Source organism: Citrobacter sp. CK191, assembly GCF_030333435.1.
Classification (GTDB): Bacteria; Pseudomonadota; Gammaproteobacteria; order Enterobacterales; family Enterobacteriaceae; genus Citrobacter_B; species Citrobacter_B koseri.
Genome location: NZ_JAOWFX010000023.1, coordinates 1 through 113,354, shown reverse-complemented (window position 1 = coordinate 113,354; position 113,354 = coordinate 1). Strand labels below are relative to the sequence as shown.

The window sequence follows — 113,354 nt, the reverse complement described above, 5'->3', positions numbered from 1 at the left end:
TATCCCCCAATAGCAAAGAGCGGTGAGCATAATCAATCCACTGACGCAGGGGCAAAATGCCACTGGTGCCATAGACCGTCATATCGCCTTTCACCGCCAGCGTCACTGGATCGATGAAAATCGCCCGGTTCTCGGAAGCGGCAAGTCCGGGGTCGGCAAACATCACCCGCGTCGTTGCGCCCTCTTCAAGAGCGGGACGAACGGCATGCAGTCGTAAATGCCCTCCCGTCACCTGTTGGGCAACGGCGATTTGCGCCGCCAGCGGTTGCCGCTCTCCTTGCCCTGTGCCCTGTAGCGCCGGTGCATAGAGCGCCTCTTCCAGTTGCGGCGTCGCAACGTAGAGCGTACCGGTTAAGGCCGCCACAAAGATAAATGGCCCGACAAACAGACCTGTGTAGAAATGAAAACGTCGCAGCAGGGTTATCCATGCCGCGCGCGGAGTGCAGGTTGTCATACTTTTCCTCAGAGAAAGCACACATGTGTCGTGACGCTTATGCGCACAAACGTATTGTTAGATTCAGGAAACAGCAGACCTGCGCGGCGGTGCGCGCGTATCGGGATAAAGCCAGGGGAAGAAATGCCAGTGTTTAACAACCGGGCGTGGCGGCGTCAGCTTTTGTCTGAGCAGCATCCCGGACAATAGGATGACCAGCGCCAGCATCAGGCCAGGAACATGGGTCAGGAGGACGCAATACCCGCACGCTTCACCGTGATCGACAGGCATCGGCATTGATGAAGACTGCCCATGATGTCCAACATGTTCAGCCATCATGCTCATGTCATGATGCATACCAGGCATGGCGCTCATGGGATCTTTTTGCAACGAGACGGAGATAAGCGGCGCCACCACGATCAGCAGGATCGCAAACATCGCGAGCCATGTCGCGTTGCGTTGATACGCAGGCTGACGAAATGTACCGATAACCACTGCCCCTCCCGTAACGAACGGGCATTGTAAATGATTTATGAACTAATGGTTAACGTTGTGAGCTTCACGAAGATAAAAAAAGGGCCAGCCAACTGGCCAGCCCTTTCTTACAGGATGTCGCCTGAGCGATATCTTAGTTAAGACGCTCTTTAATACGAGCAGCCTTACCAGTACGCTCACGCAGGTAGTACAGTTTAGCTTTACGAACGGCACCACGACGTTTAACAGCAATGCTGTCAACTACCGGAGAGTGAGTCTGGAAGACACGCTCAACGCCTTCGCCGTTGGAAATTTTACGAACAGTGAATGCAGAGTGCAGACCGCGGTTACGAATAGCGATAACCACGCCCTCGAATGCCTGCAGACGTTTTTTGGAACCTTCAACAACCCATACTTTCACTTCCACGGTATCACCCGGACGGAAGGAAGGTACGTCCTGCTTCATCTGCTCTTGTTCAAGTTGCTTAATAATGTTGCTCATAATTTAATCTCTTATCCTGGGTAAACTGATATTTGGGGGTCTCAGACCAGCCCATCATGTTTATGTTGCTGTTGTGCGTGTTCCGTTTTGAACTCCGCCAGCAACCTTGCTTGCTCTTCAGTCAGAGCCAGGTTTTCCAGAAGTTCAGGTCTTCTAAGCCAGGTTCGGCCCAGCGACTGTTTCAAACGCCAGCGACGTATCTCAGCATGGTTTCCTGACAGCAATACTGCCGGTACTTCCATCCCTTCCAACACTTCAGGTCGAGTATAGTGTGGACAGTCCAGTAATCCATCGGCAAAGGAATCTTCGATTGCCGAAGCCTCATGACCCAGAACCCCCGGAATGAACCGGGAAACGGAGTCAATCAGCGTCATTGCTGGTAACTCACCACCACTGAGTACGTAATCGCCGATTGACCATTCTTCGTCAATTTCGGTTTGAATCACGCGCTCATCTATTCCTTCGTAGCGACCGCACACCAGAATCAGTTTCTGATTCGTTGCCAGTTCGCTGACGCCCGCTTGATCAAGCTTGCGTCCCTGAGGTGACAGATAGATCACCTTAGCGCCTTCACCCGCCGCGCTTTTTGCTGCATGAATGGCGTCCCGCAAGGGTTGCACCATCATTAACATCCCCGGTCCGCCGCCGTAAGGACGATCGTCCACGGTACGGTGCCGGTCATGCGTGAAATCACGAGGACTCCAGCTCTGGATGCTCAGCAGGCCATTTTTTACTGCCCGGCCAGTTACCCCGTAATCGGTAATTGCGCGGAACATTTCAGGAAACAGGCTAACGATACCTATAAACACAAGCCAATCCCCATAACGCCGACTTTTACCGTTTATCCGGTGGTTTAAAAACCAGGATCCCAATCTACTTCGATAGTACGAGTAGCGAGATCGACTTTCTTGATAACCTGCCCATCGAGGAACGGCACAAGACGTTCCTTGATACCAAACGCATCTTTCAGGTTTGCCTTGATGACGATGACGTCATTCGAACCGGTTTCCATCATATCGACGACTTTACCGAGATCGTAGCCTTCAGTGGTCACTACCTGGCAGCCCATAAGGTCTTTCCAGTAGTAGGAACCATCTTCCAGCGCAGGCAACTGCGAGGAATCCACGACAATTTCGCAATTAGTCAGTAGATTCGCCGAATCACGATCGTCAACGCCTTTCAGCTTGATGATCAGATCCTGATTGTGGTGCTTCCAGCTTTCCAGCTGTACTTGCTGCCACTGACCCGCCTTCTGGATAAACCAGGGCTGATAGTCAAAAATGCTTTCGGCGTCTTCGGTGGAAGAAAACACTCTGAGCCACCCACGAATACCGTAAGACGACCCCATTTTCCCCAAAACGATGGGTTCAACGGGCGCTTGCGCAGTGAGTTGCTTGCTCATCATGACCACCGTGACAGATTAAGCTGCTTTGTTTGCTGCTTTGATCAGCGCTGCAACGCGATCAGAAATAGTCGCGCCCTGGCCAACCCAGTGAGCGATGCGATCCAGATCCAGGCGGGTGCCTTCTTCTTTTTCGCTGGCGATCGGGTTGAAGAAGCCAACGCGCTCAATGAAGCGACCGTTGCGTGCATTACGGCTGTCGGTAACAACAACCTGGTAGAACGGACGCTTTTTAGCGCCGTGACGAGCTAAACGAATAGTAACCATAACATCCTCTTGTGTGAATAAAACACCCAGGCCCCATCGAGGAACGGAGCCCGGGTGTCATATTAAAAGCCCGAAAATTTTACTGATTTCTGGGGAAAATGCAATCAGCAGTTGATAACTCTGCTATAAAAGGCCGTCGGCGGTGCAGGCAGTTCGGTGCCGGTGTGCGCGCAGCCACCGGAGCGTACACGCAGTACGTGAGGATGGCGAGCACACCCCGGTGCCGAAATGGCAAACAAGCCAGGCCGATTAACGACCCGGGAAGCCTGGCGGCATCATACCCTTCATGCCACGCATCATCTTCGCCATCCCGCCTTTCTTCATTTTCTTCATCATGCGCTGCATGTCGTCGAACTGTTTCAGAAGACGGTTAACGTCCTGTACCTGCATGCCACAACCGGCTGCGATACGGCGTTTACGGGAACCTTTGATGATTTCTGGCTTCGCGCGCTCTTTCAGCGTCATCGAGTTGATGATCGCCTCCATCCGCACCAGCACCTTGTCATCCATCTGCGATTTCACGTTGTCAGGAATCTGGCCCATGCCCGGCAGCTTGCCCATCAGACTCGCCATACCGCCCATGTTTTTCATCTGGTTGAGCTGTTCGAGGAAATCGTTCAGATCAAAGCCGTCGCCTTTTTTCAGTTTGCTGGCTAATTTCTCAGCCTGCGCGCGGTCAACTTTGCTTTCAATATCTTCGATCAGCGACAGCACGTCGCCCATGCCGAGAATACGGGACGCGATACGATCCGGGTGGAACGGCTCCAGCGCTTCGGTTTTCTCGCCAACGCCGAGGAATTTAATCGGCTTGCCGGTGATATGACGAATAGAGAGCGCGGCACCGCCACGGGCGTCACCGTCGACTTTCGTCAGCACCACGCCGGTCAACGGCAGCGCTTCGTTAAACGCTTTCGCGGTATTCGCGGCATCCTGACCGGTCATCGCATCGACCACAAACAGGGTCTCTACCGGATTAATAGAAGCGTGGACCTGTTTGATTTCGTCCATCATCGCTTCATCGACGTGCAGGCGACCAGCGGTATCCACCAGCAGCACGTCGTAGAATTTGAGTTTCGCTTCTTTCAGTGCGGCATTGACGATATCAACCGGCTTCTGACCGACGTCAGACGGGAAGAAATCGACGTCAACCTGCTGCGCCAGGGTTTCCAGCTGTTTGATCGCCGCCGGGCGATAAACGTCGGCAGAGACGACCAGCACTTTCTTCTTGTGCTTCTCGCGCAGGAATTTACCCAGCTTACCGACGCTGGTGGTTTTACCGGCGCCCTGCAAGCCCGCCATCAGCACGACGGCTGGCGGCTGCGCGGCCAGATTCAGGGTCTGGTTCTCTTCGCCCATCGCCGCAACCAGTTCGTTGCGCACAATCTTGACGAACTCCTGCCCCGGCGTCAGGCTCTTGTTAACTTCATGACCAACCGCTTTCTCTTTTACGCGATTGATAAACTCTCGCACTACAGGAAGCGCAACGTCAGCCTCCAGCAGCGCCATGCGCACTTCGCGCAGCGTCTCTTTAACGTTGTCTTCAGTAAGGCGTCCACGGCCACTGATATTGCGCAGCGTGCGCGACAAACGATCGGTTAAATTATCAAACATTGTCTCTCGCCTGGGGTGGAAACGGTTGGTCGCTAGCGCGACACATATACAGAATTTTGTCGCAGTATAACATGAAGCCGCCTTTGTTGTTATGCAACGGTTGGAGCAGCGGTCACGTAACGCTATACTGCTTCTCTCTCACTGGCCAACTGTCGACACTCCTATGCCCGTTTTTGCTTTACTCGCTCTTGTCGCCTATTCCATCAGCCTCGCGCTGATCGTTCCTGCTTTGCTGCAAAAAAACAGCGGCTGGCGGCGTATGGCTATCCTTTCTGCGGTCATCGCGCTGGTGTGCCATGCTTTTGCGCTGGAAGCCCGAATCCTGCCCGGCGGCGAAAGCGGTCAAAACCTGAGCCTGCTGAACGTCGGTTCGCTGGTCAGCCTGATGATTTGTACCGTCATGACAATTGTCGCTTCACGCAATCGCGGCTGGCTGCTGCTGCCTGTTGTCTACGCCTTTGCGTTGATTAACCTGGCCTTCGCCACGTTCATGCCGAACGAGTACATCACCCACCTCGAAGCCACGCCAGGTATGATGATACACATCGGCCTGTCGCTGTTCGCTTACGCCACATTGATCATTGCCGCGCTGTATGCGTTGCAGCTGGCATGGATCGACTATCAGCTCAAAAACAAAAAGCTGGCGTTCAATAATGAAATGCCCCCGCTGATGAGCATTGAGCGCAAAATGTTTCACATCACGCAGATTGGCGTGGTGCTGCTGACGCTCACGCTGTGTACTGGCCTGTTTTACATGCATAACCTGTTCAGCATGGAAAATATCGACAAAGCCGTTCTCTCTATCGTGGCATGGTTTGTCTATATTGTTCTGTTGTGGGGACATTATCACGAAGGCTGGCGCGGACGTCGGGTCGTATGGTTTAACGTCGCGGGCGCAGGCATTCTGACGCTGGCCTATTTCGGCAGCCGCGTATTGCAGCAGTTTGTAAGCTAAGTCTTAAAGGAGCACCCCCTGGAACATATCTCCACTACCACGCTGATCGTCACACTGATCATCATGGTGGTTATTTCAGCCTATTTTTCCGGTTCCGAAACCGGCATGATGACGCTGAACCGCTATCGTCTTCGCCACCTGGCAAAACAGGGCAACCGTCCGGCAAAGCGCGTGGAAAAACTACTGCGCAAGCCGGATCGACTGATAAGCCTGGTTCTGATCGGTAATAACCTGGTCAATATTCTCGCCTCAGCCATCGGCACCATCGTCGGTATGCGTCTGTACGGCGATGCGGGCGTGGCGATTGCCACCGGCGTACTGACGTTTGTCGTCCTCGTATTTGCGGAAGTGCTGCCGAAAACCATCGCCGCGCTGTACCCGGAAAAAGTGGCCTACCCCAGCAGTTTTCTGCTGGCGCCTTTGCAGGTGCTGATGATGCCGCTGGTCTGGTTGCTTAACACCATTACCCGGCTGCTGATGCGTATGATGGGCATTAAAACGGATATCGTCATCAGCGGCTCTCTGAGTAAAGACGAACTGCGCACGCTCGTGAATGAATCCCGCTCGCAAATCTCCCGCCGCAACCAGGACATGCTGCTCTCAGTGCTGGATCTGGAAAAGGTCAGCGTGGATGACATCATGGTGCCGCGCAACGAAATTATCGGCATTGATATCAATGACGACTGGAAGTCGATCGTCCGCCAGCTTTCTCACTCGCCGCACGGGCGCATTGTGCTTTACCGCGACTCGCTGGATGACGCCATCAGCATGCTGCGCGTACGCGAAGCCTGGCGGTTAATGTCCGAGAAAAAAGAGTTCACTAAAGAGACCATGCTGCGCGCCGCCGATGAGATCTACTTCATCCCGGAAGGCACGCCGCTCAGCACGCAGCTGGTAAAATTTCAGCGTAATAAAAAGAAAGTCGGGCTGGTGGTCAACGAATACGGGGATATTCAGGGGCTGGTGACGGTCGAAGATATTCTGGAAGAGATTGTCGGCGACTTCACTACCTCGATGTCGCCAACGCTGGCGGAAGAGGTCACGCCGCAGAATGACGGTTCAGTGATTATCGACGGCAGCGCCAACGTGCGGGAAATCAACAAAGCCTTTAACTGGCACCTGCCGGAAGACGATGCGCGAACGGTAAACGGCGTGATTCTGGAAGCGCTGGAAGAGATCCCCATCGCCGGAACGCGCGTGCGCATTGGCCAGTACGATATCGATATTCTCGACGTCCAGGACAATATGATTAAGCAGGTTAAAGTCTTGCCGGTGAAACCGTTGCGGGAGAGTATCTCAGAATAATGTTGTAGGCCGGGTACGGCGAATGCCGCCACCCGGCGCTACGGATGGCAAATTACGCTTTCGCCTTCGCCACCGTCACCATCGCCGCGCGAATAGTACGACCGTTCAGCGTATAGCCTTTCTGCATAATGCCCAGCACGTTACCCGGGGTAACATCCTCAGACTCCACCATCGCAATCGCCTGATGCACGTTCGGATCCAGCGGTACGTTGGTGTCAGCAATCACCTCTACGCCGAACTTACGCACGACATCCAGCATGGATTTCAGCGTCAGCTCAATGCCTTCGACCATTGACGCCATATCTGGATTCGCTTTATCCGCCACTTCCAGCGCACGATCCAGGCTATCGATAACCGGCAACAGCTCATTGACGAATTTTTCCAGCGCGAACTTATGCGCCTTTTCTACGTCCAGTTCGGTACGACGGCGCAGGTTTTCCATTTCCGCTTTGATACGTAACACGCTGTCACGTTCGCGATTCTGGGCTTCAGCAAGCTGCGCTTCCAGATTCGCAATTTTTTCATCGCGCGGATCCACCTGCTCAGCAGAAGCGTCTGATTCAACCGCCTCAACTTCTTCGTGCTGATCCATGATAATTTCTTCCGGGGCTTGCCCCTCAGGCGTTTTCTGTTCTTTACTACTCATGAATTTCTCCGCGTTTTTTTTCGCATTCATCTCGCTAACTTCGCTTATTATGGGGATCAGATTCAGGGTTTCAAGGGAAGCACTCACATTGTCATCAATCTTCGCTACAAGGACCTCGAGAAAATGAACAATCATTTCAAGTGTATTGGCATTGTGGGACATCCACGTCACCCCACTGCACTGACGACACATGAAATGCTCTACCGCTGGCTATGCACAAAAGGTTACGAGGTCATCGTGGAGCAACAGATCGCCCACGAATTACAGCTGAAAAATGTAAAAACCGGCACGCTGGCGGAAATTGGTCAACTGGCGGATCTCGCCGTCGTTGTCGGCGGGGATGGCAATATGCTCGGCGCGGCGCGCACGCTGGCGCGCTATGACATCAAAGTGATCGGCATTAACCGTGGCAATCTCGGCTTCCTGACCGACCTTGACCCGGACAACGCCCTGCAACAACTCGCGGACGTACTGGAAGGCCATTATATCGCCGAGAAACGCTTTTTACTGGAAGCTCAGGTCTGCCAGCAAAACTGCCAGAAACGCATCAGTACCGCCATCAATGAAGTCGTGCTGCACCCGGGAAAAGTGGCGCACATGATTGAATTTGAAGTGTATATCGACGAAACCTTCGCCTTTTCTCAGCGTTCCGATGGCCTGATCATCTCCACGCCGACCGGTTCCACCGCCTATTCACTCTCGGCGGGCGGCCCCATTCTGACGCCGTCGCTGGACGCCATCACGCTGGTGCCGATGTTCCCGCACACCCTATCCGCACGCCCGTTGGTCATTAACGGCAGCAGCACGATTCGTTTGCGTTTCTCACACCGCCGTAGCGACCTCGAAATCAGTTGCGACAGTCAGATTGCCCTGCCCATACAGGAAGGCGAAGATGTATTGATCCGCCGCTGTGACTACCACCTGAACCTGATACACCCTAAAGATTACAGTTATTTCAACACATTAAGCACAAAACTAGGCTGGTCAAAAAAATTATTCTAATTTAACGTCGCCCTCTTTACTGTATAAAAAACCAGTTTATACTGTATGTAATCACAGTTATGGTTTTTCATACAGGAAAACAGCTATGTTGGCACAACTGACCATCAGCAATTTTGCTATCGTTCGTGAACTTGAGATCGATTTCCAGAGCGGAATGACCGTCATTACCGGTGAAACCGGCGCGGGTAAGTCTATTGCGATTGATGCGCTCGGCTTGTGTCTGGGTGGCCGTGCAGACGCCGACATGGTGCGGGTGGGAGCAACCCGCGCAGACCTGTGCGCCCGCTTCTCACTGAAAGATACGCCAGCAGCGCTGCGCTGGCTGGAAGGAAACCAACTGGAAGAAGGGCGTGAGTGCTTACTTCGCCGCGTCATTAGCAGCGACGGTCGCTCCCGCGGCTTCATCAACGGCACCGCCGTGCCTCTCTCCCAGTTACGGGAACTGGGCCAGTTGCTCATTCAAATTCACGGCCAGCATGCGCATCAGCTACTGACCAAGTCTGAACATCAAAAATCCCTGCTCGACGGCTACGCCAACGAAGCGCTTCTGATTCAGGAAATGTCCTCACGCTATCAACTGTGGCATCAAAGCTGCCGCGATCTGGCGCATCATCAACAGCAAAGCCAGGAACGCGCCGCACGTATGGAGCTGCTGCAATATCAGTTGAAAGAACTGAACGAATTTAACCCGCAGCCCGGTGAGTTTGAGCAAATTGATGAAGAATATAAACGACTGGCAAACAGCGGCCAGTTGCTGACGACCAGCCAGAATGCGCTGACGTTGCTTGCTGATGGCGAAGACGTCAATCTGCAAAGCCAGCTGTACACGGCAAAACAGTTAGTCACCGAACTGACGGGCATGGACAGCAAACTGTCTGGCATTCTGGATATGCTGGAGGAGGCCACAATCCAGATAACTGAGGCCAGCGACGAACTGCGTCACTATTGCGACCGTCTGGATTTAGACCCCAATCGCCTGTTCGAACTTGAGCAGCGCATTTCTAAGCAGATTTCACTGGCGCGTAAACATCACGTCAGCCCGGAAGCGCTGCCGCAGTTTTATCAGTCACTGCTCGAAGAACAGCAGCAGCTTGACGATCAGGCCGACTCACTGGAAACCCTGACGCTGGCGGTGAACAAACATCGCCAGCAGGCGCTGGAAACGGCAAAAGCGCTGCATACTCAGCGTCAGCATGACGCGCAGGAACTGGGGCAGTTGATCACCGAAAGCATGCATGCGCTGTCGATGCCACATGGCCGGTTCACTATTGATGTGAAATTTGATGAGCATCATCTGAGCAGCGACGGTGCCGACCGCGTAGAGTTTAAAGTCACCACAAACCCGGGTCAGCCATTGCAGCCAATCGCAAAGGTCGCTTCCGGGGGCGAACTGTCCCGTATCGCGCTGGCAATCCAGGTCATCACTGCCCGTAAAATGGAAACCCCGGCGCTCATTTTCGATGAAGTCGATGTCGGTATCAGCGGCCCTACTGCGGCCGTTGTCGGCAAACTGCTGCGCCAGTTAGGTGAGTCAACTCAGGTAATGTGCGTCACCCACCTTCCGCAAGTTGCCGGTTGTGGTCATCAGCACTTCTTTGTCAGCAAAGAAACGGACGGCGCCATGACCGAAACGCATATGCAGTCGCTGGATAAACGCTCGCGGTTACAGGAGCTGGCTCGTTTACTTGGCGGCAGCGAAGTGACGCGTAATACCCTCGCAAATGCGAAAGAACTGTTGGCTGCGTAAACTTTTTTGACCCTTTAAGGTCTGAGTACAAAACAAAATCGCCGTAAGACCCGACACCAAAAGGTTTTAAAGTGGTGAAAGGTCTATTATCATCGGCATATTACATATGAGCCGCGTACTGCTCGGGCCCGAAAAGGAATCAAATCACTATGCGCTGTAAAACGCTGACTGCTGCCGCAGCAGTACTACTGATGTTGACCGCAGGCTGTTCCACTCTGGAGCGAGTGGTTTACCGCCCTGACATCAACCAGGGGAACTATCTGACCGCTAACGATGTCGCCAAAGTGCGCGTCGGTATGACGCAACAGCAGGTTGCTTATGCTTTGGGTACACCGATGATGTCCGATCCTTTTGGCACTAACACATGGTTCTATGTGTTCCGTCAGCAACCGGGTCATGAAGGCGTAACGCAACAAACCTTAACGCTGACCTTTAACAGCAACGGCGTGTTGACCAACATCGACAATAAGCCAGCGTTGACCGACAACAAGTAAGATTGTTTTCTGGTGTTAAAAAAGGTGCCATTGGCACCTTTTTTAATTATTGACGAACCTGAACCCGCTTTGCCGAAAGAATGCAGGCCTGATAAGCGTTCAGGCATCCATGATTATTTATTTGCCGATTTCTCCGCTCGCTGTCTGCGCAACTCTTTCGGATCGGCAATCAGCGGTCGATAGATCTCTACCCGATCGCCGTCATGAACCACGTCGGCAAGTTTTGTCGGGCGGCTATATATACCGACTTTGTTTTTAGCGAGATCGATATCGGTGCGCAGTTCCAGCAAACCGGAAGCACGAATCGCCTCTTCAACCGTCGCGCCTTCCTGCAACGTCACACGCTGTAAATACTGTTTCTCGGGCAGCGCATACGCCACTTCGACGACAATTTTAGCCGACACTGTAAACCTCTTTGGCCCGAACGGTGAACGCCTGCACCATATTAGAAGCCAGCTCTTTAAAGACGCGGCCAAACGCCAGTTCAATTAACTTGTTGGTGAACTCAAAATCAAGGTGGAACTCGATGCGGCACGCTTCCTGGCTGAGCGGCGTAAATTTCCACCCGCCAATCAACTTTTTGAAAGGGCCATCGACCAGATGCATCAGGATGCTCTGGTTATTCGTCAACTGGTTACGTGTCGTGAATGTTTTGCTGATCCCTGCCTTAGACACATCCACGGCCGCCGTCATCTGACCCGGCGTCGATTCCAGCACACGGCTGCCGACACATCCCGGCAAAAACTGAGGGTAGGACTGAACATCATTCACTAACTTATACATCTGTTCCGCGCTATAAGGGACTAAAGCGGTCCGGCTAATCTGAGGCATAGCAATTTCCATCAACATAAATCGAACAAATAATACCATTTATCCCCAGGTAAAAAAAACGCTATACCTCAACAGGGCCTACGCAGGTTCATGCTAAGATAACGCCTTATCCCCCGCAGGATGAAATGGGGTGTTTTTCGATTTCAGATTACCTATACTGAGCGGCATTATGACGAAGAAAAAAGCACACAAACCTGGCTCAGCCACTATTGCGTTGAATAAGCGCGCCCGACACGAATACTTTATTGAAGAAGAGTTCGAAGCTGGACTCGCCCTGCAAGGTTGGGAAGTTAAATCCCTGCGCGCGGGCAAAGCGAATATTAGCGATAGCTATGTCCTTCTCAGGGATGGCGAAGCGTACCTGTTCGGCGCAAACTTTACGCCAATGGCCGTCGCCTCAACGCACGTCGTGTGCGACCCCACTCGCACCCGTAAACTGCTACTGAACCAACGCGAACTCGACTCCCTGTACGGACGCGTCAATCGTGAAGGTTATACCGTCGTCGCGCTTTCACTGTACTGGAAGAACGCCTGGTGCAAAGTGAAAATCGGCGTCGCAAAAGGTAAGAAACAGCATGATAAACGCTCAGACCTGAAAGAGCGTGAGTGGCAACTGGATAAAGCCCGCATCATGAAGAATGCAGGCCGCTAAACGTTCCCTGATAACACCGCTTTCGTTGCTGGCTATTTAAGCAAATCGTTCCATCACGCGAAATGAGCGGTAAATCCTTGAAGATAAGGAAAATCGGGGGCTGGTCACGCGTGTCACAACTCTGTTATACTTAACGTAACACATTGGGGCTGATTCTGGATTCGACGGGATTTGCGAAACCCAAGGTGCATGCCGAGGGGCGGTTGGCCTCGTAAAAAGCCGCAAAAAATAGTCGCAAACGACGAAAACTACGCTTTAGCAGCTTAATAACCTGCTCTGAGCCCTCTCTCCCTAGCTTCCGCTCTTAAGACGGGGATCAAAGAGAGGTCAAACCCAAAAGAGATCGCGTGGATGCCCTGCCTGGGGTTGAAGCGTTAAAACTAATCAGGCTAGTTTGGTAGTGGCGTGTCCGTCCGCAGGTGCCAGGCGAATGTAAAGACTGACTAAGCATGTAGTACCGAGGATGTAGGAATTTCGGACGCGGGTTCAACTCCCGCCAGCTCCACCAAATAAAACAAGGGGTTACGTGAAAACGTAGCCCCTTTTTATTTAGTAGTGGCGGCAAAATGGCGACAGACATTTATCCATTAAAGGGACTACCGACGTGAAAAAATCTCTAATTGCCTTATTACTTATTACCAGCGCCAGCTCCTATGCAGACAAGATTCCGGTTTCGATTGATAATGTCATTGCTGGCACAAATGCTCGTGAGCATAGTCTTAAAAATGGTGAACTCACTGTCAGATATGACCGTTCAAAAGTGACGCAGGATATGGCCACCGCCATGTTTGACTGGATATGTAATGACTATTTCATGAATAAATGGAAGCCGGAGACAATAAAAAGGGTCACGCTTCTGAACGTCACACGCGATCAAGGTTACAAAATTGATGCTGGCGGGAATGAGTGTAAGAAAAGTGGCTCTATGACTTTTGAACAAGAGAAAGCCTATAAAGCCAATATCATCGAAAACGCTACTCAGTTCTAACGACACTCCATTTGTAAGCCAAATGGTGATAAAGACTCTTCAAAAATTCATGTGGCCTTGTCCGCCTGCTGCTGGATGAGGAGGAGCGTTATTTACTAGGGCTGGCGTAACGATAAACCGCACTACTGTTTCATGAGTGACAAAGGTGCTACCGCAATTGATATTCTGACACTGGCAGTACCGTTCTTTTGTGCTATCAGTGACCTGAAAGCTACTCCTAGTGTGCGCTGAGTGTCCACACTTTGGACAATTCATCATCTTGAGTTTCTCCGCTGCCATTAAGTCCTCAATAATGATACACAAAGAATCAATATTGAGAACTCATTTATTCTATTTCTATATCATCAATCTTTACTTCTAGCTCCAGACTGGTAGTAAAACCATTATCCGGGCTGACCGTATGGGTCAACGTTGTAATGGTCCATTCGGCATCGTCGATAGGCTGTTTAAAGCCGCTCACCTTTACTGGCATTTCGGTGTAGAGATCTGCCCGGCCCTCTGCGAGCTGCAGCGAGAATGACGCAACCCCACGCTGCAGGCGCTCCCATTGCATTTTTGCCGCACGCTCAGCATTGCTGCGGTTTGCGTAAGTACGATTTAGAACCAGTACGTTTTCATCCGTTCCCACCAGATAATCACCCTGTTTTGCTTCTGGCTCTTTTGGCGCGGTGGTTTTCTTCCGATGGCGCTTAACCTTGATTGTTTCTTTTTTCTTAGGTTCGCGGGTATGCAGCCAGCTGGCAATTACGCCGGTATAGGCACCACGATCAGCTAGGGTAAAACGATGACCGTCACCGACTTTACGCTCAATGGTGATAACCGGCAGCGGCTTACCGCTCGCCGTTTTTCCCTGCCCCTGCCGGATAAACAACAGGTTTCCATCCTTAACGGAAGCAATCGCCCCATACTGGCGCGCCAGCTTCATCAGGAAACTGGCATCGCTTTCATTGGTCTGGTCCATGTGATCCAGCGCCTTGTCCGTCAGGTCTTTACCCAGCGCCATTTTAAGGTTATGCCGCGCTGCGATTTCCTTTACCACATCGCCAACGGTTGTCTGGTGCCATGACTTTTCGCGCCGGGTATTGAGGGTTTCACGGAAATCAGCGCTACGGGCACGGATAGTCAGACGATCAGGAGCACCGCTGTGCTCAATCTCATCGACAGTAAACGCCCCTTTCGGGAAAAGCGGCTGTCCTTTCCACCCCAGCGCCAGCTGAATAACAGCACCACGTCGCGGCAGAACGATCTGCCCGTCGGCGTCGTCCAGCTCCAGATCAAGCTGGTCAGCCTCAAAACCCCGGTTATCGGTCAGCGTCAGACTCATCAGGCGCGCATCCAGCGCGGTTGTCACGTCCTTACCTTCAATAGTGATACTGAAAGCCGGGCTTTTGCTGTTCAGGTCAAAAAGATCAGAGCTAAAATTCACTGCAGCAACCCTCCAACAGTATTTTTAATATTACCTATCGCAGACGTTGCAGAGTCCTGCAGGTTACTGAGCTGATCGCTGAGACTGCCGAACATATCAGACAGCGACTCATCAACCCTTTTCAGGGTCAGCGTAAACTCAATACGGCGAGGCATTCCGCTTTCAAAAAATTCCGTTTTTGTCTGACTCAGGCTCTCGATTACAAACATGCCGTAAATGGTCCCGCTTCCCTCAATCAGGGGCCATGCTTTGCCCAGCTCTGCCATTTGCTCCAGCGCGAGCAATGACAGCCTGCCCCCGGTGACCTCCGGCAGCAGTACGCCAGATAACGTCAGCGAGTCATTATCCGGGCCAATGAACTGCGTTGATGGTCGTCGGTTCACCCGACTGTTGGCGGCGTGTCGCCAGCTTCGCTGATACTGCAGCTCCTGATATGGCACTGTACGCAGCATAAAGACATATAACCCCAGCACCATCATCATGATTCATATCCCCCTTGATCACTGAAATTACTGCGTGCTTTAGCCCTGGTCTTGCGCTCGCGTTCGTCAAGCTGTCGGGCAACTTCACGGGCAATATCTTGCGCACTCTGCCCTGGCTGAGCGTAGATAGTGATCGGCGCGTGAGTTTCAAAGTGCATCACTGGCGGCGCGCTGGCAGATTTCGCAGGCTGGCTTTGTTTATATGCTACAGTAGGCAGACTGTAAGGATGTAGTGGAGCAGCCTCTGCAGGCGCTGCCGCTACGCCCATGACACCTGCAACGACGGAAGCCAGCGCGGCAGTGCGCCGCCTGCTGGTCACATTTGCGGGTCCGTTCACAATTTCAGGGCCGTTCTCCCCAACAATACCGAACTGACCGCGCGGAATAATCCCACCACTGTCATACATCCCGGCAAACGGAACGGCAGCAGCCGCAGCTCCACCAACCACCTGCACCTGTGCTTTGTCTTGTATTTTATTATTTCCGGTCATCCAGTCAGGCAGATAATCGGTGACTGAGGAAAGCTTGCTTTTGAGTGCCTCCCATTTGGCATTAATTCCATCGAGAATGCTGTCAATAATGGCGCTGCCCATGTCCTGAAACTTCGCAGGAAGCGCGGCAACATCAGCCAGGATCGAATTCCATTTATCACTAATAGATTGTCTGATATTGGCCCACGCTTCAGAAACGCCAGATTTTATTGAATCCCAATTTTTAGCTATTAATCCCGGCAAGGTATAATTAAAGAACAGTGACTTAATCCCCTCCCATGCGGCGCTGGCCTTCTCTTTAATCCAATCCCATGCCGTACTTGTGGCATTACATACGGCATCCCACATTGCCTTGAATTTTGGCCCAAGCGTGTCCCAGTTCTGCCAGATATAAATTGCACCAGCGGCGATCAGCCCAATGACGGCCAGTATAGGATTTGCAAACATCAATCGGCCCAGCCATATAACTGACTTGCCAACAGAACTGATTGCTTTCCCAATAAGACCAAATGCAGATGAAAATTTTAGCCCCATCACCCCTGCGCTCATTCGCACTACTGCCATCGGCCCTAACACGGACGCCAGCGCCAGTGAAACAACCCCAGCGGCGGTTGCAACAATGGCAAAGCCTGCTGCCAGCTTAAACAGCGCAGAGGTCAATTGTGGGTGTCGTTTAACAAAACCATCCAGACGCGAAGCCAGTTCACCCAACCAGTCTGCCAGCTTCTTTAATGCTGGGGCAACTGTTTCACCGATACTAGCCATAGCATTGGTAAAGGAACCTGTAGCGGCTTCCCATTTATTACCAAGAGTATTCAAGGAGGCATCAACACGCTCGCGTAGAGAAGCCTGATTTTGTAACTTTGAAGCCGTTTCACGATAGCCTGAGATGCCTTTGGTAATCATAATATTTAGCACCTGCAGCGTTTCCGCATCATCCCCAAAAATACCTTTTAGAGTAGCTAACCTTTTCTCAGTATTAAGCTTTTGGAGTTGAGCTAACTGCGTGTACATTTTCTCCAGCCCGCCAAACTCCCCCTTGCCATCCGTAAAATCGAACTTAACGCCAGTGCCTTTTAGTTCATCATTAGCATCCTTCACTTTTTCCGTATTCATGACGGACTGAAATACTTTTCGGTAGGCATTACCAGCTGACTCTCCAGCCATACCAGCCTGATCAGCCATAACTAATAGAGGAGCAAATGTCTTAGCCGCGTCCAATCCCTTTTTATGAATAATATCCATCGCGCTGCTGATTTTTGAGAACCCCTGCAGCATATTTCCTGAATCTACCCCTGCGTAGAATCCTTTCTGGATCACGTCCATCAGATTCATCATGTCTTTTTCGGAGGTCTGAGTAGCATCTTGTAACTTAGCCGCAAACTCAGCTGCTGCAGTGGGAGCCATCTGTAACTGCACGCCAAGATAAGCTGCTGACTCTCCCAAGCCGCCCATGATGACCTGCGCCGACATACCCTGACGGCGTAGCATAGTCATCATGTTCTGAAAGTCGGCTGTTGTTCCCGGCAGCTTATCGCCCAAAGCAACTGCAAGCCGGTTAATTTTTTCAAATTCAGGCGCTACCTTTCCGCCCGGCCCCATCATTGAACCGGCGAGCTGATTCGCTGCATTTTCTGATTCTGAATAGGCTTTTACTGGAGCCAGCAACGTCATGCCAGTAGTTACCCCAGCCGCCATCGCCCCTGCACCATTACCTGCCAGAGAGTTCCTTAACTCGCGGGTCTTTTCAGCCTTGGCTTTGATGGCGTTGAGCTTTCGCTGACGCTCGCCAACTTCACGCAGCCTGCGCTCCTGCTCAGCCAAGTGTCGGTTATACCGCTCAGTTTCTCGTGCAATCCGTGCCGTCTCACGCGCTCCGCCCCCAGCAGATAACCCCAGCCGATAAAGCTCAGCCCTGGCTGCCGCCATCTGGCGAGTTTCCTGTTGCTGTTTTTGTTCAAGACGTGAAACAGCACGCCACTGAGCTTCAAGCGCCTGCGTTTGTTTTTTTGTCGGTGATTCCAAAGATGACATTTCGCGCGTCATCATTTGAGCGCGTAGCCTCGCCTGATCCAGTTCGGCACCAGTACGGCTAACACTTTGAGTTAGCTGATCGAAAGATTTAAGCTGACCTCCAGCATCACTCAGCTTTTTAATCTGATCGCGGGTTTGTCGAATAGCTGATGCCAGCTCCTTAGAGCCAGCCTGTGCATTTTTAAATGGGCGGGTTAACTTATCCACCGCCCCCAGAACTACCTGCAGTCGCAGGTTATTATCACTCATCGCTGGCCCCGCTTCGCTGAATTGCCTTATGCCGCCACTCCAGCACATCAGTCAGCGGCATAACGTCAGTGATGGACGGCGACCAGTGAAAGATGGTGGCAATGTCTGCCACCAGATCATCAACCGTCAGGTTGTCGGCAAATCGGCAAGCACCGACTTCTTCAACAAAAAAGTCACCACCTCAACCGACAACGCGGTGAGATCGGCAGGGTCCAGCTCTGCCATTTCCTGCGCGGTCAGCGTCGGGGTGGAGATACGCGGGATCACAGTCATCATTGCGCCCACGTCCATATCCATAATGGCCTGCAGACGGGTGCCACGCAGCGCGCCGGACTGCGGCTTGCGCAGCACAATTTCAGTAATTTCAGTTTTACCACGCTTGATCGGGGTATCCAGTTGCACGGTCTTTTCAGTCAGCTTGTCGCTCATGTTCGTTTCCTGTTAATGAAATACTGGCGCGGCTGCCCGCGCCGTTAAGGTTAATCAGAGGCCGAGGGCATTACGGTGTTCTTCCATCAGGTCCACGCCGTCAACGATTTCAATCATGTTGACCAGATCGACCTCATAGAGCACCTCGCCGTTAATGGTCAGCTTCGCGTAGCTGTTGGTGCTGCTGACTTTCGTGGTGCTGCTTTCGCCGGTTTTCCACTCGCCGGAATCCACTTCTTTATGACGCCCGCGCACAACCAGCTCAACGGCCTGCACTTCGCCGGTATCGTCACGCTGAATGGAGCCGGTGAAACGCAACTGGATGCCGTCAACCGTGGCTTTGCCCATCTGCTTGAATAACAGCAGTTCGGTGCCGCCGATTGAAAATTCCGTGTCCAGTGCGCCGTCATCCAGCCCCATGTCCACGTCCACCGCGCCCGGCATACCGCCGCCGCGATACTTTTCAAACTTACGGGTAAATTTCGGCAGGGTCAGAGACTCAACGATCCCCTGCCAGTTGTTCCCGTCGTTGAACAGGTTCAGGTGTTTTAACTTGCGTGGTAAAGCCATGGTGTCCCCTTACGCGCTGACCTGGCTGGAGAAATCCAGCAGGTACTGATCGGTGATGCGCTGGCGCAGCATCAGGTTTTCAAGCGGCGGCACCGGCGTGTAGTCGTAGTCGATAGTGAGCTTCCCGGCTTTCAGGGAGTCTTTATCGTTCACCGACTCATCCAGCCAGCAGTCTGCGCCGATGATGTAGCCCTGCGTTTTCAGGCTGCGCAGCTTGGCGCGAATACCTTCGATAATGTCACGGGCCAGCGACGGGTTGAGCACGCCATCCACCGCCCACATGTGCGCTTCTGCGATGGTGTCAGCCAGCACCTGCGCTGTGCGGGTGTAGTTTTCAAACTGAAACAGCGGATCGTCACTGAGGCAGCGGGAACCCCAGAAGCGGAAGCCGTCTTTGCGGATAAGCGTGGTGACGTCGTTCTGGTTCAGCAGTCCCGCATCAGTTGCCGGGTCCTGCAGATCCCAGAACACATCTGCGGAAATGCCGGTGACGCCGTTCACGCCCACGTTAGACAGGGTTTTGTGCCAGCCGGTCTGCTCGTCAATTTTGGCGCGCAGACCGAGCGCACGGGCAGAGGCGTAAGCCGTCGCATCTGCATTCAGCACAGTGTCAAAGTTGATGAAGTCAGGCCAAATCAGCATCCCCTCTCGCTGGCTGAAATTGTCACGATATGCAATCGCTTCTTCTACCGTTTTGCAGTCATAGGCGGACAGATAGGCAAATCCGCGCAGACTCTGCGCCACGCTCAGCAGCTCAGTGGCAACCGCCTGCGTGTCATGCCCCGGCACGCCGAGAATACGCGGCTTGACGCCCAGCTGCGACTGCGCCGAAAGCAACGCTTTCATGCCCGTTTTTTTACCGTCAGCGGTCACGCCGCCGATAATGTTGGAGGTGGTTTCCGCTTCGGTTTCGCCCTGCGCCACGCGCACAACGACTGTCACGGGTTTAGCCTGGTCTGCAATCGCATCCAGCGAACGGGCCAGCGTGCCGGACTCGCCCGCTTTACCGCTGGCGGTCAGCACATCGGTCAGCAGAACAGGCTTATTGAGGGGAAACATGGACGCATCAGCATCATCGCCGGTGCAGACCATGCCCACGATGGCGGTGCTCACCGTAGTAATGGATCGGGTGCCCTCGTTGACTTCAACAACGCGCACCCCGTGGTGGTAATCCTGAGCCATAAGGCAGTCTCTCCGGTTTACAGGGGGTGTGCCTATGTTCTGGTTGATATGCGCGCGGCGCACGCGCCGGGCTATGTGTGGGGAATGGCACAATGAAAGGAGGAAAAAAACCCCCGCAGGAGCGGGGATGTGATTATGCTTACGGGCGTTCAGGCCAGATAATTTCCTGCGGTTCAGAGGTATTAATCGCCTCCAGCGCATCCAGATAATCAAGCCAGATATTGTACCGTGTCAGCTCATCATCTTTTAATCTCCCAATAGCCGCTTTTCCGGGCCACTGTCGGCTACTGATATAACCGTTAGCTTCGTTAATTAATTGCTGTTGTTTGCTTTCTGCGGCAGCAATTAACTCCTTTATTGTCGGCTCTGGTCGATCCACCCAGCACGGCATTCCATCACTGTCCACACCGCGCTCTTTCCCGTCAGGTGGTGTTGATGTGTACTGGATGAATAAATCATCGCTAATTTCCACGCCATCTTCGGGCCAATTACCCTCCAACTTGTGCTCTGCCATTTTAGATACCAGAAAGAAAGCGTTTTTTGACGGACTGTAAACGTAATTGCTCATTATTAGAATCCTACCGCGAGATAATTTGCAGCTTCACCGGCTGTAAACGCCGATGCCCAGGGTTTTGACGCCAGCGCCGCAAAACCGGTTGTGGTGGCGGATGTGATCTCTCTTGACCACACGCATACAGAACCAATGCCGGATGCTTCCCCGGTTGTTTCTGTCAGGCCTACATAAAAAGGGGGTCGCGTAAATGAAACAGGAAACGTAGCAGTAGCTTTTCCGTCACTACCTGTTGTGCTCGTAGTTCCCCATTGAATGATAAGAACCTTTTTTTCTCCGCCAATAATCAGGGGAAGTGTGGCGTATCCATTTGTGGCGATCAGCCCATTGCCAACACCCGCTTTGGCTAAATCTCCCAAACCAAGGTATTCGAGAAGAGCCGCGACAGATTTTCCTGATAATGCAGTAAGTGTGTTATCCAATGGTTGCTTACCTGCCAGCGCGTTTGTCATGGTCGTAGCAAAGTTAGGATCATTGCCCAGCGCATCCGCCAGCTCATTCAGCGTGTCCAGTGCGGCAGGGGATGATGCGACCAGCGCCGCGATGGCTGATTTAACAAATGCCGTGGTGGCAACCTGCGTATTGTTGACTGTCTGCGCAGCGGTGGGTGCCGTCGGCGTTCCGGTCAGGGCCGGGCTTGCCAGTGGGGCTTTCAGCGCCAGCGCGTTATTAATGGTGGTGCTGAAATTGGGATCATTGTTGATTGCGGCTGCAATTTCTTTCAGCGTGTCCAGTGTGGCTGGGGCACCGTTAATCAGGGCAACCAGTGCAGACTGCACAAAGGCAGTGGTGGCAAGCTGGGTGCTATTGTTACCTGCCGCCGCCGTCGGTGCTTTCGGCGTGCCGGTGAATGTCGGACTGGCCTTTGTGGCATATTGCGCATGAGGATCGGCTGCAGCAATATGCTCCGCCATCAGGTCATCCACATACACCTTTAGCTCCAGCACCTTGTCATCCACGTATTTGCGGGTTGCCAGCACCACTGCCGGGTCAATTTTCAGGGTGATATTATCGGTACTGCTGGTAATCAGCACCATGCGCACGGTCTGCGTGCGCCCGCTCCCCTCCGCCAGCTGCGGCTTGTAGCTCTCCGGGCAGTTGCCCACGGCAATCAGCGCGCCGGTATCATCGAACAGACCGACCTCACGAATCCACCAACCGCCCTCGGTTTCTGGGATCACCTGTTCAGCAATAATCTGGCTGCTGTTCTGCGGATCGATATACAGCATATTCAATGCCGCACGGCGCTTTTCAGCAACCAGCGCTGTCTGCTGTGCGCTTGGAGTCGGCAGTACGCCTCCGCCGTCGCCCACCGCCATCTGGGTAATTTTCAGCGGGACACCGAGCGCGGCGGCGCTTGCCAGTTTCGCCGCGCCGATATCCGTCAGCAGGGTATAAAATTTTGCGCTCATGGATTCACTCTCATTGTGTCAATAACATGGACCGCTCCGCCCTCATAAGCAGTGCCGCCGGAAATAATGGTTTCGTTGATATACGGGTAAATCGTGATTTCTTCGCCGGTGTAGGTGGCAGCGCCCACAAAATAGGGGCCGCTGGTCTGCAGGTTGATGGACATGCCAATCAGATGACGGCTGCACGGCTTGGCGTCACCAATCAGGCGCTCCAGTTCCAGATAGGTTTCTTCCGTGATGCCCTGATCCTGCACGCCAATGTCCAGGCGAAACGTCCCCGGCATCTCACCGGTCTGCCACCATTCAATAATGCGGATCAGGAAGCCGAACGGCTCCACAACCCGCCGCACGGCGCTCGTCGTCCCCTTGTGCTGATGGATATAGAAAGCATCCTGCACCACGCGGCGCTTGACGCTCTCCGTCCAGCTTTCGTCCCAGCGGTCAACGGAAAACGCCCACGCCAGATATGGCAGAAAGCTGACCGGACACGTTGCCGGGTTCCACAAGTCGCGTAGCGGCACCTGCAGATCGGAAATCCCGCTGCAGGTCTGCGCCAGTCGGCGCTCAAGCGGCGATGAACCGGGCGGCAACAGGCTATTCATCCGTGCCCCCGTTGGTCACGCTCCATTCCGTACAGGACGCCGCCTGCGTTTTATCCAGCACAACATCAGCCAGCGGAGACGCCAGCTCCACACGCTGGACGCCCTCAACGTGCAGCGCGGCATAAATGGCGCTTCGGCGAATATCACGGCCCAGCCGCGTCTGACTGGCGATGTATCTCTGCAGGCTGGCTTTTGCTGCTGCCATCACCGGCTCAGCTTCCGGCCCCGGATAAAGAAAGATCGTCGCATCCACGCTGTACGGGATTATTTCGGCACTGCGCACCGTCAGGCGGTCTGCCACCGGACGCACGTTCTCGCTGTTAAGCGCCTGCTCCACCACCGCCAGCAGATCAGCCTCTGCCGTACCGTCACCCTCACGGCTTAGTACGGTAAGCACCACCTCCGCCGGTGCCGGGCTGGTTGCGCTGGCATCTGCCACGCGCCCGTCCGCGCTTCTGGCGTGAAATTCATAGGCTCCCGTCGGGCCAGCAACCGACAGCCCCTCAAACGCAGCAGGGATGCGCTGGCGCAGCGCCTCATCATCTTCCATCACTGCGGCGACCGGCGGTACTGCATCATTATCAGCAGGCACTACCGTCAGGCGTTTCACGTTGCAGTTGGCTGCCAGTTGCTCAAGATCATTTCCCATCGAATAGGCCACCATCACCGCCTGCGCAGCCTCGTTAATACGCTGGCGTAGCAGGATTTCGCGGTAGGTGCTTTCCTGCAGCAGCTTGGTGACGGGTTCAGATTCCAGCGCCAGCGTGCGCCGTACCGCGTCCTGCTCATCCGCCGGATAAAGGGCCACAAAAGCGGCCTTGCGTTCAGCCAGCAGCGTCTCAAAATCCGGCACGTCCACTATCTGCGGCGCGGGGAGCTGGGAAAGGTCAATCACTGCCATTGTCTGCTCCTGTAGATACCGAAAGGGAAACCGGCGCGCTGTTGTTGCGCTGCCCGGTAAGCTCAACCACCATGGAGCCGTCAAAATTGCTGCTGATGGTGATGGAATCCAGCGTAAGCCGTGGCTCCCAGCGACTCAGTGCCACATAGACCGCAGACATGACCTGCAGGCGTAGCGCCGGGTTCTGCGGCTGGTCAATCAGGGCTGAAAGCAGGGAGCCGTACTCCCGGCGGGCAATCCGGCTGCCCTGCGGCGTCAGCAGAATATCCCGCACTGACTGGCGCAGATGGTCCGTATCAGTAATGGCCTTACCGTTGCCCTGGCTCATGCCGATATACAGCGTCATACCGGGCCTCCTGACGTATCGCCGCCGGACTCCACGCCGGTGTGACCGTGTTTATCCACCACGATCCCGTTGGAACTCATCGCGCCGCCGCCCTGGGTGACGCCGCCATTGATCACCACCTCGCTGTTAATGCGCGTGGTATCAGCCTCCACCACAAACTCACCGGTTTTGAGGGTGATATTGTCCGCCGCCTCGATCACCATGGATTTGATACCCCGGACATGCCACCGCCCGGTGGCGGGTTCATACTCAAACCAGCCCCCGTCCGGGTACTCCGTCACGCAACCGTCCACGGAATCCGAGGGCGGCGCAAACTGATTGGAGTAGATGGCGGGCAGCACAAAAGCGGTTTCCAGATTGCCGCCCATGCTCAGCAGCACCACCTGCTCATCCGGCGACGGACACCACCATGTACGGGCACTACCGGCACGCAGCGTCAGCCAGTTAATCCAGTTGGTTTCAAGCTCACCCACTCTCACCCGGCACAGCCAGTTTTCCCGGTCCACTTCGGTCACGGTGCCGGTGCGGATCAGGTTGGTGATAAGGCGCATGATTTCGGTCAGTTGTGCATTCATAACGAAAGGTTGCCATCAGAGGGAAAAGGGAGGCAGCACGGGCGCTTGTGCCAGCGGTGGCACAAAGATCACCCCGCCAGCCAGCGCAGCAGGGTGTCACGGGTGATGGTTTCCACCTCATCATTCACGCCCAGCAGGCGGCGCTCTGCGTATCGGACTTCCGGGCCTTTGCGGCTGACGCGATCCCGCAGGCCGTAATGGTGAACACGGGCAATGCGCTGCACCTTGCCATCAAACTGCACGCTGGCGGAGTCCGCACTGGCGGCGGTTTTCAGGTATTTTGTGGTGCGAAGTTTTGCAAACATCTGGCGTTTGATGCGCCCCTTCTTGCTGCGGGCTGTCACCCGTCGCGGCTCATAGCCGCTACCGTCAGGATTACGCTGCAGCCTGATGTTCTGCTGCTGCGTCCGGCGCAGCTGTTGCGCCAGTTGCCGCATCATACGGCTGCGAGCTGCAGGCTCCAGATTCGCCAGTAGCACCGTCAGCCAGTCGTCCACCCTCTGCAGCTCATCCACGTTTCACCGTCCACATTTCTTCGGGTTCGTCCGGCTCCGGCACCGCTTCAACGCTCGACACGCTGCCGTCAGTGCTGACCAGCACACGCTCAGTCAGTTGCAGGTTCATGCTGATATCGCACACATCGTTGCGCAGAATATCCACTTCAAAGGTGAACAGTTTTTCACGCAGATCCGGGTTATTGATGGCATCCGGCTGGTTGTCACTTAGCCACAGCAGCACAGGAGCCATCAGCAGATTCTGGTCGCCGCTGAAATCCTCGATCACCACGTTCAGGGTGTAGCGGTACTCCCATGACATAGAGCTGGCACCGGTTGCCACCAGTGATCCGTTATCAACGAAAAGGTGCAGCTTGTCCGGGTTATCGCGGACATAGGCAACCGCTTTATTCAGGGCGCTGCGTAAGGACTGCGGTTTGTTCACTGTCTCGCTCCTGACACGCAATAATCGTGTCCACTTTGTCAGCACAGACCGCCCAGGCGGCCTCGGTTTCATCCAGCACCGCATTCAGATCGCCGTTACTGCGCGGCGCTGACCTTTCCAGGCGGCACTGCGTCACTCTGGGACAGCCACTCACGGTAAGCTGCACCTCCGGCGAGGGCCGGGCGGTCCCGCAACCTGATAATGTCAGCAGGCAAAGGAGTGTCAGCCCAGCGGCGTAAATCCTCGTTTTCACGTTTTAGCTCCTCGATCCGGCGCTGGCGACTTCGCAACAGTGCGGTGGTCTGCTCCGCTGCCGCATAAAGCCGCGTCTGCTCCCGGCTGTTGGTTTCGGTCAGAATGGACAGGCCGATCAGCTGGCTGTTTTTCTTCGTCAGCTCCTGCGTTTTGCTTTTCAGCGCCGCACCCTGCGTCTCGATGGTGTGGCTGGCATTGTTAAGCCGCCATGACTGCCAGCCCAGCGCCGCCAGCGCCAGCGCCAGCACTACCGCCAGCGCACGCATCAGGCTGCCATCGGCTCATGAAGCTGCGCGCGGGCAATCTGATACAAAACCAGCGTCAGCAGGTAAAACACCAGGGTGATCACCCATCCCGAAAACGCCAGGCACAGAACAATAAGCAGCCTGATTACCCATGTGCGCACGGGTTTTACGGGGTGCGCCCTGAATTTCAGCAATGCCGCCCTGACCTCATCGCGTGCCCGATCTCCGGCGAACCACCCGACAGCGCACAGCGCAGCAAGCAGCCAGGCGAGGAAGCATGACACCCAGACAGACGCACCAACCAGAACCGGCGCACCGCTGCGCGGATACAGCAGACTGATAACCAACAGCGCAGCCCATGCCATCTGGGAAAAAACGCTCATGACTTTCTTTTTCATTCCGTTATGCTCCTTTTAAGCACCAGGCCATTTCCCGCGCGCGGCGGTTGTCCAGCCCCTGATTAAACACACCTTTGACATATACCCAGCGCGGCAGTTGATGACAGGCATCCGCCCAGCGCCGCTGGTTCAGCAACTTAACCAGCGTGGAGCTGCAGGCGTTGCCGGTGCCCACGTTGAAAGCAAACGACACCACCGCGTCATAGACCTTTTGCGGCATCGGCTGCACCACACATTTATCCAGTGCCCGCTCCACGCGCAGCACGTTGGTGATAAGTCCCTGCGCCGCCTGCCGCTCCGTGATAGTTTTCCCCGGCACCACACCGGACGTATTGCCGATCCCGTCAGTCCATACGCCCGCACTGCACTGATAAGGCTGCAGGCGGCATCCCTCGTAATCGGCAATCAGTTTCAGCCCCTCGACGGAGGTATGAAGCGACTGGAAACCGGGCAGCGTGGCGGCGATAGCCAGCACCGCCCCGACAAGGCAGCGCTTAACGATTGAAGGATTCATATTCCCCCCGCGAAATTTTGCCGCCACGTAACAATTTGAAAGACTGGTGTTTGTAGTACCAGTTGATAGCCAGCATCAGCACACCAATCAGTACGCCGCCAACCGTTGACGCATCCTTGAGCGACAGATCGCCCAGCCATGCCAGCAGCACGGCGATGCAGTAAGTGATAAAGGCGCTGATTCGTTCAAGCGTCATAATTCAGTCCCATAGCTGGACGGTCTGCGCCGTGGTTGACGCCGTAATGTCCGGCAGCTCCACCTGCAGCCCGTGCGGTAAAAATGGGCCGTACTCAGCCAGCCCCGGATTCGCCTGCAGAACCTGCTCAGTGACACCCTGCGTGCGCCCGTAATGACGCCAGCAAAGCGCATCCACCGTGTCATACTGATGCGCACGCACTTTCATCAGATAAGCTCCACCGTACAGTGCGGTGCATCCTGCACCCGGCTGATGGCCCAGCGGGCATCACGCCACAGATCGCCGCTGGCTTCCGCCAGCTCCTCCCCTCGCTTCACGCCTGACGCCGTGGCGTCATAGTCCTGATAACGCTCATTGAGCACGGCGCGCGCCCAGCAAAAAACGGCGTTGTGGTAGTGCCGGATACGCTCGCTTTTGCCGTCCAGCATTTCTGCAGGAACGTCTGCAAGTGTCCGCCAGCCCAGCATCTGCTGACGGTTGCGGAAGTCGTACAGCTCAGCGTTAACCTCAGAAATAGCCGTCAGCACGACCTGCTTTAAACGCGGCTGCGTCACCGTGCCGTCAGTGCGCATCACACTGCGAAATTCCGACAGGTCCACATCAGGCCAGAACGGCGTATTTTTGATGACCTCCGCCTGTTCCGGTGCCTGTTCGGGCGCAACAAACTTCATGCGGCTTTCTCCTGAAATAGTGGGCGGTGGACGGGGTTTTGATGTGGCAGTGCCTTTCGCTACCCCGTGCCGCCCGTGCGCGGGGCACGTTCTTTAGCAGCTGTCCTTGCGCAGTCTGCGCTCCAACTGCTGCTTATCTTTTTTCACACCACAGCGGGGATCGAGCTGCAGCGCATGGGTAAGGTGATTCAGGGCAGATGCCGGGTTGCTTTCGCTCAGTACAGCGCCGATGGCTTTATGCAGACGCGCCCGCGACTGGTCCGGCATATCCAGATCGGTTGTCAGGTCCAGCGTCTGCAAAAGCAGATCTGCATCAAAACCGGCAGCGGCTAACAGAGCGCTTTGCGCCGCGTCTGCCATTTCTTCTGCCAGCACGGTCTGCACGTTACGGTTGCCCAGCGGCATAACCCAGCCATGGCGCAGCGCATAACGCCCGATTTCCAGCGCACCGGCATAATCACCGGCATCGATACGCCACAGCATCACGTACATCAGCACGTCATCCTGCTGCGCACCTCCGGCAGCCAGCACGCCCTCCACCCAGGCGGAATATTTCGGCAGCAGCTCCACCTTGATTTCCGCCTTTTTCACTGTGGACTGGACGCCCTTGAGGCGGCGACGGTCTTCTGCCAGCTGCAGCAACATCAGGTCATAGCCCGACGCATGGCGAACACTGCCGCCCTCACGGGCGGCCTGTTCGGCCTGAATGCGCAGGCGGTGCTGCCGTGCGGGACTCAGGCTCATGCGTTATTCCCCACCTTCCGGTACGGCAGGCGCGCTGAAATCACCGATCTCGATGTTCTCTACCAGCGCTGCGCAGCGGTAGTCCTCGACCACATACGCCTCGTTGACGGACTCAAAGTTTTCAATCCGGTCACGTTTCGGGTTGTCGATAACAGAACGGCGGCGGGTATCTTCCTGCCAGTAGATGGACAGGTTATCCAGACGGGTGATCAGCAGGGCATTTGCCGGGAAGTAAGGCGCACGCACGGCCTGCAGGCCGCCCATGCGTTTCTGGCTGATGATCAGATCGGCGGCAATTTTCTCGCTGTTGTCCTGCTCTTTGTTGACCAGCGGGAAATACTTGTCAGACAGCAGTTCACGTCCGCAGACGACAACCAGATCGTCATCATCCTGATAAACCGCGTCGATCAGCTCGTTGACGGCATCCATCACCACGGCGTCCAGGTTGGCATAGTCGCCGCCCTTGCCCACTTTGACCGCGCCTGCAGTCGTTGCACCGTCTTTTGTGGTGCTGCCCATGACGTGATCCGGCGCGTCTTCGCGGATTTTCTGTAGCCAGCCTTTATTGACGTCCTGCAGCAGCGGGTTTTCAGCACGGTTGGAGGTTTTGGCACGCTTCACGCCGTTAAAGCCGATCATGATGCGGTCCAGCGCCTGACGCTTGACGATGGCGTTGCGGATACGCACCTGGAAGTCCTAGAACTTCGCCCACAGGTCCAGTTTTGCGTAGGTCAGCACCGTGTCAAAGTTGGTCTGTTCGCATTTGTATTCCACGTCTTCCATCAGCGTCGGATCGGTAGGCTCGCGCTCTTTGGTGGTGGTATCGGTGGTTCCGGCAATGGTGCTGCCAACGCCCAGCCCCAGCAACTGCCCGGACTGCTCAGTGACCGGCGTGATGTTAATCAGCGTCAGGAAAGCGGCGGACTGCTGGATCTGGTCTTCCAGCGTCTGCTGCACGGACGGCTCCACGGTGAACTTGCTGGAGAGTTCTTCAATCTCCACACCGTTCAGGCGCGCCAGCTGCTGCAGGTAAGCGTTAAAGGCAAAGCGGGTTTTCTTTTTCATCGGGTTTTATGCTCCATCAGCAATTGGTCAGGGTGCCTGCCGGTGCGTCACCGCCCGGTGCGCGCTGGCGGTAGTCTTTACGGCAGTCTTCGCTGCTCAGCTTTTGCTCAAGTTCGGCAAAGGCGGCCTGCTGCTCCTGCAGGGAGGACTCCAGCTCAGAAAGGCGCTTGTCCTGTTCGGTCAGGGATTTATCCGTGCGCTCGCTCAGGTTCTGCTGCTCAGTGGCGACCAGTTCCACGGCTTTATGCACGTCGGAGAAACGCGCCTCATCGGTCTGCTCTTTTTTGGTGAACAGCGCGGTGACGCGGGCAAAGAGGGACGGCTTTTCGTTCTGGACTTCTTCCAATTCGATCAGCGTTTCAACCGCTTCCGAAAACAGGTTTTCAGGGTTCAGCTTACGGTTCGCCAGCGGGTTATGCGCGGCGCTGGCGCTGAATGCCAGCATTTCGGTGCCAAGGCTCGCCGGATCGTCCGTCGCACCCAGCCCCACAAGGTAGGCTTTGCCGGTGTCGGCAAACTTCGTGCTGACCTCCATGGAGGTGAAAAGCTTCTGGCCTTTCTTTACCAGTTCCACCAGGGCGTCCGTGGGTTCGATATCGGCATAAAGCGCCATCTTGCCCGCCAGCGGCCCGTCCTTGATTTCTTCTGCAACCAGCCCCGTCACCCTGCCGTAGCGGTTAAAGGTGCTGTCCGGCAGATAAGACTTGATGTGCTCAAGGTTAATCAGCGCGGTATAGACCGTCGGGTTGTAGCTGGCAGCCATCTGTACCAGCCATTCACGCTGGATTTCGCGCCCGTCAGTGGTGGCACCTTCCACCCCGATACGGAAACGCTTTGCTTTCACTGTCATGAGCCGTGCTCCGTTAGAAAAAACTTACTGGAGCCTTATGTTTGCGGTGATGGGGGGAGCGAAACAACGCGCGGCACTTGTACGGTAAACCACACAAACCGCAGCCGGGGAAAGCCGCCTGTCAAGGCCGTATGTTTGTGCCATGAACACCACACTGACCCCCGCAGACCTCGATCCCCGTCGGCAGGCCATGCTGCTGTACTTTCAGGGATACCGCGTAGCCCGCATTGCTGAAATGCTGGGTGAGAAAGTTGCAACCGTTCACAGCTGGAAGAAGCGCGACAAATGGGGCGACTATGGGCCGCTGGATCAGATGCAGCTCACCACCGCCGCACGTTACTGCCAGCTCATCATGAAGGAGCAGAAAGAAGGGAAAGACTTCAAGGAAATTGACCTGCTGGCGCGTCAGTCTGAGCGCCACGCCCGGATCGGTAAATTTAACGATGGCGGCAACGAAGCAGACTTAAACCCGAACGTTGCCAACCGTAACAAAGGGCCACGCCGCCAGCCCGAAAAGAATGTTTTCACTGATGAACAGACCGAAAAACTGGAAGAAATTTTCCGCAACGGCATGTTTGAATATCAGCGCCACTGGTGGCAGGCGGGCGTAAAACACCGCATTCGCAACCTGCTTAAATCACGCCAGATCGGGGCAACATACTTTTTTGCCCGCGAAGCGCTGATTGACGCCATCACCACCGGGCGCAACCAGATTTTCCTCTCAGCCAGTAAGGCGCAGGCGCACGTCTTTAAGCAGTACATCATCGACTTTGCAAAAGAGGTGGATGTTGAGCTGAAAGGCGACCCGATGACCCTCAGCAACGGTGCGTGCCTGTACTTCCTCGGCACCAACGCCCGCACGGCGCAGAGCTACCACGGCAACCTGTACCTTGATGAGTATTTCTGGATACCGAAATTCCAGGAGCTGCGCAAGGTTGCCTCCGGCATGGCCATTCACAAGAAATGGCGACAAACCTACTTCTCCACGCCGTCCAGCCTGACCCACAGCGCCTATCCGTTCTGGTCCGGCGCGCTGTTCAACAGGGGCCGTGCCAAAGCGGACAAAGTGGACATTGACCTGACCCACAGCAACCTTGCGCGCGGCGTGCTCTGCCCGGACGGACAGTATCGCCAGATCGTCACCGTGGAGGATGCGGTGCGCGGCGGCTGTAATCTGTTCGACCTCGACCAGCTGCGCATGGAGTACAGCCCGGACGAATACCAGAACCTGCTGATGTGCGAATTTATTGACGATCTGGCGTCAGTATTCCCTCTCAGCGAGCTGCAGGCGTGCATGGTGGACAGCTGGGAAGTGTGGGCAGATTTTCAGGCGCTGGCGCTGCGCCCGTTTGGCTGGCGCGAAGTCTGGATCGGATACGACCCGGCGAAAGGCACGCAGAACGGTGACAGCGCCGGGTGCGTGGTGGTGGCACCGCCAACCGTACCGGGCGGCAAGTTCCGCATTCTTGAGCGGCACCAGTGGCGCGGGATGGACTTCCGCGCCCAGGCTGACGCTATCAAAAAGCTGACGCAGCAGTACAACGTGACCTATATCGGTATCGACTCTACCGGCGTCGGTCACGGTGTCTACGAGAACGTGAAAGCGTTCTTTCCTGCCGTGCGGGAGTTTGTCTACAACCCCAACGTCAAAAACGCCCTTGTGCTCAAGGCATACGACATTATCAGCCACCGCCGTCTGGAGTTTGACGCAGGACACACCGACATTGCGCAGTCCTTTATGGCTATCCGCCGCGCCACTACCGCCAGCGGAAACCGTCCCACTTACGAAGCCAGCCGCAGCGAAGAAGCCAGCCACGCCGATTTGGCCTGGGCAACGATGCACGCACTGTTTAACGAACCGCTGCAGGGCGAAGCCGCCAATACCAGCAACATTGTGGAGATTTTCTGATGCACTCAACCCCAACTAACCTCATGACCACCGCCAGCCTGCCTGTAGATCGCCCTTTCTTTGCTTACCAGCATGAATGGAACAGCGGCGCACGCAGCAGAAACCGTGTGCTTACAAAAATGCGTCAGGCTGGCGCAGATTTCTTTTTCGCCTACGAAGCCCTGAACGATGCACTGCATACCGGACGCAACCAGATTTTTCTGGGCTGCACCCCGGCATCCGCCCTGACCGTCAAAACCTATATGTCAGCCTTTATAGATCAGGCCGTAGCCTGGACACACCCAGGAAAAATAAAATCAGGCAAAACGCATCTGGAACTACCAAACGGTGCGGTCATTTATTTTATCGGGCCGGAAAGCCTCGCCGCCGCGCTCCATGGAAACGTCTACGTGTCAGAGTATGCCTGGGCGGACTCCCCGAAAAATATGATTGCGCTCGCTAAAGGCCTGTCCATGCACGCGCGCTATCACGCTACCTACTACACCACCCCAAGCCCCAGCACGGAAGCATGGCGGGAATACAAGAAGCTGATTTCCCGCAACAGCACAACCAGCATGACCTTTACCGCTGATGACGCTGCAGCATCCGGGGCAACGCTCGCAACCGGAGCCGCGCTCTTTGATGATGAATGGCTGAATGACATGAAAAAAGAATTATCAGCAGAGGACTGGAAAATGCTGTTTATGTGCGAATGGCCCCAGGCTGACAAGGAGCAGGCGGCATGAGCAAACGTAAAAACAAGAATAACCGCTCAGCGGTAGATCACAACGCACAATCAGGCGGCGCTGCGGCGGAGGCGTTCAGCTTTGGCGACCCGGTGCCGGTGTTAGACCGACGCGAATTGCTGGACTACGTGGAATGCGTGCAGATGGACCGCTGGTATGAGCCGCCGGTGAGCTTTGACGGACTGGCGCGGACCTACCGCGCCGCCGTGCATCACAGCTCACCGATTGCCGTTAAGCGTGACATTCTCAGCAGTACCTACATCCCGCACCGCCTGCTCAGCCAGCAGGCTTTTGCCCGTTTCGTCCAGGACTATCTGGTGTTCGGTAACGCCTATCTGGAAAAACGCACCAACCGGCTCGGCGGCGTTCTCTCACTTGAGCCAGCGCTGGCGAAGTACACACGGCGAGGCGTGGACCTCGACACCTACTGGTTTGTGCAGTATGGCCTGACCACGCAGCCCTATGAATTTACGCAGGGCAACATCTTTCATCTGCTGGAGCCGGATATTAACCAGGAGATTTACGGGCTGCCCGGCTATCTTTCTGCCATTCCGTCAACCCTGCTCAACGAGTCCGCAACGCTGTTCCGCCGGAAGTATTATATCAACGGCAGCCACGCGGGTTTCATCATGTACATGACCGACGCAGCACAGAATCAGGAGGACGTGAACAATATACGCCAGGCAATGAAAAGCGCCAAAGGGCCGGGCAACTTCCGCAACCTGTTTATGTATTCGCCCAACGGTAAAAAGGACGGCATCCAGATCATCCCGTTATCAGAGGTTGCGGCGAAAGACGAGTTTCTGAACATCAAGAACGTGAGCCGCGATGATATGATGGCAGCGCACCGCGTACCGCCGCAGATGATGGGCATTATTCCCAACAATACCGGCGGCTTTGGTGATGTGGAAAAGGCCAGCCGCGTCTTTGTCCGCAACGAGCTGATGCCGCTGCAGAAGCGACTGCAGGAGCTTAACGACTGGCTGGGCGAAGAAGTGATCCGCTTTGAGCCGTACACGCTGGGACTGACAGAAGACAAGCGCAACGACTGACCCACCGCACCACGACAACAAGACCGCCCCTCACAGCGCCCCAGCAGCATTCTGCGGGGCGCTTCTTTTTTGCTGCCGCTCCCTCACCCTCACCGATTGAAGCCGCCAGCGTGCCGGAGATTGCGCCGGATTTTCACCATTTCACCCCGTTGCGCGCGCTCGTATCCCCGCCACGCCTGCCCGCTTTACGCAGTGGTTTTCATGCACCTTCACGATATAAGCAAAAGCCCGCCAGTTCTGGCGGGCCTGAGCAAAAACGATCCTCAAACGATCATGCGGATTCATGCAGCATAGATATGCATTGCACAATGCAACATCTACGTTTGACATTTAGTCAAAATCAATGTTTAGTTTCGGGGTATTTTGTTCACATGAGTACGCTCAAGCTCTACCTACAAGCTTCAGCAAGGAAAGGATATGTCCGATTTCGAAATTAAAATAGACCTGAATGTATTGAATCATTTAGGTATGAGTCTTTACTCTAATACGCCAGCTGTTTTAACTGAAATAATCTCAAACGCTTGGGATGCGGATGCTAAAAATGTAGACATCACACTAGATGTTGAAAATGAAAAGGTAATTATTAAAGATGATGGCCATGGAATGTCAAAAGATGACATCATTAATAAATTCCTAAAAGTTGGATATGCCAGAAGAGAAAGTGGAAGGTATAAAAGTGATGGATTACAACGGCAAGTAATGGGTAGAAAAGGCATTGGTAAGTTAGCAATGTTTTCATTAGCTAACAAAATCCAAGTATTTTCTCACAAAAAAGGCCAAACGCCTCAAGGATTTGAGGTTGACGTTGATGAATTGCAGCGCTGTATAAAAAGCAGTAAGCAATATGTTGCTAATGCTATTAATGTTCCAACAGATTTTAGTATAGGAACGACAATAGTTCTTATGGATTTAAAAAAATCCATTGACAGAACTCAGACCTATCTAAGAAAAAGACTTGCCAGACGGTTTAGCATAATTGGTCCTGGTCATGATTTTATAGTTAAAATCAATGACACTGAAATAACTACTGAAGATAGAGACTTCCTTTCAGATCTTGAATTCCTATGGGAGTTTGGTAGTTCAGATCCCGTAAGAGTTAAAACTTGCAAAAACCTTTCTAAAAAAAGCCTTCTAGATAACAAACTATCTTTTGAAGGTGTAGATTATTTCATTACTGGTTATATAGGTAGCGTTGAGAAACCATCTCAACTTAAAAAGGACCCTGAAATATCTAACAACACGATAACTGTAATATCCAATGGTCGTGTATTTGAAGAAGATATATTACTTGAATTTGGAAGCGCAAAAGTTTTTACAAATTATTTAGTAGGAGAACTTGTCGCAGATTTTTTAGATGAAAATGAAAAACCTGACATGGCAACTTCTTCCCGGCAGAAATTACAACAGAATGATCCTCGCTATCCTGTAATTAAGGGTTTCTTAGAACGGACATTACAAAAAATAGATAAAGAATGGGATGAATGGCGAAGATCAAAAGGACTTAGCGAGGTTAAAAAAACTTCACCTGCTGTAAGTGAATGGCTTGACTCCATGTCAAAACATGAAAGAAACAGCGCCGAAAAATTACTCGGTAAAATCAACACATTTAGATTTTCTGGAGATGAGGAAAGCCAGAAGATTGCGAAAAAAACCGTATTAAAAAATACAGTTCTTGCTTTTGAAAGATTAAGAATTAAAGATAATCTTGATGCTTTAGATAAAATTAGCGATTTAAACTCAGAACATTTTAGGGAGGTCTTTGCTTCTGTAAATGATATTGAAGCAAGCCTTTTTTATGAAATAACATCACAGCGTTTGAAAGTTATTGAGAAATTTCAAAAAATCACAGATGACAATGAGTTAGAGAAAGCTGTCCAAAAATATCTTTATGACCACCTGTGGCTGTTAGACCCATCATGGGAAAGGGTTACTGGCTCCACAGTTATGGAGCAAACCCTAACTAAGGAATTGAAAGAAGTTAATCCCGACGCTGAAAGTGGTGCAAGAATTGATATAGCCTTCAAAACCGTTTCAGGTAAACACGTCATAATTGAAATGAAAAGACCAAAAGTATATCCCGATATTTTGGCATTAGTGGGTCAAGGAAGGAAATATGTTGTTGCCACAGAGCAGTGGTTTAGAAACAACCCAAATAGCTGCCCTGGCGGAAAAATACCACCGATAGATGTAGTTTTTCTTGTAGGTAAAGGTTATGACGGAAATGGAGATAATTATATTCGCTCACAGCTACAATCTATAAATGCGAAGGTATTAACATATAGCGACCTTATAATACAATCCAAACAAGCATACTCTGAGTATCAGAGTAAGAAAGATGATGCCGCACGCATCATGAAAATTGTCGATGGTATCTAAAAAAAGGGCGATTCGCCCTTTTTATTTTCTTTTAAGGTGTTCAATAATACTTTGTCCAACAACTTCACCGAGCCTCACCGGCACAGCATTCCCAATAAGTCTGGCAACATTCCTGAGCTCAACTTTGACTTCAGCGGGCCAAAATTCATACGTTAGAGGAAAAGATTGAAGTAAAGCTGCCTCTCTTAGACTAATAGCTCTATTTTGCTCTGGATGACCAAACCGACCATTACCAAAACCTATACACTGTGTTGTAATTGTCGAGCCAAGTTTATCCCAGCTCATTCTTCCATAAACTGCAGTATAAGAAGAGCCTGATTCTTTGGTATGGCAAGACGCCCGTAAGAACTCAGGCCAATCTTTCCATGTTCCCCCTGGCTTAGAATGTTTTATTCGCTCCATATTTAATGGTGATAAAGATGCAGCATAATGAAGTCTGTCTTTTTCATCACTCGATCCAGCATCAATTGGAGGCAATCCTCCAATAACGCTACGTACAGTGTTATAGTTATTTTTATCATGTGTCGGTGGGATTAGCTTTATTTCACCAAACCTGGACGCTAATAACACTAATCTAGATCGACTTTGGGCCATTCCATAATCAGGACAAAATACGGTATCATACCAAACGGAATACCCCTCAGATTTCAAAGTCTTTACAAAATCTTTAAAAACCTTGTGGTTAATAACTCTTGGAACATTCTCCATAGTGACTATATCTGGTGCACTTGATTGGATTTGCTTAGCAAAGCTATATAATAGAGGCCATCGATGGTCTTTTGTTTTTTTTACTGATTTATCAGTATTTGTATAACTAGAAAAGGGCTGGCATGGAGCGCACCCAGCTAAAACTTTAATTGATGCATCCTTAAAATGCTTACTTATCTCCCCTTCATCAAGTTCAGTGACGCTTTTTTGCACAAATAAAGCATTGTTATTTTTTTCATAAGCATACCGACAAGTAGCATCAATATCATAACCTGCAACCACATTCAATCCGGCTCGTTGCAAACCATGAGTTAAGCCGCCTGCTCCGCAAAAAAGATCAACAACTTTAATCAAAATAAGTCCTCCCTCTATACTTGAAGGATTGTAGCATCATTTTAACTCGACTTCGATGATGATTTTACCCTACAAAATTTTCACAAACAAAAGTAAAAAACACATAACAATCAAAATATTAGATAAAATAAAAATCTATAATACCAGTTCTAGCATCCATAAAAGTGCGGCTAATGCCGCACCCTCGGATAAATGACTTATCGCTTGGCTAAATTCTGTTCACCAATCCAGCCAGCTGTCGTCCTCCCAGACCTGCTGCATAATTTCCATCACTCGCTTTTTGTCTTCATCCAGATTTAAGCCGCTCAGCTCAACACCACTGGCGCCCCCCTTGCGAATACGGATAGCTGTTTTGGGATACAGAGGGCGCAAATTTCGGTAAGGCTCGGTTTCAAGGGCGTCCAGCGTGGACTGGCTAATCTTCTGCTCTTTATCGATCATTATATCAATGCGCATACAGATTCCCCTTAGCTGGTTACGTCCATTGACCGGCTGTATTCATGGCTGCGAATTTTCGCCATCAGCTCATCGGTCAGTTCAGACACCCACTGGATAGCCAGCCGCTTTTCTTCATCGCTGCACTCACTGGCAGCTACAAGCTTGATAAAAAAATCAATGCGCTGGAGTTTCAAAGACTCCAAAAGATAGTCCTGCATCTTCCCTCCTCTCACTGCTACGGATACATAATACTGTATATATATCCACTGTTTATAATTACAGTATAGTAGGAAAAGGAAAATGTAAAACTGTTTTTGGTCAGTCAATTAGATGGATCTGATGCTGATCAATAAAGCACAAATTGTTTACCCCGCATCAGCCGTACCATTGCCGCCATTTATCATCTTCCCGCAGGCGATGGTTGCGGTAAAAAATACGCAGCCCGGCACCTGACGGGATACTGCCGCCGCGCAAAAGTAGATCGATCTCAGATTCACTGCCATCGAACCCTCTGGAATTCAGTTCTGCCTCAAGCTGCAGGCGCTGCTGATCCGAAATAGTCTGTTTATAAGCTTTTTTCCGCTTCGGTTTTACCAGTCTTAGCCTGGCTGTCAGCTCCCGCCGTTCCTTCTGGCCCATGTTGTGGAGATATTCCTGCAGCTCCTTCTCATTCATGGTTTTAATATCGGGTAAATCACCCCCTGATTTGTTCAGATTTTCAACAGGGGGACAGTTATTGCCACGAGTCCAAGGGGCGCAAGCGCCCTGGTCGGCTGCCGCCTCCTGAACGTCAACGGCCTTACGAACCTTTTTCCACTTCACCGCGTGCGTGCAAATCTTGCCCTCCGCAATCGGGGACCAGATGCCATAGATGCGGATACCGTGATCGCCGTAGGCGCTCGGCTCGTCGTTAAGCTCATATGCCGTGCGGACAAGGTGATGTTTGCGGGGAACCAGCACACCGCCCTGCTTCATGATGTAGGTGGCAAAGCAGCCCGCATCAGCCGCCGCCAGCACCGCATCCAGACGCGGATTATCCAGTACCGGCTCACCCGCTTTGCGTTCGCCCTGCACTCTCGCCGCCTGACCAGCCAGCAAGCGCAGCTCGCGGTATGCCTGACGCCCCGGAATGCCAAAGAAGCGAAATTGCTGGACACGGTGCAGTGACGCCCAGGCGCTGACATGCTCGGCGCTGTCACGCAGTGATCTGCCTGTTTCTTTGCTAATTTCTTTAGCCAGCCCGCGCCCGTCGATGTTCTTGCTGATGTATTTGGCGATATAGCTGGTCGGCGTACCCTTGCGCGGGTTGATAAGCTCGGACTTGAAGCGCGGCCCGGTGTTGGTGCCCAGCTCCTCGCGGTCTTCACGGATGGCAAACTTACGCAGCAGCGCGGTGATGGAACGGCGGTCTTTTTTGCGCATGAAGCACAGAAGATGCCAGTGCACGGTGCCGTCATGGTGCGGCTCTGCAACGCGGACGCCATACCAGCGCAGCCCGGCCTTGTGCATTGCCTTGCGGAAAGCGGCGAACGTATCAACCAAGTAGTCACTGCTCTGCCGGACAGTGGCACTGGTCCACTTCGGATTAGGTCTGCCGTTGTTGAGGGTTGCGTGGAAGCGTGACGGGCAGGTGATGGTATAAAACACTGCGCAGTCTCCGCGCATTTCCGCGATCAGCTCCAGTCCCTTAACACAGGCCATCATTTCATTACGGCGGTGTGCCGGGTTGCTGTTGCTGGCGTTCACCACGTCTTCCATGTCCAGCGTGTCGCCGTCTTCGTTGACCAGCTCATGCGAGCGGAAGAACTCCAGCGATTTGCGGCGCTGCTCGCGTTTGTGGATCACGGCTTCATAGCTGACATACGGGGACGCTTTTTTGTTGACCAGGCAGACGGCGCGCAGATGTTCCTCCCGCCACTCGCAGCGCATCTGCCACAGTTTGCGATACCACCAGTCCGCGCACAGCATACGCGCCAGCGATGGTGGGATCAGTTCATAAGGCACCGGCTTGCGGCGGCGCTTTTTGCGGCGTAACCGTTCAAACGCTGGCGGGATGACCTCAAGGCGCATGGCTTCTGCAGCAACCCTTTCCCATGCCTGGCGGATTTCTTCTGGTTTAACATCGTCACTGACAAACAGATCACCGCAGGCCGCATCAAGACACATGCTCATATGTGCTGCAACCAGCGTAGAAAGGCGCTTGACCTGATCCTGATTCATTTCAGGCAGTACCAGCAGCCCCTCCAGCCCGTCATGGCTCGCCATGAACCGGAAAGAGGCAGACACCTGACTGTCGCGCACGCGCTCCAGCCGCTCAAGACACGGCCTGATGGTTTCGCGCAGGTAGCGAGAATAAGCCTTTGCCCTGCCCAGGCTATGGAAATATTTAATCCGTTCCAGCAAAGGCTTGCTGATGTGGGGCGGCATGGCGTTAACGTCAGCCAGAATGACCAGATCAGGATTAAAACGCTGCTGCTCGCGCGCCATTTTGGCACGACTAATCAGCCGGTCCTGCTCCATTTCGCGCTGGACAGGATCACGGGATTCATTGAAGAAATAGCGTTCCCAGACCTCATCGCTCAGCGCCTCACGGCGCAGCTGCTCCTGCTCGTTATCCGCAGCGTAAAGAGCGATCAGGTTTGAAAGCGCAGACTCCGGCGCGACTTCCGCCGGGTCCAGATATGGGTTAACCGCTTTTTTGGGGTTATTCCATGAAAAGGCCACGGCGGCCTCATTCGAGCCGCCGGTGGTTGGTGCATTATGTAATGTGAATTTACTCACTGCCACGCCCGCACCTCAGTTTCCACCGAGATATCTGGACCGGACGCCAAATCGACACCAAACCAGCCTGCTGATTTTGTGGCGATAATTTCCGCAGCAGATTTACCGTCACCGGCAGCAACGCCCATGCTGCGCTTTGCGGTGATGCGGTTACGGGTGAAATTACGATATAAGGAACGTGTCAGAGAGGTGTCGCTGTTGGACACGATAACCGGATAACCTTCTGATGCCCGGCGTTCAAGAATAGACGCCAGATGATACTGATCGTCCTCTGTAAAACCGGCAGTGTGATAACCGCTAAATGTGCCATCGTATGGCGGATCACAATAAACAACATCACCAGCCTGCAGCAGCGCCAGTGTTTCCTCAAAGCTGGCACAAATAAACATTGCACGTTTAGCTTTCACGGCAAAAGTGCGTATTTCATTTTCAGGAAAGTACGGTTTTTTATAATGTCCGTATGGATTGTTATATTCACCCTTCTGGTTATAACGGCAAAGACCACGATAGCCATGGCGATTTAAATACAGAAAATATGCCGCCTTTTCTACCTCATTAGAAATGGAGTAATTGAAATGCTGGCGGACACGGTAATACTTAACATCCGAATTAAAATCTTTAAATAACTCCCTCGCTATTTGAATGACAGCCTCATGGTCTTTCTGAATCATCAGATAAAGATTAATCAAATCAGGATTAATATCTGCGACAAGATAATGAGGATAGTCTGTCGCCATCATTACAGCGCATGAACCCGCGAAAGGTTCAACCAGTCGCGGGCCAGCAGGAAGGTGCTTAATCAGTTCCGGCATGATGGCGGTTTTATTTCCCGCCCATTTCAGGATAGTGCTCATACAGCACCCCCGTTGTAGTGTTTGCCTTTCAGCTCTGCAATTTCCTGACAAGTGACGCAGCACTGCACGCCCGGAATGGCGCGGCGGCGAGCTGGCGGGATCGGCGCATCACAATCAATGCAGAGAACACGGGAAACGCCCGGTGCCTTATTGCGGGCGGTGTGGATGTGGCGCTGGCGTTCTTCTTCAACGCGCTGCTGTACGAGGTCCATTGAATCAGCCATCAGTGGATCTCCTGCGCTTCGTTCTGAATCTTCACAGCTTCCTGACGCAGCAGCTCAGCCGCTTCCGTGTGGTTAAGCTGACGTGACACGATACGGGCAGCTAAAGAATCCAGACGCGCAGCCATCACATCTGCGCGTCCCCGGCGTTCTTCTTTGCGTGCCTCAGTCAGCAGCAGGTTGAGTCCAGCATCATCTGGTCCTGTTTTAATGGTACGGGTTTCAATATTTCGCATCGTTGTTTCTCCTGAATTTGGGCAATAAGAAGCCCGGCGGGTTTACGCCATTAATTTCTGTTGTGGGTTAATTCGGCATGGTTAGCCGCTTTGGAAATAAGCTCACCACTGCACGAAAATGATTCATTGCTTTCACCAGTTCCCGCTTTTCGTCAGTAGTCAGATCACTAATATTGACGCCGTGACGTTCTGCCGGAATTTTTGCCATATAAAAAATGGCTGCCAGTGCCCGCTCATTCTGTTTATTATTTACGTCGCGTGGATCGCGCATATCTTTAATAAACCTTTCAAGCTCCGGCTCAATATTCAGACCAAACACTTTAGCCCTCAATTCCGCAATATGGTTCAGTCCTTCCAGGCGTTCACCGGGGCTTAATGGAACAGTCGCCGTAGCGCCTTCAATAGCCATGATTTCCCCTGTTTGGTTGTGGACAGGTCAGCCAGCAGTTCGTCCTGAGAGCGGCACGGGTGCCAGCGTTTGCCATCCTTGCCCATGATCCAGCCGTGACCGTAGTGCATTGCCGGGCTTTGCTTTACGAGAAGTGATGCGAAAGATGGTTCCTTAGTCAGCATAACCACCTCAGATCAGACCAAACGAAGCGCCGAGGCCCGTCACGGTATCCACCGCGCTTGCCATCGCCGGATTAGCCTGCAAACGCGCCTGCATCGAAACGGCAGCCAGTGCCATCAGACGAGTAACAGAGTTAATGCTGCTGATAACATCGCGGCGGCCTGCGGTGGTTTTCACATCACCCGATACGGCACCGGCAGCAACACGTCCGATTTCAGCAGTAGCGCTCATGACGTAATGCGGCAGCTTCTCTTTTGCCACTTCGTTCATCGGTACGCATGGCAGGCAGTGAATCTGAGCCAGAAAACCGTCAACCAGCGTGGAGTCCTCAGTAAGATCGGTAAGCAGCCAGATTTCCGGCGGCGTCAGTTGATGTGGCTGGTCCGGGTTCAGCTTGTTGCGCAGAGTCTGGACATTCATTCCGGCGCGTTCCGCCAGCTTCGCCATGTTGTGACGTAGTGCGAAAGCCCGGCAGGCGTCGTCAAAGTGCGGATGTTTGGAAATCTTATAATCAAACATGTGAGCTTCTTCGAAAGTTCTCATAATTGAACTCACTGACCAACAACAACGCGGAAGTTGGAATGACCAAGGGACTCGCGAACCTGATCGGTTTTGTACATAAGATAACGCAGGCTTACGCGTCCCTTGTTTTTATCCTTTTTAACCATGTATTTAGCCAGCTGACCATGGTGGATTTTTTGATAAACAGAACCGCGTGAAATGCCTTCCCATTCGGCGAATTCCGCAGGCGTAGCCATCTCTTTTGGTACACGAATTGAAATATCAGTGCTCATAGTGCAGTATCTCTCAGTTAAGGTTTGGTTTATGTCGTTTTATCTTGTTTTATGTGATTCAACATTTGAACAATCGAGATACTACGATCCAATATTTGATACGTCAATAGGATTAAAAAATGATACATGTGAAAGCTGGCGAGAATACAGGGGGTAGAGAGGCTATCCATAGGTTGATGGCTGCCTATGATTTCAAGTCCAGACAGCAGCTATGCGATCACCTAGGCGCATCTAAAAGCACCATGGCAAACAGATACTTAAGGGACAGTTTCCCTGCAGAATGGGTGATCCAATGCGCTCTTGAAACAGGCGTTTCGTTACTCTGGCTAACCACAGGACAAGGCGAACTAGGAGCAAAAATTGATGATAAAAAAAGTATCAATATCGTGAACTCCAGCAAGGTAAAACCTCTTTCTGAACTTATATCGCCAGAGATCGACAAGGCTACCCTTATAGGAGGTTCGCTGGTTGAAGCCGGGAAGGCCATCATTGATAGCAGCCTGCTTCCCCCTGACTCAAACGAGCTGCTTCTCGTAAATACCACTGGCGATTCATATTTAGTTGACCGTAACCAGACACCACCAGTGAATGGGATGTGGTTGGTCGATATCGACGGGATAAAAAGCATTGTTAAGCTAACTCGCCTTCCGGGAAATAGATTAGTTGTGCATCAAGATGACTCTTCGTTTGAGTGCAGCTTGGATGATATCGAGGTTGTTGGCCGCGCATTGAAAATTATTAAGAGCCTTTGATATGACCATCAGAAAACAGCCGAACGGAAAATGGTTGTGCGAGTGTTACCCGAACGGGCGTGACGGTAAGCGCGTGCGCAAGCAATTTGCGACAAAGGGCGAGGCGGTAGCATTCGAAAACTTCACCATGGATGAAGTGAACAAAAAGCCGTGGCTGGGTGAAAAGGAAGATCGGCGGCTTTTGTCAGAATTGATTGAGCAGTGGCACTCCCTTTACGGGCAGACGCTCGCAGATCCCAAGCGCCTAATGGCGAAACTGAATATTATATGCAATGGGCTGGGCGATCCCGTCGCCTCTGAGTTAACCGCCGGTGACTTTACAAAATATCGCGAAGCACGATTAAAAGGTGAAGTACGTAACGAAGACGGCGCGCTGCTGTCGCCAGTAAAGCCCCGCACGGTAAACCTGGAACAGCGTAACTTATCATCCGTTTTTGGCACCCTGAAAAAGCTGGGCCACTGGTCAGCGCCTAACCCGCTCGCCGGGCTACCGACATTCAAAATCGCAGAGGGAGAACTGGCGTTCCTGGCCCAAGACGAAATCAAACGCCTGCTTGATGCCTGCGCTGATTCTCAAAGCTCCAGCCTGTTGATGATCGCAAAAGTATGCCTCGCCACCGGCGCGCGGTGGAGTGAAGCCGAAAACCTGCAGGGCCATCAGTTATCTAAATACCGGATCACCTATACCAAAACCAAAGGCAAGAAAAACCGAACCGTACCGATATCTCAAGATCTGTATGACGAACTCCCCAAAAACAGAGGGAAGCTATTCACGCCATGCAGAAAAGCTTTTGAGCGTGCAGTAAAAAGAGCCGGTATCGACTTGCCTGAGGGCCAGTGTACGCATGTGCTGCGCCATACATTCGCCAGTCACTTTATGATGAACGGCGGAAACATACTGGTACTGCGCGATATTCTGGGACATGCCGATATAAAAATGACGATGGTTTACGCACACTTTGCGCCCGATCACCTAGAAGATGCAGTGACCAAAAATCCGCTTCACAATCTCAACTGGAACCGCTAATTTATGGCGGCACTTTGGCGGCAGAGCATTAAAAACGTATAAAACGGACAAACACCAAATAACACTAATGCTCTGTTTTTAAACGCAAATCACTGTTTTCATTATAGTAAAAATGGTATGTAGGAATTTCGGACGCGGGTTCAACTCCCGCCAGCCCACTTTTGATAGGACTGCAACCGGACAGCGGCAATAAAAACAGCCACTTAAGGACACTGACCAGACAGTGCGCAGACCGAGAAAAGACAAAAATATACACGTGAAGTGCACGTGCACTTTAAAAGAACCCCAGATCTCACGGTCTGGGGTTTTTCTATTTGTAACTAAGGGTAACAAAAACACATCCCCCTTTCGCGCTCCGCTCACCTTGACACTATTTATTTTTACAGTAAAAATACTGTATACAATCACAGTAATTTTCCGGGGTGCTTTTATGTTCGTTGAACTGGTTTATGACAAGCGTAATGTCGAGGGGCTACCGGGCGCAAGAAACATCATTCTTAACGAGCTGACAAAGCGCGTACACCGGATCTTCCCCGACGCCGACGTGAGAGTTAAGCCAATGCAGGCTAACGCATTAAACAGCGACAGCACAAAGACCGAAAAAGAACGACTTAACCGTATGCTGGAAGAGATGTTTGAAGAAGCCGATATGTGGCTGGTGAACGAATGATGAGCATGGACAACATGATTATTGCCGGGGTAAGAATATATTTCCCGCCTGGCACCGCCCTCCCTGTTCCAACGCCTGAACTCAGGACATTTGCCATCGTCAGCAAAGACCAGACTGGACATCTGGTGCTTGAGTACAAAAACAGGCAGTGGGTTCCTGTACTGACCCGGCTTTTTGATGATTCAGCACATGCTATTTCAGCTATAACCAGCCTGAGCAAAAAGACGTGGCATTAATACTTAAAACACATTGATCCGTCATGCCGGGCAGATACAATCTGCGGCGGCTGGCAACATTCTATATTCGCACGCCAGCTGTCCGTACCATGCTCTTTCATGCGGCGTGGTTGCTACTCTATTAATTCTACTGATGAGAATCTTGCAGTAGATCGCATACGACCTTGCCGCTCTCACCACTTTCACAGCCTTCCTGTTACGCCATATAAAGCAACTCGATTGGGAATTTCCAGTTACTGACGCAAATACGGAACATACAATCACATACACATCTTTACATTTGGTGGTTTTCATGAATACTACTAAATGATTATGTTAACACGATGAAATTCAACGGATGAAATATGAATATATTTGAACAAACTCCACCAAACCGCAGGCGTTATGGCCTGGCTGCATTTATTGGGTTAATCGCTGGTATCGTATCAGCATTTGTTAAATGGGGCGCTGAAGTACCTTTGCCACCCCGCAGTCCGACTGATATGTTCACTGCTGCATGCGGGCCGGAATCATTAATCAGGGCTGCCGGGCAAATTGACTGTTCCCGCAATTTCCTGAATCCCCCTTATATTTTCCTTCGTGACTGGATGGGGCTTGCTGATCCTAACGCTGCCGTCTACACCTTTGCCGGGCATGTGTTTAACTGGGTTGGTGTAACACACATCATCTTTTCGATTGTCTTCGCAGTGGGTTACTGTGTTGTTGCTGAAGTTTTCCCCAAAATTAAACTCTGGCAGGGTTTGCTGGCTGGTGCGCTGGCACAGCTTTTCGTCCATATGATTTCCTTCCCTCTCATGGGGCTGACTCCACCTTTGGTTGACCTTCCATGGTATGAGAATGTATCCGAAATTTTTGGACATTTAATCTGGTTCTGGTCCATCGAAATTATCCGTCGGGATCTGCGTAACAGGATTACTCATCAACCAGACCCGGAGATCCCTTTGGGAACAAGCCGGTGACAAATTCTTAATGTGGTAAAATGGCGCAAACACAGCGCCATTTTTTAGTATCCATTTACTGAACTCCTGAGTTGCCTGTTTTAATCTCTCGCTAATCCCCTCTTCCCGGCCCTGACATTCCTGTTCTGTGAAAAAGAGAATAAACCACTTTCCATCCGTGCACCCGAATGTTCTTAATATCAAGGAGGAGATTTATGTCTGGTATCTGAGTCTGTTAAATAACATGATAAAAAACCGCGCACTTCCTGCATTGCTTTCCCTGAACATTTAAGCGGATCATCGGCACCTTGCCGATTAATACCTGTAGTAGTTTAGGGATGCCCCCTCCTGGCACAAAGCGGTTTGGACGAAGGGCTATCAGGTCTGCTATGGGCGACAAACCTACAGCTTCCATTGAAAACATCAATCAATACGCAAAACTCCCGCCCCTGACAAACTCAACCACCTCCCCCACCAAGTCACACTGCCACCAGGACAATGTTGTTGCTCCTGCCCGGAAGAGTTGTGTTGCTGCTGCCGTAACACGATGTTAGCATTTGGCAATCAAGACGCTTAGATGTCTAAAAACCCCATTCCTGACCCCGAGAGAGGCTAAAAGGAAGATGACAGATAACCTGCAACTCACACAACTGGTCGAGACCTGCCGCTGGATAGGGGCAAAAGGCTGGGCTCCCGCCACTGGCGGCAATATGTCTGTCCGCCAGGACGACGCATTTTGCTGGCTCAGCGAGTCGGGAAAAGATAAAGGCAACCTGACTACCGACGATTTTTTGCAGGTGGAAATCGCCACCAGTCACGCACCATCCGGTCGCAAACCATCGGCGGAGACCGGGCTGCATACCCTGATTTATCGCCTCTTTCCCCAGGCAAACGCGGTGTTGCACGTCCACACCGTCAACGCCACGGTGCTCTCGCGCATCGTTAAAACGCCGGAGCTATATATCAGCGGTTTTGAAATGCAAAAATCGCTTAGCGGGCAGACTACCCATCTTGATACCGTCTGCGTGCCGGTGTTCGACAACGACCAGGATATCGACGCGCTGGCATCACGTATTGCGCATTACGCGCAAGAGCGTTCTCTGAATTACGGTTTTCTTCTGCGCGGTCATGGCTTAACCTGCTGGGGACGCTCAGTGGAGGAGGCCCGCCGTCATCTGGAGGGGCTGGAATTTTTATTTGAATGCGAAATGCGTTTGCGACAACTGGAGAGATTATGATTCGCGCGATTGTGACGGATATTGAAGGCACCACCAGCGATATCCGTTTTGTTCACAATGTTCTGTTCCCCTATGCGCGCGAGCGGCTGGCGGCGTTTGTCACCGCCCGGCAGTATGCCGAACCGGTAAAATCAATTCTTGATAATCTGCGCAACGAGATTGCCCGGCCGGACGCCAGTACCGCAGAACTTATCGAAACGCTTTTCACCTTTATGGATGAAGATCGCAAATCAACGGCGCTAAAAGCCCTGCAAGGCATTATCTGGCACGACGGTTACGTCAATGGCGACTTTACTGGTCACCTCTACCCGGACGTTCTGCCAGCGCTGGAGAAATGGAAAGCACAAGGCATTGATCTCTATGTTTATTCCTCCGGCTCCGTTGCGGCGCAGAAACTGTTATTTGGCTACAGCGACGAAGGTGATATTACTCATCTGTTCAGCGGCTATTTTGATACCCATATCGGCGCAAAGCGAGAAACGCAGTCATACCGCAATATCGCGTCGTATATCGGCGTCGCGCCGTCGCAAATCCTGTTCCTCTCCGATGTATATCAGGAGCTGGACGCTGCTGAAGAGGCGGGTCTTCGCACCCTGCAACTGATTCGTGGTGAGGGTGATGGCGCCAGCCGCCACCACCAGGTACATCAATTCGACGACATTAACCCGGAGCAGATCCTTTCATGAGCGCATTGACTATTTATTCCGATAAAGACGCCAGCCAGCCCCAGTGGCACAGTACCGACGCCGCAGAGATCGCCCAACAGCTCAACGCGAAAGGCGTCCGCTTCGAACGCTGGGTTGCAGACCGCGACTTAGGCCAGGCCCCCACGCCAGAAACGGTGCTCACCGCCTATCAACATGCGATTGATAAGCTGGTTGCCGAGAAAGGCTATCAGAGCTGGGATGTGATCAGCCTGCGCGCCGACAATCCACAAAAAGAGGCGCTGCGTGCAAAGTTTCTCAATGAACACACCCACGGCGAAGATGAAGTGCGCTTCTTCGTTGAAGGCGCAGGACTGTTTTGCCTGCACATTGGCGACCAGGTTTACCAGGTGCTGTGTGAGAAAAACGATCTGATTTCAGTGCCCGCCGGTACGCCGCACTGGTTTGATATGGGCTCCGAGCCAAACTTTACCGCGATCCGTATTTTCGATAACCCGGAAGGCTGGGTGGCGCAGTTTACCGGCGACGCCATTGCGGATGCCTATCCGCGCCTGCTTTAACGATCTGGCCGGGCGACGCTATCGTACGCCAGGCCTGCTCTGCATCAGGCCGCCTCCGTCCTGAAAACCCCCTTCGCCACGTCTTCTGGCGTCACCACACCGCTATCCAGCACCCAGCCGCTAATCAGCGCTGCTGGCGTCACGTCAAACGCCGGGTTATAGACCTGCGCATTTTCCGGCGCCCACTGTACCGCGCCAAAACTGCCCGCCACGCCGGTAACTTCTCCTGCTGCGCGCTGCTCAATCGGAATTGCGTCGCCATTCGGGCAGTGGGGGTCCAGCGTGGTTTGCGGCGCGGCAACGTAAAACGGAATACCGTGGAATTTCGCCAGCACCGCCAGCGAATAGGTGCCGATTTTATTCGCCACATCGCCATTTGCGGCGATACGATCGGCTCCTACCCACACCGCGTCCACCAGCCCTTTCGCCATCAGGCTGGCAGCCATTGAGTCAGTAATCAGTTGATAGGGAACCCCCAGTTCGCCCAGTTCCCAGGCGGTGAGTCTGCCGCCCTGCAATAACGGGCGCGTTTCATCCACCCAGACGTTTTGCACGTTGCCCTGTGCATACGCGCGGGCAATCACCCCCAGCGCCGTCCCCGTGCCCGCTGTCGCCAGCCCACCGGTGTTGCAGTGGGTCAGCAGACGGCTGCCCGGCTTCACCAGTGCACTTCCCGCACGCGCGATATCGTCACAGAGTTGTTTGTCTTCATCGATCAGACGCAGTGCTTCCGCCGCCAGCGCCGGAACAAAGTCTTCTTGCCTCAGCGCCTGCTTCATGCGATCGAGATTGTTCATCAGATTGACCGCCGTCGGGCGCGCAGCGCGCAGCGTTTCCAGCGCTATCGCCAGTTCATCCCGGCGATGGCCTGACTCCGCCAGCAGCGCCAGTAGCAGACTGGCGGAAAGACCAATCAGCGGCGCACCGCGCACGCGCAGCGCGTGAATATGCCCCACCAGCGCTTCTACCGTTGAGGCATCCAGCCAGCGTTTCTCCTGCGGAAGCGCCTGCTGATCGAGAATAAATAATTGATTATCCGCCACTCGCAGGCTGGTCGTCTGTAATGTCTGCATGTCGTTAATTCTCTGTTGCGTTGTTGTATCACATTGTGTCAGGATGAATTACAGATGTATAGACGTCTACATGTCTTTATTAGTGAAATGAGTGAGGAACAGGCAATGTCGCAATACCGTACCTTTACCGCCCAGGATGCCGTGGAATACGCCCGAACGTTTGGCGGCATTGATGATCCATCCACACTGGTAGAGGCGCAGGAGGTGGGCGACGGCAACCTTAATCTGGTGTTTAAGATTTTCGATACCACAGGCGTAAGCCGCATCGTCGTCAAACAGGCGCTGCCTTACGTGCGCTGCGTCGGCGAATCCTGGCCGCTGACGCTGGATCGCGCTCGTCTTGAAGCGCAAACGCTGGTGGCGCATTACCAGCACTGCCCGCAGCATACGGTGAAAATCCACCATTTCGACCCTGAACTGGCGGTGATGGTGATGGAAGATCTCTCCGACCATAACATCTGGCGCGGCGAACTGATTAAAGGCGCCTGGTATCCGCAGGCGGCACGCCAGCTCGGCGAATATCTGGCGCAAACGCTGTTTCACACCAGCGATTTTTATCTCCACCCGCATGACAAAAAAGCGCAGGTGGCGACATTTATTAACCCGGAGATGTGTGAGATCACCGAAGATCTGTTCTTCAACGATCCCTACCAGATCCACGAGCGCAACAGCTATCCTGCGGAGATCGAAGGCGACGTCGCCGCTCTGCGCAGTGACGCTCAGCTTAAGCTGGCGGTGGCGGCGCTCAAACATCGTTTCTTCTCCCATGCCGAAGCGCTGCTGCACGGCGATATCCACAGCGGCTCGATCTTTGTCGCCGACGGTCGCCTGAAAGCCATCGACGCCGAGTTCGGCTACTTTGGGCCGATAGGCTTTGATGTAGGCACCGCCATCGGCAATCTGCTGCTGAACTTCTGCGGCCTGCCGGGTCATCTGGGCATTCGCGACGCCGCCGCCGCGCGCGAGCAGCGGCTGACGGATATTCAGGAGCTGTGGAACACCTTTGCTGAACGTTTTCAGGTGCTGGCGACGGAGAAAACCCGCGACGCGGCGCTACGCGCGCCGGGCTACGCGTCGGAATTTCTGAAAAAAGTCTGGGCGGACGCCATCGGCTTTTGCGGCACCGAGCTGATTCGCCGCAGCGTCGGGCTGTCGCACGTAGCGGATATCGATACCATTCAGGATGCGGAAATGCGCCATGAATGCCTGCGCCATGCCATTACCCTCGGAAAAGCGCTGATTGTGATTGCCGACCGGATTGAGAGCGTGGAAGCACTGATCGCGCGGGTGCGGCAGTACAGCTAAGTGCGGGCCGTTTGCCCGGTGGCGCTACGCTTACCGGGCCTACGATCCGAATGCAGGCCGGGTAAGGCGAAGCCGCCACCCGGCAAATACTTACCCCAGATACTCAATCACTGATAACCCGCCGTTGTAATCCGTGCTGTAGATAATCCCCCGCGCATCGACAAACACGTCGCAGGACTGGATCACCTGCGGGCGATTTGGCCGCGTATCCATCATCGTCTCAGGCGCCGCAGGCACCAGCGCGCCGGTTTCTACCGGACGATAAGGATTAGTAATATCATAAGCGCGCACCCCTGCATTCTGGTAAGTGGCGAAAATCAGCGTCGAGCTAATAAAGCTGCCAGGGCGGTTTTCGTGCAGGTTATGCGGCCCGAAGTGCGCCCCTTTCGCCACGTAATCAGCCTCATCCGGCTGCGGGAAGGTGGCGATGCTCACCGGATTCGACGGCTCGCGGATATCAAACAGCCAGATCAGCTTTTCGCCGTCTTCCTGATTGTCGAGCACCGCTTCGTCCAGTACCACCAGCAGATCGCGGTCCGGCAGCGGCAGCGCAGTGTGTGTGCCGCCGCCAAACGGCGGGCTCCAGTTGCGATGGCTAATCAGTTTCGGCTGCGTGCGATCTTGCACATCCAGCAGCGTCAGACCACCGTCACGCCAGCTACCGTAGGCGGTATCGCCAGCGATAATCGCGTGATGCAGCGCATAGCGTTTGCCCTCCGACCAGTCTGGCGTCTCTCCCGCCGCCTGATTCATCCCTGGCAACCACCAGCGCCCGCCCACCTCTGGCTTACGCGGATCGGCCAGATCGATGGTCAGGAAGATGTAGTCGGTGAAACCGTCGATCAGCGCCGAGACGTAGGCCCAGCGTCCGCCGACGTACCAGATGCGGTGAATGCCGATCCCATTCAGGGAGAGAAAACCGATTTCACGCGGTTTATCCGGCGTGGAAATATCAAACACGCGCAGCCCTGCGCTCCAGCCCCGGTCCTGCACATCGCTGACCGTCTCACCGACCTGCCGCGTGTAGTAGACCTTTTCATCGGCAAAGCGGGCATCGGCGAACAAATCGCGGGCGTTAATCACCAGCAGCAGATCGTCATGCGCCTGCAAATGCACGTTCCAGGTGCCTGGCGGTGCAGGCACATAGCCCGTCGCCCGTGGGTTTTTCGGGTCACGCACGTCAACAATCGAAAACCCCTGCGACACCATATGGCCAATATAGGCAAAACCGCAATGTACCATCAGCTGTACGCCGTCCGGGCGACCGCCCTGGTCGCTATGGCCAATCAGCCGCATATTGCGGCTATAGTCGGGGCGCGGTAATTCAGTCACCTTAATCTCCTTTTGCCAAACGGCGTAACCGCCTTATCCGGCCTACAGAGAGCATTTTGTAGGCCCGGTAAGCGCAGCGCCACCGGGCATTACGCCGGATGGCGGCGTAACCGCCTTATCCGGCCTACAGGGAGCGCATTGTAGGCCCGGTAAGCGCAGCGCCACCGGGCATTATTTATTCTTCGCTTCAAGCGTCGCAAACCACGGCGCGATGAAGTCTTCCGTCTGGCCCCAGCCCGGAATGATTTTGCCTAATGAGGCGACGTTAACCGCCCCCGGCTGCGCTGCCAGCAGCGCCTGCGGAATGGCTGCGGCTTTAAAATCGTAAGTGGCAGGCGTAGGTTCACCGGCAATCTTATTGGCAATCAGCCGCACGTTGGTGGCGCCAATCAGTTTCGGGTCAACGGCCACGCTCACCCTCCACGGGCTGCCCGCTTCGCGCATCAGTTGTAAATCCTGGTTGGAGATGTCGATGCTGTAGAGCTTAATCTCAGTGCGGCCGTTCTCTTTCAGCGCTTTGTACGCCCCCTGGCTAAAGGCGTCCCAGGTTCCCCAGATAGCGTCGATTTTCCCTTTCGGGTATTTCGCCAGCACCGCGCCCACTTTGTTGGCGGTATCGCCCTGCACGTCGGAAGAGACCGCGCCGATAGACTCCAGCTCTTTAATCCCCGGATTGTCCTTCAGCATTTGCTGATAAGCCGCCTGGCGACGCTCCATCGGCGGGAAACCGGCGACCCACAGCTTGATAATATTGGCTTTACCGTTGAAATCTTTTACCAGTTGCCCGAAGGAGAGATGGGTCAGCGAGGCGTCATCCTGCTGAGTTACCGTCACGCCCGGGATCTCACCGTTGACGGCGGTATCAAACACCGCCACTTTGATCCCGGCATCTACCGCTTTCTTCACCAGCGCGGTGGAGTACGGATCGCGCCCCTGAGAGAGAATAATACCGTCATACTTCTGGCTGATCGCCTGGTTAACGAAATCCTGGAATTTCGCGTCGTCGCCGTTGCTTAAAAAGGTGCTGACCTTAAAGCCGAGCTTTTTCCCCTCCTGAATCGCGCCCGCAACGAACTGGGTCGTGTTGTCATCAGAGCCAAGGTTGCGGATCACCGCAATGCGAACCGGGCCATTATGTCCGGCAATGGCCGCTGGCACCGGCGCAGGCGTTGCCGCATAGCCCGGCAACGAACTCAGTAATCCCAGCGCCAACAAAGAAAGTGCAGTTTTTTTCATTATCGTTTCCCGTTGTGTTGTTAACGTTTTTGTATGTAGGTGATTGCCAGCGCCGCCGCCAGCACCAGCCCTTTTATAATGTCCATTGCGTAATAGGGCACCGAGAGCATCACCAGCCCGTTGGAGAGCACGCCAAGGATCACCGCCCCCACCAGCGTGCCGAGCGCATTCGGTTTGCCGGAACCGGCCAGCGAAAAGCCGATCCACGCCGCCGCGACAGCATCCATCAAATAGCCTCCCCCGGCGTTAACCTGTGAAGAGCCAATACGCGAAGCCAGCAGGATGCCCCCTAACCCCGCCAGCAACGAGGCAATAACGTAGGCCGCCACTTTATAGCGGGTGGTACGAATACCGGAGAGGCGCGCCGCTTCCGGGTTGCCGCCAATGGCGTACATCCGTCGCCCGTGGGTGGTCAGCGACAGCGCGAGCTGCGCCGCCAGCGTCACAACCAGCATCACGACAACAATAGTCGGCACCTGCCCCAGCGCGCCGAATGCCGCCGGAATAAGCCCCTCAGCCATTTCACCGCTCGGCAGCACCATGTTTTCAGTAATAGAGCCGCCGTAGCTGTAGGTCATCGCCACCCCCTGAATCACAAACAGGCTGGCAAGCGTGGCGAGCATGTCGGGAATACGCAGCACCACAATCAGAAAAGCGTTGAACAGCCCCACCAGCGTACAGAGCGCCAGGGTAATGACAATCGCCCCGGTGGTGCCAAAGCCGTGCCAGACGAACAGCGAAATCACCAGTGCGTTCGCCAGCGACGCGGTTGAGCCAACGGAAAGATCAAAGCCGCCGACGGTAAGCGAGATGGAGACGCCAATCGCAATCACCGTGACGATCGCAATAGAGCGCAGGATGTTGATGATATTGAAGGGATCGAGGAAGTTATCCGACGCGACGCCAAAAATAGCGATCAGCGCGACAACCGTCAGCAGCATGCCCCACTTATAGAGAAAATCGAAAATCTGCTGGCGGCCAGACGCCGCTGCATTGACTGAAAGGGCCTTACTCACAACGCCGTTCCTCCGGTTGAATAATAAAGTAGTGTCTCTTCGCGGGCCTGCGCGCCCTCCACTTCCGCCACGATGCGCCCGTCCCACAACACGCAGATGCGGTCGCACAGCCCCACCAGTTCGGCGAACTCACCGGAGGCGTAAATCACCCCTTTGCCTTCCCGCGCCAGGCCGTCGATCAGCGCAAACAGGTCGGTTTTGGCTTTCACGTCCACGCCTTTGGTCGGCTCGTCGAAAATCAGCACGCGGGCGTCGCCGCGCAGCCATTTGCCGATCGCCACTTTCTGCTGGTTGCCGCCGGAAAGCCGACGCAACACTTGCCCCGGCCCGCGAGCGCGCACGCCGACGCGGGCAATCACCGCTTCCGCCCAGCGCCATGCCTGACGATGACCAAACAAGCTCCAGCGCGAGAAACGGTTATCAGCGGCGACCGCCAGGTTCATGGCGACGGACTCATCAATAAAAATGCCCTCTTTGCGCCGTTCCTCCGGCACCAGCGCCAGCCCGCGCGTCACCGAATCAACCGGGTCGCGCGGCGTCCACGGTTGATGATTGAGTTCGCCGCGTTCAACGCGGCTTTTCGACGCGCCGAACAGCGCCTTGCACAGCTCGGTTTTCCCGGCTCCCGCCAGCCCGGCGATACCGAGAATTTCACCTTTATGCAGGTGCAAACTGATATTTTTCAGCAGCCGTTCATCATGCAGCCCTTCCACGCGCAGCAGCGTTTCATCAGCATGCGGCGGGCGTTTTGGCGGATAGATATCGTTTAACTCATGACCCAGCATCTTCTCGACGATGGCGTCAGCGCTCAGTTCCGCCATCGGCCCGGACTCAATCAACTTGCCATCGCGCAGTACGGTTAAGGTGTCGCAAATGGCCTTTAGCTCATGAATGCGATGGGAGATAAACACCACGCCGATCCCCTGTTGTTGCAGGCGTTTCACCACGGCAAACAGCCGTTCGCTTTCATGCTGATCGAGCGGCGCGGTGGGTTCATCGAGGATCAGAAAACGACAGTGGTGCGAGAGCGCGCGGGCCAGCAGGATCTGCTGCTTTTCGGCGAGCGTGCAACCATCGATGACCCGGCGCACATCCAGATGAACATCAAGCTGGGCCAGCGCGTCACGCGCCTGCTGGCGAATAGCGCGCCAGCGGTAGCGGTGTCCCGGCTGCGCCAGCTGATCGAGCATAATATTTTCCGCAATACTCAACCCTGGGATCAGCGCAACATCCACCTCCTGCTGCACCAGATGAATGCCCAGCCGTTTGGCGTCCAGCGGTTCGCGTATCGGCACCGGCTGGTTATTAATTGCAATTTCCCCTTCGTAATGGTCGTGCGTGCCGCAGAGCACCGCCATCAGCGTGGATTTCCCCGCACCGTTCGCCCCCGTCAGCGCGTGCACGGAACCGCCCGTCAGGGTGAAATCAACGCGGGAGAGCGCCTGAAAGCCGGAAAAGGCCAGGCTGATACCGCGCATGTCGAGGCGACTGGAGAGCATCCGCTGTAAATCCTTTCTGATAATCATTTGATTTACGAAATTTTTCACAGCTCTCCCTGACTGACAACGACATAAAAAGCATAAGATAAAGCAAAATATTATTAGCCATCCAGATGTCTATAAATGACATCGGGTTAGCCCATCACAGAGGGATCGCATCATGAGTAAGAATACTGACCGCAACGCGGCAGCGTGCTTCGCGGAGGGGGCTAAAACCCATCAAGGAAAGCGGGCATTTATCAGCCCTGATAAATCAGCTCTTTTTATCTTTTAGATTTAGTTTAAGTCGATATATATCAATTCCAGTTTATCAACCTGCATTTATGTGTTTCATATTTATGACACGCCAGGTTTATTAAAAATAAAAATTCATTTGAAGTGCTTTCATATAAATGATGATTAGTAGAGAATGTAACACCTCAGATAAAACCGCCATTTACTATTATTTACCTGATGCACAATGGGTGAAATTTGCATTTCATATAAATAGCGTCATGGAGTTTTCATGAAAAACAACACAGCTGTCACGCAAAAAGAATATTTGCTTAACAATAAAACAACGTTATTATCAACCACAGATAAAGACAGTCATATTACCTATGCTAACTCTGCATTTATTGACGCCAGCGGATTTAATGAAACGCAGTTAATGGGTAAACCACATAATATTATTCGCCACCCGGACATGCCCTCTGCCGCTTTCGCTGACATGTGGCACACGATACTACAAGGCGATAGCTGGACCGGGCTGGTCAAAAACCGGCGACAAAACGGCGATCATTACTGGGTACGCGCAAATGTTACCCCTGTCTGGCAAAATGAAAAATTAACGGGGTATATTTCAGTACGCACCGTGCCTTCCCGGGATGAGGTTTCGCACAGCGAACAGCTTTATCAGAAAATAAATAATAATGGAATTAAAGGGTTTCGACTTTTTAAAGGCATAATTATCCGTCGCGGAGCGCTGTCCTGGCTTTCGATGTTTAAATGGCTGTCTGTTAGCCAACGCGTCAATTATGCTTTAGCCATCACCAGTCTGGCAGCCCTGTTATTTATTTTCTTACCTGTTCCTCCTGCTATTCAGGGGGGCAGCATCATCGTATTATTTTTGCTCCTGGCTATTTACCTTAAGGTTCAAATTTGTCAGCCGGTTAATACGCTGCTGGTGCAGATGAAAAAAGTGGTTTCGGGCCGTAAACCCGATAATTGCCATTTGCAGCGCGTAGACGAAATAGGGATGCTCATGCGACTGGTGAATCAATCGGGGCTTAATCTACGCTCCCTGGTTGATGATGTCAGCACGCAAATATCCGGTATTCAGGCTATCAGTCAGCGCGTGTCTCAGGAAGGCACGGCATTACAGAGCCGCTCAGAAGAGACATCTGCCGACCTGCAACAAACCGCCGCTGCCATTGAAGAGATCGGTAGCGCTGTGCAACAAACCGCAGATACCGCGGCCCAGACAATGACGATGGCCGACAGTACCAGCGCCAATGCGACTGAAGGCGGCCATATCATGAAGCAAACCATCACCATGATGCAGGCTATCTCGCGCGATAACAGTCAAATCGTGGACATTATCGGCGTCATTGACAGTATTGCTTTTCAGACCAACATCCTGGCGCTGAATGCAGCGGTCGAAGCGGCCCGCGCCGGTGAATCCGGGCGCGGATTTGCGGTCGTTGCTGCAGAGGTGCGTAACCTCGCCCAGCATTCTGCGTCTGCGGCAAAAGAGATCAAACAGCTTATCGAGAAAAACGTCACTAACGTCAATACGGGAGTGCAAATGGTCGAGCAGACGGAAACACACCTTACCGGAATGATCGATGACGTGTTGCAGATGTCTACCATGATCAAAGAGATAAGCCTGGCGACGCGGGAACAAACTTTAGCGCTCGAACAGATCAACAATTCAATTTCACGAATTGGTTCCATGACGGACAACAATGCGGAAATGGTGGAGCAGGTGACGGATGCCGCGGGGGATTTAACGGGACGCGCGTCACGGCTGCAACAGGCCGTACAGGTTTTTGGCGCCTCACGATAGCAGCGAAAAGTAAAAAGCCCTCAGCATACGCCAGGGGCTTTTTTATTTACCGCGTTCTCAACGCGCAGGGTAATCGCGGTTAATCCACGCGTGATCGTCTTCCCAGGTGAAAATCCATTTGCGCACCGGGCCTGCCATCACATTCAGGTAATAACTGTCATACCCGGCCATTGTCGCCACCGGATGATAGCCTTTCGGCACCATCACGACGTCACGGTTGTAGACCGCCATACACTCATCGAGCGAGCGATCGTCGGTGTATACCCGCTGCATACAAAATCCCTGTTCCGGGTTGAGGCGATGGTAATACGTCTCCTCAAGAAGGGTCTCGTAAGGCGGATTGTCAGTGTCGTGCTTGTGGCTCGGGTACGAACTGGTACAGCCTTCGTGAGTCCACACTTCCACCACCAGCAGACTATCGGCAGGTTTATCTTCCGGCAGAATGTTGTGTACATAGCGCTGGTTATGCCCCTTGCCCCTTGCCTCGCCGTCGATATCCTGCGGCGCAATCAGGCGGGTGGGATACGTCCCCTTGCCCGGCGCGGCGCATACCGCCAGCTCCAGCTTTGTTAACGCCTGTACCTGTACCGTTTCTCCGGGCGTAACGTATACCGCCCACGGCTTAATACGCTCGAACGGGCTCATCCGCTCGCCAATCTCTGAAAACTGCGCGGTTGGCGTGGTGACAGACGCCCTCCCCGCCACCAGCACCAGACAGCGCTCTTCAGCAACGGCGGGAAGATGCAACTGCTGCCCTTCTTCAAGCTCAAACGCGTCAAAACCGACGTAGCCCCAGCCTGCCCGCTCCGGGGTGACGGACTGGGTACGTCCCTGCGCGTCAGGCTGTTGCCAGCGTGACAGTAAACGTGACATAGCGCCTCCTCAGATAAGACCGGCATCCCGCGCCAGGCGGCTCAGGTTGTTATATCCCAGCCGCGCGTAAGTCAGCGGATGGGCAATCGCCGGGTCCTGCTCCGCCTCCACCACCAGCCAGCCGTGATAATCGTGCGCTTTCAGCAGTCGCATAATCGGCGGGTAATCCACGCAGCCGTCGCCCGGTACGGTAAAGACGCCGCTGAGCACCGCATCCAGAAAGCTGGTTTTACGGTTTTTCACATCCGCCAGCACGTCGGCGCGTACGTCTTTACAGTGCACATGATTAATACGGCTCGCCCAGCGTTGCGCCACCGCCAGCGGGTCGGCGCCAGCAAACGTTAAATGACCGGTATCCAGCAGCACTCCGACCTCATCGCCGGTATGGGTCATCAGATTGTCCACATCCTCAGCGGACTCAATCACCGTCCCCATATGGTGATGATAAGCAATCTGCACCCCCTGCTGCTGTGTATAGCGGGCGAACGCGGTGAGCTTCTCGCCATACGCCGCCCAGCGCGCCTGCGGGAATCGCGGACGCAGGTGAACCGGCGTCTGCTGCTCGCCGTGAATGCAATGGCTCACCTCAGCGAAAACCATCACTTTCGCCCCCAGCTCGCGCAATAACGTCAAATGCGCCTGCGCCGCCGCAATCTCTTCCTCTACGCTCCGCTCCAGCAGGCGACCGGAATACCACCCGGACACCAGCTTCAGATCGTGGCGTTGCAGGATTGGCCCCAGCAGACGCGCCTCGCGTGGGAATTTATTACCGAGTTCAAAGCCCGCAAAACCAGCCTCTTTACCTTCGCTCAGACAGGTATCCAGCGGCGTTTCCGCGCCAAGAGAGGGCAAATCATCATTGGTCCATGTCAGCGGATTAATGCCTAATTGCACAGCCATAATGTTCTCCTAAAGTTATGCCTGCCCGCGCTCGCGCCACCAGGCGATCAGTTGCAGATAGTTATCCCGAATGCGCGTCACCAGTTGCGCATCGTCAATGTCATGTTTCAGCCATGCGCGGGAAGCTTCGCCAAACAGCGTGCGTCCCACCGCAAACCCCTTCACCAGCTCATGTCCGGCAGCGGCTCTGAACCCTGCGCGTAACTGTTCAGCTGGCGCATCCAGCCCAAGAATCACCACGCCACGGCAGTGCGGGTCGCGGCGTTCGATAATGTCACTCAGCGCCGTCCAGCCGTCAGAGGAGAGCGGCGGCAGTTTCCACCAGTCGGGGTAAATGCCCAGGTTGTAGAAGCGGGAGATAGCCCGCAGGTAAAGCTCATCGCTGCGCGGCATACCCACAGGTAAAATCACTTCCAGCAGCAGCTCATGCCCCGACTGACAGCAGGCGTGATACACCTCGGCGATTTTCTGCTCCTGCTCCAGGCGCAGGCCGTGGGCATCTTCCGGGTGGAAAAAGACCAGGCACTTCACCACATGCTCCTGCGGCCAACTGATAAGCTGAGTGCCAATGTTGCCGTGCTCCATCTCCAGCGGCCGTGAGCCGGGAAGCTCAATCGGGCGGCCAATCCACCACCCTTCGCCGGTTATCGCATTCAGCGCGTCCTGGCCAAACGTTCCGTCGCACAGCAGGCCGGCTTTTCCTTCCAGCCCCGCGCTGTTCGCCGCATCGCGGCTGGCCTGTAAGATCAGCGTTTTCAGCGCCGGAATGCGCTTCAGGGAGGCGCCGCACTGTAGCGCCATCTCTTCAAGCTGACTGCGGTGATCAAACGCCATCACGCACAGTTCCGGCCAGTTACGCCGACGCGTCGTGACGCGATGCAGATGATTAAGCCGTGGATCAAGATCCGGGCGCGGCACCTGATGCTCGCGGGAGAGGTAGTCATCCAGCTCCACCTTACTCGGCATCGCGGGCGCGCAACCGTGGCGCGAAACCACCAGCGCGCCGCAGGCGTTGGCGTAGCGGCAGGCCTGCTCCCAGCCTTCATCATTGAGATAACCGCGCAGCAGCCCCGACATAAACGCATCGCCCGCGCCGAGCACATTGAGCACCTCGACGCGCACGCCGGTCACCGTCAGCCCGTCATCCAGCGACGGCGGAATCGCGTCGGTATACACCGAGCAGCCCAGCGCGCCACGTTTACAAACCAGCGTCGCCGCGCTTACCTCACGCACCTGCGCCAGCGCCTGCACGGTATCGGTAGCGCCGCCCGCAATATGAAACTCCTCCTCGGTGCCGACGATCACATCAAACAGGTGCAACACCGCCTGCAACTGGCGAGTGACCTGCTCTGCGGCAATAAAGCGCGTTTCGCCGTCGCCCAGCGAGGTCAGCCCCCACAGCACCGGACGATAGTCGATATCCAGTACCGTGCGCACGCCGTGACGGCGGGCACAGGTCAGCGCGGTCAGCACCGCGTCGCGGGTTTGCGGATGAGAAAGATGGGTCCCGGTGATGGCGAGGCAGCGGGATGAAGCGATGTACTGCTCGTCAACATCGCTGGCGGTAATCGCCATATCCGCGCAGTTATCGCGATAAAAAATCAGTGGAAAGGTGTCCCGGTCTTTAATGCCGAGTAGCACCAGCGCCGTCAGGCGTTCTTTATCCGTTATCAGATGGCTGGTATCGCAGCCAACATGGTTAAGCTCTTCGCGCAAAAAGCGCCCCATATGTTCGTCGCCCACTCTTGCCAGCATCGACGAACGCAGCCCCTGACGCGCGGCGCCGTAGGCGACATTCCCTGAGGAACCGCCGAGGTATTTGGCAAAACTTGAGACATCCTCCAGCCGTGCGCCAATCTGCTGGCTGTAGAGGTCAACCGCCACGCGGCCCATGCATATCACATCAAACTGCTTTTCCACGTTGATACCTCGTCAGACAATATCGTTCACATTCAGCCAGCGGCCTTCCTGATGCGAGAGCGCGATGGCGTCCAGCACGCGCGACACTTTCCAGCCCTCTTCAAAATCCGGCCACATCGGCGCATCGGCGGCAACGCCGTTCACCAGGTCGCGGATTTCCACCGTTTTCTGATCGTTAAAGCCGATGCCGTGCCCCGCCCCCATGCAAAACGCGGCATAGTCCGGGTGCGCGGGCCCCACCAGCAGGGTGCGAAATCCCTGGCGGTTAACCGGATCGTCATGCAGATAGAGCTTCAGCTCGGCCATTCGCTCCTGGGTAAAACTGATGGCGCCTTTGGTGCCGGTAATCACGTATGACAGCCCCATTTTGCGCCCGCAGGCCACGCGGGAGGTTTCGATCACCCCCTGCGCGCCGCTGGCGAATCGCACCATCGCGTGCGCCTGATCTTCATTTTCCACAGCCACCTTCTGCGCCGATCCCGCGCTGGCCGGGCGCTCCGGCACCACAATTTTCAGGTCGCCGCAGACTTCGCGAATATCGCCGACCAGGTAGTGCGCCATATTGACGATATGCGCCGCCAGATCGCCCAGCGCCCCTAACCCCGCCGTCTCCTTAAAGCAGTGCCAGTGAATAGGGGAAAGCGGGTCGGCCATATAGTCCTCGTTGTGGGTGCCGTAGAAGTGGATCACATCGCCTATCTCCCCTCGCGCGATGATCTCTTTCGCCAGCGCCGCCGTCGGGTTCTTCATATAGTTAAAACCCACCAGCGTTTTCACCCCGGCCTGTTTTGCGGCCTCAACCATTTCGCGGGCATCGTGAGCGTTCAGCGCCAGCGGCTTTTCCGAATAGACGTGCTTACCGTGGCGAATGGCCGCCAGCGCCATCTCTTTATGCAGATGGTTGGGCGAACAGATATCCACCACATCGATATTCGGGTCTGCCACCAGTTCGCGCCAGTCGCCGGTCGAACGGCGAAACCCGAATGCCTGCGCCCGTTCCGCCGCCAGCTCCGGCGTCACCTCCGCCACCATTTCGCGCACCAGCTGGCCTTGCAGGTTGAACACCGTCGGCGCCTGGGCATAGGCAATGGCGTGCGCCTTGCCGATGTATCCCGTCCCAATCAATCCAATTCGCACTTGTTTCATTATTTATCCCTCACAGCGCGCCACGACGGCTCTTGGCATAGGTATCAAACGCCACCGCCAGCACAATAATCAGCCCGGTAATAATTTGTTGGTAGTAGGCGGAGACGTTCATCAGCACCAGACCGTTTATCAGAATGCCCATAATGATCGAGCCGATAACGGTGCCGCCGATGCGGCCATAGCCGCCCATCAGCGATGTCCCGCCAATGACCACCGAGGCGATAACGCGCAGCTCAAAGGAGATCCCGGCCACCGCCTCCGCGCTGCCCAGACGGGCGCTCAGCACAAACCCCGCCAGCCCGGCCAGACAGCCAATCACGACATACACGCTGACCAGCACACGTTTGACGTTGACCCCGGCAAGACGCGCCGCCTCCGGGTTGCCGCCAATGGCGTAGACGAAACGGCCCCAGCGCGTTTTGTGCAACGCCAGATAACCGCCGATCGCCACTAGCGCAAAAATCCAGATCGGGATGGAGATACCGAGCAGTTCGCCACGCCCCCACCAGCGGTAGCCCTGGTCAAAACCGGCAATGGGCGCGCCGTCGTTAATCACCAGCGTCAGGCCGCGCCAGATGGTCATCCCGCCGAGGGTGACAATGAACGGCGGCAGGCGCAGGCGGGTCACACCCAGGCCATGCAGGAAGCCAATCGCCGTCCCCATCGCCAGGCAGATGCCGAGGCCAATCAGCCAGCTCATCCCGCCCCAGGCGCTCGGGTCTACCGTGGTGAAGTTGTCGCCTTTAATCACGTATGCTGCCGTCATGGCGCATACCGCCAGAATGGAGCCGACAGACAGATCGATTCCGGCAGTCAGGATGACGAACGTCATTCCCACGGCCATGATCCCGTAGATCGACACCTCGGTCAGGATGTTGAAAATATTGCGTTCTGACAGGAAGTTACTGTTCTGCGTCTGGAAAAAAATCAGCAGCAGGAACATAAAAATCAGTACCCCAAAGCGCTCGAAAAAAGCGATCGGATCGATACGTCCGTTACGTTTGGCAGGGGGTTGCGTTTTGGTCACTATCTGCGTCATGTGAAACTCCGTTATGCCGCGTTCAGGGCGTTATGGTTGATGGCCATCATCATCATGAGCCGCTCTTCGGTGGCGTCATCGCCGTGGATTTCACCGGTTACCCGGCCTTCGCTTAAGGTGATGATCCGGTCGGACACCGCCATCACTTCGGGCAGATCGGAAGAGATCACAATCACCGCCACGCCCTGTTTCGCCATATCAAACAGCACCTGGTGCACCTCGGATTTGGTGCCCACATCGATGCCGCGCGTCGGTTCATCAACAATCAGCACCCGTGGATTGAGCGCCATGCAGCGCGCGAGGATCACTTTCTGCTGATTGCCGCCGGAGAGCTTGCGCACCTCCTGTTCGCTGTTGACCATCTTGATTTGCAGCGCCTGGCGGTAAGATTCGATCAGGTCATCTTCTTTGCGGGTGTTGACGAAAAAGCGCCAGCGCAGCAGCGAAGAGAGACTGGAGAGCGACAGGTTGTCGCGAATAGACAGTCCCAGCACCGCCCCCTCTTTTTTGCGATCTTCCGGCACCAGCGCCACGCCCTGATCCAGCGCGTACATCGGGTCACGGGGGTGATACGCCGCGCCGTCCAGCTCGAACGTCCCGGAAGTAAAGCCGTCAGCGCCAAAAAGACAGCGCGCCACTTCGGTACGCCCGGCGCCGACCAGCCCCGCAATCCCCAGCACCTCCCCGGCGTGAACGTGAAAGCTGATGTCGTGCAGCGCAATGCCGTGCGGGTCCAGCGGCGGCTTTTCGCGACACAGCCCTTTCACCGCAAGGCGAATCGGTTTGTCTTCATGATGGGTTTCGCTGGGGGGGCGACGATTAAAGGCCACGTCTCGTCCCACCATCAGGCGGATCAGCTGTTCCACGTTGGTTTCCGCGACCGCGCCGCTGCCGGTAAAACGGCCATCCTGAAACACGGTAAAACGATCGCAGAGCTGGAAAACTTCATGCAGGCGATGGGTGACATAAATAATGCTCACGCCCCGACCTTTAAGTTCCCGCACGACGCGGTGCAGGCTTTCCACTTCGCTGTCGCTCAGCGCGGCGGAAGGTTCATCCATAATGATGAGCTTCGCGTTCAGGGTCAGCGCGCGGGCGATCTCCACCATTTGCTGCTGCGCCACGCTCAGTCGGGCGACCGGCGTGGTCGGCGCGACATTCAGTTGCAGATAGTCCAGCACCACCTGCGCCTCCTGGTTCACGGCCTTCGCATCGACAATCACATTACGTTTACGCGGCTCGCGCCCGAGAAACATATTTTCCGCAACGGTCATGTTGGGCAGCAGATTAAATTCCTGATAGATGGTAATGATGCCTTTGTTTTGCCGCTCAACCGGCGAGTCCTCCACCGGCAGCGTTTCGCCATTGAACCAGATGTCCCCACGGGTCTGCGGCTGCGCCCCTGCCAGCGCTTTCAGCAGCGTGGACTTCCCCGCGCCGTTCTCGCCAAGCAGCGCGTGAATCTCCCCCGTCCCGACGGTCAGTTGTACGTTGCTCAACGCCCAGACGCCGGAAAAGCTCTTTGCCAGATCGGTAACGTTCAGTAAGGGTTGCAACATCGGTCTGCTCCTCCTTTAATGCGAGCCGCCGCAGCGACGGCGGCTCCGGGCAAATCAGTTACCGGCTTCGCCGATACGCTCGGCCTGTTGCAGGTTCTCTTTGGTGATTAACGTCGGCGGATAATCCGCACCGGTGATGGCTTTCTTCTCACGCACGTTCGCAACCAGTTGGCTCATCGCCGTCTGTACCGCGAAACCCGGACGCTGATCCGCCGTCGCCGCCATCCAGCCGTCGCGCACCCGCGCCAGCGCTTCCGGCACCGCGTCAAATCCTGTCACCAGAATTTCGCCCGGTTTCACCCCCTGCCCCTGCAACGCTTCAATCGCGCCCAGCGCCATATCATCGTTGGCGGAGAGGATGACCTGCGGACGTTTTTTCAACGACGGCAGCACGCTTTCAACAATGCGCATTCCTTCCGAACGCATCCAGTTACCGGTCTGGTCAGCAACAATGCGGTACGTATCGCCCCCCGCCTTCAGGCTGTCGCGAATGCCTTTGGTGCGTTCAATATTGGAAGAAGAACCCGGCTGGCCGGTCAGCAGCACAATGTCCGCGCCGTCAGGAAATTTGCTTTTGACAAAGTCGCCAATGGCCTGGCCGCCCTTGTAGTTGTTCGCGCCAAAATGCGGAACCTGCTTCTGGCTATCGACGGAGCGATCGAGCGTCACCACCGGCAGCTTAGCGTCCTGAATCTCATCCACCGCGCTGGAAACTGCGTTGACATCATTCGGGGAGACGATGAATCCCTGGGCGCCACGGGTGATAGCGTTTTCCAGATCGGCAACCTGCTTCGGCGAACTTCCCTGCCCGTCCAGAACCTGTAGGCTGACGCCCATCTCTTTCGCGGCTTTCACCGCCGTGCGCTGCATGTGAACTTCAAACGGCATTGCCAGATTCGGCGTGCTGAAAACAATTTGTTCGTTCTCGGCCATTGCCGCCCCGGCTGTCATGGCGATGAAGGCGGCTAAAATCAGCTTTTTCATTGTTATGTCTCTCTGTGTAGGGTGTGTTGTTATGGAAAATCAGAGGAGAACTTCACGCTGGCTGTGCAATGACTCCAGCGCTTTATCAGCCAGATACAGCGCACGCTCACCGTCATCACCGCTGCACTCCGGCACTGCCTCACCGCGTAAGATGGCGACAAAGTGCTCCCACTCGGCGGCATAGGCAGCCTGATAACGTTGCAGGAAGAAATGCTCAGGCAGCGCGCTGGTGCAGCCGTTCTGGCCAAAGTGCTGCACCTGGTTTTCGAGGATATTGCCCGCCGTAAGCAGACCTTCGGAACCGTGCAGCTCCAGACGCTGGTCATAGCCATAAGACGAGCGACGGCTGTTAACGATGGTCGCCAGCGCGCCGGAGGCATACTTGAGCACGATAAACGCGGTGTCGATATCGCCTGCCGCGCCAATTGCCGGATCGACCAGATTGCTTCCCTGGGCGTAGACCGAAACAGGCTCTTCCCCCATGATGAAACGCGCCATATCGAAATCGTGGATGGTCATATCGCGGAACATCCCGCCGGAGACGCGCACATATTCCGCAGGCGGCGGAGAAGGATCGCGGGAGATAATCAGCAATGATTCCGGCTTGCCGATGCGCCCGCTCTGCGCCTCGGTTTTAACGCGGCGGAACTGTGGGTCGAAACGACGGTTAAAGCCGATAAACAGCGGCACGTCGAACTCTTTGACCACTTTCAGGCAGTCGCGCACGCGGGCAAGATCAAGATGTACGGGCTTTTCACAGAAAATGGCTTTGCCGTGGCGGGCGGCCAGTTCAATCAAATCGGCGTGGGTATCCGTGGCGGAGGCAATCAGCACGGCATGAACATCAGGATCGGTCATCGCCTCATCAAGACTTTGCTGACGGGCCTGATATTGTGTAGCCAGGCGGGAGGCAAAGGTCTCGTTCGGATCAACGACAGACCACAGGGTTGTCTCTTTGTGGGTTGCGATGTTAGCGGCATGTACCTGACCAATTCGGCCAGCTCCCAGTAAAGCAATGTTAAACATAACGGCTCCCGGTGTTGGTGAATGCGGTGAACTAACGACCCCTTAAATAAAACATTTATTTCATTTTTATAAATAGTGAAAATTATGTTTTTGCGCGCAAGTTAACATTCTTGTGATGATTGAGGTAAATTTTGTTATCAATCTCACAACACAACGATGGAGAAGATGCAGAGCCTGGCCCCCTTTCATTCAGAAAGAGGGCGAGGAATGAAAAAACAGGAAAAATGAAATGAAAATTTCGTTGTCGCAGGTTGCCGGATGGCGGCGCGAACGCCTTATCCGGCCTACGGGTTAGCGCCATCCGGCATTACTCACTCAATACTGACGCGCCTTTTTCACCTGATCGAACGTCTGCTCGGCGGCTTTTCGCACCGACGGTGAATCGGCCACCTGCGCATCGCCGGTGCGCCACCATGAAGCGTAATCGTGAGTCATCGTTTTTGGCAGCACTTTAATATCCAGCAGCGTCGGCCCCGGATGCGCGCGCGCCGCCTCCAGCGCCGTCAGCAGGCTCTGCTCATCATGTACCCGCCACGCCCGGCAGCCGTAGCTTTGCGCATTTTGGGCGAAATCAACCGCCACCAGCGGGCCGTCCAGCTGACCGGATTGTGGTTGACGGGCGCGATTCTCGGTGCCAAAACTGCCCATCCCATGCCCCATTTGCAGGTTATTGATGCAGCCAAACCCGCCGTTATCAAACAGCAGGATGGTGATTTTTATCCCCTCCTGCACCGCCGTTTGCAGCTCGGAATGCAGCATCATGTACGAACCGTCGCCCACCATCGCATAGACCGGCTGCTGCGGCTTCGCGAGTTTCGCCCCAAGCGCGGCCGCAATTTCATACCCCATACAGGAATAGCCGTACTCCAGGTGGTAGCTGTCGGGCGTTTTCACCTGCCAGAGGCGCTGCAAATCGCCCGGCAGCGATCCCGCCGCGCCGACCACAATGGCGTCATCCTCAATGTGCTGGTTGAGAATCCCCAGAACGCGAGTCTGAGTCAGCCGCGTGTTCAGCGCTTCACTGTATTCCGCCAGTTGCGCATCAAGGTGCCCGGCAATTTCCGGCGCGTCATCCGGGCGCCACTGGCGAGACCACAGCCGGCGGCACTCCTCGTCCCAGGCCGATTTCGCCTGCGCCACCTCGTCTCCCCAGCCGCTGCGATAATCCTGAAGCCCTTCCGTCAGCGCCGTCAGACCAGCGCGGGCATCAGCCACCAGCGCCGTGGCGTCCAGTTTGAGGGCGTCGAACTCGGCGACATTCAGCAGGAGAAATTCTACGTCCGGGTGTGCAAACAGCGCTTTCGAACCGGTGGTGAAATCGGTCAGACGCGTGCCGGCGCCGATAACCAGATCGGCCTGTGGCGCCAGCTGGTTTGCCGCCAGCCCGCCGGTAACGCCAATACCGCCCAGATTCAGCGGATGGTCGCTGACCAGCGCGCCTTTCCCGGCCTGCGTTTCCGCAAACGGCAGGTGCAGGTTTTCCACAAACTGACGAAACGCGTCGTGCGCGCCGGAATAACGCACCCCGCCGCCGCAAACCACCAGCGGGCGCTGTTTACGGGCAATCAGCGCCCGCGCCTGCGCCAGCCGGTGTGGGTCCGGCGGTCGTCTTTCAATATGGTGAACGCGACGGGCAAAGAAACTCTGCGGGTAATCCCAGGCTTCGCCCTGCACATCCTGCGGTAAACAGATCGTCACCGCGCCGGTATCAGCCGGATCGGTCAGGGTGCGCATAGCGTTAAGCATCGCGCTCATCAACTGTTCCGGGCGGTTGATACGATCCCAGTAGCGCGAAACCGGGCGAAAGCAGTCGTTGGTGCTGATACTGAGATCGTGGTACTGCTCGATTTGCTGTAATACCGGGTCCGGCTGGCGGCTGGCGTAGATATCGCCCGGCAACAGCAGCAGAGGAATACGGTTCGCCGTCGCCGTGGCCGCCGCCGTCACCATATTAGCCGCGCCGGGCCCTACCGAAGAGGTGACGGCGTAAATGCGCTGGCGACAGTGCTGTTTCGCGAACCCTGTCGCCATGTGCGCCATTCCCTGTTCATTACAGCCCTGATGCACCCGCAAATGCCCGGCATCCTGCTCCAGCGCCTGCCCGATGCCGAGTACGTTGCCGTGGCCGAAGATGGTCGCCACGCCTTCGATAAACGGCATCTCCTGCCCGTCTACATCGACGTACTGTTGATTGAGAAACTTGACCAGCGCCTGCGCCATGGTCATACGTACGGTTGTCATAAGTTCCTCCGTCAGCCCAGCGTTGGCATGGAGAACGCGGCGCCGCTATCCTGCTGCATCTCCGGCCAGCGGGCGGTAACGGTTTTCATGCGGGTATAAAAACGCACGCCGTCATTACCATGAACGTTAAGCGGACCAAAAATAGACCGTTTCCAGCCGCCGAAACTGTGGAACGCCATCGGCACCGGAATCGGCACGTTAACGCCGACCATCCCGGCCTGCACCTCTTCACAGAAACGACGCGCGCAGCCGCCGTCGCGGGTAAAGATCGCCGTCCCGTTGCCATATTCATGGCGATTAATCAGATCCACCGCGCTGGCGTAATCCTTCACCCGCACCACGGAGAGTACCGGGCCAAAGATCTCTTCTTTGTAAATCGTCATCTCAGGCGTGACGTTATCAAACAAGGTCGGCCCGACGAAAAAGCCCTGTTCGTGGCGCTTCACGCTAAAGCCGCGACCATCCACCCGCAGCCGCGCGCCCTGCGCCTCGCCGCTGTCGATATAGCCCAGCACTTTACTGCGATGTGCGGCGGAGATCAGCGGGCCCATCTCATTTTCCGGCGTTTGATCAAGCCCCGGCCCAACGCGTAACGCGGCGATCTGCGTTTCCAGCCGCGCGCAAAGTTCGTCCGCCGTGTTATCCCCCACCGCCAGCACCACGGAGAGCGCCATACAGCGCTCGCCCGCCGCACCATACGCCGCCCCCATAATCGCATTGGTCGCCATATTCATGTCTGCGTCCGGCATCAGAATGCAGTGGTTTTTCGCCCCGCCCAACGCTTGACAACGTTTGCCGTGCGCCGACGCCGTCTGATAAATATATTCTGCAATCGGCGTCGAGCCGACAAAACTGACGGCCTGAACGCGCGGATCGGTCAGCAGAACATCCACCGCTTCTTTATCGCCCTGCACGACGTTAAAAACGCCATCCGGCAGACCGGCCTCTTTCAGCAGTTTTGCCAGCGCAAGCGGCAGCGAGGGATCTTTTTCCGACGGCTTAAGCACAAAGGTATTGCCGGTAGCCAGTGCGATGGGGAACATCCACATCGGCACCATCGCCGGGAAGTTGAACGGGGTGACCCCGGCGCACACGCCCAGAGGCTGCATCAGTGAATGGCTGTCAACGCCGGTGCCGACATTCGCCGAATGTTCGCCTTTTTGCAGGTGTGGAATGCCGCAGGCAAACTCGACCACTTCCAGACCGCGCGTCAGTTCGCCCACCGCATCAGAATACACTTTGCCATGTTCTTCACTGACCAGCCGGGCGAGCGAATCCATGTTCTGCTCCAGCAGCGCTTTAAAACGAAACAGCACTCGCGCGCGTTTCAGCGGCGACTGCCTTGACCAGGCGGCAAACGCCTGCTGCGCAGCGGCAATGGCTCGCTCCGTTTCCTGCGCCGTGCTCATCACCACCTGACGAATTTGCTCGCCCGTGGCGGGGTTGAAGATCGCCTGAATGCGCTGGCCTGAGCCTGTAACACATTCGCCGTGAATAAAATTCGCTACCGTCTCCATCCTGAACCTCTCGCTGTTAATACGTGACTGTTACCCGAACACTGTATATGAAACAAACGTTCTATTTTAAGTTGAAATAAAATAAATATTGATTATTGTGATCAGGAATGGATTTTTATGTTAACAGGCTGCATCGCCGGGCCGGATGTATCGCTAACATTTAAAATGTACGGTTTTGCGTTTAGAATCAGAAAACTAAGTATGGGGGATAACATGACGACAGCATCCAGTCTGAGCGAGCTACAGCAGCAAATTCGCGACCGTTACGATAGTCTCAGTAAACGATTGCAGCAGGTGTCCCGCTATGTGCTGGATAACACTAACAGCGTAGCGTTCGATACCGTCGCCGTCATCGCCGAGCGGGCGGACGTGCCGCCATCGACGCTTATCCGTTTCGCCAACGCGTTTGACTTCACCGGTTTCAACGAAATGAAACAACTGTTTCGTATGAACCTGGTGGAAGAAACGGCCAGCTACAGCGATCGCGCGCGGCTGTTCAGAGAGATGGAGAGCGAATCCGTACCGGAAACGCCGTTAGACATCCTGCAAGAATTTGCCCGTTCGAATGCTCAGGCGCTGCAACAGCTGGCGTCGCGTACCGATCCCGACATGCTGCAACGCGCCGTTCAATTACTGGCGGAGGCCGATACGATTTATATCGCTGGCCTGCGGCGCTCTTTTAGCGTGGCCGCCTATCTGACTTACGCGCTCAGCCACCTTGAATGCCGCCCAATACTGCTTGATGGCATGGGGGGGATGCTGCGAGAGCAAATCAGCCGAATCAAGAGTCGCGATATCGTTATCTCCATCAGCTTTTCCCCTTACGCAGAAGAGACGGTCATGGTCAGCGAAACCGCAGCCAGCGTCGGCGCAAAGCAAATTGTCATTACCGACAGTCAGATAAGCCCACTGGCGACCTTCAGCGATCTCTGCTTTGTAGTCAAAGAAGCGCAGGTAGACGCTTTTCGCTCACAGTCCGCAACGCTTTGTCTGGTGCAGTCATTGGTTGTCGCTCTGGCTTACAGGCAGGGAAACAGTCATAAATAATCGTTAAGGCGTGGACGAAGATAATATTGCTTAAAATAGCGTTATTTTTTGATCATGCGTTAATTCAAAATGCCCCTTTACAGGGGCACAAACGCAATGCTTTTCGTGTGCAGTGTTACTCTTTATTTATCTTTTCGCTGGCGCGAAAACTTTTTCATGTAAATCCAGATATAACTCATCAATCTGCGTAAACGGATTGATACAATCGTTCTTCTCAAGCCATGCTCTGAGCCTGGCGCTTTCCTCACACGCCTTAAGACCATTTTGCTTTATTAGGCTATAGAGTCCATTATACTTTTCGCTATAATCTTTCAAATGCGTATTTTTAAGGTATTCCTTGCAGTTCTGTGCCGCGCTTTTATTTGCTTTAACAAATGGCCGTCTTAACACTTCATAATGGAGTAAAAACCAGACCTCGATGCAGGGATCAGAACGCAGGATCTTCGCCTGAGGATACCGGTCGCCACCAAGGGACTTTTTACGCCGTGAAAAAGTATGTTCTTTTAACATACTGGATGCCAGGTCAATATCTTTCCCAAACTCATCCGTATCAATTAGGCAATAAATCAGCTCAAATTCAAGATCCTGCTCATAAAGATCAATGGCGGTGCGTACAACGCTACTTGGGTTTGAATGGCGCCCAGGTTCAATATAAACGTCTGTATTCGCTATTTTAAGGTCTTTAACCATATCCTTAAAATAGGTTGGTTCGGTCTCCGTACCTTCGCAAACGATCAGGGTTTTCTTACGCTCAGATTTAACTTTACCGCTGCCTCGTTTTTTCAATGCAGAAGGAGAAATTAACTCTTTCATTTTCCTGGCCATCATTCACCCCAAAAAAGGAACGCCACCAAATTTACCCAAATCCCAGCCTTTTATAATAGAGTCCTCAAACCTGGGGGCAAAATCGCTCAGTGGATAAAGCACGGTTTCAAGCTCGCTATTTTTCTCCAGGAACCATATTTGATCCCGTCTGACGAGTTTTTCCGTATCTAATAGAACGTTTGAATGCGTTGTGAGAATCAGCTGCAAAAGACGTTCAGAGTGTTTGACCATTAACTCAAAAATCGCTCTGACGATATAAGGGTGGAGCGATGATTCAAACTCATCAAGAACCAGTACGCTTTTTTCACCGGCCTCACAGCACAGTAAAAGAATGCCTGATAGATCGAATAACTTCTTCGTTCCCGAAGATAATCTTTCATAAGGGATGTTTTTCTTGATACCGCTGGACGTCGTATGTTCTAAAACAATTTGAAAACCGACATCGCTCAATATCATTTTTTTCATTTCTTCTGGCATCTCATCAGGTAACGTCACATTCTTTTTCGTTACCGAAATATCAGAAATAGAAAGATCAAACTTGTTTAAAAACTCAAGTATTTTATTTTTTTTCTGTTCATCGCCATCAGCCAGATCGTCTAAAAAAGAGTATCTGGATGCCATTCGGAAAACATCATCATTGCGATTACTGGATACAATTAAATCGCCTCTGAACCAGTTAATAAACTCATCCAGTTGTGAGACATCATAAGCATGCAGAATGGATACGAATGGCGAGCGTTTGCTGTTATTGGCTTTTTCTATCGCCACTTCATACGTTTTTTTATCTATCTGCAACGATGGGCAGTAGTATTCGAACTCATTGGTTTCAGCATTATATACTCTGGAGATAATCGTCTTTGGTCTTACCCCTTTTTTTGAGTAAACCCATAAACCTTCAGCTTCTATCGCGTCTGTACCGATAGATAACGTATACTGATATCGTTCACCGGTCGTGCCGATAAAACTGATCTCAAAATCAGTAGGCGCGGTTAACTGTTCCTCATCAAAAATAAATTTAGGTATTTCTCTGTCGATAAACCGCGTTCTTATTGAATCATTCTGTGAACTATCAGCAAACCCTCTAAGGATATAGGATTGCAGAAAATCTAAAGCTTCAACAAAACTACTTTTGCCTGCGCCGTTAGCACCATAAATTACTGCGACCTTATTAATCAGCAGATCATCAAAATGCTCAGCTGTTGCCGTCGTCTCTGGATGCTCTTTATAAGATTTTTTAGCAGCCATCGATAAAGTTTGTTTTTGGCTAAAAACTTTAAAATTCTGCACTGAAAATTCAATAAGCATTTATAACTCCTTTTTTTGTGAAAAAATCACAAATTTTCCGGTTAAAGCCTATCACGCAACCTTCCCGATTGCCAGATCAACGTTGTCTGATTGTCAACCCATATGACCGCTTATCACGGCAGTTTCTACAATATTCACAACCCCCTACGGAGCCCCCGTCTCTCCCACATCCAGACCTCATTGATTCAATTACAGTTTATTCCTAAAGCCACCGCCTTTCTGCCGTGTCATGCTTAACCACGCATATAACTGATAACGTTAAGCGAGGTTCTTATGAAAAAAACAATGATCGCCTTATCTGCACTTCTGCTGGCTTCCCCTGTTTTTGCTGCGACCACACACGCGACCGATAACGACGTTGCAGCCGCTCATGAAAGCGCAAATACCGCCAAAGAGAAGCTGCACCAGGCGCAGAATCAGGGTGAAGAGCTGAAACTGAAATCTGAACATGCCGCTGAAGGTAAAAGCGACAACCTGAGCAGTAAAGTGAGTGAAGGCTCGCAGAAGGCCTGGAATAAGACCAAAGAAGGCACCGAAAAAGGCTGGAATGCCACGAAAGAAGGTGCTGAGAAAGGCTGGAACAAAACCAAAGAAGGCGCAGCAGAACTTGAGAAAAAAGTCAGCGAATAATTTTGCCTGACATGAGAAAAAAGCCGCTAATGCGGCTTTTTTTATTCCCGCGAATCACCCTTTATCCGGCCTGCGGTGGTGACCTTTTTATTTACTGCGCCGTCGTTAAAAACCGTACCCGCACACGCAGACCGCCCAGCGTTTCACTGCGCGACAGCTGTGGATGGGTACGGTGCAGGCGGGCAATGTCGTTAACCAGCGCCAGACCGATCCCCGCCCCGCTCTCATTCCCCACGTTAGCAAGCCGATGAAACGGCATCAGCGCCTGCGGGATCTGCTCAGCGTCAATCCCTGGCCCATTGTCTTCCACCACCAGCACAACAGCCTCGCCATCCCGCAATAGCCGTGCCGTTACCGTTCCCTGCGACGGCGTATATTTCAGCGCATTATCCAGCAAATTCGCGCACAGCTCGCCGAGCAAAACGTCATCCCCTTCAATCCACACCGCCTCTTGCTCACCTTCATACCCCAGATCGATAGCCTTGCTGCGCGCCTGCGCCAGACGGCTAAAACAGCTCATCTGCACCACCTCATACAGATTAACCGGCAAGAACTGTCGCTCCCCCTGCTCTTTACGTTTCACCGCCGACAGTTGCAACAGCCGCTCCGTCAGCAAAATCGTGCTATCCAGCGTCGCGCTCATCGCCCGCAAACTTTCGTGCCACTGCTGCGGCTGTTGACTGGCTAACGCCACCGCCGCCTGCGTTTTCAACACGGCCAGCGGCGTTTTTAACTGATGGGACGCATCGGCGCTAAAGCGTTCCTGACGGGAGATCAGCGCGCGCAGGCGATCAATGTAGCGGTTAAAGGCGACGATCAGCAGCCGGGTCTCTGACCAGGGCAACAGTTCCGGCAAGGGCGTCAGCAGGCCCGGTTCACGACGCACCATCAGCGAGGAGAGCTGGCGCATCGGCTTCAGAATGCGTCGCAGCAGCCAACCAACGAGAATCAATGTCAGCAGCACCAGCAGCCCTTGCGACACCCATGAGGAGAACAGCAGTTGCCCGGCCAGATAGCGCCGGGACTGTAGCGTCTCGGCAACGTAGATCTCCGCCATCCCGAATATCGCCCCTTCATTTACCGGCTGGAGCAGACGCGCCACGCGGATCGCCTGTCCGCGATACTGGGTGTGATAAAACCACGCCAGCGCCGGGTAGAGCCGGGTTCGCGAGGTGGAAGGCGGCATCGCGGGCAGATCGTCATAACCGGAGATCACCTTGCCGCCCGGGTCCACGACTTTGTAATAGAGACGGTCGTTCATGTTGAGTTCAAAGCTGTCGAGCACCACCCAGGGGACATTCACCTCCAGTTTGTCGTGGCGCACTACCAGCCGTTCCGCCACCGTTCTCGCAGAAGAGAGCAGCGTCCTGTCGTAGGCCTGCGTCGCGGCCTGTAGCGCGCTAACGTAGCTGTTAAATGCCGACAATCCCCACAGCAACACCAGCGGCAATCCGAGGAACAGCAACAGTTGCAGGTACAGCGACTGGGGTTTAGCCCACCTCATCGCCGCACTCCAGCACGTAACCCAGCCCACGCAGGGTGGTGATCCGCACGTTACTGCCCTGCAATTTTTTCCGCAGACGATGGATATAGAGTTCGATGCTCTCCGGGCTGACCTCATCGCTCAGGCTGAAGACCTGTTCAAACAGCTGCTGGCGCGACACCGGTCGCGTTCTGCGGTACATCAATACCGTCAGCAACGCCTGCTCACGCGGGGTCAGCGCCAGCGGCTGCGCCTGAAGCAAAAAGTAACCTTCATCGTGAAACGCCAGATCGCCAAGCTGCTGTAACTCCTGCACCTGACCTGCGCTGCGCCGCAGTAATGCCCGCAGCCGCGCATCAAGTTCTTCAATCTCAAACGGTTTTGGCAGATAGTCATCCGCTCCGACGTTCAGCCCTTTCACCCGATCCGCCACCGCGCTGCGCGCCGTCAGCAGCAGCACTGGCAGCGTTTGTCCACGCTTGCGCAGGCGCTGCACCACTTCCAGTCCGTCCAGCCCCGGCATGTTGATGTCGAGCACCGCCAGCGCATAGGTTTCAGTGTGCAGAAGATGATCGGCCGCCTGGCCATCAAATACGCAGTCCACGGCAAAACCGTTCTGCACCAGCGCTTTTTCCAGCCAGTGAGCCAGTTCACGGTTATCTTCCGCTAATAAGAGACGCATATCACATCCTGTAAAGTTTCTGCCGCATTGAAAGGGAATTGAAAGGTTATTGTTTTAACAATCACGCAACCGAACTGCTACATGTCGGCTCACATAATCACAAAAATCTTCTTCCGTATCTGAAAACTCGGACGTCCGCGTGAGGATAAACAATGAAAAAACAATTACTTCGTGCCCTTACTGCCAGCGTTTTACTGATGAGCACCGCTGTGCTGGCGCAGGACGCGCCGTCGCGTACTGAGTGTATCGCCCCGGCCAAACCCGGCGGCGGGTTTGACCTCACCTGTAAGCTAATTCAGGTGAGCATGATGGAAACCGGCGCTATCGAAAAACCGATGCGCGTCACCTACATGCCGGGCGGCGTCGGCGCGGTCGCCTATAACGCTATCGTCGCCCAGCGTCCTGGCGAACCGGGGACGGTCGTCGCCTTCTCCGGCGGCTCGCTGCTTAATCTGTCGCAGGGGAAATTTGGTCGTTACGGCGTGGATGACGTGCGCTGGCTGGCGAGCGCCGGTACTGATTACGGCATGATCGCCGTGCGCGCCGACTCCCCGTGGAAGTCGCTAAAAGATCTGCTCGCCGCGATGGAGAAAAATCCTGACAGCGTGGTGATTGGCGCTGGCGCATCGATTGGCAGCCAGGACTGGATGAAGTCGGCGCTGCTGGCGCAAAAGGCCAATGTCGATCCGCACAAGATGCGCTACGTGGCGTTTGAAGGCGGCGGCGAACCGGTCACTGCGCTGATGGGCAACCATGTGCAGGTGGTTTCCGGCGATCTCAGTGAAATGGTGCCTTACCTGAGCGGCGATAAAATTCGCGTGCTGGCGGTATTTTCTGAAGAACGCCTGCCGGGTCAGTTAGCCAACGTCCCGACCGCCAAAGAGCAAGGATACGACCTGGTCTGGCCGATCATTCGCGGCTTCTACGTGGGGCCAAAAGTCAGCGATGCCGACTACCAGTGGTGGGTAGAGACCTTCCAAAAGCTCCAGCAGACCGACGAGTTTAAAAAGCAGCGTGAGTTGCGCGGCCTGTTTGCATTCGACATGACCGGCAAGCAGCTTGACGACTACGTCAAAAAGCAGGTCGCCGATTACCGCGAGCAGGCGAAAGCCTTCGGCCTCGCAAAATAAACCTGGAGGCAATCATGAGCGATCGTATTTTTGCAGGTATCTGGCTGTTGCTCTGCGTTGCCGGGCTGTTCATCGCCTGGCAGATTCAGAGTGAATACAGCTACGAACCGGTCGGCCCTCGCCCGTTTCCGCTGGGCATTATCGGTCTGATGGCGCTCTGCGCGCTGGCGCTGTTATTGCGTCATCCCGATACCGTTAGCTGGCCTCACCACCATGTGCTGCAAAAGCTGCTCACGATGGTGATTGTCCTGCTGATGTACGCCTGGGGATTTGAGTGGCTGGGCTTCCCGATTGCCACCGCCATTCTCACCCTGGTCATCGGCATTCTGTTCGGCGCAACAATCCCGGCTGCGGGTATTTCCGGCGCGGTTCTCGGCATCCTGCTGTGGTATGCCTTCGACCGTCTGCTTGACGTCACCTTACCTCTCGGCGCCTGGCTGAGTTAACGGAGAAACGATGGATACCTGGATATATCTTTCTCAGGGTTTTGCGGTGGCAATGACGCCGGAAAACTTGGTGATCGCGCTGATCGGCTGCTTCGTCGGCACCATTGTCGGCCTGCTGCCGGGTCTTGGCCCGATTAACGGCGTGGCGATTTTACTGCCGCTGGCTTTCGCCCTGCATCTGCCTGCGGAGTCCGCGCTGATCCTGCTGGCTACGGTTTATATCGGCTGTGAATACGGCGGGCGTATTTCGTCGATTCTGCTCAACGTGCCCGGCGATGCGGCGGCGATCATGACCGCGCTCGACGGTTATCCGATGGCGCAACAGGGGCGCGGCGGCGTCGCGCTTTCCATCTCGGCGGTCAGTTCGTTTTTTGGATCGCTTATCGCCATCGGCGGGATCATCCTGTTCGCGCCGTTGCTGGCGCAATGGTCGCTGGCGTTTGGCCCGGCGGAATACTTTGCGCTGATGGTCTTTGCCATCGCCTGCCTCGGCAGCATGATGGCGCAAAATCCACTGAAATCATTTCTGGCAGCGCTGATCGGTCTGGGTCTGGCAACCGTCGGCGTAGACGCCAACACCGGGGTTTATCGCTTTACTTTTGACAGCGTACATCTCTCCGACGGTGTGCAGTTCATCGTGGTGGTGATCGGTTTGTTCTCTGTCTCAGAAATTCTATTAATGCTGGAACATACCAGCAGCGGCCAGAAACTGGTACGCAAAACCGGGCGCATGTTGTTTAACGCCAAAGAAGGGGCGCAGTGCGTGGGCGCAACGTTACGCTCATCGGTGATTGGCTTCTTCGTCGGCGTGCTGCCGGGCGCAGGCGCCACCATCGCCAGCGCCATCACCTACATGACCGAGAAGAAGATCAGCGGCAACAGCGACAACTTCGGTAAAGGCGATATCCGTGGCGTGGCGGCACCGGAAGCCGCGAACAACGCGTCGGCCTGCGGTTCATTCATCCCCATGCTGACCCTCGGCGTACCGGGTTCCGGCACCACGGCGGTAATGATGGGAGCGCTGACGCTGTATAACATCACGCCAGGGCCTGCGATGTTCACCGAACAGCCGGATATCGTCTGGGGTCTGATCGCCGCGCTGCTGATCGCCAACGTGATGCTGCTGGTCATGAACATCCCGCTGATTGGCATGTTCACCCGCATGCTGACCATCCCGCTGTGGTTCCTTGTCCCGGCGATTGCCGCCGTGTCTGCGGTCGGCGTGTACGCGGTACACAGCACTACGTTCGATCTGGTGCTGATGGTGGCGCTCGGCATACTGGGCTACATTCTGCGCAAAATGCACTTCCCCATGTCGCCGCTGATCCTCGGCTTTGTGCTGGGCGAAATGCTGGAGCAGAACCTGCGCCGCGCGCTCTCTATCAGCAACGGCAATATGGCGATTTTATGGGAGAGCGGTGTGACGAAAGCGCTGCTGACGATGGCGATAGCGGTGATTGTCATCCCGCCGCTGCTGCGCCTTATTCGCAAGCGCAACAGCAAGCCGCAGGTGGATATCGGCTAACGGATTGCCGGATGGTGTTGCGCCATCCGGCAATCATCACTGTCGCGCCTCAATCCGCTGTAGCATATACGGGAAGAAAGGATTCGACGTCACGCGCATCAGCGTATCCAGCCCCACCGCCAGCGTGGACGTTTCCCCGCGCAGCGCGATAGTCCCGATACTGATTCCATAGCGGTTCAGTTCGTCCGGTTGCAGACCATACAGCGAATCGCTGAGCGGAAACGGCACCGCCACATGCGACAGCGAATACATCTCCTGCGGCCAGGCCAACGGTAACGGCTGAACCTGCTCCACATGCTCCCCGGCCGGGGTATCGCGCGCCACGACATTCAGCGTTTCCGGCGTCGCATTCGTGATAATTGTCGTGCGATAGTTGCGCGGCGCAGGCGGTAACAACTGAGTAATGGCGGTATACGATGAGGTGCGCAACAGCGGACGCAGACTGGCGGCCTGATTGATATCGAACAACACCAGCTCACTGCCGTTATTGCCCAGCCAGCGATAGAACGACGCCACCACCGCACGGGTGCTCACCGTGGAATCCATAATTGACTGGAAGGTCAACACCGGCGGCAGTTCGTTAAGGCGGGAGCTTCGCGCATCCCGCGAAATCTGCTGTTGTAATGCTTTTGTCAGCAGATAAGACTGACGCGCGGCGTTAACCGGAAACGAGTTATATTTGAACGGATTATATTCTGGCGTGACGTTCAACCACGCCGCTTTGGCAAACGCTGGAAAGAGCGCAGGTAAACCCGCCAGTCCGGCAAAACGGGCGAATGCCGTCACGCCGATCATCGGCGACAGCAGGATAAGCTGCTGAGGACGCCGCAACGTGTTGTCTTCCAGCGCGTCCAGCGTGTACTTGAGCGCCAGCGCCCCACCGTTTGAGTAGCCCACCAGATGCAACGGCACATCTCGCCCCGCAAGCCGCGTCGCTTCCCGAACCGCCAGCCGCGAGGCGGCAAGCCACTGTTCCCACTCCACCGCCGTTAACGCGCCGGGCGCAGTGCCGTGCCCAGGCAGACGCGGCACAACGGCGATAAAGCCACGCTGCTGATAATCCTTAGCAACGTATTTCATGCTGTAGGGCGAATCCGTTAAGCCATGCAGTAACACGGCGACGCCACGCGGTTTACCCTGCGGCATGAGGACGTACGAGCGGTTGCCGTTAGGCGAAAACTGCGGCGGCCAGACCCGGCTGTTATGGTAAAAACGGTTGATGGGCGTCTGCTCATCCGGCTTCAGCTTATCCGTCACCCCGGTTTTCAGATGGCTAAACAGCGCCTCTTCCCGCGCCAGGTACTGCGAAAAAGTGGCCTTATCCAGCGCTTTGGCAGACATTTCGCTACCGGTCCAGGTATGCCAGAGATGAAGATCGGGCCCGCTTTCTGTCTGGTAAACCCGCACGCCAAGAAAAACGATCAGGACCACAAGCAGCGTCAACGCCACATGCCTGATGAGCGATGCCAGTCCGGTACTCATCCATTTAAGGCGTCGGAATAGATTTTTTATCAATGGCTTAATCCCTGTCTCCCGCTCATCTGCTATTTCACAAACAGAATCAGTTTAGGTTGCGGATGTAAATCCTGTCTCATTTCTTAATCCCTGATATTTATAATGTTAAATATTTGTTGTTTTTGATCACAAAAATTAAACAAATCGTCAGTTTTGTATGCGTTTATAAAAAATGTAGATATTTTTAGTTTATGGCTACGAAATGAGCATCGCCATGTCTCCCTGACCATTTACTGAGAGGATCGATTCTGATGAATGCACTGACCGCCGTAAAAACAAATGCTGATAGTGTCACCCGCAGCGACGCCGGATTTACCTTCGCCCCTTCCGTACAGTCGCCGCGTCTGCTGGAACTGACCTTTAGCGCAAAAACGACGGCGCAATTTTTGCAGCAGGTGGAACAGTGGCCGGTACAGGCGCTGGAATACAAATCCTTTTTACGTTTTAAGGTCGGTCAGATCCTCGACGCCTTATGTGGCAACCAGCTACAGCCGCTGCTTATTAAAACGCTGCTGAACCGCGCCGAAGGCGCACTGCTGATCAACGCCGAAGGGATCGACAACGTAGAACAGGCTGACGAGATGGTCAAGCTGGCGACGGCGGTGGCGCACCTTATCGGGCGCTCTAATTACGATGCGATGAGCGGCCAGTACTACGCGCGCTTTGTGGTGAAGAACGTCGATAATTCAGACAGCTACCTGCGACAACCGCACCGCGTGATGGAGCTGCATAACGACGGCACCTACGTTGAGGAAGTTACCGACTACGTGCTGATGATGAAAATCGACGAACAAAATATGGCGGGCGGAAATTCACTGTTGCTACACCTTGATGACTGGGAGCATCTGGAGCGCTTTTTCAGCCACCCGCTGGCGCTTCGCTCCATGCGTTTTGCCGCGCCGCCGAGCAAAAACGTCAGCCACGATGTTTATCATCCGGTATTTGACGTTGACCAGCAGGGGCGCCCGGTCATGCGCTATATCGACCAGTTCGTCCAGCCAAAAGATTTTGAAGAGGGCGTCTGGCTCAGCGATCTCTCCGATGCGCTGGAAACCAGCAAAAACATCCTCTCTGTTCCGGTGCCGGTCGGTAAATTCCTGTTGATTAACAACCTGTTCTGGCTGCACGGGCGCGATCGTTTTACGCCACACCCGGATCTGCGCCGTGAACTGATGCGCCAGCGCGGTTATTTCGCTTATTCCACCCGTTGCTACCAGACTCATCAATAAGCGCGGTCAGACGAAGGAATTAAGCGGATGTATGATTTTGTGATTATTGGCGGCGGCATTATCGGCATGTCGACCGCCATGCAGCTTATTGATGTGTATCCAGACGCCAGCATCGCCCTGCTGGAAAAAGAGTCCGAACCGGCCTGTCATCAGACGGGTCACAACAGCGGCGTGATCCATGCCGGGGTCTACTACACTCCCGGTAGCCTCAAAGCGCAGTTTTGCCTCGCCGGAAATCGCGCCACCAAAGCCTTTTGCGATCAAAACGGCATTCGCTACGACACCTGCGGAAAAATGCTGGTGGCGACATCCGAACTGGAAATGACGCGGATGCGGGCGCTGTGGGATCGCACGGCGGCAAACGGCCTGGAACGCGAGTGGTTAAGCGCGGCGGAACTGCGGGAGCGGGAGCCGAACATCACCGGTCTGGGCGGGATTTTTGTCCCCTCCAGCGGAATTGTCAGCTACCGGGACGTGACGGCGGCGATGGCGAAAATCTTCCAGGCCAAAGGCGGTGAGATTGTCTACAACGCGGAGGTCAGCGCGCTGAAGGAACATGCGGCGGGCGTGGTGATCACAACCCGGGGCGGGCAGATATACGAAGCCTCAACCCTGATTAGCTGTTCCGGGCTGATGGCCGACCGGCTGGTTAAAATGCTGGGGGTCGATCCCGGTTTTATCATCTGCCCGTTCCGTGGCGAATACTTCCGTCTGGCGTCGCAGCATAATCAAATCGTTAACCATTTGATCTATCCCATTCCCGATCCGGCGATGCCGTTTTTGGGCGTCCACCTCACCCGGATGATCGACGGCAGCGTTACCGTCGGGCCTAACGCCGTGCTGGCTTTTAAACGAGAAGGCTATCGGAAAGGCGATTTTTCATTATCCGATACGCTGGAAATTTTCGGTTCGTCCGGCATCCGCCGCGTGCTGCAAAACAATCTGCGCTCAGGGCTTGGCGAGATGAAGAACTCACTGTGCAAAAGCGGCTATCTGCGGCTGGTGCAAAAATATTGCCCCAGCCTGACCTTAAAAGATTTGCAGCCGTGGCCTGCGGGCGTGCGGGCACAGGCGGTGTCGCCGGATGGCAAGCTGATCGACGATTTCCTGTTTGTTACCACGCCACGATCCATTCACACCTGCAATGCGCCCTCTCCGGCGGCCACATCAGCCATTCCCATCGGGGCGCATATCGTCAGCAAAGTGCAGACGCTGCTGGCAAGCCAGAGCCATCCCGGACGCACGCTACGTGCGGCGCGTCGCGTGGACTCATTAAACGCCGCATTCACCCGTTAACCCTTTTAAGACAGGAAGCAATCATGCAACTTAACGATCCCACCTTGTTCCGCCAGCAGGCGTTTATCGAGGGACAATGGCGCGACGCCAGAAGCGGCGACACAATCGCCGTAACCAACCCAGCGAACGGCCAGCCGTTAGGCAGCGTACCGAAAATGGGGGCAGAAGAGACCCGCGAAGCCATTGACGCCGCTAACCGCGCGCTGCCCGCCTGGCGCGCACTCACCGCCAAAGCGCGGGCGAATATTCTGCGTCGCTGGTTCAATTTGATGATGGAGCACCAGGACGATCTCGCCCGCCTGATGACGCTGGAACAGGGGAAGCCGCTGGCGGAAGCAAAAGGAGAAATCAGCTATGCCGCCTCCTTTATTGAATGGTTTGCCGAAGAAGGTAAGCGTATCTATGGCGACACGATTCCAGGCCACCAGGCCGATAAGCGCCTGATCGTTATCAAGCAGCCGATTGGCGTCACCGCCGCCATCACGCCGTGGAATTTCCCCTCGGCGATGATTACCCGCAAAGCCGGCCCGGCGCTGGCGGCCGGTTGTACGATGGTTCTGAAACCCGCCAGCCAGACGCCGTTTTCCGCCCTGGCGCTGGCTGAACTGGCGAACCGCGCCGGGGTTCCCGCAGGCGTCTTTAACGTCGTCACCGGTTCTGCGGGAGCGGTCGGCAATGAACTGACCAGCAACCCGCTGGTGCGCAAACTGTCGTTTACCGGCTCAACCGAAATTGGCCGTCAGCTGATGGAACAGTGTGCGAAAGACATCAAAAAGGTGTCGCTGGAGCTGGGCGGCAACGCGCCGTTCATCGTCTTTGATGACGCCGATCTGGATAACGCCGTGGAAGGCGCGCTGGCCTCTAAGTTTCGCAATGCCGGGCAGACCTGCGTCTGCGCTAACCGCCTGTATGTGCAGGACGGCGTGTATGACCGCTTTGCGGAAAAACTCCAGCAGGCGGTGAGCAAGCTGCATCTCGGCGACGGCCTGCAAGCAGACGTCACCACCGGGCCGCTGATTGACGAAAAAGCGGTAGCCAAAGTGCAGGAGCACATCGCCGACGCGCTGGAGAAAGGCGCAAAAGTGCTCTGCGGCGGTAAGGCGCATGCGCTCGGCGGCAACTTCTTCCAGCCCACCATCCTGGTGGACGTCCCCAATAACGCGAAAGTGGCTAAAGAAGAGACGTTCGGCCCCCTCGCCCCGCTATTCCGCTTTAAAGATGAAGTGGACGCGATCGCGCAGGCGAACGATACCGAGTTCGGTCTGGCGGCCTATTTCTACGCCCGCGATTTAAGCCGCGTGTTTCGCGTCGGCGAAGCGCTGGAGTACGGCATTGTCGGCATCAACACCGGCATTATCTCCAACGAAGTCGCGCCATTCGGCGGGATTAAAGCCTCCGGTCTTGGCCGCGAAGGTTCTAAGTACGGCATCGAAGACTATTTAGAAATCAAATACATGTGTATCGGTCTTTAAAAAAACAATACTGGAGAACACCTGATGAGCAGCAATAAAGAATTAATGCATCGCCGCAGTAACGCCGTTCCTCGCGGCGTAGGACAGATCCACCCTATTTTTGCCGATCGCGCGGAAAACTGCCGGGTCTGGGATGTGGAAGGCCGCGAGTATCTCGATTTTGCAGGCGGTATTGCGGTGTTGAATACCGGGCACCTGCACCCGGAGATCGTCTCGGCGGTCGAAGCACAACTGAAAAAGCTGTCGCATACCTGTTTTCAGGTGCTCGCCTACGAGCCGTATCTGGAGCTGTGCGAACTCATGAACCAGAAGGTGCCAGGCGATTTCGCGAAGAAAACCCTGCTGGTGACTACCGGTTCCGAAGCGGTGGAAAACGCGGTGAAAATCGCCCGAGCGGCGACAAAGCGTAGCGGCGCCATCGCTTTTAGCGGCGCTTATCATGGCCGTACCCACTACACCCTGTCACTGACCGGAAAAGTCAATCCCTACTCTGCCGGAATGGGGCTGATGCCAGGCCACGTTTACCGCGCGCTCTACCCTTGCGCCCTGCACGGCATCAGTGATGATGACGCGATTGCCAGCATCCAGCGCATCTTTAAAAACGATGCCGCGCCGGAAGATATTGCCGCCATCATCATTGAACCGGTACAGGGAGAAGGCGGTTTTTATGCGGCCTCGCCCGCTTTTATGCAGCGTCTGCGCGCACTCTGCGACGAACACGGGATCATGCTCATTGCCGATGAAGTGCAAAGCGGCGCGGGGCGTACCGGTACGCTTTTCGCGATGGAGCAGACGGGCGTCGCCCCGGACCTCACCACCTTCGCCAAATCGATTGCCGGCGGCTTTCCGCTGGCGGGAGTAACCGGTCGCGCCGATGTGATGGACGCCATCCCGCCGGGCGGTCTGGGCGGCACCTACGCCGGTAATCCTCTCGCCTGCGCCGCCGCGCTGGCGGTACTGAACATTTTCGAGCAGGAAAACCTGCTGCAAAAAGCCAAAGACCTGGGGCAAACCCTGCGTAAAGGGCTGCTGAATATTGCTGAAACGCACCACGAGATTGGCGACGTGCGCGGCCCGGGAGCGATGATCGCCATTGAGCTGTTTGAAAATGGCGATCGCAGCAAACCGGACGCGAAGCTGACCGCCGACATCGTCGCCCGCGCCCGTGATAAAGGGCTGATCCTGCTCTCCTGCGGGCCGTACTACAACGTGCTGCGCATTCTGGTGCCGCTGACTATCGAAGAAGCGCAAATTCAGCAAGGGCTGGACATCATCGCCCAGTGTTTTGATGAGGCGAAGCAAGGTTAGGTCGTTGTAGGCCGGATAAGGCGCTTGCGCTGCCATCCGGCAATGTTGTGATGCCCGGCGGCGCTCCGCTTACCGGGCCTACGCATCAAGAGCAGCCAACAGCTTCAATAACAATAACGGGGTAAGAAGATGGGGCAATTGTCAGAATCACATGCTTTAGGTGGCGGACTGAAATCCCGCCACGTCACCATGCTGTCTATCGCCGGCGTCATTGGCGCCAGTCTGTTTGTCGGTTCCAGCGTCGCGATTGCGCAAGCCGGGCCTGCGGTACTGCTGGCTTACCTGTTTGCCGGGTTGCTGGTCGTTATGATTATGCGAATGCTGGCCGAAATGGCCGTCGCCACGCCGGATACCGGCTCTTTCTCAACTTATGCGGATAAAGCCATCGGCCCCTGGGCGGGCTACACCATCGGCTGGCTGTACTGGTGGTTCTGGGTGCTGGTTATCCCGCTGGAGGCCAATATTGCCGCCATCATCCTGCATTCATGGATACCGGGCGTCCCCATCTGGCTGTTCTCTCTGGCGATCACCATCGCATTAACCGGCAGTAATTTGCTGAGCGTCAAAAATTACGGCGAGTTCGAATTCTGGCTGGCGCTGTGCAAAGTGATTGCCATTCTGGCGTTTATCGCGCTGGGCGCGGCGGCAATTAGCGGCTTTTATCCCTACGCAGACGTGAGCGGCGTTTCACGCCTGTGGGATCACGGCGGCTTTATGCCCAATGGCTTCGGCGCGGTACTGAGCGCGATGCTGATCACCATGTTCTCGTTTATGGGCGCAGAGATTGTCACGATTGCCGCCGCCGAGTCCGACACGCCGGATAAGCATATCGTGCGCGCCACCAACTCGGTGATCTGGCGTATTTCAATCTTCTACCTGTGCTCTATTTTCGTGGTGGTCGCGCTCATCCCGTGGAACATGCCGGGACTCAAAGACGTTGGTTCCTACCGTTCGGTACTGGAATTGCTGAATATTCCTTATGCCAAAGCGATCATGGACTGCGTGATTTTATTGTCAGTCACCAGTTGCCTGAATTCCGCGCTGTATACGGCGTCGAGAATGCTCTACTCCCTCAGCCGTCGTGGCGATGCGCCCGCCGTTATGGGCAAACTCAACCGCAGCAGGACGCCGTATGTGGCGGTGCTGTTATCCACAGGGGCGGCATTTCTCACGGTGGTGGTAAATTATTACGCCCCGGCGAAAGTGTTTAAATTCCTGATCGACAGCTCCGGCGCGATCGCCCTGCTCGTCTACCTGGTGATTGCGGTTTCCCAGCTCAGAATGCGGAAAATCCTGCTGGCGGAAGGGAGCGAAATTAAGCTGAAAATGTGGCTCTATCCGTGGCTGACCTGGCTGGTTATCGCTTTTATCTGCTTTGTGCTGGTGGTGATGCTATTCCGACCGGCGCAACAGCTGGAGGTGATTTCTACCGGGCTGTTAGGACTGGGGATCATTTGCACCGTGCCGATTATGTCCCGCTGGAAAAAACTGGTATTGTGGCAAAAAACGCCGTTGCAAAATACGCGTTAGACCTGTGTCCCGGCGCGCACCGGGATATCAGCCCAATGCTATTCAGGAGTTGTACCATGACCGCCTCTGCCCAACCGACGGCCATAGATGGATACCGATGGCTCAAAAACGATATTATTCGCGGCGTTTATCAGCCCGATGAGAAGCTGCGCATGAGTCTGTTAACATCACGCTATGAGTTAGGCGTGGGGCCGTTGCGGGAAGCGCTTTCTCAACTGGTGGCGGAACGGCTGGTCACGGTGGTGAACCAGAAAGGCTATCGCGTGGCGTCAATGTCGGAGCAGGAATTGCTCGATATTTTCGATGCCCGCGCCAATATGGAAGCCATGCTGGTGCAACTGGCTATTGAGCGTGGCGGCGATGAGTGGGAAGCCGATATTCTCGCCAGGGCGCATATGCTCAACAAACTGGAATCGAGCGATGCCAGCGAACGTATGCTGGATGAGTGGGATCAGCGCCATCAGGCATTTCATACGGCCATTGTTGCCGGTTGCGGTTCACATTATCTGCTGCAAATGCGCGAGCGACTTTTCGATCTGGCGGCACGCTACCGTTTTATCTGGCTGCGCAAAACGGTTCTGTCCGTTGAAATGCTCGAAGATAAACATATTCAGCATCGGGCGCTTATGGAGGCTATTCTGGCGCGCGATGCCGCACGCGCCAGCGAATTAATGCGCCAGCATTTACTGACGCCAATTCCGATTATTCAACAGGCGATGGCCGGTAAACTTCAGCAGGAACAGAGCTGAGTCCGGTTACTCTTCCGGGATACGTAAAACCTGCCCGGGATATATTTTATCCGGGCTTTTCAGCATCGGCTTATTCGCTTCAAAGATTTTGTTGTACAGATTGGCATTACCGTAAACCTGTTTTGAAATAGCGCTCAACGTGTCGCCTGATTTCACCGTATAAAATTGACTCTCCGCCGCAGGCGCTGACGTTTTAACCTGATCTTCCACACTGCCGATCCCGGAAATATTCCCGATCGCAATGAGGATTTTTTCTTTCGCTTCCTGACTTAAACCGTCGCCCGTTACCGTCGCTTTACCGTCCGTCACCTGCACATTGACTTTATCGGCATCAGGAATACCGGTTTTGTTTAAGTGTTCCTGCACCTTTTTCGCCAGATCATCTTTATCATGATTTCCGGTTACGGCATCCCAGAGCTTTTCGCCCGCATCTTTCACAAAATTGAAGAGACCCATATTTACCTCGGTTGTACACAATAGACACCCAGAGAGTGTAGCAGAGGGAAGCGGCTTAACAGGGAAACGGCATGACATATTGCTGGCGCAAACTGTAAGGCGAACAAGACATTCCTCATTTACACCCTTTACGCTGCCAGGAAGCTGATTTACGCTGCTAAATACACCGTATTGTCCACCAGGAGAAACCATGACAACCGGGACGATTTCCCCGCGCGAAGCACAGGCGCTGATAGCACAAGGGGCAACGCTGATTGATATCCGTGACGCCGATGAATACCTGCGCGAACATATTCCCGACGCGCAGCTGGCGCCGCTCTCCACGCTTGAGCACGGCGCTTTTCCGGCGGCGTTACGGGCTGAACGCATCATCTTTCACTGTCAGTCAGGCAGGCGTACCAGCGGCAATGCCGCAACGCTCCAGGCGGTCGCCGCCCCCGCAGAAGTCTGGCTGCTGGAGGGGGGAATCGAAGGCTGGAAAGCTGCGGGCCTGCCCGTGGCGGAAGATAAGTCTCAGCCGCTGCCGCTGATGCGTCAGGTGCAAATTGCCGCCGGAGGGCTGGTTCTACTGGGCGTTGCGCTGGGTTACACCGTCAGTAGCGGTTTCTTCCTGATCAGCGGCTTTGTTGGCGCCGGGTTAATGCTGGCGGGATTCACGGGTTTCTGCGGCATGGCGCGACTGCTCGAAAAGATGCCCTGGAACCGGCGAACACATTAAGCGGTAGCGCCAGAATCGCCGCAGTCACCGGCGGGCCGGGTGGTTTGTACTGACCAGGTTGATATCAGCCGGATAAGCACCGTCTCATCCGGCAAAATACCGCGAAATTAGATCAGAAAATCATCCAGAGATTTCCCCGCCGCCAGCGCCTGGGCAATCGGCTTAGGCGTACGCCCCTGACCAGTCCATGTTTTCGTCTCACCATCAAAATCGGTAAAACGATATTTCGCCGGGCGCGGCTGACGTTTTTTACCTGAACGCGGCGTTGCCGCCCCCATATTTAATAAGTCTTCTGGACTGATGCCGTCGGCTTTCATCATCTCCAGAAAGGTATTAATTTTCTCTTGCTGTTCAGCGCGCAGACGCTGTTGCTCTTCTTCTTCTTCGCGTCTTTCTTTAGTGACAACCCTGAATTTTTCGAGCATTTCTTCAAGAACGTCAATGGAGAATTCGCGGGCCATTGCGCGCAGTGTACGGATATTATTTAAATTCTGTAACATCAAAGTCATAACAATAAAACCTTTTAACGCAGGGGAAAACAAGTATTACGCCAGAAAGTATATTCGATTATTGATTATATTTCCAGAGAGTGGGATATACAGCAATATCTGGCCTGCACACCGCCGCTTATATTTATTCGCCTTCGCCGTTATATATTCAGCCTGAATAACGCACGCCTGCGAAATTAAAAAAGCGGCCCCTCCCTGGCGTACACAACAGCAGCCGTCGATGCCCTTTCGCTCCCGCCTCGCTTGCGCAAAACGCCGAAAAAACCAATAAAAGTTAAGCCATTGATTTGGAAAACATTAGTCACGGCGGACAACGAAAATCCCGAAACGAACAAAAAACAGACACCGGCAGAGTATTTTATCGACAAAAAGGCAATAAATAAAAATTTTACACTAGTTGCTAGTTATTATGTAGAGATATACGCTATGCATTAGCGAAAGCACTACGCTAAATCACTACAACCACACGTTCAATGGCGATTTTTACCCTTTTACAAGGAGCATTAACATGTTCTCACCGCAGTCACGCTTGCGTCATGCAGTCGCAGACACGTTCGCGATGGTTGTTTATTGTTCTGTCGTGAACATGTTGATCGAGATATTCCTCTCTGGAATGACCTTTGAACAGTCGCTGTCTTCCCGTCTGGTCGCCATTCCGGTCAATATTCTGATCGCGTGGCCCTATGGAATGTATCGTGATGCGATTATGCGCGTCGCGCGTAAGGCAAGCCCGGCGAGTTGGGTGAAGAATCTGGCGGATGTACTGGCTTACGTCACCTTCCAGTCTCCGGTTTATGTCGCGATTTTGTTGACGGTCGGCGCAGACTGGCACCAGATTACAGCGGCAGTCAGTTCGAATATCGTGATATCCATGCTGATGGGCGCGGTTTACGGCTACTTCCTTGATTATTGCCGCCGCCTGTTCAAAGTCAGCAGCTACCACCATGCCAAAGCCTGAGATCCGCTTTCTTCGCGACTGGCAAGGCCAGTCGCTTCATTAGTTTGAATTTGGTTTTGCTTCGCCAAACAGTCCATGCAAATAGCGCTCAAGCGCAATCCGTGAACTAAAGCCGTGCGGTATGCCGTAATGTTCGTGAATTTCTCCGCCTAAATAAAGCGGGAACTGATGATAATGATCGCAGGTTTTAATTTCCGAAGCGGGTTCTGCCAGTGAAGAACTGCGTTCTTTTAGCGTCGGATGAATCACTAATGCGGTACGCCCCATACGCGCTTCACGATTAACGTACACATAATTTTCGCCACGTCGATAACCGTATGCTTTCTGTGTTACCACATCTACGGTAAAACCCACTTTTTCAAGTACGCGCGCCACCTCATCGGGTCGTAAATACATATTTTATCCTCGTTATCCTTTACTGCGGGCTTACCTTACCCGATCCAGCATTAGCAACGCTTTCAGAAAAATCCATAAACTCGCGAATATACCGTGACGCGCCTCAGAAGATAAAAAATATGGACTACACTGAAGTTCACATCGAAATCAATGGAGGATCATATGTTTAACCGACCGAGCCGAAAAGACGCCGATGAAAATGTTCAGGATATTCAGAACGATGTCAGTCAATTAGCCGATACCCTTGAAGACGTGCTGAAATCATGGGGAAGTGATGCCAAAGATGAAGCGGAAACCGCACGGCGCAAAGCGCAGGCATTGCTGAAAGAAACCCGTGCCCGTATGCATGGCCGCACGCGAGTAGAACAGGCGGCGCGTGATGCCGTAGGATGCGCGGATACCTTTGTGCGAGAAAAACCCTGGTGCAGCATGGGGACAGCCGCCGCTGTCGGCATCGTTGTCGGAGCGCTGTTAAGTTTACGCCGTTAACGGGGAATCTTGCCGGATGCGACGCAGAGCGTCTTATCCGGCCGACGGCGTGTCGGTTATGGCTTCCCGAAGCTGACGTGCGACCTGTTTTGCCATTTCCGCTGAAGTGATGTTGGTAAACGACAGCAGCAGTCCTCCCCTTCCTTCTGACTTAAGCCGCCAGCGGCTCAATGCCTGCACCGCTAATCCGGCCTGATTGGCTTTCGCCGTCAGCAACCGGTCATCAGCATCCACCGCAACAACCAGCTGAATGCCGCCTTCCTGCGGGACAACGGCGAATCCCTGCTCACGCAGCGCTTCTTCCATCCAAAGCCGTCGCCTGGCGTAATGCTGGCGCATCTTTTTCAAATGCCGCCAGAAATGACCATCGCGGATAAAATCCGCCAGCGTCTGCTGCCACAGTACCGGCACGCTACAGGCCATCAGCCCCGCCAGTTGACGAAAACGCGCCACCTGATTAAGCGGAACCACCAGCCATGCGGTACGCAGCGCCGGAAACAGCGACTTGCTGAACGTTCCGGCATAGATCACCCGCTGCGGCGCATCGAGGCTTTTCAGCGGCGGAAGCGGCTTGCCGTGGTAACGAAATTCACTGTCATAATCGTCTTCGATAATCCATGCCTGCGCGCTCGCCGCCCATTCAAGTAACTGGCGGCGACGGGTTAAAGAGAGCGCCACGCCGAGCGGGCTTTGGTGGGCCGGCGTTAACAACACAAAACGCGCCTGCGGGTAATCGTGAATGCCTGCCGCCACATTCAGTCCATGATCATCGACCGGAACCGGCATCAGCCCGATATTTTCCTGGGCAATCACTGGGCGAATAAGGGGAAACCCGGGATCTTCAACCCACATGCCTTCTCCAGGTTTCGCCAGCGCGCGCAGGATAAGGGTCATTGAGGACGCATAGCCGGAAGTGATAAACACCTGTTCCGGCAGGCATTCAATACTGCGCGACACCCGTAGATAATCGACAATGGCCTCGCGCAAAACCGCTTCGCCGCAGACGTCGCCCAACGCGAGATCAAAACGGGTCTGCGTACGCAGGCGACGCCCCATCACCCGCGCCCAAATCTCACGCGGGAAAAGATCCAGCGCAGGTAATCCCATTTGAAATGGATCGGGCGTCTGGCTTTCTCCGGCGAAAACGGCAGGCGTAGCGACCGTTTTTTCTGGACGTACATGCCCGCTGACAAACGTACCGGCCTGCCCGCGCCGCTCCAGCCAGCCTTGCGCCACCAGCTCGCCGTACGCGTTTTCGACCGTCGAGCGTGAAACGCCTAACTCTTGCGACCATGTCCGGCTGGACGGCAAACGCGCCCCGGCCTTGAGTTCGCCATGCTCAATGGCGTTTTTTAACTGACGGGCGATTTGCTGGTAGCGTGGCACAGGTGAACGATCCTTTATGGTCTGCTTTTTTCATAAAAATATGGCTCTCTTTAGCAGTCCATTATAGTGCTACATTGCTGACGTCTAAACGAGGAGAAGTATGATGACGACATTACGTCAGCCCTATTATGAACTTAGCCCTGAAGTCTATAGTGCGCTGGGCCAGGCTAAAAAAGCGTTGGAAAACAGCGCGCTGGACACCACGCTGATGGAACTGATTTATCTGCGTATCTCACAGATCAACGGTTGCGCATTTTGTCTGGAGATGCACAGCAAAGCCCTGCGTAAATCCGGCGTGGCGCAAAGCAAACTGGATGCGCTGGCCGGGTGGCGGGTAAGCCATCACTTCAGCGAACAGGAGCGTGCGGCGCTGGCCTGGGCGGAATCCGTCACGGATATCGCAAGAACGCATGCCGAAGATGACGCGTATCTGCCGCTACTCGAAAGTTTCAGCGCCCGTGAAATCAGCGATCTGACTTTTGCTATCAGTCTGATGAACTGCTTCAACCGTCTGGCCGTTGGGATGCGGATGTAAACCCGCTATTGCCGGATGGCGGCGTAAACGCCTTATCCGGCCTACACCGTAGGCCCGGTTAGCGTAAGCGCCATCGGGCGATTTTTAACCATACCCCCCCATTCCCGCTGAGCTAATCAGCAGAAGCAAATTAATCGATATTTCCCATATCTTGTGTGGTTGAAACTTTATTCATCTACATCTAGTATTCTCTCTATCAAGACACACACAACCCGACGCATATCATCGCGCCGTTCTCTCATTTTAAATGGAAATACGAATCATGCGCATTACTATTTACACTCGTAACGACTGTGTTCAGTGCCACGCCACCAAACGGGCGATGGAAAGCCGTGGATTTGACTTTGAGATGGTGAACGTCGATCTGGTTCCCGACGCGGCAGACACCCTGCGGGAAAAAGGTTTTCGCCAGTTGCCGGTGGTCATCGCGGGCGATACCAGTTGGTCAGGCTTCCGCCCGGATATGATCAACCGTCTGCATCCTGATGCGCGCGTGGCCAGCGCATGAGCCAACTCGTCTACTTTTCCAGCAGCTCCGAAAATACGCACCGCTTTATGCAGCGTCTGGGGCTGCCCGCTATTCGCATTCCGCTTAATGAACGCGAGCGAATCAGGGTAGACGAACCTTACATTCTGGTCGTCCCCTCTTACGGCGGCGGCGGTACGGCAGGCGCGGTTCCACGACAGGTGATCCGCTTTTTAAATGATGAACATAACCGGGCGTTAATTCGCGGCGTGATCGCCTCCGGCAACCGTAACTTTGGCGAGGCTTACGGTCGCGCTGGCGAGGTCATTTCACAAAAATGCGGCGTCCCCTGGCTGTACCGCTTTGAACTGATGGGAACGCAAAGCGACATCGACAACGTCCGAAAAGGAGTGAGCGAATTTTGGCAACGACAACCGCAGAACGTGTGAAGCAAGAAACGATGGATTATCACGCGCTGAATGCCATGCTGAATCTGTACGATAAAGCAGGCCATATTCAGTTCGACAAGGATCGGCAGGCGGTGGAGGTGTTCTTTGCCACCCATGTCCGCCCCAATTCCGTCGCCTTTGCCAGCCAGGACGAGCGCCTGGAGTATCTGCTTCGCGAAGGCTATTACGACGAAAGCGTTTTAACCCGCTACGATCGCGCTTTCGTGGTGAAGCTGTTTGCTCACGCCCACGCCAGCGGTTTTCGCTTCCAGACGTTCCTTGGCGCGTGGAAATATTACACCAGCTATACGCTGAAAACGTTCGACGGCAAACGCTACCTTGAAGACTTTGAAGACCGGGTGACAATGGTGGCGCTGACGCTGGCGCAGGGCAATGAAGCGCTGGCGATGCAGCTTACCGATGAAATCCTCTCCGGGCGCTTTCAGCCGGCCACGCCGACCTTCTTAAACTGCGGCAAACAACAGCGCGGCGAGCTGGTCTCCTGCTTCCTGTTACGCATTGAAGACAATATGGAGTCCATTGGTCGGGCGGTTAACTCGGCGCTACAGCTTTCCAAGCGCGGCGGCGGCGTGGCGTTTTTGCTCTCGAATCTTCGTGAAGCGGGCGCGCCGATCAAGCGTATTGAGAACCAGTCCTCAGGCGTGATCCCGGTAATGAAGATGCTGGAAGACGCCTTTTCTTACGCCAATCAGTTAGGGGCGCGTCAGGGGGCGGGGGCCGTGTATCTGCATGCGCACCACCCGGATATCCTGCGTTTTCTTGACACGAAACGCGAAAACGCCGATGAAAAGATCCGCATTAAAACACTGTCGCTGGGCGTGGTGATCCCGGACGTAACGTTCCGTCTGGCGAAAGAAAACGCGCAGATGGCGCTGTTCTCGCCTTACGATGTCGAACGCATTTACGGCAAACCGTTCGGAGATATCGCCATTAGCGAACGGTACGATGAACTGCTCGCCGACGAACGCGTACGCAAGCAGTACATCAATGCGCGCGAATTTTTCCAGCGGCTCGCGGAAATCCAGTTTGAGTCAGGCTATCCCTACATCATGTATGAGGATACGGTAAACCGCGCGAATCCGATTGCCGGTCGCATCAACATGAGCAACCTGTGCTCGGAGATTTTGCAGGTCAACAGCGCCTCCACCTATGATGAAAATCTGGATTACGCGCAGACCGGGCATGATATCTCCTGCAACCTCGGTTCGCTGAACATCGCCCATACGATGGACTCCCCGAATTTTGGCCGCACGGTGGAAACGGCGATTCGCGGCCTGACGGCGGTGTCGGATATGAGCCATATCCGCAGCGTACCGTCAATTGAAGCCGGAAACGCCGCGTCACACGCGATTGGCCTGGGGCAGATGAATCTGCATGGTTATCTGGCGCGAGAAGGCATTGCCTACGGCAGCCCGGAGGCGCTGGATTTCACCAACCTCTATTTCTACACCGTGACCTGGCACGCGCTGAATACCTCAATGATGATGGCGCGTGAACGCGGTAAAACCTTCGCCGGATTCAAACAATCGCGCTATGCCAGCGGCGAGTATTTCGAACAATATTTGCAGGGCGACTGGCAGCCGAAAACCGACACGGTTCGTGCGCTCTTTGCCCGTAGCGGCATTACGCTTCCGGGCCGCGAAATGTGGGCGCGGCTGCGGGATGAGGTGATGCGCTACGGCATCTATAACCAGAATTTACAGGCGGTGCCGCCGACCGGTTCCATTTCCTATATCAACCACGCGACGTCAAGCATTCACCCGATCGTGTCGAAGATAGAGATCCGCAAAGAAGGAAAAACCGGACGCGTTTACTACCCGGCCCCGTTTATGACCAATGAGAACCTGGACATGTACCAGGACGCCTATGAAATCGGCCCGGAAAAAATCATTGATACCTATGCCGAAGCCACACGCCACGTTGATCAGGGACTGTCGCTGACGCTGTTTTTCCCGGATACCGCGACAACCCGCGATATCAACAAAGCCCAGATTTACGCGTGGCGAAAAGGGATCAAAACGCTGTATTACATCCGTCTGCGTCAGCTGGCGCTGGAAGGTACTGAAATAGAAGGCTGCGTATCATGCGCGCTATAAGGAGAGCAGGATGAAACTATCACGCGTGAGCGCCATCAACTGGAACAAGATTCAGGATGATAAAGACCTGGAAGTGTGGAACCGCCTGACCAGCAACTTCTGGCTGCCGGAAAAGGTGCCGCTTTCCAATGATATCCCCGCCTGGCAGACGCTAAGCGCCGCCGAGCAGCAGCTTACCATCCGCGTGTTTACCGGATTAACGCTGCTCGACACCATTCAGAATATCGCCGGGGCCCCCGCGTTGATGCAGGACGCGCTGACGCCGCATGAAGAGGCGGTGCTGTCAAACATCAGCTTTATGGAAGCGGTACATGCCCGTTCGTACAGCTCGATTTTCTCTACGCTTTGCCAGACGAAAGACGTAGACGCGGCCTATGCCTGGAGTGAGGAAAATGCGCCGCTGCAACGCAAGGCGCAGATTATCCTGCAACATTACACCGCCGACAATCCGCTGAAAAAGAAAATCGCCAGCGTATTCCTGGAATCTTTCCTGTTCTATTCCGGCTTCTGGCTGCCAATGTATTTTTCCAGCCGGGGCAAGCTGACCAACACCGCCGACCTGATTCGTCTGATTATTCGTGACGAAGCGGTACATGGTTATTACATCGGCTATAAATACCAAAAAGGGCTGGAGAAACTGTCAGAATCCGAACGCGACGAATTGAAGCATTTCGCCCTTGATTTGCTGATGGAGCTTTATGACAACGAGTCTCGCTATACGGAAGAACTGTATGCCGAAACCGGTTGGGTGGCAGACGTTAACGCCTTTCTCTGTTACAACGCCAATAAAGCGTTGATGAACCTGGGCTACGAAGCGTTATTCCCCGCAGAAATGGCGGAGGTCAATCCTGCCATACTTGCTGCGCTGTCACCGAATGCGGATGAAAACCATGATTTCTTCTCCGGTTCAGGCTCCTCCTATGTGATGGGAAAAGCCATCGAAACCGAAGACGAAGACTGGAATTTTTGACGGCGATTATCGCGGTAAATATCGATCACACTTCCGCGATAATATTTTAACGGGATCACGTTTTTATCACACAATTATTTCTGTGTGATCTACACTCAATATCTGCCACATTATTCGCCTGAATTTCAGCAATTCAGGCGCATTTTCGGTGGTCGTTACAAAAAATATCGCTCTCCCCCCACTCCCGCTCAGCCCTTATATCATGGGAAATCCCGGCAAATGGCCTCCGGCAATATTTGTGTCTGAGGAAAATTCAGGGTTGTCTCAGATTCTCAGTATGTTAGGGTAGAAAAAGGTGACTATTTCTATCAGGTATCGTATCGACATAATAAATAACAGGAATCTTTCTATTGCATGGCAATTAAATTAGAAGTTAAGAATCTCTATAAGATATTTGGTGAGCATCCGCAGCGAGCTTTCAAATATATTGAAAAAGGACTTTCGAAAGAGCAAATTCTGGATAAAACAGGGCTATCGCTTGGCGTTAAAGACGCCAGTCTGGCCATTGAAGAAGGCGAGATTTTTGTCATCATGGGATTATCCGGTTCGGGTAAATCCACAATGGTACGCCTTCTCAATCGCCTGATTGAACCCACCCGCGGGCAAGTGCTGATCGACGGCGTTGATATTGCAAAAATATCTGACGCCGAGCTTCGCGAGGTGCGCAGAAAGAAAATTGCGATGGTTTTCCAGTCATTTGCATTAATGCCGCACATGACCGTACTGGATAATACGGCATTCGGCATGGAATTAGCCGGCGTTGCCGCTGAAGAGCGCCGTGAAAAAGCGCTGGATGCCTTACGCCAGGTGGGGCTGGAGAATTATGCGCACGGCTACCCGGATGAACTCTCCGGCGGTATGCGCCAGCGTGTCGGTCTGGCCCGCGCATTAGCGATCAACCCTGACATTCTGTTAATGGATGAGGCCTTCTCGGCGCTCGATCCCTTAATTCGTACCGAGATGCAGGATGAGCTGGTAAAACTACAGGCAAAACATCAGCGTACCGTCGTTTTTATTTCCCACGATCTCGATGAAGCGATGCGTATTGGCGATCGTATTGCCATTATGCAAAACGGCGAAGTCGTTCAGGTGGGAACGCCAGATGAAATTCTGAATAACCCGGCGAATGATTATGTCCGCACCTTCTTCCGTGGGGTCGATATTAGCCAGGTGTTCAGCGCCAAAGATATTGCCCGCCGCAGCCCGGTGGGATTAATTCGTAAAACGCCAGGTTTTGGTCCGCGTTCCGCACTGAAATTATTGCAGGATGAAGACCGTGAATTTGGTTATGTGATTGAACGCGGTAATAAGTTTGTCGGCATTGTTTCCATCGACTCATTAAAAGCGGCATTAAGCCAGGCGCAAGGTATTGAAGCAGCGCTTATTGACGAGTCACTGGCGGTGGATGCGCAAACACCTCTTAGCGAGTTGCTCTCTCATGTTGGCCAGGCGCCTTGTGCGGTGCCGGTTGTCGACGAGGAACAACAGTATGTCGGCATTATTTCAAAACGCATGCTGTTACAGGCTTTAGATCGCGAGGGGGCAAACAATGGCTGAACAAACTAATCCGTGGGATACCGCGCCAGCGGCGGATAGCGCCGCGCAATCCGCCGACGCCTGGGGAACGCCTTCGGGCGCGCCTGCCGATGGCGGCGGCGCAGACTGGCTGACCAGCGCTCCCGCGCCTGCGCCAGAACATTTTAATATTATGGACCCGTTCCATAAGACGCTGATCCCGCTGGACAGCTGGGTCACTGAAGGGATCGACTGGGTCGTTACGCATTTCCGCCCCGTTTTCCAGGGCATCCGTGTACCGGTGGATTACATTCTCAATGGCTTCCAGCAGCTGTTGCTGGGTATGCCAGCTCCGGTGGCGATTATCATTTTCGCACTGATCGCCTGGCAGATCTCCGGTTTGGGGATGGGGGCCGCCACGCTGGTGTCCCTGATTGCCATCGGCGCGATTGGCGCCTGGTCACAGGCGATGATTACCCTGGCGCTGGTGCTGACCGCCCTGCTGTTCTGCGTGGTCATCGGTTTGCCGCTGGGGATATGGCTGGCGCGCAGTCCGCGTGCGGCGAAGATTGTCCGCCCGCTGCTGGATGCGATGCAAACAACGCCTGCGTTCGTCTATCTGGTGCCGATCGTGATGCTGTTCGGTATCGGTAACGTGCCGGGGGTGGTAGTGACCATTATCTTTGCCCTGCCGCCGATTGTGCGTCTGACCATTCTGGGGATTAACCAGGTTCCGGCAGATTTGATCGAAGCCTCACGCTCATTTGGCGCCAGTCCGCGTCAGATGCTGTTTAAAGTACAGCTACCGCTGGCCATGCCCACCATTATGGCGGGTGTTAACCAGACGCTCATGCTTGCCCTCTCCATGGTAGTGATCGCCTCTATGATTGCCGTCGGCGGGCTTGGTCAGATGGTGCTGCGTGGTATTGGCCGCCTCGACATGGGGCTGGCAACCGTCGGCGGGGTCGGTATTGTGATCCTCGCTATCATTCTGGACCGCCTGACCCAGGCCGTTGGTCGCGACTCGCGCAGCCGTGGCAACCGCCGCTGGTATACCACCGGTCCCGTTGGGCTTATCACTCGCCCTTTCGTTAAGTAATTCACCCGTTGCCCGGTGGCGCATTGCTTACCGGGTCTACAATTCATTAGCTTACACAAAATCGTTCAAGTTGCATCGCGGCGGCAAACGAATGTGTCCCCAGGAGCGTACACGCAGTACGTGACCGGGGTGCATGGGTGCAGCCAACAAAGAGGCAGCTTGAAAGATGAAGTGTAATAAGGAACAACGATGCGACATAACATTCTATTTGCCACAGCGTTTGCCACCCTTGTCTCTACCAGCGCATTCGCTGCCGACCTGCCGGGCAAAGGCGTTACCGTACAGCCGGTGCAGAGCACCATCACCGAAGAAACCTTCCAGACGCTGCTGGTCAGCCGCGCGCTGGAGAAACTGGGTTATACCGTTAATAAGCCAAGCGAAGTTGATTACAACGTCGGTTACACCTCCATTGCCTCTGGCGATGCAACTTTTACCGCCGTGAACTGGCAGCCGCTGCATGATGATATGTACGCCGCTGCGGGCGGAGACAAAAAGTTCTATCGCGAGGGGGTATTCGTGACGGGCGCCGCGCAGGGTTATCTGATCGACAAGAAAACCGCTGAGCAGTACAAGATCACTAACCTCGCCCAGTTGAAAGACCCGAAAATCGCCAAAATCTTTGACACCAACGGCGACGGCAAAGCTGACATGATGGGTTGTTCGCCAGGCTGGGGTTGTGAAGCGGTGATTAACCACCAGAACAAAGCGTTCGATCTGGAAAAAACCGTCGACGTCAGCCACGGTAACTATGCCGCGATGATGGCCGACACCATCACCCGCTTCAAAGAAGGCAAGCCGATTCTGTACTACACCTGGACGCCGTACTGGGTGAGCGACGTGATGAAGCCGGGTAAAGATGTTGTCTGGTTGCAGGTGCCGTTCTCTTCCCTGCCGGGCGAGCAGAAAGACATTGATACCAAACTGCCGAACGGCGCGAACTATGGCTTCCCGGTGAACACCATGCACATTGTCGCCAACAAAGCCTGGGCAGAGAAAAACCCGGCGGCGGCGAAGCTGTTCGCCATCATGAAGGTGCCGCTGGCGGATATCAACGCGCAGAACGCGATGATGCATGAAGGCAAATCGTCCGAGGCTGATGTTCAGGGTCACGTTGACGGCTGGATCAAAGCCCACCAGCAGCAGTTTGACGGCTGGGTAAAAGAAGCGCTGGCCGCGCAGAAATAACCCACTCGTCGGCCTTAAAGCTGCGCGCCATCAGGCGCAGTAACCACACCAATGCCGGATGGTGGCGCGATGCGCCTTATCCGGCCTATACGCCCTCCCCCAACCGCACAATCCATCACTCAACAAACCACTCACATTCATAAACATCCGCTATGATTGATACCCCAGGAAATCATATCTGACTCAAAATAATGACTAAATCCACTCACGGGCTTAGCCCGGCGCTGATTGTTTTAATGTCCGTGGCAACCGGTCTGGCCGTCGCCAGTAACTATTACGCCCAGCCGTTGCTCGATACTATCGCAAACAATTTCTCGCTTTCCGCCAGCTCGGCGGGCTTTATCGTTACCGCCGCTCAGTTGGGCTATGCCGCCGGATTGCTCTTTCTGGTGCCGCTGGGCGATATGTTCGAGCGCCGGACGCTCATCGTCTCCATGACGCTGCTGGCCGCAGGCGGCATGCTGATTACCGCCAGCAGCCAGTCGCTCGGTATGATGATTCTCGGCACGGCGCTCACCGGGCTGTTCTCCGTCGTGGCGCAAATCCTGGTGCCGCTGGCGGCGACGCTCGCCACGCCGGATAAGCGCGGCAAAGTGGTCGGCACCATCATGAGCGGCCTGCTGCTGGGGATTTTACTGGCGCGTACCGTTGCCGGATTGCTGGCGAATCTTGGCGGCTGGCGCACCGTCTTCTGGGTCGCTTCTGTGCTGATGGCGCTGATGGCCGTCGCGCTGTGGCGCGGTTTACCAAAGGTGAAATCAGAAACGCATCTTAACTATCCGCAGCTATTGGGTTCCGTGTTCAGCCTGTTTATCCACGACGGCCTCCTGCGCACCCGCGCGTTGTTAGGCTGCCTGACGTTCGCCAACTTCAGCATTCTCTGGACATCGATGGCCTTTTTACTGGCCGCGCCGCCGTTTAACTATTCCGAAGGGATGATTGGGCTGTTTGGTCTGGCGGGAGCCGCTGGCGCGCTGGGCGCACGTCCGGCGGGCGGTTTTGCCGATAAAGGGAAGTCTCATCTCACCACGACTTTCGGCCTGCTGTTGCTGTTGCTCTCCTGGCTGGCTATCTGGTACGGACACAGCTCGGTGCTGGCGCTGATTATTGGCATCCTGGTGCTGGATCTCACCGTGCAGGGCGTACATATCACCAATCAGACGGTGATTTACCGCGTCCACCCGGATGCGCGCAACCGGCTCACCGCCGGGTATATGACCAGCTACTTTATCGGCGGCGCCGCCGGTTCGTTGATTTCGGCATCGGCCTGGCAGCATGCCGGCTGGGCCGGCGTTTGTCTGGCCGGTACCACCGTCGCCGCGCTCAATCTGCTGGTCTGGTGGCGAGGTTTTCACCGACAAGAAGCCGCAAATTAAGCAGATGGCAAGCGTTTACCTTTGATTGAGCTCCCCAGGGTGTTAAGGCGTCCCCCACTCTGTTAAGGTTATATGATTCATTTATGCTGGTTATTTTAACATCGGTGACGAATCAGATAATCTTATGGAAAGCCCTGCACCCCAGTCTGAGCTCCGTCCGGCAACCTTAACGGAAGGATTCAAAGACAGTTTACCGATAGTCATAAGTTATATTCCGGTGGCGTTTGCGTTTGGCCTTAACGCCACCCGTCTGGGCTTTACTCCCCTCGAAAGCGTTTTTTTCTCCTGCATTATTTACGCAGGCGCCAGCCAGTTCGTCATCACCACCATGCTCGCGGCGGGCAGCACATTATGGGTCGCCGCGTTGACCGTGATGGCGATGGACGTGCGCCATGTGCTGTACGGCCCTTCCCTGCGTAGTCGCATCAGTCAACGGCTCAGTAAACCTAAAACCGCCCTGTGGGCATTTGGTCTCACCGATGAAGTGTTTGCTGCCGCCACGGCCAAACTGGTGCGGGATAACCGTCGCTGGAGTGAAAACTGGATGATCGGCATCGCGTTCTGCTCCTGGGCCTCCTGGGTGCTCGGCACGGTCATTGGCGCATTTTCCGGGAGCGGATTGCTGAAAGGCTTCCCCGCCGTTGAGGCGGCATTAGGTTTTATGCTGCCAGCCCTGTTTATGAGCTTTTTGCTCGCCTCTTTTCAACGCAAACAAACGCTGTGCGTCACGGCGGCGTTAATCGGCGCGCTGGCAGGCGTCACGCTGTTTTCCATTCCTGCGGCTATCCTGGCGGGTATCGCCAGCGGGTGTCTGACCGCCTTGATCCAGTCGTTCTGGCAAGGAGCGCCCGATGAGTTATGAGGTTTTGCTGCTGGGACTGCTGGTCGGCTGCGCCAATTATTGTTTTCGTTATTTACCGCTTCGTCTGCGAATGGGAAACACCCGTCCCGCCAGGCGCGGGGCAACGGGCGTGTTGCTCGACACCATTGGCATCGCATCCATCTGCGCCCTGCTGGTGGTGTCTACGGCTCCCGAGGTGATGCACGACGCCAGCCGGTTCATTCCGACGCTGGTCGGGTTTGCCGTCCTGGGCGTCAGTTTCTACAAGACGCGCAGCATCATCATCCCAACGCTACTGAGCGCTCTGGGCTATGGACTCGCCTGGAAGATAGGGGTCATTTTATAACCCAAAAGAATCATTTTAAATTAATAATACATTTACTTTATTTGTCACCGTCGTTACTATATCGGCTGAAATTAATGAGGTCATGCCCAAATGGATAGTTCGTTTACGCCCATTGAACAAATGCTAAAATTTCGCGCCAGCCGCCACGAAGAGTTTCCTTACCAGGAGATCCTTCTGACCCGCCTTTGCATGCATATGCAAGGCAAACTGCTGGAAAACCGCAATAAGATGCTGAAAGCTCAAGGGATTAACGAGACGTTGTTTATGGCGTTGATTACGCTGGAGTCTCAGGAAAACCACAGTATTCAGCCATCTGAACTGAGTTGCGCGCTGGGCTCGTCCCGTACCAACGCAACACGTATCGCAGATGAGTTAGAGAAACGCGGCTGGATCGAACGTCGTGAAAGCGATAACGATCGTCGCTGCCTGCATCTGCAACTGACTGAGAAAGGTCACGCGTTTTTGCGCGAGGTGTTACCGCCTCAGCATCACTGCCTGCACCAGCTATGGTCCTCTCTCAGCACCGCCGAAAAAGATCAACTTGAGCACATCACTCGTAAGCTCCTGACGCGTCTCGATCAGATGGATCAGGATGGCGCCGTTCTTGAGGCGCTACGCTAACGCGTCGACACGCTCAATCATCCAGATTTATAAAAGAAAAAACTGACAGGCCAGCACGTCATACTGCTGGCCTTTCTGACAAAAACGTCGGCTCAGCCGATATGAAAAATAAGATCGTGGAGAACAACATGAGCGCAAATGCGGAGACTCAAACCCCGCAGCAACCGGTTAAGAAGAATGGCAAACGTAAAAGCGCGCTAATCCTTTTAACCTTGCTCTTTATCGCAATTGCCGTGGCATATGGGATTTATTGGTTTTTAGTACTGCGTCATATCGAAGAGACGGATGATGCGTACGTGGCAGGGAACCAGGTTCAAATCATGGCGCAGGTATCAGGCAGCGTGACGAAAGTCTGGGCTGATAACACTGACTTTGTAAAACAGGGCGACGTGCTGGTCACGCTCGACCAGACGGATGCCAGACAAGCATTCGAAAAAGCGAAAACGGCGCTGGCCTCCAGCGTTCGCCAGACGCACCAGTTGATGATCAATAGCAAGCAGCTCCAGGCCAGCATTGAAGTGCAGAAAACCGCACTGGCGCAGGCACAAAGCGACTTTAATCGTCGCGTGCCGCTGGGCAATGCGAACCTGATCGGTCGCGAAGAGCTGCAACACGCGCGTGATGCCGTCGCCAGCGCGCAGGCGCAGCTGGATGTGGCAATTCAACAATATAACGCAAACCAGGCGATGATCCTCAGCAGCAAGCTGGAAGATCAGCCTGCCGTGCAACAGGCGGCCACGGAAGTGCGCAACGCCTGGCTGGCGCTGGAACGTACCAAAATCGTCAGCCCGATGACCGGCTACGTCTCCCGCCGCGCCGTACAGCCTGGCGCGCAGATTAGCCCGACCACGCCGCTGATGGCGGTCGTGCCTGCCACCAACCTGTGGGTGGACGCGAACTTCAAAGAGACGCAGCTCGCCCATATGCGTATCGGCCAACCGGCAACGGTCATCAGCGATATTTACGGCGATGACGTGAAATACACCGGTAAGGTTGTCGGCCTGGATATGGGGACAGGCAGCGCCTTCTCCCTGCTTCCGGCGCAAAACGCGACCGGCAACTGGATCAAGGTCGTGCAGCGCTTGCCTGTACGTATTGAACTGGATGCGCAGCAACTGGCGCAGCATCCGCTGCGTATCGGCTTATCAACCCTCGTCACCGTGGATACGTCGAACCGCGACGGACAGGTGCTGGCAAGCCAGGTTCGTAGTACCCCGGTTTCTGAGAGTAACGCACGAGAAATTAATCTCGCTCCGGTCAATAAGCTGATCGAAGAGATTGTGCAGGCCAACGCGGGATAATCCTGAGGTGCGTGTAATGCAACAGCAAAAACCGCTGGAAGGCGCGCAGCTGGTCATTATGACGATTGCGCTGTCGCTGGCGACATTCATGCAGGTGCTGGACTCCACCATTGCTAACGTGGCGATCCCCACCATCGCCGGGAACCTTGGCTCATCGTTGAGCCAGGGGACATGGGTTATCACCTCATTCGGGGTGGCGAACGCGATCTCCATCCCGATTACCGGCTGGCTGGCGAAACGCGTCGGGGAAGTGAAGCTGTTCATGTGGTCAACCGTCGCCTTTGCCATTGCGTCATGGGCGTGCGGGGTCTCCAACAGTCTGAACATGCTGATCTTCTTCCGCGTGGTTCAGGGTGTCGTCGCAGGGCCGTTAATCCCGCTCTCACAGAGCCTGTTGCTGAATAACTATCCTCCCGCAAAACGTTCTATCGCGCTGGCGCTATGGTCGATGACGGTGATTGTCGCGCCGATCTGCGGCCCGATACTGGGCGGCTACATCAGCGATAACTATCACTGGGGCTGGATTTTCTTCATCAACGTGCCGATTGGGGTTGCGGTCGTGCTGATGACGCTGCAAACCCTGCGCGGTCGCGAGACCCGCACCGAGCAGCGACGTATCGACGCTATCGGCCTGGCGCTGCTGGTGATTGGTATCGGCAGTCTACAGATCATGCTTGACCGCGGGAAAGAGCTGGACTGGTTCGCCTCGCAAGAGATTATCATCCTGACCGTGGTCGCCGTCATTGCCATCAGTTTCCTGATTGTCTGGGAGCTGACCGACGATAACCCAATCGTTGACCTCTCCTTGTTCAAGTCGCGTAACTTCACGATTGGCTGTTTGTGTATCAGTCTCGCCTATATGCTCTATTTCGGCGCGATTGTGTTGTTACCGCAGCTGTTGCAGGAGGTATACGGCTATACCGCGACGTGGGCCGGCCTGGCCTCAGCGCCGGTCGGGGTAATCCCGGTGATCCTGTCGCCGATTATCGGACGTTTCGCCCACAAGCTGGATATGCGCAGGCTGGTCACGTTCAGCTTTATCATGTATGCCGTCTGCTTTTACTGGCGTGCGTGGACGTTTGAACCGGGTATGGATTTCGGCGCATCGGCCTGGCCGCAGTTTATTCAGGGCTTCGCCGTAGCCTGCTTCTTTATGCCGCTCACCACCATCACGCTCTCCGGCTTGCCGCCTGAGCGTCTGGCGGCGGCGTCGAGTCTGTCTAACTTTACGCGAACGCTGGCGGGGTCAATTGGTACATCAATCACCACCACCATGTGGACCAACCGTGAGGCGATGCACCATTCGCAATTGACCGAGTCGGTGAATCCGTACAACCCCAATGCCCAGGCGATGTACGATCAGCTACAGGGGCTGGGGATGACGCAGCAGCAGGCGTCAGGCTGGATCGCCCAGCAGATTACCAATCAGGGGCTGATTATTTCCGCCAATGAGATCTTCTGGATGTCGGCCGGGATCTTCCTCGTGCTGCTTGGGCTGGTCTGGTTCGCCAAACCACCTTTCGGCGCGGGCGGCGGCGGTGGAGGCGCGCATTAATAAAAAAGCCAGTTCATGATGAACTGGCTTTTTTTTGCCGGATGGCGGCTGCGCCTTATCCGGCCTACAGAACGCGCACATTGTAGACCCGGTAAGCATCGCGCCACCGGGCATTGCATTCGACTAGATATGCAGTTCCTGCAATTTATCTTTCGGCAGGGCCAGCTCTTCGTTGCTGTTGATGCGAACGTCGTGTTCCAGAATATGACGTGCAATATCCTGCGCTTCGCTCAGAGAGTGCATCTGATACGTACCGCACTGATAAACGTTCAGTTCCGGGATCTGATTCTGCTCCTTCACTTTCAGCACGTCAGCCATCGCGGCTTTCCAGGCGTCCGCCACACGTTGTTCGTCAGGCGTACCGATCAGGCTCATGTAGAAACCGGTACGGCAGCCCATCGGGGAGATATCGATAATCTCAACGCCGTTGCCGTTCAGATGATTACGCATAAAGCCAGCGAACAGGTGCTCCAGCGTATGGATACCCTTCTCAGGCATCACTTCTTTATTCGGGATGCAGAAACGCAGGTCAAACACGGTAATGGTATCGCCATGCGGGGTGTTCATCGTTTTCGCGACCCGGACTGCTGGTGCTTCCATCCGGGTATGATCGACTGTGAAGCTATCTAACAACGGCATTTAGCCACCTCCGATAATATTTTTTAAAATAAACTGAACTCTTCGTTCCGGGGCGAGTCTGAGTATGTGAAAGACGCGCATTTGTTATCATCATCCCTGTTTTCAGAGATGAAATTTTGGCCACTCACGAGTGGCCTTTTTCTTTTCTGTCAGGTGTGCTTTTCCAGCCACGCATCAAACGGTTCGGTATCCGCCGCTTCAACCTCAAGCTGACGACGCGTTGACGCCTCACGCTCAGCAATGAAGTCCTCTTCACGCAAAATCTCCAGCGGTTCTTCGCGCAGCAGATTGCGATAAGCCTCGCCCAGCGCTTTGCCGGTGCCGCCAATCCCGGTATCAATCATCGATCGCAGAATACGCGCTGAGAACGTCAGTTCCGGGTTGTCGAAACAGGCAACCAGTTCATCACATACCTTCTGATAATCCTCTCCCCCGTGGATGCTGTCCAGCGTTTGCGCCACACGTTTCAGGTCGCGGAACAGATCTTTACCCACTTTCGGCAGCGGGAACTGCGCGGTTTCACAGCCAATCCCTAACGTCAGCCCCGGTTTACGCCCTTCCAGAATCACCCGATTCCAGTTCGTGCGCGTGCACAGCAGCTCGTCGCTGCTCATTTCCGGCGCATCGGCCAGTACGCACCAGACCATAAACAGATCCAGGAAACGCACCTGCTGCTCGTCCACGCCAATAGGCGAGAACGGGTTAATATCCAGCGAACGCACTTCGATATATTCAATCCCGCCGCGCAGAAGCGCATCTGACGGCGTTTCTCCGCTACGCGTCACGCGTTTAGGGCGGATCGGCGCATACAGCTCGTTCTCAATCTGTAGCACGTTGCTGTTGATTTGCAGGCGTTTACCGTCCTTCTCCAGACCGATCTCCGCATACTCCGTGGACGGCGTTTTGATCGCGCGCTTCAATCCTGCCACATATTCATGCAGATCGTTAAACGTAATTCCAAGATTGCTTTGCGACTTATTGGTATAACCCAGGTCGCTCAAACGCAGCGACGTTGCATACGGCAGGTAGTACATACCGCAGTCCGTTTTTTCAAACGGTAGCGTGGTGGGTTTGCCCTGCAAGAATGAGGAACAAATAGCCGGAGAGGCGCCAAACAGATACGGAATGACCCACCCAAAACGGTAATAGTTACGGATCAGGCGGAAATAACCTGCGGAAATTTTCTCTTTCGCATCTTCCCCGTCCACGACGCCACACTTCGCCTGCCAGAATGCCATCGGCAGCGAAAAATTGTAGTGTACGCCGGAGATGGTTTGCATCAACGCGCCGTAACGGTTTTTCAACCCTTCCCGGTAAAGCGTTTTCAAACGACCAATATTTGACGTACCGTACTGCGCCAGCTCAATATCCTGCCCTTCAGCAATATAGCAAGGCATACTCAGCGGCCACATTCGCTCATCACCCAAATTTCTGGCCGTATAGCGATGCAGGTCGCGCATCAATGTGAGCATATGCTGAATATCGCCGTCTACCGGGGTAATAAACTCCAGCAGGGCTTCAGCAAAATCTGTCGTGACCCATTTGTGCGTCAGCGCCGAGCCTAACGCGTCAGGATGACCCGTGGTTGCCAGCGTGCCATCAGCGTTAACACGCAGCGTTTCGCGCTCCAGCCCGCGTTGAATCCCCTTTAGTGCCTGAGGATGCCTTTCCAGCCAGGTCAGAGCCTGTGATACGTCCGGGATCAAATTGACCTCCCGCCTGTCAAAATCGTTTTAATTAGCATAATTGTAATGGTGACGGTAAATGTCTATCCCACAATTAGTGCCACCACATAATGCCCTGAACCGTAGCGGCTGCGACGATAACGTAACGCAACGCTTTACCAAGGCATAAAAAAAAGAGCACTGGCCCCCACGAGATGCGCATCCATCCCGCTAACAGGCACAGCAAATCACCGATAACCGGCGCCCAGCTTAATAATAGTGTGACTGCACCGTAGCGCTTAAGCCAGCCAGTGGCTTTTCCCTGCCAGCGCGATGTTTTGCGCAACGGAAAAAAACGCCCAAGGATAACGTTAGTTAACCCTCCAAGGCTATTACCCATTGTTGCTGTTAAGACTAAGACCCAGGGATGACTTACCCCGGAGACTAACATGGCAACTAAAACAACTTCGGAATTACCGGGCAACAGCGTGGCGCTGAGAAAACTGCTGGCAAACAGTGACAGGAGCGACAGCCCGTCACTCACAATAGTCGAACGTCCACGGCATCCATTCCCGCCGCGCGTGCTGCCTGCAAGCCGAAATCCGCATCCTCAAACACGACGCATTGCGTCGGCACAACGCCCATACGCTCTGCACACAGCAGGAACGTGTCCGGCGCGGGTTTGTGGTGCAGAACATGATCCGCAGCGACAACCGCATCAAAATAACGACGCAGCCCCAGATGGGTCAATAGCGCTTCGGCAATTGCGCTTTCGCTGCCCGTTCCCACCGACAGAGGTCGACGGCCATACCAGGCTTTGACCACCTCAACCAGCGGCAGAGGCTCTACGCTATCCAGCAACATGCTTTTCACTGCATCAGTTTTTTCTTGCGCCAGCACATGAGGGTCAAGATCGGCGTGATTCAGTTCGATAATCGACTGCGCGATACGCCAGGTTGGAGAACCGTTAAGCGCCACCATCGCTTGCAGATCAAAACGAAGGCCATAGCGCCCTAATACCTCGTCCCACGCCTTACGGTGCGTCGGCTCGGTATCCAGGATGGTGCCATCCATATCAAAAATCAAACCCGCATAACGTTCGTACATCGTGTTCTCACAAACCAAATGACCAGATGTTACTTTATCGTAATTGACTGATTTTGTCGCTGACAGAGAAATGAGGATTGTTCAGGGTAGAGAGGTAATGGAGGTATTCAGGAGAAGATGGTGGAGAAGAAGATGGTGCATCCGGGAGGATTACTCGGCTGCGCCTCGCCCTACGGGCCGTTGCTGAAGCAACGTTATCCTCCCTGGTGC

General features: G+C 54.4%; 123 protein-coding genes, 2 other RNA genes and 1 pseudogene (1 of these 126 running past the window's edge). 50 read left to right on the top strand and 76 right to left on the bottom strand.

Annotated features, from left to right (window positions below; all coding sequences use genetic code 11):
- From OGV82_RS06295 to ffh, 7 genes are all read right to left on the bottom strand, one after another.
- Positions 1–454, bottom strand: partial view of a PepSY-associated TM helix domain-containing protein gene (locus OGV82_RS06295; RefSeq protein ID WP_047461878.1) — the 5' end (the start) only. It extends 905 nt beyond the left edge of the window; 454 of the gene's 1,359 nt are visible here — the first part of the coding sequence; its start codon is at positions 452–454; its stop codon lies beyond the left edge, outside the window.
- Between the two features lie 63 nt (positions 455–517).
- Entirely contained in the window at positions 518–871 is a 354-nt protein-coding gene (locus tag OGV82_RS06290) for a DUF2946 domain-containing protein (RefSeq protein WP_012134694.1), read from the bottom strand.
- A 190-nt stretch (positions 872–1,061) separates the two neighbouring features.
- Positions 1,062–1,409, bottom strand: a complete 348-nt coding sequence (rplS, locus tag OGV82_RS06285; RefSeq protein ID WP_012134695.1) for a 50S ribosomal protein L19 — start codon at positions 1,407–1,409, stop codon at positions 1,062–1,064.
- Between the two features lie 41 nt (positions 1,410–1,450).
- Positions 1,451–2,218 carry a tRNA (guanosine(37)-N1)-methyltransferase TrmD gene (gene trmD, locus OGV82_RS06280; protein ID WP_024130850.1) on the bottom strand — a complete coding sequence of 256 codons (768 nt, stop codon included), beginning with the start codon at positions 2,216–2,218 and terminating at the stop codon, positions 1,451–1,453.
- Positions 2,219–2,262: 44 nt separating this feature from the next.
- Positions 2,263–2,811 carry a ribosome maturation factor RimM gene (rimM, locus tag OGV82_RS06275; RefSeq protein ID WP_024130851.1) on the bottom strand — a complete coding sequence of 183 codons (549 nt, stop codon included), beginning with the start codon at positions 2,809–2,811 and terminating at the stop codon, positions 2,263–2,265.
- 18 nt (positions 2,812–2,829) lie between these two features.
- Positions 2,830–3,078, bottom strand: coding sequence for a 30S ribosomal protein S16 (gene rpsP / locus OGV82_RS06270; protein ID WP_012134698.1), 249 nt, complete (start codon positions 3,076–3,078; stop codon positions 2,830–2,832).
- Positions 3,079–3,327: 249 nt separating this feature from the next.
- Positions 3,328–4,689 (bottom strand): signal recognition particle protein, encoded by a 1,362-nt coding sequence (gene ffh / locus OGV82_RS06265; RefSeq protein WP_012134699.1) that lies wholly within the window; start codon positions 4,687–4,689, stop codon positions 3,328–3,330.
- Positions 4,690–4,852: 163 nt separating this feature from the next.
- Here ffh and OGV82_RS06260 point away from each other — a divergent pair, with 163 nt between their 5' ends.
- Positions 4,853–5,644, top strand: a complete 792-nt coding sequence (locus OGV82_RS06260) for a cytochrome C assembly family protein (protein ID WP_012134700.1) — start codon at positions 4,853–4,855, stop codon at positions 5,642–5,644.
- Positions 5,645–5,662: 18 nt separating this feature from the next.
- Positions 5,663–6,949, top strand: a complete 1,287-nt coding sequence (locus OGV82_RS06255; protein ID WP_047461874.1) for an HlyC/CorC family transporter — start codon at positions 5,663–5,665, stop codon at positions 6,947–6,949.
- A gap of 52 nt (positions 6,950–7,001) precedes the next feature.
- Here OGV82_RS06255 and grpE read toward each other — a convergent pair whose 3' ends face one another.
- On the bottom strand, positions 7,002–7,595 hold the full coding sequence (gene grpE, locus OGV82_RS06250; protein ID WP_024130852.1) for a nucleotide exchange factor GrpE: 594 nt from the start codon (positions 7,593–7,595) through the stop codon (positions 7,002–7,004).
- A gap of 123 nt (positions 7,596–7,718) precedes the next feature.
- On the opposite strand from grpE, the gene nadK reads away from it, so the two are divergent.
- The 3 genes from nadK (at position 7,719) to bamE (ending at position 10,838) form a co-directional block, all read left to right on the top strand.
- Complete coding sequence (gene nadK / locus OGV82_RS06245; RefSeq protein WP_024130853.1) at positions 7,719–8,597, top strand: NAD(+) kinase; 879 nt, start codon at positions 7,719–7,721, stop codon at positions 8,595–8,597.
- Positions 8,598–8,682: 85 nt separating this feature from the next.
- The gene (gene recN, locus OGV82_RS06240) at positions 8,683–10,344 is read left to right on the top strand and encodes a DNA repair protein RecN (protein ID WP_047461871.1); all 1,662 of its coding nucleotides are present in this window, start codon (positions 8,683–8,685) and stop codon (positions 10,342–10,344) included.
- A gap of 149 nt (positions 10,345–10,493) precedes the next feature.
- Positions 10,494–10,838, top strand: a complete 345-nt coding sequence (bamE, locus tag OGV82_RS06235; RefSeq protein WP_012134705.1) for an outer membrane protein assembly factor BamE — start codon at positions 10,494–10,496, stop codon at positions 10,836–10,838.
- Positions 10,839–10,951: 113 nt separating this feature from the next.
- On the opposite strand, the gene OGV82_RS06230 is transcribed toward bamE, so the two are convergent.
- On the bottom strand, positions 10,952–11,242 hold the full coding sequence (locus tag OGV82_RS06230) for an RnfH family protein (RefSeq protein ID WP_012134706.1): 291 nt from the start codon (positions 11,240–11,242) through the stop codon (positions 10,952–10,954).
- Complete coding sequence (gene ratA, locus OGV82_RS06225; protein ID WP_024130854.1) at positions 11,232–11,669, bottom strand: type II toxin-antitoxin system toxin RatA; 438 nt, start codon at positions 11,667–11,669, stop codon at positions 11,232–11,234. The genes OGV82_RS06230 and ratA overlap by 11 nt, the downstream gene beginning before the upstream one ends.
- Before the next feature lie 169 nt (positions 11,670–11,838).
- On the opposite strand from ratA, the gene smpB reads away from it, so the two are divergent.
- The 3 genes from smpB to OGV82_RS06210 all read left to right on the top strand — a co-directional run bounded on the left by smpB (position 11,839) and on the right by OGV82_RS06210 (position 13,309).
- Positions 11,839–12,321, top strand: coding sequence for an SsrA-binding protein SmpB (gene smpB, locus OGV82_RS06220; RefSeq protein WP_012134708.1), 483 nt, complete (start codon positions 11,839–11,841; stop codon positions 12,319–12,321).
- A gap of 145 nt (positions 12,322–12,466) precedes the next feature.
- Positions 12,467–12,829: a transfer-messenger RNA gene (ssrA, locus tag OGV82_RS06215) on the top strand.
- Positions 12,830–12,925: 96 nt separating this feature from the next.
- The gene (locus tag OGV82_RS06210) at positions 12,926–13,309 is read left to right on the top strand and encodes a hypothetical protein (protein ID WP_286462640.1); all 384 of its coding nucleotides are present in this window, start codon (positions 12,926–12,928) and stop codon (positions 13,307–13,309) included.
- Positions 13,310–13,348: 39 nt separating this feature from the next.
- Here the strand turns inward: OGV82_RS06210 and OGV82_RS06205 are convergent, their stop codons facing one another.
- The 26 genes and pseudogenes from OGV82_RS06205 to OGV82_RS06080 all read right to left on the bottom strand — a co-directional run bounded on the left by OGV82_RS06205 (position 13,349) and on the right by OGV82_RS06080 (position 30,456).
- The gene (locus OGV82_RS06205) at positions 13,349–13,567 is read right to left on the bottom strand and encodes an ogr/Delta-like zinc finger family protein (protein ID WP_045901840.1); all 219 of its coding nucleotides are present in this window, start codon (positions 13,565–13,567) and stop codon (positions 13,349–13,351) included.
- Between the two features lie 67 nt (positions 13,568–13,634).
- On the bottom strand, positions 13,635–14,735 hold the full coding sequence (locus tag OGV82_RS06200; RefSeq protein ID WP_286462639.1) for a phage late control D family protein: 1,101 nt from the start codon (positions 14,733–14,735) through the stop codon (positions 13,635–13,637).
- Complete coding sequence (locus OGV82_RS06195; RefSeq protein WP_025711954.1) at positions 14,732–15,217, bottom strand: phage tail protein; 486 nt, start codon at positions 15,215–15,217, stop codon at positions 14,732–14,734. The genes OGV82_RS06200 and OGV82_RS06195 overlap by 4 nt, the downstream gene beginning before the upstream one ends.
- Positions 15,214–17,991 carry a phage tail tape measure protein gene (locus OGV82_RS06190; protein WP_286462638.1) on the bottom strand — a complete coding sequence of 926 codons (2,778 nt, stop codon included), beginning with the start codon at positions 17,989–17,991 and terminating at the stop codon, positions 15,214–15,216. Before OGV82_RS06190 ends, OGV82_RS06195 begins: the two co-directional genes overlap by 4 nt.
- A complete protein-coding gene (locus OGV82_RS06185) occupies positions 17,984–18,103 on the bottom strand; it encodes a GpE family phage tail protein (protein WP_000763315.1) in 120 nt (39 codons plus the stop codon). The genes OGV82_RS06190 and OGV82_RS06185 overlap by 8 nt, the downstream gene beginning before the upstream one ends.
- Positions 18,104–18,117: 14 nt before the next feature.
- On the bottom strand, positions 18,118–18,420 hold the full coding sequence (locus OGV82_RS06180) for a phage tail assembly protein (RefSeq protein WP_286462637.1): 303 nt from the start codon (positions 18,418–18,420) through the stop codon (positions 18,118–18,120).
- A 54-nt stretch (positions 18,421–18,474) separates the two neighbouring features.
- Complete coding sequence (locus OGV82_RS06175) at positions 18,475–18,990, bottom strand: phage major tail tube protein (RefSeq protein WP_286462636.1); 516 nt, start codon at positions 18,988–18,990, stop codon at positions 18,475–18,477.
- A 9-nt stretch (positions 18,991–18,999) separates the two neighbouring features.
- A complete protein-coding gene (locus OGV82_RS06170; RefSeq protein WP_286462635.1) occupies positions 19,000–20,172 on the bottom strand; it encodes a phage tail sheath protein in 1,173 nt (390 codons plus the stop codon).
- A 139-nt stretch (positions 20,173–20,311) separates the two neighbouring features.
- On the bottom strand, positions 20,312–20,740 hold the full coding sequence (locus OGV82_RS06165; RefSeq protein ID WP_286462633.1) for a tail fiber assembly protein: 429 nt from the start codon (positions 20,738–20,740) through the stop codon (positions 20,312–20,314).
- A gap of 2 nt (positions 20,741–20,742) precedes the next feature.
- Positions 20,743–22,155 carry a phage tail protein gene (locus OGV82_RS06160; RefSeq protein WP_286462632.1) on the bottom strand — a complete coding sequence of 471 codons (1,413 nt, stop codon included), beginning with the start codon at positions 22,153–22,155 and terminating at the stop codon, positions 20,743–20,745.
- Positions 22,152–22,757, bottom strand: a complete 606-nt coding sequence (locus OGV82_RS06155; RefSeq protein WP_286462631.1) for a phage tail protein I — start codon at positions 22,755–22,757, stop codon at positions 22,152–22,154. The genes OGV82_RS06160 and OGV82_RS06155 overlap by 4 nt, the downstream gene beginning before the upstream one ends.
- Positions 22,750–23,658, bottom strand: coding sequence for a baseplate assembly protein (locus OGV82_RS06150; protein WP_286462630.1), 909 nt, complete (start codon positions 23,656–23,658; stop codon positions 22,750–22,752). Before OGV82_RS06150 ends, OGV82_RS06155 begins: the two co-directional genes overlap by 8 nt.
- Positions 23,645–24,004, bottom strand: a complete 360-nt coding sequence (locus OGV82_RS06145) for a GPW/gp25 family protein (RefSeq protein WP_286462629.1) — start codon at positions 24,002–24,004, stop codon at positions 23,645–23,647. The genes OGV82_RS06150 and OGV82_RS06145 overlap by 14 nt, the downstream gene beginning before the upstream one ends.
- Entirely contained in the window at positions 24,001–24,579 is a 579-nt protein-coding gene (locus OGV82_RS06140; RefSeq protein ID WP_286462628.1) for a phage baseplate assembly protein V, read from the bottom strand. The genes OGV82_RS06145 and OGV82_RS06140 overlap by 4 nt, the downstream gene beginning before the upstream one ends.
- A 68-nt stretch (positions 24,580–24,647) precedes the next feature.
- The gene (locus OGV82_RS06135) at positions 24,648–25,094 is read right to left on the bottom strand and encodes a phage virion morphogenesis protein (RefSeq protein ID WP_286462627.1); all 447 of its coding nucleotides are present in this window, start codon (positions 25,092–25,094) and stop codon (positions 24,648–24,650) included.
- On the bottom strand, positions 25,087–25,518 hold the full coding sequence (locus OGV82_RS06130) for a phage tail protein (RefSeq protein ID WP_103786887.1): 432 nt from the start codon (positions 25,516–25,518) through the stop codon (positions 25,087–25,089). The genes OGV82_RS06135 and OGV82_RS06130 overlap by 8 nt, the downstream gene beginning before the upstream one ends.
- Positions 25,481–25,729, bottom strand: coding sequence for an Rz1-like lysis system protein LysC (lysC, locus tag OGV82_RS06125; protein ID WP_223229656.1), 249 nt, complete (start codon positions 25,727–25,729; stop codon positions 25,481–25,483). Before lysC ends, OGV82_RS06130 begins: the two co-directional genes overlap by 38 nt.
- On the bottom strand, positions 25,614–26,042 hold the full coding sequence (lysB, locus tag OGV82_RS06120; RefSeq protein WP_073511644.1) for an Rz-like lysis system protein LysB: 429 nt from the start codon (positions 26,040–26,042) through the stop codon (positions 25,614–25,616). The genes lysC and lysB overlap by 116 nt, the downstream gene beginning before the upstream one ends.
- Entirely contained in the window at positions 26,039–26,416 is a 378-nt protein-coding gene (locus tag OGV82_RS06115; RefSeq protein WP_286462626.1) for a DNZ54_00345 family protein, read from the bottom strand. The genes lysB and OGV82_RS06115 overlap by 4 nt, the downstream gene beginning before the upstream one ends.
- A 4-nt stretch (positions 26,417–26,420) precedes the next feature.
- Complete coding sequence (locus tag OGV82_RS06110; protein WP_001069919.1) at positions 26,421–26,930, bottom strand: lysozyme; 510 nt, start codon at positions 26,928–26,930, stop codon at positions 26,421–26,423.
- On the bottom strand, positions 26,911–27,126 hold the full coding sequence (locus OGV82_RS06105) for an HP1 family phage holin (RefSeq protein WP_000171565.1): 216 nt from the start codon (positions 27,124–27,126) through the stop codon (positions 26,911–26,913). The genes OGV82_RS06110 and OGV82_RS06105 overlap by 20 nt, the downstream gene beginning before the upstream one ends.
- Positions 27,127–27,129: 3 nt before the next feature.
- The gene (locus OGV82_RS06100; protein WP_000868184.1) at positions 27,130–27,333 is read right to left on the bottom strand and encodes a tail protein X; all 204 of its coding nucleotides are present in this window, start codon (positions 27,331–27,333) and stop codon (positions 27,130–27,132) included.
- Positions 27,333–27,797 (bottom strand): head completion/stabilization protein, encoded by a 465-nt coding sequence (locus OGV82_RS06095; RefSeq protein WP_286462625.1) that lies wholly within the window; start codon positions 27,795–27,797, stop codon positions 27,333–27,335. Before OGV82_RS06095 ends, OGV82_RS06100 begins: the two co-directional genes overlap by 1 nt.
- A 93-nt stretch (positions 27,798–27,890) precedes the next feature.
- Positions 27,891–28,541 (bottom strand): phage terminase small subunit, encoded by a 651-nt coding sequence (gpM, locus tag OGV82_RS06090; RefSeq protein ID WP_286462624.1) that lies wholly within the window; start codon positions 28,539–28,541, stop codon positions 27,891–27,893.
- 3 nt (positions 28,542–28,544) lie between these two features.
- Positions 28,545–29,606, bottom strand: a pseudogene (locus tag OGV82_RS06085) (phage major capsid protein, P2 family).
- Between the two features lie 16 nt (positions 29,607–29,622).
- A complete protein-coding gene (locus OGV82_RS06080; RefSeq protein WP_286462623.1) occupies positions 29,623–30,456 on the bottom strand; it encodes a GPO family capsid scaffolding protein in 834 nt (277 codons plus the stop codon).
- Between the two features lie 142 nt (positions 30,457–30,598).
- On the opposite strand from OGV82_RS06080, the gene OGV82_RS06075 reads away from it, so the two are divergent.
- From OGV82_RS06075 to OGV82_RS06060, 4 genes are all read left to right on the top strand, one after another.
- Positions 30,599–32,365 carry a terminase ATPase subunit family protein gene (locus OGV82_RS06075; protein ID WP_063812752.1) on the top strand — a complete coding sequence of 589 codons (1,767 nt, stop codon included), beginning with the start codon at positions 30,599–30,601 and terminating at the stop codon, positions 32,363–32,365.
- 23 nt (positions 32,366–32,388) lie between these two features.
- Entirely contained in the window at positions 32,389–33,090 is a 702-nt protein-coding gene (locus OGV82_RS06070) for a terminase large subunit domain-containing protein (RefSeq protein WP_286462622.1), read from the top strand.
- Complete coding sequence (locus OGV82_RS06065) at positions 33,087–34,142, top strand: phage portal protein (RefSeq protein WP_063144843.1); 1,056 nt, start codon at positions 33,087–33,089, stop codon at positions 34,140–34,142. The genes OGV82_RS06070 and OGV82_RS06065 overlap by 4 nt, the downstream gene beginning before the upstream one ends.
- 417 nt (positions 34,143–34,559) lie before the next feature.
- Positions 34,560–36,518 carry a BbrUII/HgiDII family restriction enzyme gene (locus tag OGV82_RS06060; protein WP_286462621.1) on the top strand — a complete coding sequence of 653 codons (1,959 nt, stop codon included), beginning with the start codon at positions 34,560–34,562 and terminating at the stop codon, positions 36,516–36,518.
- 21 nt (positions 36,519–36,539) lie between these two features.
- Here the strand turns inward: OGV82_RS06060 and OGV82_RS06055 are convergent, their stop codons facing one another.
- The 11 genes from OGV82_RS06055 to OGV82_RS06005 all read right to left on the bottom strand — a co-directional run bounded on the left by OGV82_RS06055 (position 36,540) and on the right by OGV82_RS06005 (position 43,475).
- Positions 36,540–37,583, bottom strand: coding sequence for a DNA cytosine methyltransferase (locus OGV82_RS06055; protein WP_286462642.1), 1,044 nt, complete (start codon positions 37,581–37,583; stop codon positions 36,540–36,542).
- Positions 37,584–37,799: 216 nt separating this feature from the next.
- The gene (locus tag OGV82_RS06050; RefSeq protein WP_286462620.1) at positions 37,800–38,036 is read right to left on the bottom strand and encodes a DinI-like family protein; all 237 of its coding nucleotides are present in this window, start codon (positions 38,034–38,036) and stop codon (positions 37,800–37,802) included.
- An 11-nt stretch (positions 38,037–38,047) separates the two neighbouring features.
- Entirely contained in the window at positions 38,048–38,236 is a 189-nt protein-coding gene (locus OGV82_RS06045) for a hypothetical protein (protein WP_001154444.1), read from the bottom strand.
- Between the two features lie 157 nt (positions 38,237–38,393).
- Positions 38,394–40,805, bottom strand: a complete 2,412-nt coding sequence (locus tag OGV82_RS06040) for a replication endonuclease (protein ID WP_286462619.1) — start codon at positions 40,803–40,805, stop codon at positions 38,394–38,396.
- On the bottom strand, positions 40,796–41,653 hold the full coding sequence (locus OGV82_RS06035; protein WP_286462618.1) for a DNA adenine methylase: 858 nt from the start codon (positions 41,651–41,653) through the stop codon (positions 40,796–40,798). The genes OGV82_RS06040 and OGV82_RS06035 overlap by 10 nt, the downstream gene beginning before the upstream one ends.
- The gene (locus tag OGV82_RS06030) at positions 41,650–41,877 is read right to left on the bottom strand and encodes a TraR/DksA family transcriptional regulator (protein ID WP_013098805.1); all 228 of its coding nucleotides are present in this window, start codon (positions 41,875–41,877) and stop codon (positions 41,650–41,652) included. The genes OGV82_RS06035 and OGV82_RS06030 overlap by 4 nt, the downstream gene beginning before the upstream one ends.
- Positions 41,877–42,110, bottom strand: a complete 234-nt coding sequence (locus OGV82_RS06025) for a DUF2732 family protein (RefSeq protein WP_045415245.1) — start codon at positions 42,108–42,110, stop codon at positions 41,877–41,879. The genes OGV82_RS06030 and OGV82_RS06025 overlap by 1 nt, the downstream gene beginning before the upstream one ends.
- 67 nt (positions 42,111–42,177) lie before the next feature.
- The gene (locus OGV82_RS06020; protein ID WP_286462617.1) at positions 42,178–42,519 is read right to left on the bottom strand and encodes a DUF5347 domain-containing protein; all 342 of its coding nucleotides are present in this window, start codon (positions 42,517–42,519) and stop codon (positions 42,178–42,180) included.
- Positions 42,483–42,683, bottom strand: a complete 201-nt coding sequence (locus OGV82_RS06015) for a phage filamentation protein Fil family protein (protein WP_032442472.1) — start codon at positions 42,681–42,683, stop codon at positions 42,483–42,485. The genes OGV82_RS06020 and OGV82_RS06015 overlap by 37 nt, the downstream gene beginning before the upstream one ends.
- A 7-nt stretch (positions 42,684–42,690) precedes the next feature.
- Positions 42,691–43,200 carry a phage regulatory CII family protein gene (locus OGV82_RS06010; RefSeq protein ID WP_057060133.1) on the bottom strand — a complete coding sequence of 170 codons (510 nt, stop codon included), beginning with the start codon at positions 43,198–43,200 and terminating at the stop codon, positions 42,691–42,693.
- A gap of 32 nt (positions 43,201–43,232) precedes the next feature.
- Positions 43,233–43,475, bottom strand: coding sequence for a Rha family transcriptional regulator (locus OGV82_RS06005; protein ID WP_057060132.1), 243 nt, complete (start codon positions 43,473–43,475; stop codon positions 43,233–43,235).
- A gap of 119 nt (positions 43,476–43,594) precedes the next feature.
- Between OGV82_RS06005 and OGV82_RS06000 the strand changes: the two genes are divergently transcribed.
- The 8 genes from OGV82_RS06000 (at position 43,595) to OGV82_RS05965 (ending at position 49,561) form a co-directional block, all read left to right on the top strand.
- Positions 43,595–44,227 (top strand): phage repressor protein CI, encoded by a 633-nt coding sequence (locus tag OGV82_RS06000; RefSeq protein WP_286462616.1) that lies wholly within the window; start codon positions 43,595–43,597, stop codon positions 44,225–44,227.
- Between the two features lies 1 nt (position 44,228).
- Positions 44,229–45,254 carry a site-specific integrase gene (locus OGV82_RS05995; protein WP_119177449.1) on the top strand — a complete coding sequence of 342 codons (1,026 nt, stop codon included), beginning with the start codon at positions 44,229–44,231 and terminating at the stop codon, positions 45,252–45,254.
- Between the two features lie 430 nt (positions 45,255–45,684).
- Positions 45,685–45,924 (top strand): DinI family protein, encoded by a 240-nt coding sequence (locus tag OGV82_RS05990; protein ID WP_047461815.1) that lies wholly within the window; start codon positions 45,685–45,687, stop codon positions 45,922–45,924.
- Positions 45,921–46,160: a hypothetical protein gene (locus OGV82_RS05985; protein WP_047461812.1), complete on the top strand. Its 240-nt coding sequence runs from the start codon at positions 45,921–45,923 to the stop codon at positions 46,158–46,160. Before OGV82_RS05990 ends, OGV82_RS05985 begins: the two co-directional genes overlap by 4 nt.
- Positions 46,161–46,504: 344 nt before the next feature.
- Complete coding sequence (locus tag OGV82_RS05980; RefSeq protein ID WP_024130867.1) at positions 46,505–47,119, top strand: YagU family protein; 615 nt, start codon at positions 46,505–46,507, stop codon at positions 47,117–47,119.
- A gap of 602 nt (positions 47,120–47,721) precedes the next feature.
- Positions 47,722–48,336, top strand: coding sequence for a methylthioribulose 1-phosphate dehydratase (locus OGV82_RS05975; RefSeq protein ID WP_047461809.1), 615 nt, complete (start codon positions 47,722–47,724; stop codon positions 48,334–48,336).
- Entirely contained in the window at positions 48,333–49,022 is a 690-nt protein-coding gene (gene mtnC / locus OGV82_RS05970; protein ID WP_012134736.1) for an acireductone synthase, read from the top strand. The genes OGV82_RS05975 and mtnC overlap by 4 nt, the downstream gene beginning before the upstream one ends.
- Positions 49,019–49,561: a 1,2-dihydroxy-3-keto-5-methylthiopentene dioxygenase gene (locus OGV82_RS05965; RefSeq protein WP_047461805.1), complete on the top strand. Its 543-nt coding sequence runs from the start codon at positions 49,019–49,021 to the stop codon at positions 49,559–49,561. Before mtnC ends, OGV82_RS05965 begins: the two co-directional genes overlap by 4 nt.
- A gap of 44 nt (positions 49,562–49,605) precedes the next feature.
- Here OGV82_RS05965 and mtnA read toward each other — a convergent pair whose 3' ends face one another.
- Entirely contained in the window at positions 49,606–50,634 is a 1,029-nt protein-coding gene (mtnA, locus tag OGV82_RS05960; RefSeq protein WP_012134738.1) for an S-methyl-5-thioribose-1-phosphate isomerase, read from the bottom strand.
- A gap of 105 nt (positions 50,635–50,739) precedes the next feature.
- Between mtnA and mtnK the strand changes: the two genes are divergently transcribed.
- Positions 50,740–51,939, top strand: coding sequence for an S-methyl-5-thioribose kinase (mtnK, locus tag OGV82_RS05955; RefSeq protein WP_024130868.1), 1,200 nt, complete (start codon positions 50,740–50,742; stop codon positions 51,937–51,939).
- A gap of 90 nt (positions 51,940–52,029) precedes the next feature.
- Here mtnK and OGV82_RS05950 read toward each other — a convergent pair whose 3' ends face one another.
- The 4 genes from OGV82_RS05950 to OGV82_RS05935 all read right to left on the bottom strand — a co-directional run bounded on the left by OGV82_RS05950 (position 52,030) and on the right by OGV82_RS05935 (position 57,022).
- Entirely contained in the window at positions 52,030–53,271 is a 1,242-nt protein-coding gene (locus OGV82_RS05950; protein WP_047461803.1) for an LVIVD repeat-containing protein, read from the bottom strand.
- A gap of 171 nt (positions 53,272–53,442) precedes the next feature.
- Entirely contained in the window at positions 53,443–54,507 is a 1,065-nt protein-coding gene (locus OGV82_RS05945) for a sugar ABC transporter substrate-binding protein (RefSeq protein ID WP_047461800.1), read from the bottom strand.
- Between the two features lie 20 nt (positions 54,508–54,527).
- Complete coding sequence (locus tag OGV82_RS05940; RefSeq protein WP_047461798.1) at positions 54,528–55,523, bottom strand: ABC transporter permease; 996 nt, start codon at positions 55,521–55,523, stop codon at positions 54,528–54,530.
- Positions 55,520–57,022 carry a sugar ABC transporter ATP-binding protein gene (locus tag OGV82_RS05935; RefSeq protein ID WP_047463951.1) on the bottom strand — a complete coding sequence of 501 codons (1,503 nt, stop codon included), beginning with the start codon at positions 57,020–57,022 and terminating at the stop codon, positions 55,520–55,522. Before OGV82_RS05935 ends, OGV82_RS05940 begins: the two co-directional genes overlap by 4 nt.
- A 505-nt stretch (positions 57,023–57,527) precedes the next feature.
- Between OGV82_RS05935 and OGV82_RS05930 the strand changes: the two genes are divergently transcribed.
- Positions 57,528–59,069, top strand: coding sequence for a methyl-accepting chemotaxis protein (locus OGV82_RS05930; RefSeq protein ID WP_101744378.1), 1,542 nt, complete (start codon positions 57,528–57,530; stop codon positions 59,067–59,069).
- A gap of 57 nt (positions 59,070–59,126) precedes the next feature.
- On the opposite strand, the gene iolB is transcribed toward OGV82_RS05930, so the two are convergent.
- The 10 genes from iolB to OGV82_RS05880 all read right to left on the bottom strand — a co-directional run bounded on the left by iolB (position 59,127) and on the right by OGV82_RS05880 (position 72,274).
- Positions 59,127–59,942: a 5-deoxy-glucuronate isomerase gene (gene iolB, locus OGV82_RS05925; protein ID WP_047461795.1), complete on the bottom strand. Its 816-nt coding sequence runs from the start codon at positions 59,940–59,942 to the stop codon at positions 59,127–59,129.
- Positions 59,943–59,951: 9 nt separating this feature from the next.
- Entirely contained in the window at positions 59,952–60,842 is an 891-nt protein-coding gene (gene iolE / locus OGV82_RS05920; protein WP_286462615.1) for a myo-inosose-2 dehydratase, read from the bottom strand.
- A 15-nt stretch (positions 60,843–60,857) separates the two neighbouring features.
- Positions 60,858–62,762 (bottom strand): bifunctional 5-dehydro-2-deoxygluconokinase/5-dehydro-2-deoxyphosphogluconate aldolase, encoded by a 1,905-nt coding sequence (locus OGV82_RS05915; protein ID WP_047461790.1) that lies wholly within the window; start codon positions 62,760–62,762, stop codon positions 60,858–60,860.
- 12 nt (positions 62,763–62,774) lie between these two features.
- Positions 62,775–63,908: a Gfo/Idh/MocA family protein gene (locus tag OGV82_RS05910; RefSeq protein WP_047461787.1), complete on the bottom strand. Its 1,134-nt coding sequence runs from the start codon at positions 63,906–63,908 to the stop codon at positions 62,775–62,777.
- A 10-nt stretch (positions 63,909–63,918) separates the two neighbouring features.
- Complete coding sequence (locus OGV82_RS05905; RefSeq protein ID WP_047461785.1) at positions 63,919–64,947, bottom strand: ABC transporter permease; 1,029 nt, start codon at positions 64,945–64,947, stop codon at positions 63,919–63,921.
- An 11-nt stretch (positions 64,948–64,958) separates the two neighbouring features.
- Entirely contained in the window at positions 64,959–66,506 is a 1,548-nt protein-coding gene (locus tag OGV82_RS05900) for a sugar ABC transporter ATP-binding protein (protein WP_047461783.1), read from the bottom strand.
- 54 nt (positions 66,507–66,560) lie between these two features.
- Entirely contained in the window at positions 66,561–67,490 is a 930-nt protein-coding gene (locus OGV82_RS05895) for a substrate-binding domain-containing protein (protein WP_012134754.1), read from the bottom strand.
- 39 nt (positions 67,491–67,529) lie between these two features.
- Positions 67,530–68,516, bottom strand: coding sequence for an inositol 2-dehydrogenase (iolG, locus tag OGV82_RS05890; RefSeq protein ID WP_012134755.1), 987 nt, complete (start codon positions 68,514–68,516; stop codon positions 67,530–67,532).
- A gap of 315 nt (positions 68,517–68,831) precedes the next feature.
- Positions 68,832–70,757 (bottom strand): 3D-(3,5/4)-trihydroxycyclohexane-1,2-dione acylhydrolase (decyclizing), encoded by a 1,926-nt coding sequence (iolD, locus tag OGV82_RS05885; RefSeq protein ID WP_101744377.1) that lies wholly within the window; start codon positions 70,755–70,757, stop codon positions 68,832–68,834.
- A gap of 11 nt (positions 70,758–70,768) precedes the next feature.
- Complete coding sequence (locus OGV82_RS05880) at positions 70,769–72,274, bottom strand: CoA-acylating methylmalonate-semialdehyde dehydrogenase (protein ID WP_047461779.1); 1,506 nt, start codon at positions 72,272–72,274, stop codon at positions 70,769–70,771.
- 213 nt (positions 72,275–72,487) lie between these two features.
- Here OGV82_RS05880 and OGV82_RS05875 point away from each other — a divergent pair, with 213 nt between their 5' ends.
- Positions 72,488–73,321, top strand: coding sequence for a MurR/RpiR family transcriptional regulator (locus tag OGV82_RS05875; protein ID WP_047463948.1), 834 nt, complete (start codon positions 72,488–72,490; stop codon positions 73,319–73,321).
- 126 nt (positions 73,322–73,447) lie between these two features.
- Here the strand turns inward: OGV82_RS05875 and OGV82_RS05870 are convergent, their stop codons facing one another.
- Both OGV82_RS05870 and OGV82_RS05865 read right to left on the bottom strand, forming a co-directional pair.
- Positions 73,448–74,134 (bottom strand): RloB family protein, encoded by a 687-nt coding sequence (locus OGV82_RS05870; RefSeq protein ID WP_047461777.1) that lies wholly within the window; start codon positions 74,132–74,134, stop codon positions 73,448–73,450.
- Positions 74,135–74,149: 15 nt separating this feature from the next.
- The gene (locus OGV82_RS05865) at positions 74,150–75,451 is read right to left on the bottom strand and encodes an AAA family ATPase (protein WP_012134761.1); all 1,302 of its coding nucleotides are present in this window, start codon (positions 75,449–75,451) and stop codon (positions 74,150–74,152) included.
- 273 nt (positions 75,452–75,724) lie between these two features.
- Here OGV82_RS05865 and OGV82_RS05860 point away from each other — a divergent pair, with 273 nt between their 5' ends.
- Positions 75,725–76,081: a KPN_00521 family repetitive protein gene (locus OGV82_RS05860; RefSeq protein WP_012134762.1), complete on the top strand. Its 357-nt coding sequence runs from the start codon at positions 75,725–75,727 to the stop codon at positions 76,079–76,081.
- A 91-nt stretch (positions 76,082–76,172) separates the two neighbouring features.
- Here the strand turns inward: OGV82_RS05860 and OGV82_RS05855 are convergent, their stop codons facing one another.
- Positions 76,173–77,585, bottom strand: a complete 1,413-nt coding sequence (locus tag OGV82_RS05855) for a sensor histidine kinase (protein ID WP_047461775.1) — start codon at positions 77,583–77,585, stop codon at positions 76,173–76,175.
- Positions 77,572–78,246, bottom strand: coding sequence for a transcriptional regulator TctD (gene tctD / locus OGV82_RS05850; protein WP_012134764.1), 675 nt, complete (start codon positions 78,244–78,246; stop codon positions 77,572–77,574). Before tctD ends, OGV82_RS05855 begins: the two co-directional genes overlap by 14 nt.
- Positions 78,247–78,398: 152 nt before the next feature.
- Here tctD and OGV82_RS05845 point away from each other — a divergent pair, with 152 nt between their 5' ends.
- Genes OGV82_RS05845 through OGV82_RS05835 form a run of 3 tightly spaced genes read left to right on the top strand, consistent with a single transcriptional unit; the run spans position 78,399 to position 81,347 of the window.
- Positions 78,399–79,376, top strand: coding sequence for a Bug family tripartite tricarboxylate transporter substrate binding protein (locus tag OGV82_RS05845; protein WP_012134765.1), 978 nt, complete (start codon positions 78,399–78,401; stop codon positions 79,374–79,376).
- Between the two features lie 11 nt (positions 79,377–79,387).
- On the top strand, positions 79,388–79,822 hold the full coding sequence (locus OGV82_RS05840; protein WP_175479745.1) for a tripartite tricarboxylate transporter TctB family protein: 435 nt from the start codon (positions 79,388–79,390) through the stop codon (positions 79,820–79,822).
- Positions 79,823–79,832: 10 nt separating this feature from the next.
- Complete coding sequence (locus tag OGV82_RS05835) at positions 79,833–81,347, top strand: tripartite tricarboxylate transporter permease (protein WP_047461771.1); 1,515 nt, start codon at positions 79,833–79,835, stop codon at positions 81,345–81,347.
- A gap of 36 nt (positions 81,348–81,383) precedes the next feature.
- Here the strand turns inward: OGV82_RS05835 and OGV82_RS05830 are convergent, their stop codons facing one another.
- The gene (locus tag OGV82_RS05830) at positions 81,384–82,859 is read right to left on the bottom strand and encodes an alpha/beta hydrolase (RefSeq protein WP_227657325.1); all 1,476 of its coding nucleotides are present in this window, start codon (positions 82,857–82,859) and stop codon (positions 81,384–81,386) included.
- A 254-nt stretch (positions 82,860–83,113) separates the two neighbouring features.
- Here OGV82_RS05830 and glaH point away from each other — a divergent pair, with 254 nt between their 5' ends.
- The 6 genes from glaH (at position 83,114) to csiR (ending at position 90,446) form a co-directional block, all read left to right on the top strand.
- Positions 83,114–84,091, top strand: a complete 978-nt coding sequence (glaH, locus tag OGV82_RS05825) for a glutarate dioxygenase GlaH (protein ID WP_047461766.1) — start codon at positions 83,114–83,116, stop codon at positions 84,089–84,091.
- A gap of 27 nt (positions 84,092–84,118) precedes the next feature.
- Positions 84,119–85,387, top strand: coding sequence for an L-2-hydroxyglutarate dehydrogenase (gene lhgD / locus OGV82_RS05820; protein ID WP_047461764.1), 1,269 nt, complete (start codon positions 84,119–84,121; stop codon positions 85,385–85,387).
- A gap of 23 nt (positions 85,388–85,410) precedes the next feature.
- On the top strand, positions 85,411–86,859 hold the full coding sequence (gabD, locus tag OGV82_RS05815; RefSeq protein ID WP_047461762.1) for an NADP-dependent succinate-semialdehyde dehydrogenase: 1,449 nt from the start codon (positions 85,411–85,413) through the stop codon (positions 86,857–86,859).
- A gap of 24 nt (positions 86,860–86,883) precedes the next feature.
- On the top strand, positions 86,884–88,167 hold the full coding sequence (gene gabT, locus OGV82_RS05810; protein WP_047461760.1) for a 4-aminobutyrate--2-oxoglutarate transaminase: 1,284 nt from the start codon (positions 86,884–86,886) through the stop codon (positions 88,165–88,167).
- 129 nt (positions 88,168–88,296) lie between these two features.
- A complete protein-coding gene (gene gabP / locus OGV82_RS05805; RefSeq protein ID WP_024130878.1) occupies positions 88,297–89,697 on the top strand; it encodes a GABA permease in 1,401 nt (466 codons plus the stop codon).
- A 56-nt stretch (positions 89,698–89,753) separates the two neighbouring features.
- Positions 89,754–90,446, top strand: a complete 693-nt coding sequence (gene csiR / locus OGV82_RS05800) for a DNA-binding transcriptional regulator CsiR (RefSeq protein WP_047461758.1) — start codon at positions 89,754–89,756, stop codon at positions 90,444–90,446.
- A 6-nt stretch (positions 90,447–90,452) separates the two neighbouring features.
- On the opposite strand, the gene lysM is transcribed toward csiR, so the two are convergent.
- Positions 90,453–90,902, bottom strand: a complete 450-nt coding sequence (gene lysM / locus OGV82_RS05795) for a peptidoglycan-binding protein LysM (RefSeq protein ID WP_012134776.1) — start codon at positions 90,900–90,902, stop codon at positions 90,453–90,455.
- A gap of 190 nt (positions 90,903–91,092) precedes the next feature.
- Here lysM and OGV82_RS05790 point away from each other — a divergent pair, with 190 nt between their 5' ends.
- The gene (locus OGV82_RS05790; RefSeq protein WP_047461756.1) at positions 91,093–91,620 is read left to right on the top strand and encodes a rhodanese family protein; all 528 of its coding nucleotides are present in this window, start codon (positions 91,093–91,095) and stop codon (positions 91,618–91,620) included.
- 107 nt (positions 91,621–91,727) lie between these two features.
- Here OGV82_RS05790 and stpA read toward each other — a convergent pair whose 3' ends face one another.
- Positions 91,728–92,129, bottom strand: a complete 402-nt coding sequence (stpA, locus tag OGV82_RS05785; protein ID WP_047463946.1) for a DNA-binding protein StpA — start codon at positions 92,127–92,129, stop codon at positions 91,728–91,730.
- A gap of 508 nt (positions 92,130–92,637) precedes the next feature.
- Between stpA and alaE the strand changes: the two genes are divergently transcribed.
- Complete coding sequence (alaE, locus tag OGV82_RS05780; RefSeq protein ID WP_101744375.1) at positions 92,638–93,087, top strand: L-alanine exporter AlaE; 450 nt, start codon at positions 92,638–92,640, stop codon at positions 93,085–93,087.
- Positions 93,088–93,126: 39 nt separating this feature from the next.
- On the opposite strand, the gene OGV82_RS05775 is transcribed toward alaE, so the two are convergent.
- Positions 93,127–93,483: a DUF2002 family protein gene (locus OGV82_RS05775; protein ID WP_012134782.1), complete on the bottom strand. Its 357-nt coding sequence runs from the start codon at positions 93,481–93,483 to the stop codon at positions 93,127–93,129.
- 162 nt (positions 93,484–93,645) lie between these two features.
- Between OGV82_RS05775 and OGV82_RS05770 the strand changes: the two genes are divergently transcribed.
- Positions 93,646–93,972: an ElaB/YgaM/YqjD family protein gene (locus tag OGV82_RS05770; protein ID WP_024130880.1), complete on the top strand. Its 327-nt coding sequence runs from the start codon at positions 93,646–93,648 to the stop codon at positions 93,970–93,972.
- A gap of 33 nt (positions 93,973–94,005) precedes the next feature.
- On the opposite strand, the gene pdxR is transcribed toward OGV82_RS05770, so the two are convergent.
- Positions 94,006–95,358 carry a MocR-like pyridoxine biosynthesis transcription factor PdxR gene (pdxR, locus tag OGV82_RS05765; RefSeq protein WP_012134784.1) on the bottom strand — a complete coding sequence of 451 codons (1,353 nt, stop codon included), beginning with the start codon at positions 95,356–95,358 and terminating at the stop codon, positions 94,006–94,008.
- A 103-nt stretch (positions 95,359–95,461) separates the two neighbouring features.
- On the opposite strand from pdxR, the gene OGV82_RS05760 reads away from it, so the two are divergent.
- The 14 genes from OGV82_RS05760 (at position 95,462) to emrB (ending at position 109,734) form a co-directional block, all read left to right on the top strand.
- Positions 95,462–95,893 (top strand): carboxymuconolactone decarboxylase family protein, encoded by a 432-nt coding sequence (locus OGV82_RS05760; protein WP_024130881.1) that lies wholly within the window; start codon positions 95,462–95,464, stop codon positions 95,891–95,893.
- A 262-nt stretch (positions 95,894–96,155) separates the two neighbouring features.
- A complete protein-coding gene (nrdH, locus tag OGV82_RS05755; RefSeq protein WP_024130882.1) occupies positions 96,156–96,401 on the top strand; it encodes a glutaredoxin-like protein NrdH in 246 nt (81 codons plus the stop codon).
- Positions 96,398–96,808: a class Ib ribonucleoside-diphosphate reductase assembly flavoprotein NrdI gene (nrdI, locus tag OGV82_RS05750; protein WP_012134787.1), complete on the top strand. Its 411-nt coding sequence runs from the start codon at positions 96,398–96,400 to the stop codon at positions 96,806–96,808. Before nrdH ends, nrdI begins: the two co-directional genes overlap by 4 nt.
- The gene (gene nrdE / locus OGV82_RS05745) at positions 96,781–98,925 is read left to right on the top strand and encodes a class 1b ribonucleoside-diphosphate reductase subunit alpha (protein ID WP_047461749.1); all 2,145 of its coding nucleotides are present in this window, start codon (positions 96,781–96,783) and stop codon (positions 98,923–98,925) included. Before nrdI ends, nrdE begins: the two co-directional genes overlap by 28 nt.
- A gap of 10 nt (positions 98,926–98,935) precedes the next feature.
- Positions 98,936–99,895: a class 1b ribonucleoside-diphosphate reductase subunit beta gene (gene nrdF, locus OGV82_RS05740; RefSeq protein ID WP_012134789.1), complete on the top strand. Its 960-nt coding sequence runs from the start codon at positions 98,936–98,938 to the stop codon at positions 99,893–99,895.
- A 354-nt stretch (positions 99,896–100,249) separates the two neighbouring features.
- Entirely contained in the window at positions 100,250–101,452 is a 1,203-nt protein-coding gene (proV, locus tag OGV82_RS05735; protein ID WP_012134791.1) for a glycine betaine/L-proline ABC transporter ATP-binding protein ProV, read from the top strand.
- A complete protein-coding gene (gene proW, locus OGV82_RS05730) occupies positions 101,445–102,509 on the top strand; it encodes a glycine betaine/L-proline ABC transporter permease ProW (protein ID WP_047461746.1) in 1,065 nt (354 codons plus the stop codon). The genes proV and proW overlap by 8 nt, the downstream gene beginning before the upstream one ends.
- A 189-nt stretch (positions 102,510–102,698) precedes the next feature.
- The gene (gene proX / locus OGV82_RS05725; protein WP_012134793.1) at positions 102,699–103,694 is read left to right on the top strand and encodes a glycine betaine/L-proline ABC transporter substrate-binding protein ProX; all 996 of its coding nucleotides are present in this window, start codon (positions 102,699–102,701) and stop codon (positions 103,692–103,694) included.
- Positions 103,695–103,885: 191 nt separating this feature from the next.
- Entirely contained in the window at positions 103,886–105,070 is a 1,185-nt protein-coding gene (locus OGV82_RS05720; RefSeq protein WP_012134794.1) for an MFS transporter, read from the top strand.
- Positions 105,071–105,194: 124 nt separating this feature from the next.
- Complete coding sequence (locus tag OGV82_RS05715) at positions 105,195–105,932, top strand: AzlC family ABC transporter permease (RefSeq protein WP_101744373.1); 738 nt, start codon at positions 105,195–105,197, stop codon at positions 105,930–105,932.
- On the top strand, positions 105,922–106,257 hold the full coding sequence (ygaH, locus tag OGV82_RS05710) for an L-valine transporter subunit YgaH (protein WP_047461737.1): 336 nt from the start codon (positions 105,922–105,924) through the stop codon (positions 106,255–106,257). The genes OGV82_RS05715 and ygaH overlap by 11 nt, the downstream gene beginning before the upstream one ends.
- Before the next feature lie 90 nt (positions 106,258–106,347).
- A complete protein-coding gene (gene mprA / locus OGV82_RS05705) occupies positions 106,348–106,878 on the top strand; it encodes a transcriptional repressor MprA (protein WP_012134797.1) in 531 nt (176 codons plus the stop codon).
- 128 nt (positions 106,879–107,006) lie between these two features.
- Entirely contained in the window at positions 107,007–108,179 is a 1,173-nt protein-coding gene (emrA, locus tag OGV82_RS05700) for a multidrug efflux MFS transporter periplasmic adaptor subunit EmrA (protein WP_110493908.1), read from the top strand.
- A 16-nt stretch (positions 108,180–108,195) separates the two neighbouring features.
- Positions 108,196–109,734 (top strand): multidrug efflux MFS transporter permease subunit EmrB, encoded by a 1,539-nt coding sequence (gene emrB, locus OGV82_RS05695; RefSeq protein ID WP_012134799.1) that lies wholly within the window; start codon positions 108,196–108,198, stop codon positions 109,732–109,734.
- A 123-nt stretch (positions 109,735–109,857) separates the two neighbouring features.
- On the opposite strand, the gene luxS is transcribed toward emrB, so the two are convergent.
- From luxS to OGV82_RS05670, 5 genes are all read right to left on the bottom strand, one after another.
- Positions 109,858–110,373, bottom strand: coding sequence for an S-ribosylhomocysteine lyase (gene luxS, locus OGV82_RS05690; RefSeq protein ID WP_012134800.1), 516 nt, complete (start codon positions 110,371–110,373; stop codon positions 109,858–109,860).
- Between the two features lie 149 nt (positions 110,374–110,522).
- Positions 110,523–112,079, bottom strand: a complete 1,557-nt coding sequence (gene gshA, locus OGV82_RS05685; protein ID WP_047461733.1) for a glutamate--cysteine ligase — start codon at positions 112,077–112,079, stop codon at positions 110,523–110,525.
- 73 nt (positions 112,080–112,152) lie between these two features.
- On the bottom strand, positions 112,153–112,581 hold the full coding sequence (locus OGV82_RS05680; protein WP_047461729.1) for a YqaA family protein: 429 nt from the start codon (positions 112,579–112,581) through the stop codon (positions 112,153–112,155).
- The gene (yqaB, locus tag OGV82_RS05675) at positions 112,578–113,144 is read right to left on the bottom strand and encodes a fructose-1-phosphate/6-phosphogluconate phosphatase (RefSeq protein WP_047461727.1); all 567 of its coding nucleotides are present in this window, start codon (positions 113,142–113,144) and stop codon (positions 112,578–112,580) included. The genes OGV82_RS05680 and yqaB overlap by 4 nt, the downstream gene beginning before the upstream one ends.
- A 133-nt stretch (positions 113,145–113,277) precedes the next feature.
- Positions 113,278–113,354: non-coding RNA, RtT sRNA (locus tag OGV82_RS05670), on the bottom strand; the annotation flags it as partial.

Bases quoted from the DNA above. Each gene is read 5' to 3' on its own strand.
- OGV82_RS06290 (WP_012134694.1), bottom strand. From the start codon at position 871: ATGTTTGCGATCCTGCTGATCGTGGTGGCGCCGCTTATCTCCGTCTCG.
- rplS (WP_012134695.1), bottom strand. From the start codon at position 1,409: ATGAGCAACATTATTAAGCAACTTGAACAAGAGCAGATGAAGCAGGAC.
- rimM (WP_024130851.1), bottom strand. From the start codon at position 2,811: ATGAGCAAGCAACTCACTGCGCAAGCGCCCGTTGAACCCATCGTTTTG.
- rpsP (WP_012134698.1), bottom strand. From the start codon at position 3,078: ATGGTTACTATTCGTTTAGCTCGTCACGGCGCTAAAAAGCGTCCGTTC.
- ffh (WP_012134699.1), bottom strand. From the start codon at position 4,689: ATGTTTGATAATTTAACCGATCGTTTGTCGCGCACGCTGCGCAATATC.
- OGV82_RS06260 (WP_012134700.1), top strand. From the start codon at position 4,853: ATGCCCGTTTTTGCTTTACTCGCTCTTGTCGCCTATTCCATCAGCCTC.
- grpE (WP_024130852.1), bottom strand. From the start codon at position 7,595: ATGAGTAGTAAAGAACAGAAAACGCCTGAGGGGCAAGCCCCGGAAGAA.
- nadK (WP_024130853.1), top strand. From the start codon at position 7,719: ATGAACAATCATTTCAAGTGTATTGGCATTGTGGGACATCCACGTCAC.
- recN (WP_047461871.1), top strand. From the start codon at position 8,683: ATGTTGGCACAACTGACCATCAGCAATTTTGCTATCGTTCGTGAACTT.
- bamE (WP_012134705.1), top strand. From the start codon at position 10,494: ATGCGCTGTAAAACGCTGACTGCTGCCGCAGCAGTACTACTGATGTTG.
- ratA (WP_024130854.1), bottom strand. From the start codon at position 11,669: ATGCCTCAGATTAGCCGGACCGCTTTAGTCCCTTATAGCGCGGAACAG.
- smpB (WP_012134708.1), top strand. From the start codon at position 11,839: ATGACGAAGAAAAAAGCACACAAACCTGGCTCAGCCACTATTGCGTTG.
- OGV82_RS06205 (WP_045901840.1), bottom strand. From the start codon at position 13,567: ATGATGAATTGTCCAAAGTGTGGACACTCAGCGCACACTAGGAGTAGC.
- OGV82_RS06195 (WP_025711954.1), bottom strand. From the start codon at position 15,217: ATGATGATGGTGCTGGGGTTATATGTCTTTATGCTGCGTACAGTGCCA.
- OGV82_RS06190 (WP_286462638.1), bottom strand. From the start codon at position 17,991: ATGAGTGATAATAACCTGCGACTGCAGGTAGTTCTGGGGGCGGTGGAT.
- OGV82_RS06180 (WP_286462637.1), bottom strand. From the start codon at position 18,420: ATGAGCGACAAGCTGACTGAAAAGACCGTGCAACTGGATACCCCGATC.
- OGV82_RS06175 (WP_286462636.1), bottom strand. From the start codon at position 18,990: ATGGCTTTACCACGCAAGTTAAAACACCTGAACCTGTTCAACGACGGG.
- OGV82_RS06170 (WP_286462635.1), bottom strand. From the start codon at position 20,172: ATGGCTCAGGATTACCACCACGGGGTGCGCGTTGTTGAAGTCAACGAG.
- OGV82_RS06165 (WP_286462633.1), bottom strand. From the start codon at position 20,740: ATGAGCAATTACGTTTACAGTCCGTCAAAAAACGCTTTCTTTCTGGTA.
- OGV82_RS06160 (WP_286462632.1), bottom strand. From the start codon at position 22,155: ATGAGCGCAAAATTTTATACCCTGCTGACGGATATCGGCGCGGCGAAA.
- OGV82_RS06155 (WP_286462631.1), bottom strand. From the start codon at position 22,757: ATGAATAGCCTGTTGCCGCCCGGTTCATCGCCGCTTGAGCGCCGACTG.
- OGV82_RS06150 (WP_286462630.1), bottom strand. From the start codon at position 23,658: ATGGCAGTGATTGACCTTTCCCAGCTCCCCGCGCCGCAGATAGTGGAC.
- OGV82_RS06145 (WP_286462629.1), bottom strand. From the start codon at position 24,004: ATGACGCTGTATATCGGCATGAGCCAGGGCAACGGTAAGGCCATTACT.
- OGV82_RS06140 (WP_286462628.1), bottom strand. From the start codon at position 24,579: ATGAATGCACAACTGACCGAAATCATGCGCCTTATCACCAACCTGATC.
- OGV82_RS06115 (WP_286462626.1), bottom strand. From the start codon at position 26,416: ATGAAAAAGAAAGTCATGAGCGTTTTTTCCCAGATGGCATGGGCTGCG.
- OGV82_RS06110 (WP_001069919.1), bottom strand. From the start codon at position 26,930: ATGAATCCTTCAATCGTTAAGCGCTGCCTTGTCGGGGCGGTGCTGGCT.
- OGV82_RS06105 (WP_000171565.1), bottom strand. From the start codon at position 27,126: ATGACGCTTGAACGAATCAGCGCCTTTATCACTTACTGCATCGCCGTG.
- OGV82_RS06100 (WP_000868184.1), bottom strand. From the start codon at position 27,333: ATGAAAGTGCGTGCGCATCAGTATGACACGGTGGATGCGCTTTGCTGG.
- OGV82_RS06095 (WP_286462625.1), bottom strand. From the start codon at position 27,797: ATGAAGTTTGTTGCGCCCGAACAGGCACCGGAACAGGCGGAGGTCATC.
- gpM (WP_286462624.1), bottom strand. From the start codon at position 28,541: ATGAGCCTGAGTCCCGCACGGCAGCACCGCCTGCGCATTCAGGCCGAA.
- OGV82_RS06080 (WP_286462623.1), bottom strand. From the start codon at position 30,456: ATGACAGTGAAAGCAAAGCGTTTCCGTATCGGGGTGGAAGGTGCCACC.
- OGV82_RS06075 (WP_063812752.1), top strand. From the start codon at position 30,599: ATGAACACCACACTGACCCCCGCAGACCTCGATCCCCGTCGGCAGGCC.
- OGV82_RS06070 (WP_286462622.1), top strand. From the start codon at position 32,389: ATGACCACCGCCAGCCTGCCTGTAGATCGCCCTTTCTTTGCTTACCAG.
- OGV82_RS06065 (WP_063144843.1), top strand. From the start codon at position 33,087: ATGAGCAAACGTAAAAACAAGAATAACCGCTCAGCGGTAGATCACAAC.
- OGV82_RS06060 (WP_286462621.1), top strand. From the start codon at position 34,560: ATGTCCGATTTCGAAATTAAAATAGACCTGAATGTATTGAATCATTTA.
- OGV82_RS06050 (WP_286462620.1), bottom strand. From the start codon at position 38,036: ATGCGCATTGATATAATGATCGATAAAGAGCAGAAGATTAGCCAGTCC.
- OGV82_RS06045 (WP_001154444.1), bottom strand. From the start codon at position 38,236: ATGCAGGACTATCTTTTGGAGTCTTTGAAACTCCAGCGCATTGATTTT.
- OGV82_RS06035 (WP_286462618.1), bottom strand. From the start codon at position 41,653: ATGAGCACTATCCTGAAATGGGCGGGAAATAAAACCGCCATCATGCCG.
- OGV82_RS06030 (WP_013098805.1), bottom strand. From the start codon at position 41,877: ATGGCTGATTCAATGGACCTCGTACAGCAGCGCGTTGAAGAAGAACGC.
- OGV82_RS06025 (WP_045415245.1), bottom strand. From the start codon at position 42,110: ATGCGAAATATTGAAACCCGTACCATTAAAACAGGACCAGATGATGCT.
- OGV82_RS06020 (WP_286462617.1), bottom strand. From the start codon at position 42,519: ATGGCTATTGAAGGCGCTACGGCGACTGTTCCATTAAGCCCCGGTGAA.
- OGV82_RS06015 (WP_032442472.1), bottom strand. From the start codon at position 42,683: ATGCTGACTAAGGAACCATCTTTCGCATCACTTCTCGTAAAGCAAAGC.
- OGV82_RS06010 (WP_057060133.1), bottom strand. From the start codon at position 43,200: ATGTTTGATTATAAGATTTCCAAACATCCGCACTTTGACGACGCCTGC.
- OGV82_RS06005 (WP_057060132.1), bottom strand. From the start codon at position 43,475: ATGAGCACTGATATTTCAATTCGTGTACCAAAAGAGATGGCTACGCCT.
- OGV82_RS06000 (WP_286462616.1), top strand. From the start codon at position 43,595: ATGATACATGTGAAAGCTGGCGAGAATACAGGGGGTAGAGAGGCTATC.
- OGV82_RS05995 (WP_119177449.1), top strand. From the start codon at position 44,229: ATGACCATCAGAAAACAGCCGAACGGAAAATGGTTGTGCGAGTGTTAC.
- OGV82_RS05990 (WP_047461815.1), top strand. From the start codon at position 45,685: ATGTTCGTTGAACTGGTTTATGACAAGCGTAATGTCGAGGGGCTACCG.
- OGV82_RS05985 (WP_047461812.1), top strand. From the start codon at position 45,921: ATGATGAGCATGGACAACATGATTATTGCCGGGGTAAGAATATATTTC.
- OGV82_RS05980 (WP_024130867.1), top strand. From the start codon at position 46,505: ATGAATATATTTGAACAAACTCCACCAAACCGCAGGCGTTATGGCCTG.
- OGV82_RS05975 (WP_047461809.1), top strand. From the start codon at position 47,722: ATGACAGATAACCTGCAACTCACACAACTGGTCGAGACCTGCCGCTGG.
- mtnC (WP_012134736.1), top strand. From the start codon at position 48,333: ATGATTCGCGCGATTGTGACGGATATTGAAGGCACCACCAGCGATATC.
- OGV82_RS05965 (WP_047461805.1), top strand. From the start codon at position 49,019: ATGAGCGCATTGACTATTTATTCCGATAAAGACGCCAGCCAGCCCCAG.
- mtnA (WP_012134738.1), bottom strand. From the start codon at position 50,634: ATGCAGACATTACAGACGACCAGCCTGCGAGTGGCGGATAATCAATTA.
- mtnK (WP_024130868.1), top strand. From the start codon at position 50,740: ATGTCGCAATACCGTACCTTTACCGCCCAGGATGCCGTGGAATACGCC.
- OGV82_RS05945 (WP_047461800.1), bottom strand. From the start codon at position 54,507: ATGAAAAAAACTGCACTTTCTTTGTTGGCGCTGGGATTACTGAGTTCG.
- OGV82_RS05935 (WP_047463951.1), bottom strand. From the start codon at position 57,022: ATGCTCTCCAGTCGCCTCGACATGCGCGGTATCAGCCTGGCCTTTTCC.
- OGV82_RS05930 (WP_101744378.1), top strand. From the start codon at position 57,528: ATGAAAAACAACACAGCTGTCACGCAAAAAGAATATTTGCTTAACAAT.
- iolB (WP_047461795.1), bottom strand. From the start codon at position 59,942: ATGTCACGTTTACTGTCACGCTGGCAACAGCCTGACGCGCAGGGACGT.
- iolE (WP_286462615.1), bottom strand. From the start codon at position 60,842: ATGGCTGTGCAATTAGGCATTAATCCGCTGACATGGACCAATGATGAT.
- OGV82_RS05910 (WP_047461787.1), bottom strand. From the start codon at position 63,908: ATGAAACAAGTGCGAATTGGATTGATTGGGACGGGATACATCGGCAAG.
- OGV82_RS05905 (WP_047461785.1), bottom strand. From the start codon at position 64,947: ATGACGCAGATAGTGACCAAAACGCAACCCCCTGCCAAACGTAACGGA.
- OGV82_RS05900 (WP_047461783.1), bottom strand. From the start codon at position 66,506: ATGTTGCAACCCTTACTGAACGTTACCGATCTGGCAAAGAGCTTTTCC.
- OGV82_RS05895 (WP_012134754.1), bottom strand. From the start codon at position 67,490: ATGAAAAAGCTGATTTTAGCCGCCTTCATCGCCATGACAGCCGGGGCG.
- iolG (WP_012134755.1), bottom strand. From the start codon at position 68,516: ATGTTTAACATTGCTTTACTGGGAGCTGGCCGAATTGGTCAGGTACAT.
- iolD (WP_101744377.1), bottom strand. From the start codon at position 70,757: ATGACAACCGTACGTATGACCATGGCGCAGGCGCTGGTCAAGTTTCTC.
- OGV82_RS05880 (WP_047461779.1), bottom strand. From the start codon at position 72,274: ATGGAGACGGTAGCGAATTTTATTCACGGCGAATGTGTTACAGGCTCA.
- OGV82_RS05875 (WP_047463948.1), top strand. From the start codon at position 72,488: ATGACGACAGCATCCAGTCTGAGCGAGCTACAGCAGCAAATTCGCGAC.
- OGV82_RS05870 (WP_047461777.1), bottom strand. From the start codon at position 74,134: ATGAAAGAGTTAATTTCTCCTTCTGCATTGAAAAAACGAGGCAGCGGT.
- OGV82_RS05865 (WP_012134761.1), bottom strand. From the start codon at position 75,451: ATGCTTATTGAATTTTCAGTGCAGAATTTTAAAGTTTTTAGCCAAAAA.
- OGV82_RS05860 (WP_012134762.1), top strand. From the start codon at position 75,725: ATGAAAAAAACAATGATCGCCTTATCTGCACTTCTGCTGGCTTCCCCT.
- OGV82_RS05855 (WP_047461775.1), bottom strand. From the start codon at position 77,585: ATGAGGTGGGCTAAACCCCAGTCGCTGTACCTGCAACTGTTGCTGTTC.
- tctD (WP_012134764.1), bottom strand. From the start codon at position 78,246: ATGCGTCTCTTATTAGCGGAAGATAACCGTGAACTGGCTCACTGGCTG.
- OGV82_RS05845 (WP_012134765.1), top strand. From the start codon at position 78,399: ATGAAAAAACAATTACTTCGTGCCCTTACTGCCAGCGTTTTACTGATG.
- OGV82_RS05835 (WP_047461771.1), top strand. From the start codon at position 79,833: ATGGATACCTGGATATATCTTTCTCAGGGTTTTGCGGTGGCAATGACG.
- glaH (WP_047461766.1), top strand. From the start codon at position 83,114: ATGAATGCACTGACCGCCGTAAAAACAAATGCTGATAGTGTCACCCGC.
- lhgD (WP_047461764.1), top strand. From the start codon at position 84,119: ATGTATGATTTTGTGATTATTGGCGGCGGCATTATCGGCATGTCGACC.
- gabD (WP_047461762.1), top strand. From the start codon at position 85,411: ATGCAACTTAACGATCCCACCTTGTTCCGCCAGCAGGCGTTTATCGAG.
- gabT (WP_047461760.1), top strand. From the start codon at position 86,884: ATGAGCAGCAATAAAGAATTAATGCATCGCCGCAGTAACGCCGTTCCT.
- gabP (WP_024130878.1), top strand. From the start codon at position 88,297: ATGGGGCAATTGTCAGAATCACATGCTTTAGGTGGCGGACTGAAATCC.
- csiR (WP_047461758.1), top strand. From the start codon at position 89,754: ATGACCGCCTCTGCCCAACCGACGGCCATAGATGGATACCGATGGCTC.
- lysM (WP_012134776.1), bottom strand. From the start codon at position 90,902: ATGGGTCTCTTCAATTTTGTGAAAGATGCGGGCGAAAAGCTCTGGGAT.
- OGV82_RS05790 (WP_047461756.1), top strand. From the start codon at position 91,093: ATGACAACCGGGACGATTTCCCCGCGCGAAGCACAGGCGCTGATAGCA.
- stpA (WP_047463946.1), bottom strand. From the start codon at position 92,129: ATGACTTTGATGTTACAGAATTTAAATAATATCCGTACACTGCGCGCA.
- alaE (WP_101744375.1), top strand. From the start codon at position 92,638: ATGTTCTCACCGCAGTCACGCTTGCGTCATGCAGTCGCAGACACGTTC.
- OGV82_RS05775 (WP_012134782.1), bottom strand. From the start codon at position 93,483: ATGTATTTACGACCCGATGAGGTGGCGCGCGTACTTGAAAAAGTGGGT.
- OGV82_RS05770 (WP_024130880.1), top strand. From the start codon at position 93,646: ATGTTTAACCGACCGAGCCGAAAAGACGCCGATGAAAATGTTCAGGAT.
- OGV82_RS05760 (WP_024130881.1), top strand. From the start codon at position 95,462: ATGACGACATTACGTCAGCCCTATTATGAACTTAGCCCTGAAGTCTAT.
- nrdH (WP_024130882.1), top strand. From the start codon at position 96,156: ATGCGCATTACTATTTACACTCGTAACGACTGTGTTCAGTGCCACGCC.
- nrdI (WP_012134787.1), top strand. From the start codon at position 96,398: ATGAGCCAACTCGTCTACTTTTCCAGCAGCTCCGAAAATACGCACCGC.
- nrdF (WP_012134789.1), top strand. From the start codon at position 98,936: ATGAAACTATCACGCGTGAGCGCCATCAACTGGAACAAGATTCAGGAT.
- proV (WP_012134791.1), top strand. From the start codon at position 100,250: ATGGCAATTAAATTAGAAGTTAAGAATCTCTATAAGATATTTGGTGAG.
- proW (WP_047461746.1), top strand. From the start codon at position 101,445: ATGGCTGAACAAACTAATCCGTGGGATACCGCGCCAGCGGCGGATAGC.
- proX (WP_012134793.1), top strand. From the start codon at position 102,699: ATGCGACATAACATTCTATTTGCCACAGCGTTTGCCACCCTTGTCTCT.
- OGV82_RS05720 (WP_012134794.1), top strand. From the start codon at position 103,886: ATGACTAAATCCACTCACGGGCTTAGCCCGGCGCTGATTGTTTTAATG.
- OGV82_RS05715 (WP_101744373.1), top strand. From the start codon at position 105,195: ATGGAAAGCCCTGCACCCCAGTCTGAGCTCCGTCCGGCAACCTTAACG.
- ygaH (WP_047461737.1), top strand. From the start codon at position 105,922: ATGAGTTATGAGGTTTTGCTGCTGGGACTGCTGGTCGGCTGCGCCAAT.
- mprA (WP_012134797.1), top strand. From the start codon at position 106,348: ATGGATAGTTCGTTTACGCCCATTGAACAAATGCTAAAATTTCGCGCC.
- emrA (WP_110493908.1), top strand. From the start codon at position 107,007: ATGAGCGCAAATGCGGAGACTCAAACCCCGCAGCAACCGGTTAAGAAG.
- emrB (WP_012134799.1), top strand. From the start codon at position 108,196: ATGCAACAGCAAAAACCGCTGGAAGGCGCGCAGCTGGTCATTATGACG.
- luxS (WP_012134800.1), bottom strand. From the start codon at position 110,373: ATGCCGTTGTTAGATAGCTTCACAGTCGATCATACCCGGATGGAAGCA.
- yqaB (WP_047461727.1), bottom strand. From the start codon at position 113,144: ATGTACGAACGTTATGCGGGTTTGATTTTTGATATGGATGGCACCATC.